Annotated in this window: 85 protein-coding genes and 1 pseudogene (1 of these 86 running past the window's edge); 47 read left to right on the forward strand and 39 right to left on the reverse strand. The window is 69.9% G+C overall.

Annotation, left to right across the window (positions count from 1 at the left end; translation table 11 throughout):
• Positions 1-473 carry the 5' portion of a TetR/AcrR family transcriptional regulator gene (locus ACNAYW_RS11210; protein WP_415849770.1) on the reverse strand. It extends 154 nt beyond the left edge of the window, so only the first 473 of its 627 coding nucleotides appear in the window; its start codon is at positions 471-473; the stop codon falls past the left edge of the window.
• Between the two features lie 36 nt (positions 474-509).
• Between ACNAYW_RS11210 and ACNAYW_RS11215 the strand changes: the two genes are divergently transcribed.
• From ACNAYW_RS11215 to ACNAYW_RS11230, 4 genes are all read left to right on the forward strand, one after another.
• Complete coding sequence (locus ACNAYW_RS11215) at positions 510-902, forward strand: DUF5313 domain-containing protein (RefSeq protein WP_415849771.1); 393 nt, start codon at positions 510-512, stop codon at positions 900-902.
• Positions 903-946: 44 nt separating this feature from the next.
• Positions 947-2,026 (forward strand): alpha/beta hydrolase, encoded by a 1,080-nt coding sequence (locus ACNAYW_RS11220; protein WP_415849772.1) that lies wholly within the window; start codon positions 947-949, stop codon positions 2,024-2,026.
• Between the two features lie 237 nt (positions 2,027-2,263).
• On the forward strand, positions 2,264-4,501 hold the full coding sequence (locus tag ACNAYW_RS11225) for a heavy metal translocating P-type ATPase (protein WP_415849773.1): 2,238 nt from the start codon (positions 2,264-2,266) through the stop codon (positions 4,499-4,501).
• A 161-nt stretch (positions 4,502-4,662) separates the two neighbouring features.
• Positions 4,663-5,922, forward strand: a complete 1,260-nt coding sequence (locus ACNAYW_RS11230) for a glycoside hydrolase family 5 protein (RefSeq protein ID WP_415849774.1) — start codon at positions 4,663-4,665, stop codon at positions 5,920-5,922.
• A 310-nt stretch (positions 5,923-6,232) separates the two neighbouring features.
• Here the strand turns inward: ACNAYW_RS11230 and ACNAYW_RS11235 are convergent, their stop codons facing one another.
• Genes ACNAYW_RS11235 through ACNAYW_RS11245 form a run of 3 tightly spaced genes read right to left on the reverse strand, consistent with a single transcriptional unit; the run spans position 6,233 to position 9,310 of the window.
• Positions 6,233-8,065 carry a cytochrome c oxidase assembly protein gene (locus ACNAYW_RS11235; protein WP_415849775.1) on the reverse strand — a complete coding sequence of 611 codons (1,833 nt, stop codon included), beginning with the start codon at positions 8,063-8,065 and terminating at the stop codon, positions 6,233-6,235.
• 10 nt (positions 8,066-8,075) lie between these two features.
• Complete coding sequence (locus ACNAYW_RS11240) at positions 8,076-8,798, reverse strand: hypothetical protein (protein ID WP_415849776.1); 723 nt, start codon at positions 8,796-8,798, stop codon at positions 8,076-8,078.
• Positions 8,799-8,854: 56 nt separating this feature from the next.
• Complete coding sequence (locus ACNAYW_RS11245) at positions 8,855-9,310, reverse strand: hypothetical protein (protein WP_415849777.1); 456 nt, start codon at positions 9,308-9,310, stop codon at positions 8,855-8,857.
• Positions 9,311-9,489: 179 nt separating this feature from the next.
• On the opposite strand from ACNAYW_RS11245, the gene ACNAYW_RS11250 reads away from it, so the two are divergent.
• Positions 9,490-10,944, forward strand: a complete 1,455-nt coding sequence (locus ACNAYW_RS11250; RefSeq protein ID WP_415849778.1) for a hypothetical protein — start codon at positions 9,490-9,492, stop codon at positions 10,942-10,944.
• Positions 10,945-10,965: 21 nt separating this feature from the next.
• On the opposite strand, the gene ACNAYW_RS11255 is transcribed toward ACNAYW_RS11250, so the two are convergent.
• Complete coding sequence (locus ACNAYW_RS11255; RefSeq protein ID WP_415849779.1) at positions 10,966-12,267, reverse strand: lipase family protein; 1,302 nt, start codon at positions 12,265-12,267, stop codon at positions 10,966-10,968.
• A gap of 222 nt (positions 12,268-12,489) precedes the next feature.
• Between ACNAYW_RS11255 and ACNAYW_RS11260 the strand changes: the two genes are divergently transcribed.
• The gene (locus tag ACNAYW_RS11260; protein ID WP_415849780.1) at positions 12,490-12,633 is read left to right on the forward strand and encodes a hypothetical protein; all 144 of its coding nucleotides are present in this window, start codon (positions 12,490-12,492) and stop codon (positions 12,631-12,633) included.
• A 39-nt stretch (positions 12,634-12,672) separates the two neighbouring features.
• Here ACNAYW_RS11260 and ACNAYW_RS11265 read toward each other — a convergent pair whose 3' ends face one another.
• Positions 12,673-13,296 carry a TetR/AcrR family transcriptional regulator gene (locus tag ACNAYW_RS11265; RefSeq protein ID WP_415849781.1) on the reverse strand — a complete coding sequence of 208 codons (624 nt, stop codon included), beginning with the start codon at positions 13,294-13,296 and terminating at the stop codon, positions 12,673-12,675.
• A 60-nt stretch (positions 13,297-13,356) separates the two neighbouring features.
• On the opposite strand from ACNAYW_RS11265, the gene ACNAYW_RS11270 reads away from it, so the two are divergent.
• The 3 genes from ACNAYW_RS11270 to ACNAYW_RS11280 are packed head-to-tail and all read left to right on the forward strand — an operon-like array spanning position 13,357 to position 16,624.
• Positions 13,357-14,247 (forward strand): SDR family oxidoreductase, encoded by an 891-nt coding sequence (locus tag ACNAYW_RS11270; RefSeq protein ID WP_415849782.1) that lies wholly within the window; start codon positions 13,357-13,359, stop codon positions 14,245-14,247.
• Positions 14,244-15,161 (forward strand): patatin-like phospholipase family protein, encoded by a 918-nt coding sequence (locus ACNAYW_RS11275; protein WP_415849783.1) that lies wholly within the window; start codon positions 14,244-14,246, stop codon positions 15,159-15,161. Before ACNAYW_RS11270 ends, ACNAYW_RS11275 begins: the two co-directional genes overlap by 4 nt.
• The gene (locus ACNAYW_RS11280) at positions 15,158-16,624 is read left to right on the forward strand and encodes a flavin-containing monooxygenase (protein ID WP_415849784.1); all 1,467 of its coding nucleotides are present in this window, start codon (positions 15,158-15,160) and stop codon (positions 16,622-16,624) included. Before ACNAYW_RS11275 ends, ACNAYW_RS11280 begins: the two co-directional genes overlap by 4 nt.
• Before the next feature lie 19 nt (positions 16,625-16,643).
• Here ACNAYW_RS11280 and ACNAYW_RS11285 read toward each other — a convergent pair whose 3' ends face one another.
• Genes ACNAYW_RS11285 through ACNAYW_RS11295 form a run of 3 tightly spaced genes read right to left on the reverse strand, consistent with a single transcriptional unit; the run spans position 16,644 to position 19,427 of the window.
• Complete coding sequence (locus ACNAYW_RS11285; protein WP_415849785.1) at positions 16,644-17,387, reverse strand: sulfite exporter TauE/SafE family protein; 744 nt, start codon at positions 17,385-17,387, stop codon at positions 16,644-16,646.
• A 46-nt stretch (positions 17,388-17,433) separates the two neighbouring features.
• Positions 17,434-18,453 (reverse strand): agmatine deiminase family protein, encoded by a 1,020-nt coding sequence (locus ACNAYW_RS11290; protein ID WP_415849786.1) that lies wholly within the window; start codon positions 18,451-18,453, stop codon positions 17,434-17,436.
• Complete coding sequence (locus ACNAYW_RS11295; protein WP_415849787.1) at positions 18,450-19,427, reverse strand: nitrilase-related carbon-nitrogen hydrolase; 978 nt, start codon at positions 19,425-19,427, stop codon at positions 18,450-18,452. Before ACNAYW_RS11295 ends, ACNAYW_RS11290 begins: the two co-directional genes overlap by 4 nt.
• Positions 19,428-19,546: 119 nt before the next feature.
• On the opposite strand from ACNAYW_RS11295, the gene ACNAYW_RS11300 reads away from it, so the two are divergent.
• Entirely contained in the window at positions 19,547-20,191 is a 645-nt protein-coding gene (locus ACNAYW_RS11300) for a TetR/AcrR family transcriptional regulator (protein WP_415849788.1), read from the forward strand.
• On the opposite strand, the gene ACNAYW_RS11305 is transcribed toward ACNAYW_RS11300, so the two are convergent.
• Positions 20,162-21,682, reverse strand: coding sequence for a PucR family transcriptional regulator (locus ACNAYW_RS11305; protein WP_415849789.1), 1,521 nt, complete (start codon positions 21,680-21,682; stop codon positions 20,162-20,164). The genes ACNAYW_RS11300 and ACNAYW_RS11305 overlap by 30 nt on opposite strands.
• Positions 21,683-21,914: 232 nt before the next feature.
• Between ACNAYW_RS11305 and ACNAYW_RS11310 the strand changes: the two genes are divergently transcribed.
• The 9 genes from ACNAYW_RS11310 to ACNAYW_RS11350 all read left to right on the forward strand — a co-directional run bounded on the left by ACNAYW_RS11310 (position 21,915) and on the right by ACNAYW_RS11350 (position 33,917).
• Positions 21,915-23,897, forward strand: a complete 1,983-nt coding sequence (locus tag ACNAYW_RS11310) for a primary-amine oxidase (RefSeq protein ID WP_415849860.1) — start codon at positions 21,915-21,917, stop codon at positions 23,895-23,897.
• A complete protein-coding gene (locus ACNAYW_RS11315; protein WP_415849790.1) occupies positions 23,894-24,760 on the forward strand; it encodes a universal stress protein in 867 nt (288 codons plus the stop codon). Before ACNAYW_RS11310 ends, ACNAYW_RS11315 begins: the two co-directional genes overlap by 4 nt.
• Positions 24,757-26,322: an APC family permease gene (locus ACNAYW_RS11320; protein ID WP_415849791.1), complete on the forward strand. Its 1,566-nt coding sequence runs from the start codon at positions 24,757-24,759 to the stop codon at positions 26,320-26,322. The genes ACNAYW_RS11315 and ACNAYW_RS11320 overlap by 4 nt, the downstream gene beginning before the upstream one ends.
• The gene (gene gabT / locus ACNAYW_RS11325; protein WP_415849792.1) at positions 26,319-27,686 is read left to right on the forward strand and encodes a 4-aminobutyrate--2-oxoglutarate transaminase; all 1,368 of its coding nucleotides are present in this window, start codon (positions 26,319-26,321) and stop codon (positions 27,684-27,686) included. The genes ACNAYW_RS11320 and gabT overlap by 4 nt, the downstream gene beginning before the upstream one ends.
• Before the next feature lie 180 nt (positions 27,687-27,866).
• Positions 27,867-29,324, forward strand: a complete 1,458-nt coding sequence (locus ACNAYW_RS11330; protein ID WP_415849793.1) for an NAD-dependent succinate-semialdehyde dehydrogenase — start codon at positions 27,867-27,869, stop codon at positions 29,322-29,324.
• Positions 29,325-29,374: 50 nt separating this feature from the next.
• On the forward strand, positions 29,375-29,944 hold the full coding sequence (locus ACNAYW_RS11335) for a YdcF family protein (protein ID WP_415849794.1): 570 nt from the start codon (positions 29,375-29,377) through the stop codon (positions 29,942-29,944).
• Between the two features lie 105 nt (positions 29,945-30,049).
• The gene (locus tag ACNAYW_RS11340) at positions 30,050-32,155 is read left to right on the forward strand and encodes a DUF6421 family protein (RefSeq protein WP_415849795.1); all 2,106 of its coding nucleotides are present in this window, start codon (positions 30,050-30,052) and stop codon (positions 32,153-32,155) included.
• Entirely contained in the window at positions 32,152-32,856 is a 705-nt protein-coding gene (locus ACNAYW_RS11345) for an SDR family NAD(P)-dependent oxidoreductase (protein ID WP_415849796.1), read from the forward strand. The genes ACNAYW_RS11340 and ACNAYW_RS11345 overlap by 4 nt, the downstream gene beginning before the upstream one ends.
• The gene (locus ACNAYW_RS11350; RefSeq protein ID WP_415849797.1) at positions 32,853-33,917 is read left to right on the forward strand and encodes a threonine aldolase family protein; all 1,065 of its coding nucleotides are present in this window, start codon (positions 32,853-32,855) and stop codon (positions 33,915-33,917) included. The genes ACNAYW_RS11345 and ACNAYW_RS11350 overlap by 4 nt, the downstream gene beginning before the upstream one ends.
• Here ACNAYW_RS11350 and ACNAYW_RS11355 read toward each other — a convergent pair.
• The 3 genes from ACNAYW_RS11355 to ACNAYW_RS11365 are packed head-to-tail and all read right to left on the reverse strand — an operon-like array spanning position 33,895 to position 36,225.
• Entirely contained in the window at positions 33,895-34,257 is a 363-nt protein-coding gene (locus ACNAYW_RS11355) for a hypothetical protein (RefSeq protein ID WP_415849798.1), read from the reverse strand. The two genes, ACNAYW_RS11350 and ACNAYW_RS11355, sit on opposite strands and share 23 nt — an antisense overlap.
• A complete protein-coding gene (locus ACNAYW_RS11360) occupies positions 34,254-34,661 on the reverse strand; it encodes a hypothetical protein (RefSeq protein WP_415849799.1) in 408 nt (135 codons plus the stop codon). The genes ACNAYW_RS11355 and ACNAYW_RS11360 overlap by 4 nt, the downstream gene beginning before the upstream one ends.
• Before the next feature lie 19 nt (positions 34,662-34,680).
• Entirely contained in the window at positions 34,681-36,225 is a 1,545-nt protein-coding gene (locus tag ACNAYW_RS11365; protein WP_415849800.1) for a sugar transferase, read from the reverse strand.
• A gap of 441 nt (positions 36,226-36,666) precedes the next feature.
• Between ACNAYW_RS11365 and ACNAYW_RS11370 the strand changes: the two genes are divergently transcribed.
• Genes ACNAYW_RS11370 through ACNAYW_RS11385 form a run of 4 tightly spaced genes read left to right on the forward strand, consistent with a single transcriptional unit; the run spans position 36,667 to position 40,363 of the window.
• A complete protein-coding gene (locus tag ACNAYW_RS11370) occupies positions 36,667-37,914 on the forward strand; it encodes a methyltransferase domain-containing protein (protein ID WP_415849801.1) in 1,248 nt (415 codons plus the stop codon).
• A gap of 3 nt (positions 37,915-37,917) precedes the next feature.
• Positions 37,918-38,700 carry a glycosyltransferase family protein gene (locus tag ACNAYW_RS11375; RefSeq protein ID WP_415849802.1) on the forward strand — a complete coding sequence of 261 codons (783 nt, stop codon included), beginning with the start codon at positions 37,918-37,920 and terminating at the stop codon, positions 38,698-38,700.
• Positions 38,697-39,350: a PIG-L deacetylase family protein gene (locus tag ACNAYW_RS11380; RefSeq protein WP_415849803.1), complete on the forward strand. Its 654-nt coding sequence runs from the start codon at positions 38,697-38,699 to the stop codon at positions 39,348-39,350. Before ACNAYW_RS11375 ends, ACNAYW_RS11380 begins: the two co-directional genes overlap by 4 nt.
• Entirely contained in the window at positions 39,347-40,363 is a 1,017-nt protein-coding gene (locus ACNAYW_RS11385; RefSeq protein ID WP_415849804.1) for an NAD-dependent epimerase/dehydratase family protein, read from the forward strand. The genes ACNAYW_RS11380 and ACNAYW_RS11385 overlap by 4 nt, the downstream gene beginning before the upstream one ends.
• Before the next feature lie 5 nt (positions 40,364-40,368).
• Here ACNAYW_RS11385 and ACNAYW_RS11390 read toward each other — a convergent pair whose 3' ends face one another.
• On the reverse strand, positions 40,369-40,923 hold the full coding sequence (locus ACNAYW_RS11390) for a dTDP-4-dehydrorhamnose 3,5-epimerase family protein (protein ID WP_415849805.1): 555 nt from the start codon (positions 40,921-40,923) through the stop codon (positions 40,369-40,371).
• A 14-nt stretch (positions 40,924-40,937) separates the two neighbouring features.
• On the opposite strand from ACNAYW_RS11390, the gene ACNAYW_RS11395 reads away from it, so the two are divergent.
• From ACNAYW_RS11395 to ACNAYW_RS11405, 3 genes are read left to right on the forward strand one after another with little or no spacing between them, the layout of a single operon-like run.
• The gene (locus ACNAYW_RS11395; protein WP_415849806.1) at positions 40,938-42,041 is read left to right on the forward strand and encodes a class I SAM-dependent methyltransferase; all 1,104 of its coding nucleotides are present in this window, start codon (positions 40,938-40,940) and stop codon (positions 42,039-42,041) included.
• The gene (locus ACNAYW_RS11400) at positions 42,038-43,390 is read left to right on the forward strand and encodes a glutamate-1-semialdehyde 2,1-aminomutase (protein ID WP_415849807.1); all 1,353 of its coding nucleotides are present in this window, start codon (positions 42,038-42,040) and stop codon (positions 43,388-43,390) included. Before ACNAYW_RS11395 ends, ACNAYW_RS11400 begins: the two co-directional genes overlap by 4 nt.
• Entirely contained in the window at positions 43,387-44,487 is a 1,101-nt protein-coding gene (locus ACNAYW_RS11405; protein ID WP_415849808.1) for a glycosyltransferase family 4 protein, read from the forward strand. The genes ACNAYW_RS11400 and ACNAYW_RS11405 overlap by 4 nt, the downstream gene beginning before the upstream one ends.
• Here the strand turns inward: ACNAYW_RS11405 and ACNAYW_RS11410 are convergent.
• Genes ACNAYW_RS11410 through ACNAYW_RS11420 form a run of 3 tightly spaced genes read right to left on the reverse strand, consistent with a single transcriptional unit; the run spans position 44,453 to position 48,869 of the window.
• The gene (locus tag ACNAYW_RS11410) at positions 44,453-45,481 is read right to left on the reverse strand and encodes a glycosyltransferase family 4 protein (RefSeq protein ID WP_415849861.1); all 1,029 of its coding nucleotides are present in this window, start codon (positions 45,479-45,481) and stop codon (positions 44,453-44,455) included. The genes ACNAYW_RS11405 and ACNAYW_RS11410 overlap by 35 nt on opposite strands.
• 8 nt (positions 45,482-45,489) lie before the next feature.
• On the reverse strand, positions 45,490-47,472 hold the full coding sequence (locus ACNAYW_RS11415; RefSeq protein ID WP_415849809.1) for a glycosyltransferase: 1,983 nt from the start codon (positions 47,470-47,472) through the stop codon (positions 45,490-45,492).
• On the reverse strand, positions 47,469-48,869 hold the full coding sequence (locus ACNAYW_RS11420) for an oligosaccharide flippase family protein (protein ID WP_415849810.1): 1,401 nt from the start codon (positions 48,867-48,869) through the stop codon (positions 47,469-47,471). The genes ACNAYW_RS11415 and ACNAYW_RS11420 overlap by 4 nt, the downstream gene beginning before the upstream one ends.
• 218 nt (positions 48,870-49,087) lie before the next feature.
• Between ACNAYW_RS11420 and ACNAYW_RS11425 the strand changes: the two genes are divergently transcribed.
• Complete coding sequence (locus tag ACNAYW_RS11425; protein ID WP_415849811.1) at positions 49,088-50,008, forward strand: glycosyltransferase family 4 protein; 921 nt, start codon at positions 49,088-49,090, stop codon at positions 50,006-50,008.
• Here the strand turns inward: ACNAYW_RS11425 and ACNAYW_RS11430 are convergent.
• On the reverse strand, positions 49,968-50,765 hold the full coding sequence (locus tag ACNAYW_RS11430) for a WecB/TagA/CpsF family glycosyltransferase (RefSeq protein WP_415849812.1): 798 nt from the start codon (positions 50,763-50,765) through the stop codon (positions 49,968-49,970). The genes ACNAYW_RS11425 and ACNAYW_RS11430 overlap by 41 nt on opposite strands.
• Before the next feature lie 273 nt (positions 50,766-51,038).
• Between ACNAYW_RS11430 and ACNAYW_RS11435 the strand changes: the two genes are divergently transcribed.
• The 5 genes from ACNAYW_RS11435 to ACNAYW_RS11455 all read left to right on the forward strand — a co-directional run bounded on the left by ACNAYW_RS11435 (position 51,039) and on the right by ACNAYW_RS11455 (position 57,516).
• Complete coding sequence (locus ACNAYW_RS11435) at positions 51,039-52,595, forward strand: O-antigen ligase family protein (RefSeq protein WP_415849813.1); 1,557 nt, start codon at positions 51,039-51,041, stop codon at positions 52,593-52,595.
• A 1,292-nt stretch (positions 52,596-53,887) separates the two neighbouring features.
• Entirely contained in the window at positions 53,888-54,526 is a 639-nt protein-coding gene (locus ACNAYW_RS11440) for a hypothetical protein (RefSeq protein WP_415849814.1), read from the forward strand.
• Complete coding sequence (locus ACNAYW_RS11445) at positions 54,523-55,443, forward strand: glycoside hydrolase family 5 protein (RefSeq protein WP_415849815.1); 921 nt, start codon at positions 54,523-54,525, stop codon at positions 55,441-55,443. Before ACNAYW_RS11440 ends, ACNAYW_RS11445 begins: the two co-directional genes overlap by 4 nt.
• Positions 55,444-55,472: 29 nt before the next feature.
• Positions 55,473-56,303: a heparin lyase I family protein gene (locus tag ACNAYW_RS11450; protein WP_415849816.1), complete on the forward strand. Its 831-nt coding sequence runs from the start codon at positions 55,473-55,475 to the stop codon at positions 56,301-56,303.
• Between the two features lie 211 nt (positions 56,304-56,514).
• A complete protein-coding gene (locus ACNAYW_RS11455; protein WP_415849817.1) occupies positions 56,515-57,516 on the forward strand; it encodes a YveK family protein in 1,002 nt (333 codons plus the stop codon).
• 54 nt (positions 57,517-57,570) lie between these two features.
• Here ACNAYW_RS11455 and ACNAYW_RS11460 read toward each other — a convergent pair whose 3' ends face one another.
• The 3 genes from ACNAYW_RS11460 to ACNAYW_RS11470 all read right to left on the reverse strand — a co-directional run bounded on the left by ACNAYW_RS11460 (position 57,571) and on the right by ACNAYW_RS11470 (position 59,906).
• Complete coding sequence (locus tag ACNAYW_RS11460) at positions 57,571-58,551, reverse strand: NAD(P)H-dependent flavin oxidoreductase (RefSeq protein ID WP_415849818.1); 981 nt, start codon at positions 58,549-58,551, stop codon at positions 57,571-57,573.
• 54 nt (positions 58,552-58,605) lie between these two features.
• Positions 58,606-59,514: a metal-dependent hydrolase gene (locus tag ACNAYW_RS11465; RefSeq protein WP_415849819.1), complete on the reverse strand. Its 909-nt coding sequence runs from the start codon at positions 59,512-59,514 to the stop codon at positions 58,606-58,608.
• Between the two features lie 98 nt (positions 59,515-59,612).
• The gene (locus ACNAYW_RS11470; protein WP_415849820.1) at positions 59,613-59,906 is read right to left on the reverse strand and encodes a hypothetical protein; all 294 of its coding nucleotides are present in this window, start codon (positions 59,904-59,906) and stop codon (positions 59,613-59,615) included.
• Positions 59,907-60,310: 404 nt separating this feature from the next.
• On the opposite strand from ACNAYW_RS11470, the gene ACNAYW_RS11475 reads away from it, so the two are divergent.
• Positions 60,311-62,575, forward strand: a complete 2,265-nt coding sequence (locus tag ACNAYW_RS11475) for an MFS transporter (RefSeq protein ID WP_415849821.1) — start codon at positions 60,311-60,313, stop codon at positions 62,573-62,575.
• Positions 62,576-62,595: 20 nt separating this feature from the next.
• Here ACNAYW_RS11475 and ACNAYW_RS11480 read toward each other — a convergent pair whose 3' ends face one another.
• Both ACNAYW_RS11480 and ACNAYW_RS11485 read right to left on the reverse strand, forming a co-directional pair.
• Positions 62,596-63,144: an FAS1-like dehydratase domain-containing protein gene (locus ACNAYW_RS11480; protein WP_415849822.1), complete on the reverse strand. Its 549-nt coding sequence runs from the start codon at positions 63,142-63,144 to the stop codon at positions 62,596-62,598.
• Complete coding sequence (locus tag ACNAYW_RS11485) at positions 63,141-63,704, reverse strand: TetR/AcrR family transcriptional regulator (RefSeq protein WP_415849823.1); 564 nt, start codon at positions 63,702-63,704, stop codon at positions 63,141-63,143. The genes ACNAYW_RS11480 and ACNAYW_RS11485 overlap by 4 nt, the downstream gene beginning before the upstream one ends.
• Before the next feature lie 169 nt (positions 63,705-63,873).
• Between ACNAYW_RS11485 and ACNAYW_RS11490 the strand changes: the two genes are divergently transcribed.
• The 3 genes from ACNAYW_RS11490 (at position 63,874) to ACNAYW_RS11500 (ending at position 65,450) form a co-directional block, all read left to right on the forward strand.
• The gene (locus ACNAYW_RS11490) at positions 63,874-64,584 is read left to right on the forward strand and encodes a GAF and ANTAR domain-containing protein (protein ID WP_415849824.1); all 711 of its coding nucleotides are present in this window, start codon (positions 63,874-63,876) and stop codon (positions 64,582-64,584) included.
• 265 nt (positions 64,585-64,849) lie between these two features.
• A complete protein-coding gene (locus ACNAYW_RS11495) occupies positions 64,850-65,155 on the forward strand; it encodes a GlsB/YeaQ/YmgE family stress response membrane protein (RefSeq protein ID WP_415849825.1) in 306 nt (101 codons plus the stop codon).
• 13 nt (positions 65,156-65,168) lie between these two features.
• Complete coding sequence (locus ACNAYW_RS11500; RefSeq protein ID WP_415849826.1) at positions 65,169-65,450, forward strand: hypothetical protein; 282 nt, start codon at positions 65,169-65,171, stop codon at positions 65,448-65,450.
• A gap of 277 nt (positions 65,451-65,727) precedes the next feature.
• Here ACNAYW_RS11500 and ACNAYW_RS11505 read toward each other — a convergent pair whose 3' ends face one another.
• Together ACNAYW_RS11505 and ACNAYW_RS11510 are read right to left on the reverse strand one after the other, a co-directional pair.
• Positions 65,728-66,051, reverse strand: a complete 324-nt coding sequence (locus ACNAYW_RS11505) for a hypothetical protein (protein WP_415849827.1) — start codon at positions 66,049-66,051, stop codon at positions 65,728-65,730.
• 47 nt (positions 66,052-66,098) lie between these two features.
• A complete protein-coding gene (locus tag ACNAYW_RS11510) occupies positions 66,099-66,284 on the reverse strand; it encodes a hypothetical protein (RefSeq protein ID WP_415849828.1) in 186 nt (61 codons plus the stop codon).
• A 58-nt stretch (positions 66,285-66,342) separates the two neighbouring features.
• On the opposite strand from ACNAYW_RS11510, the gene ACNAYW_RS11515 reads away from it, so the two are divergent.
• Positions 66,343-67,317 (forward strand): HNH endonuclease, encoded by a 975-nt coding sequence (locus tag ACNAYW_RS11515; RefSeq protein ID WP_415849829.1) that lies wholly within the window; start codon positions 66,343-66,345, stop codon positions 67,315-67,317.
• A gap of 199 nt (positions 67,318-67,516) precedes the next feature.
• Here the strand turns inward: ACNAYW_RS11515 and ACNAYW_RS11520 are convergent, their stop codons facing one another.
• A complete protein-coding gene (locus ACNAYW_RS11520; protein ID WP_415849830.1) occupies positions 67,517-68,797 on the reverse strand; it encodes a DNA cytosine methyltransferase in 1,281 nt (426 codons plus the stop codon).
• Positions 68,798-69,005: 208 nt separating this feature from the next.
• Here ACNAYW_RS11520 and ACNAYW_RS11525 point away from each other — a divergent pair, with 208 nt between their 5' ends.
• The 3 genes from ACNAYW_RS11525 to ACNAYW_RS11535 all read left to right on the forward strand — a co-directional run bounded on the left by ACNAYW_RS11525 (position 69,006) and on the right by ACNAYW_RS11535 (position 70,862).
• Complete coding sequence (locus ACNAYW_RS11525) at positions 69,006-69,197, forward strand: helix-turn-helix domain-containing protein (protein ID WP_415849862.1); 192 nt, start codon at positions 69,006-69,008, stop codon at positions 69,195-69,197.
• Positions 69,198-69,379: 182 nt separating this feature from the next.
• Positions 69,380-70,210, forward strand: a complete 831-nt coding sequence (locus tag ACNAYW_RS11530; RefSeq protein WP_415849831.1) for a Cfr10I/Bse634I family restriction endonuclease — start codon at positions 69,380-69,382, stop codon at positions 70,208-70,210.
• Positions 70,211-70,304: 94 nt separating this feature from the next.
• Complete coding sequence (locus tag ACNAYW_RS11535) at positions 70,305-70,862, forward strand: hypothetical protein (protein WP_415849832.1); 558 nt, start codon at positions 70,305-70,307, stop codon at positions 70,860-70,862.
• A 10-nt stretch (positions 70,863-70,872) separates the two neighbouring features.
• Here the strand turns inward: ACNAYW_RS11535 and ACNAYW_RS11540 are convergent, their stop codons facing one another.
• Both ACNAYW_RS11540 and ACNAYW_RS11545 read right to left on the reverse strand, forming a co-directional pair.
• Positions 70,873-71,511 (reverse strand): hypothetical protein, encoded by a 639-nt coding sequence (locus ACNAYW_RS11540; protein ID WP_415849863.1) that lies wholly within the window; start codon positions 71,509-71,511, stop codon positions 70,873-70,875.
• A gap of 63 nt (positions 71,512-71,574) precedes the next feature.
• Positions 71,575-71,670 (reverse strand): annotated as a pseudogene (locus tag ACNAYW_RS11545) (DUF2510 domain-containing protein); the annotation flags it as partial.
• 134 nt (positions 71,671-71,804) lie between these two features.
• Here ACNAYW_RS11545 and ACNAYW_RS11550 point away from each other — a divergent pair.
• Entirely contained in the window at positions 71,805-72,455 is a 651-nt protein-coding gene (locus tag ACNAYW_RS11550; protein ID WP_415849833.1) for a hypothetical protein, read from the forward strand.
• Between the two features lie 341 nt (positions 72,456-72,796).
• On the forward strand, positions 72,797-72,970 hold the full coding sequence (locus ACNAYW_RS11555; RefSeq protein WP_415849834.1) for a hypothetical protein: 174 nt from the start codon (positions 72,797-72,799) through the stop codon (positions 72,968-72,970).
• Between the two features lie 17 nt (positions 72,971-72,987).
• On the opposite strand, the gene ACNAYW_RS11560 is transcribed toward ACNAYW_RS11555, so the two are convergent.
• A complete protein-coding gene (locus ACNAYW_RS11560) occupies positions 72,988-73,665 on the reverse strand; it encodes an SMI1/KNR4 family protein (RefSeq protein WP_415849835.1) in 678 nt (225 codons plus the stop codon).
• A gap of 162 nt (positions 73,666-73,827) precedes the next feature.
• Here ACNAYW_RS11560 and ACNAYW_RS11565 point away from each other — a divergent pair, with 162 nt between their 5' ends.
• Together ACNAYW_RS11565 and ACNAYW_RS11570 are read left to right on the forward strand one after the other, a co-directional pair.
• Positions 73,828-74,328, forward strand: a complete 501-nt coding sequence (locus tag ACNAYW_RS11565) for a hypothetical protein (protein WP_415849836.1) — start codon at positions 73,828-73,830, stop codon at positions 74,326-74,328.
• Positions 74,318-74,926 (forward strand): recombinase family protein, encoded by a 609-nt coding sequence (locus ACNAYW_RS11570; protein WP_415849837.1) that lies wholly within the window; start codon positions 74,318-74,320, stop codon positions 74,924-74,926. Before ACNAYW_RS11565 ends, ACNAYW_RS11570 begins: the two co-directional genes overlap by 11 nt.
• Before the next feature lie 52 nt (positions 74,927-74,978).
• Here the strand turns inward: ACNAYW_RS11570 and ACNAYW_RS11575 are convergent, their stop codons facing one another.
• From ACNAYW_RS11575 to ACNAYW_RS11610, 8 genes are all read right to left on the reverse strand, one after another.
• Positions 74,979-75,329 carry a hypothetical protein gene (locus ACNAYW_RS11575; protein WP_415849838.1) on the reverse strand — a complete coding sequence of 117 codons (351 nt, stop codon included), beginning with the start codon at positions 75,327-75,329 and terminating at the stop codon, positions 74,979-74,981.
• Between the two features lie 259 nt (positions 75,330-75,588).
• Positions 75,589-76,344 (reverse strand): hypothetical protein, encoded by a 756-nt coding sequence (locus ACNAYW_RS11580; RefSeq protein ID WP_415849839.1) that lies wholly within the window; start codon positions 76,342-76,344, stop codon positions 75,589-75,591.
• A gap of 173 nt (positions 76,345-76,517) precedes the next feature.
• A complete protein-coding gene (locus tag ACNAYW_RS11585; RefSeq protein WP_415849840.1) occupies positions 76,518-77,114 on the reverse strand; it encodes a hypothetical protein in 597 nt (198 codons plus the stop codon).
• Positions 77,111-78,028 (reverse strand): hypothetical protein, encoded by a 918-nt coding sequence (locus ACNAYW_RS11590; RefSeq protein WP_415849841.1) that lies wholly within the window; start codon positions 78,026-78,028, stop codon positions 77,111-77,113. The genes ACNAYW_RS11585 and ACNAYW_RS11590 overlap by 4 nt, the downstream gene beginning before the upstream one ends.
• Before the next feature lie 770 nt (positions 78,029-78,798).
• Positions 78,799-79,749, reverse strand: coding sequence for a protein phosphatase 2C domain-containing protein (locus ACNAYW_RS11595; RefSeq protein ID WP_415849842.1), 951 nt, complete (start codon positions 79,747-79,749; stop codon positions 78,799-78,801).
• A 44-nt stretch (positions 79,750-79,793) separates the two neighbouring features.
• Positions 79,794-80,462 carry a vWA domain-containing protein gene (locus ACNAYW_RS11600; protein ID WP_415849843.1) on the reverse strand — a complete coding sequence of 223 codons (669 nt, stop codon included), beginning with the start codon at positions 80,460-80,462 and terminating at the stop codon, positions 79,794-79,796.
• 14 nt (positions 80,463-80,476) lie between these two features.
• A complete protein-coding gene (locus ACNAYW_RS11605) occupies positions 80,477-81,277 on the reverse strand; it encodes a hypothetical protein (protein WP_415849844.1) in 801 nt (266 codons plus the stop codon).
• A gap of 114 nt (positions 81,278-81,391) precedes the next feature.
• The gene (locus ACNAYW_RS11610) at positions 81,392-81,631 is read right to left on the reverse strand and encodes a type II toxin-antitoxin system prevent-host-death family antitoxin (RefSeq protein WP_415849845.1); all 240 of its coding nucleotides are present in this window, start codon (positions 81,629-81,631) and stop codon (positions 81,392-81,394) included.
• A 265-nt stretch (positions 81,632-81,896) separates the two neighbouring features.
• Between ACNAYW_RS11610 and ACNAYW_RS11615 the strand changes: the two genes are divergently transcribed.
• Positions 81,897-82,154, forward strand: coding sequence for a hypothetical protein (locus ACNAYW_RS11615; protein WP_415849846.1), 258 nt, complete (start codon positions 81,897-81,899; stop codon positions 82,152-82,154).
• 65 nt (positions 82,155-82,219) lie between these two features.
• On the opposite strand, the gene ACNAYW_RS11620 is transcribed toward ACNAYW_RS11615, so the two are convergent.
• The gene (locus ACNAYW_RS11620) at positions 82,220-84,079 is read right to left on the reverse strand and encodes a coiled-coil domain-containing protein (RefSeq protein ID WP_415849847.1); all 1,860 of its coding nucleotides are present in this window, start codon (positions 84,077-84,079) and stop codon (positions 82,220-82,222) included.
• A 171-nt stretch (positions 84,080-84,250) separates the two neighbouring features.
• Between ACNAYW_RS11620 and ACNAYW_RS11625 the strand changes: the two genes are divergently transcribed.
• Both ACNAYW_RS11625 and ACNAYW_RS11630 read left to right on the forward strand, forming a co-directional pair.
• Positions 84,251-85,321 carry a restriction endonuclease gene (locus ACNAYW_RS11625; RefSeq protein ID WP_415849848.1) on the forward strand — a complete coding sequence of 357 codons (1,071 nt, stop codon included), beginning with the start codon at positions 84,251-84,253 and terminating at the stop codon, positions 85,319-85,321.
• 286 nt (positions 85,322-85,607) lie between these two features.
• Positions 85,608-86,207, forward strand: coding sequence for a recombinase family protein (locus ACNAYW_RS11630; protein ID WP_415849849.1), 600 nt, complete (start codon positions 85,608-85,610; stop codon positions 86,205-86,207).
• Here ACNAYW_RS11630 and ACNAYW_RS11635 read toward each other — a convergent pair.
• Entirely contained in the window at positions 86,204-86,854 is a 651-nt protein-coding gene (locus ACNAYW_RS11635) for a recombinase family protein (protein ID WP_415849850.1), read from the reverse strand. The genes ACNAYW_RS11630 and ACNAYW_RS11635 overlap by 4 nt on opposite strands.
• Positions 86,855-87,326 lie beyond the last annotated feature (472 nt).

Consider the following 87,326-nt stretch of genomic DNA (forward strand, 5'->3'; position numbering starts at 1 on the left):
GCGAAGATCTCGGCGATCGGCTTGGGGTCGAACTCCGGGAGCTCACCGCTGGACTGGAAGCCGGCGATGATGTTCGCGGCGAACTCGCGGCCGATCTCGATGACCATGCCGCCGCCCTGCGCGATCATCGGGAGGCCCACGACCACGTTGCCGTCGCCGATCCCGCGGATCAGGGGCCGGCGGTGCGCTTCGCGCAGGAAGGCGACGAAGCCCTCGGTGAGCGCCTCCTCGACGGTGCTCAGGCCCTGGACCTGCTGTTCCACCGTCTTGAGCAGCTGCTCGGCCTCGTACCGGATGGCCTGCTGGACGAGGTTGTCCTTCCGGTTGAAGCGGCGGTAGACCGTCGCCACGCCGATGCCCGCGAGGTTCGCGACGTTCTCCATCGTGGTCCGCGAAATGCCGACGCTGCCGATGCTCGACACCGCTGCAGACAGGATGCTCTGCGCGGTCTGATCGTTTCTGCCGGGACTCACAACGTCCGATTCTAGGCGCAGTGGGACAATGGGGGCATGAACGACGGTCCGAGCAAGCCCAACCCCGTGCAGTACGTCCTGTACTCCTACGGCCGGAGCGTCCTGCCGCCATCGATGCACGAGTGGGTCGCCAACGACCTCGCCGGCCCCCGCGCCGCGCTGCGCACCGTCGTGCGCTTCGCCATCCCGTGCCTGCTGATCCTGATCCCGTTCTGGTTCATCGACACCTCCGTGCTGAACCGCGCGACGATGACCCTGCCGATCTTCATCCCGTTCGTGTACTTCTCGATCGCGCTGAACAAGATCTACCGGCGCGGGCGGCTGCGCCATCACGGTCTGGACCCCGAGCTCGTCGACGTGATCGCCCGGGAGAAGGAGGCGGACCTGCACGCCGCCTACATCGCCAAGCACGGCCCGCGCGACCACTGAGGCCACGGCCGCTGATATGTGAGCCACGTCCTACTATCAGTGACATGGCGCTCACCGAACTCGTCCAGAAGCTGGCCCTGAAGATTCCGACGCCGCTCGTCGCGGGCGGCGCGAAGCTGCTCTTCGGGCTGCCCGTGCACCTCAAGCAGCGGCTCGGCACTCCGCAGACCGTCGAGGGCAACGAGCTGGACCTCGATTCGCAGATCACCCTGCTCATGCTCAAGGCGCAGGGCGTCAACGGGCTCGCCGGCGTCCGCGACGTGGCCCACTCGCGCGCGTCGATGCGGATGCTCAGCGCGGCCGTCGGCGCGGGCACGGCCCCGTCGGTCGGCGTGCGCGGGGTCATGGTCGACGGTGCCGCCGGCCCCCTTCCGGCGCGTCTCTATACGCCCGTCGGGCTCGAGGCCGGCTCGCCGCTGGTGGTCTTCTTCCACGGCGGCGGCTTCGTGCTGGGCGACCTCGACAGCCACGACGCGCCGTGCCGGTACATCGCGGACCGGGCGCGGGTGCGGGTGCTGTCGGTCGACTACCGGCTCGCGCCGGAGACGATCTTCCCCGCGGCCGCCGACGACGCCGTCGCGGCGACCGCCTGGGCCATCGAGCACGCCGACCAGCTGGGCGCCGACCCCGCACGGGTGGCCGTCTCGGGCGACAGCGCGGGCGGCAACCTCGCCGGCGTCGCGGCCCGCGAGCTGGCCCTCGCCGGCGGCGCGCAGCCCGCGTTCTCACTGCTCTTCTACCCCGTGACCGGCGCCGACCCGGCGAACCGCAGCCGCGACACGTTCGCCAGCGGCTACTTCCTCACCAAGGCCGATATCGAGTACTTCCGGCAGCTGTACACGCCGGAGCCGGGCCAGGACACGGACCCGAAGTTCGATCTTCGGCACGCCGACGGGCTCGACGGCATCGGTCGGACGCACGTCGTGGTCGCCGGGTTCGACCCGCTGCGCGACGAGGGCGCGGCCTACGCGCAGCGGCTGCGCGACGCGGGCGTCGACGCCACCACGCAGCTCGCTCCGGGAGCGCTGCACGGCTTCCTCAACATGGTGGGCGTGAGCGCCGACGCGCGGGTCGACGTCGACGCCGCGCTCGACGTGTTGACGGAGGTTCTCGTCCGCAGTTAGCGACAACAATCGTTGGCACTTGCAGCTGCACGCGAACACGCATGTCACGAAAGGTGGCACCTGTACGCGTATACCCCGTATCGTGGGTCCTGCGGCCGCCATATGACGTCTCCCCCCACGTCGGTGGCTGCATGATTGAGCCTTGATACCGGCTCCCCCTCCTCCCCCCATTCCGGGAGCCGGTATCAAGGCCTTTCACGTTTTCGGCCCGGGTCGGCCGGGGTGGATACTGGAGGGGTGACGGATCTCGACCAGGCCCCCGTTCCGGCCGCCGCGCCGCCGGAGCAGGCACAACGCACCTTCCTCGACGTCGGCGGCATGACCTGCGCCGCGTGCGTCGGCCGGGTCGAGCGCAAGCTCAACAAGCTCGACGGGGTGCGCGCCGTGGTCAATCTGGCCACGCGGACCGCCACCGTCGAGCACGCGCCGACGGTGACCGTCGACCAGCTGACCGGCACCGTCGAGGCCGCCGGGTACACCGCGGCGCCGAAGTCCCCGAACCCCCGCCGCGCGATCCTCGCCGAGGAGCGCGAGCGGCGCGACGTGCTGCGCCGGCTGATCGTCTCGCTGGTGCTGTTCGTGCCGGCCGCGGACCTGTCGGTCGTGCTCGCGATCATCCCGTCGACCCGCTTCCCCGGCTGGCAGTGGGTGCTGCTCGCGCTGAGCCTGCCCATCGTGACCTGGGGCGCGTGGCCGCTGCACAAGCGGGCCTTCCAGGGCGCGCGGCACGGCGCGGCGACGATGGACACGCTGGTCTCGGTCGGCATCATCTCGGCGACCGCCTGGTCGGTGGTCACGGTGCTCACGCCCGGCCGCGAGCGGCCCGATCCGCACGGCTTCTGGAACGCGATCATCGCGTCCGACCCGATCTACCTCGAGGTCGCGATGGGCGTCACCGTCTTCGTGCTCGCGGGGCGGTACTTCGAGGCGTCCGCGCGGGCGAAGGCGGCCTCCGCGCTGCGGGAGCTCGCCACGCGCGGCGCCCGCGAGGTGTCCGTTCTGGTCCGCGACGGTTCCGAGCTGCGCATCCCCGTCGGCGAACTGCGCGAGGAGCAGCTCTTCGTGGTGCGCCCGGGCGAGACGATCGCGACGGACGGCATCGTCGAATCCGGGTCGGCGTTCGTCGACAACTCCGCGATGACCGGCGAGTCCCGCCCCGTGCCCGCGGGCCCGGGCGACCGCGTCGTCGGCGGCACCGTCTGCCAGGACGGTCGGTTGACGGTGCGCGCGACCGCCGTCGGCGAGGACACCACGTTCGCCGCGATGCTCCGCCTCGTCGAGGACGCGCAGGCCACGAAGGCGCGGATGCAGCGCCTCGCCGACCGGGTCTCCGCCGTCTTCGTGCCCTGCGTCTTCGCCATCGCTGCGCTGACCTTCGTGGGCTGGCTGATCGGCAGCGGAATCGACAGCGCGGTGAAGTCCGCGATCGCCGTCCTGGTGATCGCCTGCCCCTGCGCGCTGGGGCTCGCGACGCCCGTCGCGTTCATGGTCGCGTCCGGCCGCGGCGCACAGCTCGGCGTCTACGTGCGCGGGCACCAGGCGCTGGAGGCCACCGAGACCATCGACACCGTCGTCTTCGACAAGACCGGCACCGTGACCACCGGCGTGCTCTCGGTGGCCGGCGTGAGCGTCGCGCCCGGGTGCACCGAGCAGGGCGTGCTGCGGCTCGCCGGCGCGGTCGAGGCGGCGTCCGAGCACGCCGTCGCGCGCGCCGTCGTCGCGCGGGCGGGCTCCGATCTGCCCGCCGTCGAGGACTTCCGGGCCGTCCCGGGCCTCGGCGCCACCGGGGTCGTCGACGGTGCCGTCGTGCGGGTCGGCTCGCCGCGCTTCGTCGCGCCGGGCGTGCTCTCCGGGGCGGTCGACGCCGCGGCGGAGGCCGGGCGGACCGTCGCCGTCGTGGAGGTCGACGGTGCCGTCGCCGCCGTCCTCGAGGTCTCCGACACCATCAAGGACGACGCCGCGGCCGCCGTTTCCCGGCTGCACGACGCGGGCATCCGGACGGTGCTGCTCACTGGCGACAACGCGGCCGCGGCCGCGAAGGTCGCCGCGCTCGTCGGCATCGACGACGTGCGCGCCGACGTGCTTCCGGACGGCAAGGTCGAGGCGATCCGCACGCTGCAGGCCGAGGGCCGGCGGGTCGCGATGGTGGGCGACGGCGTGAACGACGGGCCCGCGCTCGCCGCGGCCGATCTGGGGCTCGCGATGGGCACCGGCACCGACGTAGCGCAGGGCGCCGCCGACGTGGTGCTGATGCGCGAGGAGCTCGCGGCGGTCCCCGACGCGCTCGGCCTCGCCCGCGCGACGCTGAAAACCATCAAGACGAACCTGATCTGGGCGTTCGGCTACAACGTCGCCGCGATCCCCGTCGCCGTGGCCGGGCTGCTGAACCCGCTCATCGGCGCGGCCGCCATGGCCTTCAGTTCCTTCTTCGTCGTGTGGAACAGCCTGCGCCTGCGCAAGTTCGGCGCGCGATAGCCCCCCCCGGAGGACGGAGAGCGCTCCCGCCCGTCGTAGACCGAGTGCGGCGATCCATGCGATCACTCCTGAGACTGAAGTGACGACTGTTGCAAATGTGAATTGGGTGCTACCGTGCGACTCGCGGCACTTCGCCGCGCGGACGTCGTGAAGGAGCAGCGATGGGTCACGCAGCAACGACGGCGGCGGATGCAGCCGCCTCCACTCGCTCACGCCCGCGCCGGGCGGCACACGTCGGCATCGCGCTCGCGATAACACTTCTGCTCGCGCTCACTGTGGGCACCCGGGCCCCGGCTCCTGTCCGCGCGGCCGTTTCGGTCGGAGACGGTCAGCGGGGGATCAACATTCACACGATGATGTCCCAAGCAGTGACGATCTACGACCACCCCACCGTCGCCGGCACCGGCGAGCCACAGTCCTCGTATGATTTTCTCGCCGCGGCCGGCCATAAACTGATAAGACTCCCGATCAGTTGGGACTTTCTGCAGCCGAACCTCGATACGGGCAATCGCACCTTCCATACCGCGTACTGGAACGCAATCAAGGCCGAGGTGGCGAAGATCCGCATCGCAGGTATGAAGACCGTCCTCGACCTCCACAACGGCTGCGAGTGGACGAAGCCGAAGACGTCCAATCCTCCCCTGATCTGCGGCGCTGGACTCACAGTCACCGACGCGACCGACGTGTGGCGAAAGCTGTCCACCGAATTCGCGAACGATGCGAGCGTCCTGGCGTACGACCTGTTCAACGAGCCGATCGCGTTCAACCACCCGACACGACCTGAGGTCCAGTACCCGGGCAATCAGCCGTACTCCACGTACAAGACCTTCATCAACGCTGTGGTGGCGGCGATCCGCGCCAACAATGACGCCAAGAAGATCTGGGTGGAGTCTCTGTGCTGCCACTGGTCGATGGACCTCTGGGATACAGATCCGAATGGCGGCTGGGTCGTCGACCCGCTCAACAAGATCGTCTACTCCCTCCATATGTATCCGGTGCGCGACAGCTCCAACGGCGAGACTTACAACCCGGCCAAGGAGAGCGCGACGTACGAAGTCCCTGCGGGCAGTTTCTGGGCGGACCGCGGCTACAACACCGGATTCCTCGGCCGCCTCGATCGCTTCGGCAGTTGGTGCTACAACCACGGCCTGAAGTGCTCGATCGGCGAGGTCGGGTGGTACACCGACGATCAGAACCCCACGAGCAACGCGCAGTGGAACGCCCTCGGAGACACCTGGTACAACAAGGCGGACTACTACGGCCTCGACGTCACGTACTTCGGCGCGAGTTCAGCGTTCCACGGCCCGCTGTGGGCCTACGACGCACCTGGAGCGGACGTGTGGTTCCCTGCGGCGGGCATCAGTCGCAAGCGGACGCAGTCGTCGGTCATCGAGTTGTCCAACCACCTGTCCCGGCCGTGATTCGTTGATCCGTGATCGGCTCACCCGCCGCGGACCGGACTGCGTCCCACAGGCTCCGAACCGCCTCGTTCTGGGTCTGCTCTAACGACGTCGCGCAATCACAGAATGACGCGAACCGCGAACACCTCGCGTATTCATGAATTCATCAGGACCGCGGACGCTGATTCAACGAGGGGCACAGCAGCCACGACCCCTTGATACGAACGTGGTCAGAGGGGCAGTTGATGCTGCTACCGCTACGCGCACTTGACGGAGCCGCGCCGAAACGCCAACTCGTCCGAGTCAGGACGTCGAATTCCCGGCGAGGTTCTCAGAGCAACTCGGGCTCGGAGTCCTCGTCGCGGTTGCTCCACGCCCAGTGCAGCACGAGGCCGAGGGTGACCAGGGCGATCGCGGCCTCGTCGGTGGCCCAGGCGACGACGCCGCCGACGAACTGGTCGCGGTGCAGGTCCGTCATCCACGCGAAGTCGAGGTACAGGTACAGGCGCGAGCCGACGAGCCCGTCCATCGTCATCACGATGAGCGCGAAGACCATGGTGATCGGCATCATCGCGAGCAGCATGCCGATGCGGCCGATGAAGGGCAGCTCGCCGGGCACCGGGTCGATCTGGAAGACGCGCCAGTAGAACAGGAAGCCGGTGAACAGCAGCGCTGCGTAGATGGCCAGGTGGCCCCAGTGGTACCGGCCGATGCTGTCGAAGAGCGGCGTGAAGTACAGCCCGTAGAGCACGGCGGCGAACAGGCCGAGCTGCACGACGGGCCGCATGAGCACGGCGAAGGAACGCGAGTCGAGCACCGTCGCGAGCCACCGTGCGGGCGCGCCGGTCAGGGTGTCGCGCATCAGCGTGATCGGCGCACCCAGCAGCAGGAAGACCGGCACGATCGACGTCATCAGCATGTGCACCACCATGTGCACGCTGAACATGGCGTTGGAGTAGGTGCGCAGCCCGGAGCTGGTCAGGGTGAGCAGGAAGACGCAGCCGAGCACGAAGAAGACGGTGCGGTACCACGGCCAGTTCGTGGTGCGCCGGACCAGCAGCAGGTAACCGACGGCGAGGGCGATCGCGAACGGCGCGAGGTTCAGGTCGGGGCGCCAGTTCCCGAGGAAGGCCATCGCGCTCGGTGGGTCCGGCAGGTTGTAACCGAGGAAGTTCTCCCCGACGGTCGGCCGGCTGCGCAGGAAGGGCGGCGGCGTCAGCTCGGACGCGGCGATCGCGGTGCCGAAGGCCGCCGTCAGCAGGGCCGCCGCGGCCGGCAGCGCACGCAGCCAGTGCGCCGCGCCCGCCGCGAGGAGGAGCGCGCCGGTGGCGAGCAGCAGCAGCCCGTACCAGGTGACCCACAGGTCGGAGCCCGGCGCCATGACCAGGGCGATCACGACGCCGTTCGCCAGGGCCAGCGCGGCGTACAGCGGGCCGATCCAGCGGCGCTCGGGCCGCGCGGGGAGCCGTACCGCGGACCAGAGCCCGCCGAGCCACAGGGCCGCGACCGCGCCGAGGGTGGTCAGAGCCGCGGTCGTGTAGTCGTGGTTCCAGTTCTGCGCCTCGTTCGCGGTGACCACCGTGGCGAGCAGGCCGACGAGGGCCGGCAGGAGCATCCACAGGTGCGCCATCCACGACATCGCGGTGCGCAGCGCGACGTACACGACGACGGCGCAGACCAGCGAGACGATCCAGCCCTTGGCGGTGTCCGACGCCGAGATGAGGATGCCGAGACCGCCGACGCGGTAGGTGTCGACGAGGTTCTGGGCGGCGCTCTCCGCGGCCGCCAGGAAGATCATCGGGAGCGAGACGACGGCCCAGACGGCGGCGTACCGTCGGGCCTGCAGCTGCGTGAGGTACCCGCGCAGGCCCAGCTCGCCGGTGTCGAGGGCCTTGGTCCGGAAGACCGCGTACGCGACGGCGCCGAACGTCAGGGCGGCGGCGACGGTGCCGACGACCCGGCCGACGGCGGCCCCGTACGCGGTGAGCGCACCCGGGTAGGCGTTGCCGTTGACGAGGTACCGCAACTCGCCCTCGCTGGCGATCAGCCAGATCACCACCGCGACGGCGGCGACGGAGCCGACGGCGAGCGCTGCGATGCCGCCCGTGCGCGGTGCGCCCGGGGATCCTTCGGTCATCGCAGCGGCGTCGGTCTCCTGCGCCACCGTCGTCAAGCTACTTCGCGTCCTTGATCTTCTTCACGGCCTTGTCGAGGAAGCCGTTGAACTCGCCGCGGTCCGGGTCGCCGCCGAGCTTGGTGCCCTGCACCGCGACCGTGTAGCCGCGCAGCGACGCGACGCCGACGAGGACCTTCTGGTGGATCGGGAAGGAGTCGGCGCCCTTGGAGCGCGTGCCGTCGAGGGCGATCTCGAAGGTGGCCTTCTGCGTGTCCGAGGAGACCTCCTTGGTGATGGCGCGCACCTTGATGGTGCCGCCCCGAGGATCGTTGGTCTCGATGGTCACGTCGGAGCACATCTTGAGCAGGCCGACCTTGACCGTGTCGACGTCGACGTCCTTGGCGACCAGCGTCTCGCTCAGGCTCTTGCGGTCCTGGTCGTGGACGCCGGCGACGGTGTCGCCGTCGCCCTGGCCGCCCTTGGCGGCGGCGAGGATGTTCTTGCACTCCGGCGGGGTGACCTTCGCCGAGCTCGCGAGCGTCAGCGGGTCGGCGCCCAGCTCGTTGGCCAGCCGCTGCTGCGGCGACGGCACCACGATGTAGCCGCCCGGGAAATCGCTGGAGTTCAGCAGCAGCTCCGCCGACGGCGCGGTGGGCTTGGTGGTGGTATCGGGGTCGGCCATGGCGACACCACCGGTCAGGCCGACGACCAGCGAGGTCGCGGCGGTGAGAGTGGCGGCACGACGCAGGCCCGCTCGCTTCAGGTCAGTCTTCGCGTTCATCTTTCACCTATCTCCGGTCTCGCACCGATCGTTACGCCGGGCGCTGGTGACGCTGGTCACCGAACGGCCCGGTTGCGCAGCGCGATCATGCTCAGCGCGGCGACCGCCACGACGATCTCGGCTGCGGCGAAGACGATCATCAGCGTCATCCACGGCTGCATCGAGCTCATCGAGTGCCCCATCGCGCCCATGTCCATCCCGGGCATGGAGTGATCCATGCCCGCCATGCCCGAGTCCATCGCCGACATCAGCACCGGGTGCAGCGCGATCATGATCGCGCCCATCGCGGCGGTCCGCACCCACGCGCTCACCGTCGGGTTGCGGAACAGGCACACGGAGCAGTGCGCGCAGCCGATGAGCATCGCGGCGACGATCAGGGAGACCACCCAGCTGTTGTCTCCCAGCATCGGCAGGTGCACCAGCGAGGTCGCGAGCGCGACGGCCGCGCCGACCCAGCCCCAGATGCGGATCGTGCGCGACGTCTCGGTGTTGTCGGCGTGCTTGTGCATCACGCGGGCCATCCTACCTGGGATTTCGCGGCGAGCAGAATCCCCTATCGACCCGTGCGCGGGACGGCATCCGGTAACCCGCGTCGCTTGACCGCCTCGAGGGCTCGTGATCGACTGGTCGCTGGTAATCGGCGTTAGGAAACCAGCGCTTCTGCAATCCGACCGATCGGAACGGGTCCGTCATGAACGCGAAGCATCTGGGGGCGATGGCCGCCGCCCTCCTCACCGCGACCACCCTCACGGCGTGCGGGACGAGCGACGATCAGCAGGACAGCTCCATCGCCTTCTCCCAGGTCACCGGCGACGACTTCACCTCGAACCCGGGCGCTTTCCAGACCGACGGTGTGCCCGTCCCCGAGAAGGGCGTCTCGATGGTCGGCGACCCGATCGCCGCGCAGGCCGTGGCGAACGCCGGTCTCGAGCAGGGCACCGTGACCGCGAGTTCCGACGACGGGGCCACCGTCTACTACCCGAAGGCGCCGCCCGTTCCCGGCCTTCCCGTCGCGCCGCAGGAGGTCGCGCCCCCGCCGCCGCAGCTCACCCGGCCCGTGAACACCCGCCCGTGGAACTACACGCCGCACCAGATCAGCGTGTACCGGCAGATCTGCGAGACCGGCCGGTGGAACGACTGGGTCGCGGGCGCCGAGGTGCAGTCGCAGACGTGCTGGACCGTGTACGGCCGCCAGCTCGGCGTGCGCCCGTGGTACCCCGGCCAGCCGAAGCCGTGGGAGCGTCCGAGCTGGCCCAAGCCCTGGTACGAACCGGGCTTCCGGGCCGACGTCCCCGTCATGTGGGTGTACCCGCGCGACTGGAGCCGGCCGCGCCCGCAGCCGATCGTCTCCGTCTCGATCGGGCTGAACATCCCACAGAACCCGCACGCCCGCCCCAACCCGCGGTTCCGCGACGACCCGTACCTCCCGGTCTGGGCGGTCACGCCCGGCCGCCCCGTCGCGGCCCGGGACCAGGCGCGGGTCGTCGCGCCGTGGCTGGCGTACGACGTCACGCCGACGGTGCGCTACACCCCGCCGCCCGTCTACCCGGGCACGGTCCTCGCCGCCATGCCCACGTCGGGCCGGACCGAGGTCGTCACCGCGCTCCCGGGCGCGGACGGCGAGTGGAACCCGAACCGGGATAAGACGGTGCTCGCCCCCTCCGCCCGGGCCATCGCCGGGGCGGCCGTCTACAACGGGACCAGGGCCGACGTGGTGCGCGCGCTGGGCGAGGACGTCGACGTGAGCGTCGCGACGAGCCGCAGCCGCGCGGCGACGACCACGACCACCACGGCGAAGAAGACGACCACGACCAACGCCGGCGCGGACGCCACCTCGACGACGCGGACCACCGATTCCGACGGCACCGGTGCCGCGACGACGACCCGGACCACGGATCGCACGACAACCACGACGACGTCGGAGAAGCCGTCGTCCACCGGTCGCACCACATCGAGGACCACGAAGCCCACGACCACGACGACCGAGCCGAAGACCACGACACCGTCGGCGACGCGGACCACTACGACCGAGGCACCCGTCACGACGACCCGGGCGCAGGAGCCGAAGACCACGTCGACGAAGCCGGCCACCCGGACGACCACGAAGCCCGCCACGACGACGACCACCACGACTCCCGCGCGCTGACCGCACGCCGGGCGAGCCCGGTCAGATCCGGCGAGCGAGCCCCACGCGGGCGAGAGTCCCGACGAGACGCAGCGTCCGGCCGACCTGCCGCGGCGAGGCCATGATGGTGCGCTTGTGCCGGTGGCCGGCCGTGGCGACGGGCTTGCCGTCGAGCCGGTCGGCGAGCCAGCCGAGCAGCAGCGGCGCCGACAGGAAGTGCATGGAGAAGTGGTCGCTCCACTGGTCGGTGAGGTACTCGACGTGCGTGCCGCCGGACGCGTACCGCTCCACATGCGCCTCGGCGTCGGAGGCCGGGGAGATCTGGTCCTTGGTGGACTGCACCACGAGCATCGGCACCGTGGGCGCGGACTGCCCGGGCCGGATGTCGTCGAAGATCTCCAGCAGCTTGGGCAGCCGCGCGACCTCGTCGAAGGTCAGCTCGGGGCAGTAGTAGCCGAAGTCCTTGTGCGCCATCTTGCGGATGGCCCGCTCGGGCGACCACTCGAGGGCGTCCTCGTAGAACAGCTTGCGGCCCTTGTCGTCGACGTGCTCGGCCAGCACCTCCCGGAGCGTGGGGTACTCGCGGGCGAGCGCGGCGATCACGAGCGTCGGCAGGCCCGTGAACAGGGTGTTGTTGAGGTAGACGAAGACGTTGCCCGGATCGGAGACGGGCGCGCCCACGGCGCCGGCGATCAGGTTCAGTTCCGGGGCGTACGACGGTGCGATCTCCGCCGCCCAGGAGGTGGCGAGGCCGCCGCCGGAGTAGCCCCAGACGCCGATGCGGGTGTCGGCGGCGAGGCCGAGCGGCTCGTGCGAGAGCGCGGCGCGCAGGCCGTCGAGCACCATGTAGCCGGGCTCGCGGGGGATGCCCCACCGGCCGGTCTGCCCGCCGTGGTCGGGCACCGAGACGGTCCAGCCCTTGGCGACGGCCGCGGCGATGAAGAGGTACTCGATCTGCGGGAACGAGGCGTCCTCGCATCGGACGCCGTGCTGCAGCACGTACGAGGGAAAGGTCTTGGGGTGCAGCGAGTCGATCGCGCACTGGTACGAGACCAGCGGCGCACCCGGCTTCGCGCCCCGCAGCGGGCTGATCACCGTGGTGACGGTGACCTCGGGGACGCCGTGCATGTTCACGGTGCGGTAGAGCAGCTGGGTGGCGCGCACCTTCTGCTTCACCCGACCGAGGAAGCCGATGCTCACGTCGCGGTACCGCAGCACGGTGCCCTCGGGCGCGTCCTCGAAGCCCGACGGGGCGTCGAAGAACGGGTCGATGCCCACCATGTGCGGCTCCGCGGGTGCGGGCCACTGCTCGGCGAGCTCCGTGCGGTTCTGCACAGCCGTCATGTCGCGTCCTCCTGATCGGGCGTTCGGAGCGACTGTACACACATTTGGGACAGATCTGAAGAATCTGTCCCATTGCGGTTCGGTTGCGGGAACTCCGCGGTCGGGAACCCGGCAGCTCGGGCCGCTCGATCCGGCGCCGTGTGAACATCCGGTGAATCCGACCGCGATCGGCCCCGTTGCGGCTAATCTTCAGTTCGCTTAATGACGGATTGAGGTAACGACATGACCCCTGGCGACCGGGTGCAACTGCGCGACGAGGTGCTCGGCTTCGGCACGGTACTCAGCACCGACGACGAGGCCGTGTCGGTCAAGCTCGACGACGGACGCGCCGTCGCGGTGCACCGAGAGGCCCTCGTCCTCCTCTGAGCCCGATCGCGGCCCAGCTCTCGAACGCTGCTCCTGGAATCAGGAGCCGGCCGCGGCCAGCATCAACAGCGTGGCCCGCATGGACTCGATCACGGGCTCGGTGGCGATGGTGGGATCGATGGCACGCTGAATGCCCAGGCCGATCCCGGCCGAGAGCAACAGCTCCGCCGCGGATTCGAGGGTGCTGCGAAGTTCGGGCGCCACCTCATCGGCACCCGATTCGCCGCGCACCAGATCCACCAGCATCTCGACGACGGTGCTGCGCGCCGCGGCCCGCAGCTCGACGATCATGGCGAGCAGGTCGGGGTCGTTGCGCGCGACCGTGATGAATTCGAGCTCGAGCATCGTCCAGCCCACGTCGCCGGCCGTCCGCCGCACCCAGTCCGCGAGCAGGGAGATGCGCTCCTGCAGGTCCCCCTGGCCGGTGACCGCGACGGCGAGCTCGCCGATCTTCTCCTCGTGAATCGCCTGCAGCACCTCGCGGCACAGGTTCGGCTTGTCAACGAAGTTCGAGTAGACCGCGCCCTTGGAGTAGCCCGCCCGATCGGCGATGTCCTCGAGGCTCGCGGCGGCGTAGCCGACCTCGAGGAAGCGATCACGCGCGGCGATGAGCAGGTCGGCGCGGGTCTGCGCGCGTTGCTCCACCCTGGTCAGCCTGGCCACGCGAGAAGAATACGCGAAAGGGTATTCAAAAACTCTGAGTATTCGGATACTGTCGGTCACATGAACCTGTTCTCCTCCCGCGACCATCTCGCGCAGCTCGACGGTGCGCTCGTCGTCGTCACCGGCGGCGCCCGCGGCATCGGCGCCGCCACCGCCCGCCTGTTCGCGCAGTACGGCGCCCGCGTCGTCCTCGCCGACGTCGACCTCGAGGTCGCCGAGGCCACCGCCGCCACGATCCCCGGCTCGCGCGCCGTCCGTCTCGACGTCAGCGACCGCGCCTCCTGGGCCGCCCTGATCGCCGACCTCGACGGCCCGATCGACGTCCTCGTCAACAACGCCGGGGTCATGCCGCTCGGCCACTTCGAGGAGGAGTCCGAGACCACCACCGATCTCATCCTCGACGTCAACGTGCGCGGCATGCTCAACGGCATGCGCGCCGCCATTCCCGGCATGACCGACGCGGGCCGTGGCCACGTCGTCAACGTCGCATCGATGGCCGGGATGATCCCGATCCCGGGAATGGTCACCTACAACGCCAGCAAGTTCGCCGCGCTCGGCGCCTCCCTCGCCGCGCGCCGCGAGTACGAGGTGGGCGGCGTCGCCGTGTGCGCGATCCTCCCGTCCGCGGTCCGCACCGAGCTCTCCTCCGGCGCGCAGCTCGGCGGCGCACTCCCCACCGTCGACCCGGAGGACGTGGCCGCCGCGATCCTCGACACCCTCCGCACCCGCGCGGCCCGTACGTCCGTGCCGAAGTGGGTCGCCCCCGGCTGGAGCCTCGTCGAGGCGTTCGTCCCCGAGCCGATCGAGCGCCTGGCCCGCAAGCTCGCCGGCGACCGGCGCGGCCTCGATCTCGACGCCGCGGCCCGCAAGGCCTACACCGACCGCATCGCCCGGCAGGCCACGGATCACGCCGAGCACGCCGCCCTCGCCGACGAGGAGGCCGCCCGGTGACCCGCGCGCTCGTCATCGGCTGCGGCGGAACCATCGGCGGGGCCTGGACCATCGCCGCCCTGGCCACGCTCGAGGAGCAGTTGGACTGGGACGTGCGCGATGCGGACGTCCTGCAGGGCACGTCCGCCGGCTCGGAGATCATCACCGCACTGCAGGCGTTCTCGGTCGCCGATCTGGTCGCCATGCAGGAGGGTCGCGCGGAATCGCCCGTGCTGCAGCATCATCTGGAGGCCACCCCGGCACCGCTGCCGCGGATCCCGTTCTCGCTGCCGACGGACCCGTCGACCCTGTGGACCCGGCGCGGCGGCCACGCCCCGCTCACCGGCGTGGCCCCGCGGGGCCGCGGAGACGCGACGTGGCTGCAGGAGCTGGCCGACGCCACCGTCGGCCCCGGCGCCCTGGTGCCGCCCAAGGCCCGCCTCGTGGCCTACGAGCCCGCCACCGGGGAACGGGTCGCGTTCGGTGCGCCCGGTGCACCGAAAGCCACTGCGGGCGAGGCGCTCCGCGCCTCGTGGGCGATCCCAGCGTGGATGCCGCCCGTCGAGATCGAGGGCCGCACGTACGTCGACGGCGGTGCCGCGTCGACCGCGTCGGTCGACCTGGTCGGCCCGCAGGACGCCGACGAAGTCGTCGCCGTGGTCTCCATGGCCTCGGCGCCCGGCGTTCGCGGCCCCGGCCTCGGCGGCCTCGTCGAGTACGCCGCGCTGCGTCGCCCCATGTCGCAGGTCTTCTGGAACGAGGTGGCCGTCGCGCGGGCGCGGGGCCAGAAGGTCACCGTCATCGCGCCCGACGGTGCCGATCTCGCCGGGCTCGGCGCGAACTTCATGGCCCGGGGCAAGCGGGCCGAGGCGTTCGCCGCCGCGCGGCGCACCGCGCCGCTCGCCGTCCGCCGCGGACTGGAGGAGGCGCGATGACCGAGCCCCGCATCGTGGTCATCGGCGCCGGCGTGGCCGGCATCTCGACCGCGCACGTCCTGCAGGAGCAGGGCTTCACCGACTGGGTGGTGCTCGAGAAGGGCGCCGACGTGGGCGGCGTGTGGTTCTGGAACCACTACCCCGGCCTCACCTGCGACGTGCCCTCGCAGATCTACCAGTTCGCCTTCGCCCCCAAGGCCGACTGGGAGAAGATCTGGGCCACCGGCCCGCAGATCCAGCAGTACCACCGCGACGTCGTGGAGCAACTGGGCCTGCAGGACCGGATCCGGTGCAACACCGAGGTTCTCGCCGCCGAATTCGACGACGCCTCCGCCACGTGGGTCCTCACCCTGAACACCGGCGAGACGATGACGGCCGATTTCGTCGTCTGCGCCACCGGGGTCCTGCACAACCCGTCGATCCCCGACATCGAGGGCCTCGCCGACTTCGACGGCGACGTCGTCCACACCGCCCGCTGGGACGACTCCCTCGTCACCGAGGGCCGGAAGATCGCCGTCATCGGCACCGGATCGACCGGCGTGCAGGTGGTCTCGGCGCTCCAGCCGGAGGCGGAGCACCTCACCCACTTCGTCCGCTCGCCGCAGTGGGTGCTGTGGGCGCCGATGCGGCTGCCCCAGCTCGGCGCCGTCACGGCGCTGTTCGAGCGCGTCCCGGGGCTCCTCGACCGGGTGCACCAGGGCCTGCTCTGGGGCTCGGGAATCCTCGCCGACATCACGACGAAGCCGTCCTGGCGGCGGCGCGCCGTGCAGGCCTACGCGCGGCTGTCGCTGCGCGCGCAGGTGCCGTCGTCGATGCGGAAGGATCTCACGCCGGACGACGAGCCGCTGTGCAAGCGGCAGGTGGTCTCCGGCACCTACTACGCGGCGCTCAAGGCGCGCAACGCCTCCCTGGTCACGACCGACATCGCGCGGATCGAGCCGACGGGCGTGCGGACCGTCGACGGGACGCTGCATGAGGCGGATCTCCTGGTGCTCGCCACCGGCTTCCGCGCGCACGACTACATGCGGCCCATGCGGGTCACGGGCCGCGACGGCGTCAAGCTCGACGACGCCTGGGCCGGCGGTCCGCGGGCCTACCGCATGACGGCGATCCCCGGCTTCCCCAACCTGTTCACCGTGCTCGGCCCCAACTCCCCCACCGGCTCGATCTCCCTGCAGTTCTCCGCCGATCTCACGGCGAAGTACATCGCACAGTGGCTCGACCGGTTCCGCCGGGGCGAGATCGCGACGGTCGAGGTCACCGAGGCGGCCACGGCGGGCTTCAACCGCGACGTGGCGGAGGCGATGGGGCCGACGGTGTGGAACACCGGCTGCAACTCCTGGTACTTCACCGAGGGCGGGTCGATCGACCTGTGGCCCTTCGACCGGAAGACCATGGTGCGCATGCTCTCCGCGCCCGACGACGCGGACTTCCACGTCCGACGGTCCGCCGACCGCACCTGACGCGCGGCATGGCTCGCCCCTAGAACCACACCCGGGCGAGCCAGGTCGCGAGGCCGAGGCCGCAGACCGCCACCACCACCCGCAGCTTCCCGGCGTCGATCCGGGCCACCACGGGCGGGCCGCACCAGCCGCCCGCGAAACCGCCGATCGCCATCGCGATCGCCGCCGGCCAGTGCACCGGCCCGAACACGGCGAAGCCGATGGCGGCCACGAGGTTCGCGAGGCCCAGGGCATAGCTCTTGAGCATCGCGGCGCGCCACAGCGGTTCGCTGGTGGCCAGGAGCGTCAGGGCCAGGATCATCACGCCCGCACCGGCCCCGAAGTAGCCTCCGTACACGGCGACCAGGAAGACGCCCGCGGGGTAGAACCGTGCGAGCCGCCGCACCGCCGGACGCTCGTGCAGGTACGGCTGCAGCAGGATCGCGATCGCCGCGATCGCGATGAGCACGGGGACGACCCGCTCGAAGGTGTCGCCGGGCGCGAGCAGGAGCAGCGCGGAGCCGGCCGCGCCGCCCGCGACGGCGACGACGGCCAGCAATCTCATTTGCGCCGGGTTCTTCCGCAGCTCCGATGCCGACGAGGCGATCGAGCCGCCGCCCACCGCGACCATCGCGACGGTGTTGGTCACGTTCGCGGCGACCGGCGAGAGCCCGAAGGCGAGCAGCGCGGGGTAGGAGACGATCGAGGCGAGCCCCGTGATGTATCCGATGAGCCCGGCGCCGAACCCGGCGAGCACCATCACGGCGGCCGTCGCCGCCGTCATCGGTTCCCCATCGTCCGCACTCTACTGGCGCGGACGGCGGAGACCGTCAGACCGCGGGTTGCTGCTGCGTGATGCAGTGGATGCCGCCGCCGCGGGCGAACAGCGGCCGCGCATCGACGGTGACGATCTCGCGGCCGGGGTACGCGGTGGCGAGGACCTCCACCGCCACGACGTCGTTCGGGTCGTCGAAGGAGCACGCGACCACGGCGTCGTTCACGACGACGTGGTTGATGTAGCTGTAGTCGACGAAGCCCTCGCCGTCGCGGAGCACCGTCGGGGCGGGAACGGACAGGACCTCCCAGGACCGGCCCGCGGCGTCGGTCGACGCCGTGAACGTCTCCCGGAGCGTCGCGCATCGCGCGTGGTCCGGGTGGGACCCGTCGCGCTGGTCGTGCAGCAGCACGGTGCCCGGCGACGGGATGGTCGCGACGATGTCGACGTGGCCGCGGGTGCCGAAGGTGTCGGAGTCGCGGGCCAGCCCGAACGGCAGCCAGACGGCGTGCGTCGCCCCGATGGTGCGCGCCAGCTCCGCCTCCACGTGCGCCTTCGACAGGCCGGGGTTGCGCCCCGGATCCAGTTGCACCGTCTCGGTCAGCAGGACGGTGCCGGCACCGTCGACGGTGATGCCGCCGCCCTCGTTCACCAGCTCGGACCCGATGTACTCGGCCCCGGCGAGGTCGGCGACGAGCCGCCCGATCCGGCTGTCCCGGTCCCACCTCGCCCAGGACTGCCCGCCCCAGCCGTTGAACACCCAGTCGACGGCGCCGAGCCGCCCCGCCCCGTCGACGACGAAGGTCGGCCCGATGTCGCGCATCCAGGCGTCGTTGAGCGGCGCCTCGACCACCTCGACCCGGTCCGACAGGTAGCGCGCCGCGGCCGCGCGCTCGGCCGGATCCACCACGACGGTGACCGGCTGGAAGTCAACGATCGCGTTCGCGACCGCCGCCCACGTCGCGCGGGCGGCGTGCTGCTCCTCGACGGTGTCGCCGAGGGAGTAGCCGGCGGAGGGGTAGGCCATCCACGTCCGGGTCTGGGGCGCCGTCTCCGACGGCATGCGCCACGTCATCGCGCACCGCCGAGCGGTCCGTGCGCGGCGACGGGCTCGACGAGCGGGCCGTAGGTGTCGGGGCGGCGAGTGGCGAGGAAGGGGAACAGGGTCAGCCAGTCGCGGCGCTGGTCCAGGTCGAGGTCGGCCACCAGCACCGCGGACGCGTCCCGGGGCGCCTCGACGAGGATGCGGCCGTACGGGTCGGAGATGAAGGAGCTGCCGTAGAAGGTGATCGCGCCCTCGTTCCCCCAGCGGTTGGGCACCACCATGAAGGTGCCGCTCGCGATCCCGTTGCCCACGATCACCTGCCGCCACAGCGGGGCGGTGTCGAAATCGGGGTGGTCGGGCTCGGAGCCGATGGCCGTGGGGTAGGCGATGACGTCGGCGCCGCCGAGCGAGTAGGCGCGCGCGACCTCGGGGAACCACTCGTCCCAGCAGGTGGGGAGGCCGAAGCGGGCCCCACCGAGTTCCGCGGGCTCGTGCACGGGGTAGGGATCGGCCCCGTCGGACTGCGCGGGCCCCCGCAGGAAATAGGTGTCCTCGTAGTACCCGGCGGTGACCGGGATATGCAGCTTGCGGGTCCTGGCGAGCAGCTCGCCCGACGGCGAGACCATGATCGCGGTGTTGTAGCCCAGCGGCTCCGCGTCGGGATGCCGCTCGTACAGCGAGGCGTGCACCACCACGCCGTGCTCCTTGGCCGCGGCCGCCGCGAGGGCGAACGTGGGACCGGTGCGCAGGTCCTCCGCGAGCGCGCTGGGCTGCGCACCGCCGCGCTCGAACGCCGGGTAACGCAGCAGGGTGATCTCGGAGAGGAAGACGACCCGCGCCCCGGCCCGGGCGGCCCGCCCGATCGCGTCGGTGAGCTCGGCCGCGAGCAGCGCCGCGTCGTCGTGCCAGCGGTGCTGCACGAGCGCGACCCGCAGCGCGCCCCGGGTCGGGGCGTCCACGCGGGCGGGCGACACCGGAACCCCCGGCGCGACGATGAGCTCCATCTCGGCTCCTCCACATTTATCGATAGGCTTTCGATTAAAGATAGACGCTCGTGACCCGCGCCACAAGGGGCAAATAGAAGCACATTCGATTTCAGCCGGAATCGGGTAGGTTCGTCCTGGTGAGCAGACGTGTCGGACGGCCGAGCACCCCCCAACTCGACCGCGCCTCGATCGGTGCGGCGGCGCTCGAGCTGGTCGACCGGGAGGGCGCCCTCAGCATGCCGGCGCTCGCCCGCCGGCTCGGCGTGCAGGTCTCGTCGCTCTACCACCACGTCGACGGGCGCGCGGGCGTCATCGGCCTGGTCCGCGACCTGGTGACCGCCGACATCGACGCCACGTGCTTCGCCACCGAGCCCTGGGACCGGGCCCTCGCCACCTGGGCCCGCACCTACCGCACGGCGTTCGCCGCACACCCCGCCGCGGTCCGGCTGCTCGCCACCGAACCCATCGGCGGTCCGCAGAACCTCGCGATGTACGCCGCCGCGACCACCGCGCTGCTCCGCGCGGGGTTCCCGGTCGAGAAGGTGATGGGCATCGTCGTCGGCGTCGAGAACTTCCTCCTCGGCGCGGCGCTCGACGTCTCCGCGCCCGACGTGCCCATCGCCCTGGACGACGACGATGTCGCCGCCACCGACGACCTGCGCCGCGCGCTGGCGGCGGCACCGTCGGGCCCGGAACGCCCCCTGCAGGCCTTCGACCTGGGGCTCGCCGCGCTGATCGAGGGCCTGCGGGCGCTACTCGTCGCCGAGCAGCAGGGCCAGTAGCAGCTCGGCGCGCACTCGCGCCGAGCGGAGGTCGACGCCGAGCAGCTCCTCCGCCCGGGCCACGCGCGCCCGCGCCGTGTGCCGGTGCACCCCCAGCGCCGCGGCCGTCCCCTCCCACTGGCCGTGGTTCTCGAGGTACGCCCGGAGCGCCTCGGCGAGGCCGTCGTGCGCGCGCAGCGGCTCCAGCAGCGCCCGGTCGAGCCGCGCGAGGGCCTCCCGGGTACCCGGCTCGGTGAACAGCGTGCGCCCGACCAGCGCCGCGGCGTCGACGGTGCCGCCACCGGGCCGGGCCGCGCGGGCGGCGAGCTCCGCGGCGGCGACCGCCTCGGCCACGGCGTGCGGCGCGTGCGGCGCCCCGAGCCCGAGCTGCAGCCGGCCGCGCTCGCCCGGCGCGATGCCCGCGACCAGGGCGTCGGCGAAGGCGGGGCCGTCGTCCCCGCCCAGCAGCGCGATCACGCCGCTCGCGGTGCCCGCCTCCGAGACGAACACCGGGCGACCGGCGTCGTGCAGCGCCGCGCGCACCGCGGACACCACGGCGTCCGGGTCGCCGCCGCGGATCATCAGCGCGCGCACCCCGGCCGGGTCCGCCGCCTCGCCGACGAGCTGCGCGGCCTCGTCGAGGTCGCCGCCCGCCGAGAGCACCAGGCGCAGCGCCGCGGCGTTCATCCGCCACTGCGCGAGCCGCAGCCGCAGGGGCCGCTCGAAGTCCAACGCGAGCAGGGAGTTGGCGTGGCCGATGAGCACGTGATCGGTCGCCGACGGCTCGTGCGGCAGCACCACGCCGAGGTGGCCGTGCCCGCGATCGCCCACCCGGATGGGCTGGGTGACGATGGTGCGCCGCGCGGACGGGTCCGTCGACGGTGCCCGCACGGGCCCGGCCGCCGAGGCCGCGCCGTGCGCCCGCGCCTGCTCGCCGACCTCGCGCGCGACGGCCGGGTCGAGGTCCGCCGGATGCGTCTGCACGACGCGACCACCGCGATCCAAGAGCAGTGCGGCCCCGCCGGAGCCCACCGCGAGCTCGCGCAGCGTGGCCGACGGTCCGCCCGCGACCGCGGCCCGGGTCATGCGCTGCTGGGCGCGGCCCGCCGCCGCCTGCGCGGCGTTCGCGCGCCGCGCGATCTCGTCGATGACAGTGCGCGCGACGGCCACGAAGGGCGTGGGGAGGGGCACGTCGACCAGCGCGAGGCCGAACTCGTCGGCGGCGTCGACCAGGGCCGACGGCGCGCTCGCCCGGGAGACGCCGACGCCGAAGCCGAGCGCGGAGACGCCGCGGTCGGTGAGTCGCCGCACGTAGTCGCGGCAGCCCTCGTCGCCCGACGGGATCCCGATGCCGGTGGTCAGCAGCATCTCCCCGCCGGTGAGCCAGGGCGTGGGATCGGCGAGCTCGGTGGTGATGACGAAGGTGATCGGGACGTCCGTCGCGCTCGCGCCCGCGCGGAGCCCGAGGCCGAGATCCCGCCGACCGAGGAGCCAGCGCACGGTGACCGCCATTCCCGCTCCAATCCGTCGAGTTCTACCGTCTGATTTCGCCATTCTGGCAGATGCGGTGCGCGGTGACCCAGCGCACAGTGAGAGGCGAGCACTCGGGTTTACGGCAAAGACCCGTCGGCGTACGGCTCGAAGGACTACACCCGAATCAAGCACGTCACGAGCAGCAACGACCGCCATCCGGTCCGACCGCCGATCACCGCCCGCCGACGCCGCCGAGAAAGGCATGTCCACGATGCAGACCCCCTCCCCCGCCGCCCATCCGCTCGACCCCCTTTCGGCCGACGAGATGCGCGCGGTCACCGCCCTGCTCGCCCGCGAGCACGGCGTGAACGCCGACTGGCGCTACGCCTCGATCGAGATGGCCGAGCCGAGCAAGGCCGCGATCACCGCCTTCGACACCGACGGGACGCCGTGCGAGCGCGTCGCGGTCGCGGTGCTCTTCGACCGCACCGCGAACCGCACCTACAAGGCCCGCGTCTCGCTGACAGCGGATGCCGTCACCGCGTTCGAGCACATCCCGGACGTGCAGGCCAACGTCACCGTCGACGAATGGGACGAGGCCGATCAGGCCCTGCGCGCGCACCCCGACGTGATCGCCGCGCTCGCGGCGCGGGGCATCACCGACATGTCGCTGGTGTTCATGGACACCTGGACGTACGGCGCCGTGCTCATCCCGGAGGAGTTCGCCGGACGGCGGATCGGCTGGTCCGACACCTGGGTCCGCGCGTCCGACGGCGCCAACCCCTACGCCGGACCGGTCAACGGCTTCCACTGCGTGATCGACCTGAACACCATGGAGCTGCTGAAGATCGAGGACACCTTCCGGGTGGACCGCCCGCAGATCATGGGCGAGTACGTGCCGCGCATGCTGCCCAAGGAGATCCGCGAGGCGGGCACCCGTCCCGAGCGCAAGCCCTTGGAGATCACCCAGCCCGAGGGCCCCGGCTTCACCCTCGAGGGCAACAAGCTGACCTGGCAGAACTGGTCGCTGCGGGTCGGCTTCAACTACCGCGAGGGCATGACCCTGCACGCCATCACCTACAACGACAACGGGAACGTGCGCAAGATCGCGCACCGCCTCTCCTTCGCCGAGATGATGGTGCCCTACCGCGACCACTGCGAGGATCACTACCGCCGCACCGCCTTCGACATCGGCGAGTGGGGCCTCGGCTTCATGACCACCTCGCTGGCGCTGGGCTGCGACTGCCTCGGCGAGATCCGGTACCTGGACGCCACCCTCCACGACAGCAAGGGCGAGCCGTACGACATCGCCAACGCGATCTGCATCCACGAGGAGGACAACGCCGTCCTGTGGAAGCACGTCGACCACCACGCCGGCGCCGAGGTGCGCCGCATGCGCCGCCTGACGGTCTCCTTCCACGTCACCGTCGCGAACTACGAGTACCTGACCTACTGGCGGTTCTACGAGGACGGCAACATCGAGTGCGAGGTGCGCGCCACCGGCATCATGGTGGTCAGCCACTTCCCCGAGGGCGGCGCCCACCCGCACGGCACCCTCGTCGACGACCGCACCTACGCGCCGTTCCACCAGCACTTCATCGTCGCGCGCATGGACCTCGACGTGGACGGCGAGAACAACACCGTCTACCGGTCCGAGACGCAGATGGTGCCCACCGGGCCCGACAACCCGTACGGCCTCTCGCTGCAGCAGGTGAACACGCCCCTCCGGACCGAGGAGGAGGGCAAGCAGGACCCGCACTACCCCACGCAACGCTCGTGGAAGGTGGTCAACGACAACGTGAAGACCGGCCTCGGGGTCTCCCCGTCGTACAAACTCGTCGCCTCGGCGAACGTCCCCGCGATGTTCGACCCTGCCTCGCCCATCCTCGACCGCTGCCGCGCCATCGAGCACACCCTGTGGGTCACCCCCAACGATCCCGAGGAGCGGTGGCCCGCGGGCGAATTCGTGAACCAGGGCGGCGGCGGCATGGGCCTGCCCGCGTGGACCGCGCGGAACCGCTCGATCGAGAACACCGACGTGGTGCTCTGGTACACCTTCGGCATCCACCACATCACCCGGCCGGAGGACTGGCCGATCATGCCGGCCGACACGGTGAGCTTCTGGCTCAAGCCCTTCGGCTTCTTCGACCGGAACCCGTCGCTCGACGTGGCTCCGACCTCGGCGAAGTCCTCGTCCTGCTGTTCGACCGAATCCGACGGTGCCGCACCGTCCTGCTGTGAGGGGGAGAAGTGAAGATCTACGTCGCCTACCTGGCCACCGACGGCGGCCGCGACGCCGTCGCCCTCGGCGTGCAGCTGGCCCGCAGCCTCGGCGCCGAGCTCGCGCTCGGCATGGTGGTGCCCCCGGATCAGACCGGGTCCTTCGTCTCCGGCGACCTGACCTCCCAGGTGCTCACCGAGCAGGCGGACGCCTGGCTGACGCAGGCCCGGACGCTGGTGCCGGACGACGTGACGACGAGCACCCATGTGGGCGTGCACGACTCGATCGCCGGGGGCATCATCGCCGAGGCGGAGCGGATCGGTGCCGCGATCGTCGTGACGGGCGCCACCGGCGGCGGGCTGCTCGGAAAGCACTCGCTGGGCCCTGTGGTCAACGACCTCATCCACTCCGCGCCCATGGCCGTGGCGTTGGCCCCGCGCGGGCAGCGCCACTCCAAGGCCGAGCGGGTGCGGTCGGTGACCTGCGCGGTCGGCACCCGGCCGGGCGCCGCGGAGCTGCTCGACGCCGCGATCGCCGGCGCCGAGCGCGCCGGTGTGCCCCTCCGGCTCGTCTCCCTCATCGCGGTCGACCTCATGCCCGGCCCGCAGCAGAGCGACGACGGCAAGCTCGACGAGGCCCGCCGCCACTCGCTCGCGGTGCTCGACGAGGCCCGCGCCAAGCTGCCGGGATCGGTCGAGGTGACCTCGGCCGTCGTCCTCGGCGACACCGTCGAGGACGCCGTCAACAGCCTCGACTGGCACTCCGGCGACGTGATCCTCGTCGGCTCGAGCCGCCTCGCCGCGCCCCGCCGCCTGTTCCTCGGCTCGACCGCGGCGAAGATGCTCCGCGTCCTCGACGTCCCGATGGTCGTCGTGCCCCGGGCCGGGATCTCATGACCGCCGCAGCGGGCCGCGGTCCCGAGACCGCGCCCGCCGACGGGAGCGGGAGCGACGACACCGTCGACAAGGGCCTCGCGAAGGGCAGGATCGGCACCCTCGCGGGCGCGGTCCTCGGCATCTCGACGGTGGCCCCCGGCTACACGCTGACCGCGAGCATCGGCCTGATCGTCGCCTCGGTCGGGCTCAAGATGCCCGCGATCTTCATCGCCGGCTTCATCCCGATGTTCCTCACCGCCTACGCCTACCGCGAGCTCAACGCGCGCGTGCCCGACTGCGGCGCCTCGTTCACCTGGTCCACCAAGGCCTTCGGGCCGTACGTCGGTTGGATGTGCGGCTGGGGCATGGTCCTCGCGACGATCATCGTGCTCTCGAACCTCGCGGCGATCGCCGTCGACTACTTCTACCTATTCCTCGCGCAGGTGATGAGCAACGACTCGATCGCGGACCTGGCCTCGAACAAGCTCGTCAACATCGCGACCACGCTGGTGTTCATCGTGATCGCCACCTACATCTCGGGGCGCGGCGTCACCACCAGCGCCGTGGTGCAGTACGCGCTGGTCGGTTTCCAGATGGTCGTGCTCGTGGCCTTCGCGGTCACGGCCATCGTGCGGTCCGGCGGCGTGCCCACCGGGCTGTCCTTCTCGCTCGACTGGTTCAACCCGTTCACCGGCATCACCATCGCGGCGTTCGTCGTAGGGCTCACGGGCTCGATCTTCGCGTTCTGGGGCTGGGACACGTGCCTCACGCTCGGCGAGGAGTCGAAGGACCCGACCAAGGTCCCGGGCCGCGCCGGGCTGCTCGCGGTGGTGTCGATCCTGATCACCTACCTGCTCGTGGCGATCGCGGTCATGATGTACGCGGGCGTCGGCACCGAGGGCGTCGGCCTGGGCAATCCGGACAACTCCGAGAACGTCTTCCGGCCGCTCGCGAACCCCGTGCTGGGCGGCTTCGGCGGCCTCATGCTGTTCCTCGCGATCTTCGCCTCGTCGATCGCCAGCCTGCAGACCACCTTCCTGCCCGCGGCGCGGACGATGCTCGCGATGGGCAGCTACGGCGCCTTCCCGAAGAAGCTGGCCGCGGTGCACCCGCGCTACCTGGTCCCCACCTACGCGACCGTCGTCTCCGGCGTCATCACCGCCGTCTTCTACGCCGTGGTCAAGTTGCTCTCGGACCGCGCCCTGCTCGACACCATCGCCGCCCTGGGCATCATGATCTGCTGGTACTACGGCATCACGGCCTTCGCCTGCGTGTGGTTCTTCCGGCGCGAGCTGTTCACCGGCGCGCACAACATCGTCTACAAGTTCCTGTTCCCCCTCATCGGCGGCACGATCCTCGCGGTCGTGTTCGTGATCTCGGTACAGGAGAGTCTCGATCCCGAGAACGGCAGCGGCTCCTCGCTGTTCGGCATCGGACTCGTTTTCTACATCGGCTTCGGCCTGCTCCTGCTGGGCGCCGTGCTCATGTTCGTCCGGCGGGCCACCCATCCCGCCTTCTTCCGCGGCGAGACCCTCCGCCGCTCCATCGCCCCCGTCGACGTCGACAAGGAGACACTGACATGACCGCAACGACCCCCTCGATCACCTACCGACTGCCGCAGGTCCGCAACCTCGTGACCGCGCTGCCCGGCCCGGAGTCCGCGCGCCTGGCCGACCGGCGACGGTCCGCCGTCGCCGGCGGGGTCGGCTCCTCGGTGCCCGTGTACGCCGCCGACGCCGACGGCGGCGTGATCGTGGACGTGGACGGCAACTCGCTCATCGACCTGGGCTCCGGCATCGCCGTGACCAGCGTCGGCGCGTCCGACCCGCGCGTCGCGGAAGCCGTTGCGGCGCAGGCCGGCCACTTCACCCACACCTGCTTCATGGTGACCCCCTACGAGGGCTACGTCGCCGTGGCCGAGCGGCTCAACGCCCTCACGCCCGGCGACCACGACAAGCGCACCGTGCTGTTCAACTCCGGCGCCGAGGCCGTGGAGAACGCGATCAAGGTCGCGCGCCTGGCCACCGGCCGCGACGCCGTCGTCGCCTTCGACCACGCCTACCACGGCCGCACCAACCTCACGATGGCGCTGACGGCCAAGACCATGCCGTACAAGAAGGACTTCGGGCCCTTCGCGCCCGAGGTCTACCGGATGCCGATGTCCTACCCGTACCGCGACGCGGCGGCGGGCCTCGACGCCGACGGTGCCGCCGCGGCCGCCCGCGCGATCTCGCAGATCGAGAAGCAGATCGGCGGCGACGCCGTGGCCGCCGTCATCATCGAGCCGATCCAGGGCGAGGGCGGCTTCATCGTGCCCGCGCCCGGTTTCCTGCCGGCCCTCGCGGCCTGGGCGAAGGAGAACGGCGTCGTCTTCATCGCCGATGAGGTGCAGACCGGCTTCGCCCGCACCGGCGCGTGGTTCGCGTGCGAGGACGAGGGCGTGGTGCCCGACATCATCACCATGGCCAAGGGCATCGCCGGCGGCATGCCGCTCTCGGCGATCACGGGCCGCGCCGACCTGCTCGACGCCGTGCACGCCGGCGGCCTCGGCGGCACCTACGGCGGCAACCCCGTCGCCTGCGCCGCGGCCCTCGCCGCCCTCGACACCATGACGGACCTCGACCTGCCGGCCCGCGCCCGCGCGATCGGCGAGCGCGCCGTGACCCGGCTGCGCGCCCTCGCCGGCGAGGTCGGCGTGATCGGCGACGTCCGCGGCCGCGGCGCGATGATCGCGATCGAGCTGGTGCGGCCGGGCACCTCGGAACCGGACGCCGACCTGACCAAGGCCGTCGCCGCGAAGGCCCTCGCAGCGGGCGTGGTGATCCTCACCTGCGGCACGTACGGCAACGTCGTCCGCCTCCTGCCGCCGCTGGTGATCGGCGACGAGCTGCTCGACGACGCCCTCACCGTGCTGGAGACGGCGATCCGCGAGGCCGCCGCCCAGTAGGTCCGCGGGGTCCACCTCGCGGCCGGACCCCGCACCGCCCGCAGCACTCTCGGATTCTGTCCGTTCCGGACAACCTGTCCGCGCCGGACAGAATCCGAGAGTCGTTCGCGCGGAACCACCCGTCCCCGTCGCCACCACCGACGCACCCCATCTGCCCGCACCGCCATCGAGAGGCCTTTCGTGAACGCCACCGAACTGTTGAACACCGTCCCCACCGGCCTGTGGCAGGGCGGCCGCTCCGCGCCGAGCGAGTCCGGCCGCACCTTCGAGGTGATCAACCCGGCCACCGGTGAGGTGCTCGCCACGGTCGCGAATGCGACGCCCGCCGACGCGACCGCCGCCCTGGACGCGGCGAGCGCCGCCGCCGAGGAGTGGGCCGCCACCGCGCCCCGCGTGCGCGCCGACGTCCTGCGCGCCGCCTTCGACGCCGTGACCGCGCGCGCCGACGACTTCGCCCTCCTCATGACCCTGGAGATGGGCAAGATTCTGCCCGAGAGCCGCGGCGAGGTGACCTACGGCGCCGAGTTCCTGCGCTGGTTCTCCGAGGAGGCCGTGCGGATCGGCGGCCGCACCGCGACCGCCCCCGCCGGCACCGGCGAGATCGCCGTCGTCAAGGAGCCCGTCGGGCCGTGCCTGGCGATCACGCCGTGGAACTTCCCCCTCGCGATGGGCACGCGCAAGATCGGCCCCGCCCTGGCCGCCGGCTGCACCGTGATCGTCAAGCCCGCCGAGGACACGCCGCTCACCATGCTGCTGCTCGCGCAGGTCTTCGCGGAGGTGGGCCTCCCCGCCGGCGTCCTGTCGGTTCTGCCGACGCTCGACGCGCCCGCCGTGGTCGAGCGGCTCATGAACGACGAGCGGCTGCGCAAGGTCTCCTTCACCGGATCCACCGGCGTGGGCAGGATCCTCCTCGCGCAGGCCGCGAACAACGTGCTGCGCACCTCGATGGAGCTCGGCGGCAGCGCGCCGTTCCTGGTCTTCGACGACGCCGACCTCGACAAGGCCGTCGACGGGGCCATGCTCGCCAAGATGCGCAACGGCGGCGAGGCCTGCACGGCGGCCAACCGCATCCTGGTGCAGAACGGCATCCGCGAGGCCTTCACCGCACGGCTCACCGAGCGCGTTGCCGCGATGCGCGTCGGGCCGGGCTGGGAGGAGACCTCCGCGATCGGCCCGATCATCAACGCCGAGCAGCGGGGCTCGATCGCGGCGCTCGTCGACGAGGCCGTCGCCGCCGGCGCCACCGTGCGCACGGGCGGCAGGCCGGTCGACGGTGCCGGGTTCTTCTACGAGCCCACCGTCATCGACGGCCTGCCCGACGGTGCCCGCATCCGCCGCGACGAGATCTTCGGACCGGTCGCGGCGATCGTCGGCTTCGACACCGAGGAGGAGGGCGTCGCCCTGGCCAACGACACCGAGTACGGGCTGGCCGCGTACTTCTTCACCGAGAACGTCGGCCGGGCGCAGCGGGTCGCGCGGCGGCTGCAGGCGGGGATGGTCGGCGTGAACCGCGGCGTCATCTCCGACCCCGCCGCCCCGTTCGGCGGGATCAAGCAGTCCGGCCTCGGGTCGGAGGGCGGCAGCGAGGGCATCGCGGAGTACCTCAACACCAAGTACATCGCGCTCCCGCCCGCGTGACGCCGCCCGCGCCCCACGGGAGGGATCCGGCGCGCCGGTAGGGTGGCGACGTGCGGCGACTGCAAAGACTCCTGTGGGGCGTGACGCTCGTCGTCGTCCTCGTGCTCGCCGTGGTCGGCGGCGCCGGCTACCTGCTGTTCGGCGTGGATCACCAGGACCCGCTGCGCAAGGTCGACGCGATCATCGTGCTCGGAGGCGAACACGACGGCCGCGAGCAGTACGGCATCCGGCTCGCCCAGGAGGGCTGGGCGAAGAACGTCGTCCTCTCGAACCCCTACGGGATCTGGGAACCGGACGATCGCGCGATGCAGGAGATGTGCGGCACCCGGCTCGGCGACATCTCCATCACCTGTGAGAAGCCGGTCCCCAGCACCACCCGCGGCGAGGCGATGTTCACCGAGCGCCTCTCGAAGCAGCGCGGCTGGACCTCGGTCATCGTGATCAGCTGGGGCTATCACCTCACCCGGTCCCGGTACATCTTCGACAACTGCTACGCGGGCGACACCGTGATGCGGGCCGTGCCCCGCAACTACGATTACGGCCCCGCCGACTGGGAGCTGATCTACCTCTACCAGTTCGTCGGCACCGCGAAGGCCGTGGTCCAGGGCACCTGCGGCTGACGCCGAGACCGCCGTTCCGCTTTCCCCGCACGCGTTCGGGCGTTAAGATCGCATCAAGACCGACGTAAGAGGTGAAAGGCCGGTACGGTTATGTCAGACGATGCGGTGTTCCCTCGCGTGCAGGTGGAGCAGGCCCGGAGCTGCGCGTGGGCGACCACGCTCGAGCGGGCCCGCGAGATGGTTCCCCCGAACCCGGCCGACGCGAGCCTGGCCGAGGCGGTCGACGCCCTGCGGCGCCGCGGGATGACGGTGACGGACGCGCTCGCCCCGCACATCGGGCAGGCGGAGCTGGCCGCGGCGGACGTCTACGTGATCCCGCACCTCGCGCGCCCCGGCGTCGAGCGCGTCACCGGTGACCTGCCCCCCGTCTACGCCCCCGACGAGCTGGACGCGATCGAGCGGTACGTCCGCGACGGCGGCGGGCTCGTCGTGCTCGCCGAGTGCGACACCGCGACCTCGGGCAACAACCTCGACGAGCTGCTCGGCCGGTTCGGGGTGCACGTCGAGTCCGTGGTGGTGCAGGAGGCCGCGGGCGAGCGCCGGCACGGGGGCAACGCCACGTGGATCCGGTCCGACATCGCACCGGAACTCGGCGGCCAGGGCCTCGCCGCGGCCGTCGACGGCGCCTGCTTCTACCGCACCGGCGTCCTCGACCTCACCGCCGCGCCGAGCGCCACCGTGCTGGCGCGCACCAGCGACACCGCGGCCCCGGCCGGCCGGCCGCTGGCGGCGGCGCTACAGGTCGACCGCGGCCGCGTCGTGGTCCTCGCCGACTCCGACCTCGTGGGCGACGATTCGATCGACGACCTCGACCAGCGCACCCTCTGGACCAACGCCGTCACCTGGGCCGCCGGGACGCACGGCGACGCGCCCACCGAGGCCGGCGCCGGCGCGGCGAGCAGCTCCGACTGGGTCGCGCTCAAGTCCGCGGTCGAGGAGCTGCGCGGCCTGCAGGACGACTCCGGCGCCGTGCCGAACCCGGCCGACGGCGCCCGCGCGAGCGCCCTGGTCGGCGAGATCGTCGCGCGGATCGCCGCGCTGGCCCCGCTCTTCCCGCACGACGCCGAGTACCTCGCCGCCCTGCCCCGCGACTTCCGCCGGTGGGTCGACGGCGGCTTCGGTCGCCCCGAGTTCGACGAGTCGCTCGCCGCGTTCCGGCCGGACCGCACCCGGATCGACGGCACCGAGCACCTCGTCGTCTTCCCGATGTACACGCAGAACGGCAACGCGGGCAAGGTCTTCGAGGCGGTGCTGCTTCGCGTGGTCTGGCCCGAGTGGCTGGCCGAGACCGAGCGCACCTTCGACAACCGGCAGTTCCTGGCCGTGGCCTTCGAGGACTTCACCCCCGGCTACGACACCCACTCCGCGGTCCTCTTCCCCGAGACCGTGACGGTGGCGCAGACGCCGGACTTCCACTGGGGCGCCATCTTCTGCGACCGCGAGGCGGCCCGCTTCCGGCGCGTGACGGCCGCGGCCGCCGAGATCCTCTCGCTGCAGCTCCCGCCCGACGGTGACCGGCTGGTCGCCTCCCAGGCGCTGGCCGAATCGACCTTCGCGCTGTGGGACCTGATCCACGACCGCACGCACAGCCGGGGCGACCTGCCCTTCGACCCGTTCATGATCAAGCAGCGGATGCCGTACTGGCAGTACTCCCTCGAGGAGCTGCGCTGCGACCTCACCACCTTCCGCGAGGCGCACCGGCTGCAGCGGGACGGGCACCCGTACGGGCTGCCGGTGCAGCTCGCGATCCTCTGCGACCGCCTCTTCCGCTTCCCCATCACCGGCGACCGCGTGCGCAACTACGACGGCCTCGGCGGCCAGCTGCTGTTCGCCTACCTGCACCGGCACGGCGCGCTGCGCTGGCGCGACAACCGGCTCTCCTTCGACTGGAAGGAGCTGCCGCTCCAGGTGATCCGGCTCACCGAGGAGATCGAGGAGCTCTACCGCACCGGCATCGACCGGTCCAAGGTGGGCCAGTGGCTCGCGAGCTACGAGTTCGTCTCCTCCTACGTCGCGCCCGGCCCCGGGTCGACGTGGGCACAGGGCCCGTCTGCGCTCCCGCTCGACGGTCCGCCCAAGGGCCTGGTGGACCTGGTCCTGCCCGACGAGTTCCCCCTCAACATGTTCTACGAGGCGCTGCGGCGCAAGATGGGTCCCGTGATCGAGAGCGCGAAGGGCATCACGGCGGCGACGGCGGAGGTACCGGCATGAGCGGAGTGACAGGGCGGACCGTCGTGGTGACGGGTGCCAACGGAGCACTGGGGCAGGAGGTGGTGCGGCGGCTCGTCGCCGCCGGTGCGAAGGCCGCCGTCATCACGCGCGGCGCTCCCGCGGCGGAGATCGCCGGCCTCGAGGGCGTCAGCGCCTACCGCGCGGACCTGTCCGACCGGGCCGCGACCGCGGAGGCCGTCGCGCGCATCGTCGCCGAGCACGACGGTGCCGACGGCCTGCTGCACCTGGTGGGCGGCTGGCGCGGCGGCACGCCGATCGCCGACGCCGACCCCGCGGACTGGGACTTCCTCGAGGCCGGCCTCATTCGCAGCCTGCAGAACGTCTCCCAGCCGCTGTACCCGGCGCTCGCCGCGAGCGCGGACGCGCGGGTGGCCGTCATCTCGTCGGTCTCGGTCGCGAAGCCCACGGCGAAGAACGCGATGTACGCCTCCGCCAAGGCCGCTGCCGAGGCGTGGACCCTGGCGCTCGCCGACGGCTTCACCGGTACCGGCGCCGCCGCGACGGTCCTGCGGGTGATGGCGCTCCTCACGCCGCAGATGAAGGCCGACGCCCCGGAACGGAAGTTCCCGCGCTACACGCCCATCGGCGACGTAGCCGATCGGCTCGTGGCGCTGTGGGACGCCCCCGCGGCCGCCGTCAACGGCACCGTCGACACCCTGGTACCGGAGGTGACCGCATGACCCGCCTGCACGATCCCGCCCAGCGCGGCTTCGCGAGCGACAACTACGCGGGCGTGCTGCCCGAGGTCCTGGAGGCGATCACCGCCGCCAACCTGGGGCACCAGGGCGCGTACGGCGCCGACGTCTACACCGCGGCCCTCGCGGAGCGCATCGTCGAGCTCTTCGGCGACGGCGCGCGGGCCTTCCCCGTGTTCAACGGCACCGGCGCCAACATCGTCGCGCTGTCCGCGGTCTCCGATCGCTGGTCCGCGGTGGTGTGTGCCGACACCGGGCACATCCACGTCGACGAGGGCGGCGCGCCGGAGAAGCTCGCCGGGCTCAAGCTCTTCGTCGTGCCCACCACCGAGGGCAAGCTGACGCCCGAGGCGATCACCGCCGCCGTGCCGGACCGCGCGGGCGACGTGCACTGGGCGCAGCCCCGGGTGCTGTCGGTGGCGCAGTCCACCGAGCTGGGCACCGTCTACACCCCGGAGGAGCTGCGGGCCCTCGCCGAGTACGCGCACGAGCGCGGCTGGCTGCTGCACATCGACGGCTCGCGCCTGGGCAATGCCGCCGCGAGTCTCGGAGTGGGCCTGCGGGAGATCACGACCGACATCGGCGCGGACGTCGTGAGCGTGGGCGGCACCAAGAGCGGGTTGCTCGGCGTCGAGCTGGTGCTGGTCCTCGACGCCGCGGCGGCACCCGGCATCGAGTACGTGCGCAAGCTGTCGATGCAGCTGGCCTCCAAGCAGCGGTTCCTGGCCGCGCAGTTCCTCGCGTTGTTCGCCGATGACCGGTACCTGCGGATCGCCGGCCACGCGAACGCGATGGCCCGGCTGCTCGCCGACCTCGTCGGCGGGATCGACGGGGTGGCGATCACGCAGCCCGTGCAGTCGAACGCCGTCTTCGCCGAACTCCCGCACGCCGCTGCGGAGGCCTTGATGGAGCGGGTGCCGTTCTACTTCTGGGACGAGATCCGCGGCGAGGTCCGCTGGATGTGCGCCTGGGACACCACCGAGGAGGACGTGCGCGCGTTCGCGGCGCTGATCTCGGCGGAGCTCAGCCGAACCGCGGGAATTTGATGTAGGCGAGGCCGAGCAGGTCGATCGACAGGTAGCCGAGGATCGCGGCGGCCACGCCGCCGCCGACCACGAGGGCGGCGCGCCATCCGTCGCGGCGCGGCGCGGCCGTGAGCCACCAGCCGATCCCCATGAACGTGACGATCGGCCCGAAGAACGCCACGGGCAGGGCCGCGTAGCCGGTGTCGCCCACGATCCGCACCATCCGCGCGACGCCGCCGAGCAGGACGGAGACCGCCATCGTCACGCACAGCATCCGCGTCCAACGGGGTCCGCGCGCGAGGAGCCGGTAGCCCAGGACCGAGCCGACGGCCCCGGCGAGGGCGACGAGCAGCGTCGTCATCGCCGCGCCCTCCGCACGATCGCCCGTCCCGCCGCCATGCCCAGGGCGGCGACGGTGGGCGCCGCGAACAGGAACCGCACGCCGGCCGACGGGGGCATCCCCAGGAGCGAGACCAGGCCGTAGACCCCCACCGATCCGAAGCCCCCGAGCACGCCGAAGACGAGGAACCCGAACCAGCGGTCGCCGAGCACGTCGCGCAGGGCGAAGAGGGCGCCCGTCAGCAGGGAGAGCACGGCCAGGCCGCCGATGCGGACGTCGAACTCCAGCGCCCGCCACGCCGGCGCGGCGGAGAGCCGATTCGCGGCGGCGGCGGCGAATGCGCCGCCGAGCGCGACCGCGGCGAGGGTGCGTCGGTCGGTGGGCAGCCGCGCATCGTCGGCCCGCCCGGGGGATGTCTCCTGCACGCGGTCGACGATACGTCCGTCAGTAGGCGCCGTCGGACGCGAGGACCGTGCGCACCGTGCGCGCGATGATGCCGACGTCCGCGCCGAGCGACCAGTTCTCCACGTACCCCACGTCGAGCCGGATGGACTCGTCCCAGCTGAGGTTCGAGCGCCCGCTCACCTGCCAGGCCCCCGTGACGCCCGGCTTGACCAGCATCCGCCGGCGCATGACGGGCGGGTACTGCTCGACCTCGTGCGCGAGCGCCGGCCGCGGGCCGACCACGGACATCGATCCGCCGAGGACGTTGAAGAACTGGGGCAGCTCGTCGAGGCTGTACCGGCGGAGGAAGCGGCCGACGCGGGTGACACGGGGGTCGTTCTTGACCTTGAACAACGGCCCCGCGCCCATGTTCTCGTCGGCCAGGACGTCGCGGCGGGCGTCCGCGTCGACGTACATGCTGCGGAACTTGATCATGTCGAAGGACTCGCCGCCGGCACCCACCCGCTGCGCGCGGTAGAACACCGGGCCGCGGCTGTCCGCCTTGACGGCGACGGCGATCGCCAGCATCACGGGCGCCGTGGCGAGGACGCCCGCGCCGGCGACGGCCAGATCGAGCACGCGCTTGCCGAGCCCGTGGGACCGGGCCGGGCGCGGCGGGGCGACGGCGGTCATCGGCGTCCGGCCGACCGAACCGCTCACCATGCGGGAACGCGCGACGTCGGGCAGGCCGGCGGTGACCACGAGCTCGACGCCCTCCGCCGCGAGCTGCCACATGAGCTCGCGGACGTCGTCCGGCCCCAGGGTGTCGGTGGCGGTGAGCACGACGATGCCGGCGCCGGTGTCGCGCGCGGCCTCGAGCACGGTGCGGTCCGTGCCGACCACGGGCACCCGCGTGCCCGCGATCTCCAGCGCATCGACCACCAGCGCATCGTTGGTGGGAAGGCACACGCCCACGACCTCCGCGCCGGCGGTCTCCGCGGCGAGCAGGCTCCGGGTCGAGGCCGTGGCCGACGCGAAACCGCCGACCACCAGGGTGGGCACGCGCACCGCGGTGGCGGCGCCGGTGCGGGAGCGCAGGCGGACGAGGAGCGCGCCGCCCAGGGCGACCGGTGCCGAGGCGATGAAGAGCGCCCGCGGCAGCATGTGCGGGAACAGGAGCTCGATGAGGATCAGCGGGCCGTACACGAGCTGGGCCGTGACGAGCACCCGGCGCAGCTCCGGCGTGCCGAGGCGCAGCAGCGGAACGTCCATCGGCCGAGCACGCCAGAGGCGCATGAACCAGAACAGGTTCACGCCGATCACGAGCGCGGACAACTCGGGGAGGCTCTCGCCCTCCGCGTATCCGACGAGGACGCCGACGACGGAGGCCACGACGGCCACCGCCGCGTCGGCGACGGCGATCCGGCGCGCGAGGCGCGCCCGATGGGCCTCCGCGACGGCGCGGGCCGACGGCACCTGCGGCAGAACGACGGGCGGGACCGGTGCGACGGGCGCGGGAGTCCGTACGGGCTCGGAAGCTTCGACGGTGACGGGCACGGGGCCCGTCGAGGCAGCAGGGGTCGCTGCCCAGGTGTCGATCGACATGTCCCGCTCCTCAAATCCGTCCGCCGTGACCGACCGCGGAATTTCGCCGTCTCGACCGAATCAGAATCGCTAATCTACATATTGCAGTTGCGAATACCTAATTCCGTGAGCTTCGTCTCATACACCCCGCACCCGGAGGGGGCCGCCGCGCTTCGTCGGCGTTGCGACACCCACAGCCCTCTCCGGGACCGATGCGAGGAACACCGCCCGGAGCATCGTTCACACTGCTCACGGGCCTGGTCCTCACCGTCCGGTCTCGACACTTCCGCGAACACCCCCTCACTTCCAAGGAGGGCCGCGCGGTAGATGCGAGTGGCTGCCGGTTGCTACCGTAGACGCTCGACATTGCAATCGCAAGATGCATTGACCGTTTGCAACCAGAAAAGTTGTGAGGGTTATGCTCATGCATCGAAGCGCCCACCGAGAGGTACGGAAACCATCATGAATTGCCGTCTGTGCGGCTCGTCACAGCTGCGGAGCGTGGTCGACCTCGGTGCCACACCACCTTGTGAGATGTTCCTCACGGCAGCGGAACTGGACGGCCCCGAGCCCACCTATCCGCTGCACCTGCGGATCTGCGCGGACTGCCTGCTGCTGCAGATCCCCGCCCTGATCCTCCCGGAGGAGACCTTCTCCGAGTACGCCTACTTCTCCTCGTTCTCGGAGAGCTGGGTCGACCACGCGCGCCGCTTCGTGGACGAGTCGATCAGCCGTCTCGAGCTCGACGGCGACAGCCTCATCGTCGAGGTCGCGAGCAACGACGGGTACCTGTTGCAGCACGCCGTCGCCGCCGGCGTCCCGTGCCTCGGCATCGAGCCCTCGGTCAACGTCGGGCAGGCCGCCCGCGACCGCGGCGTCCCGACGGTGACCGCCTTCCTCGGCCCGGAGACCGCAGCGCAGGTCCGCGCCGAGCACGGCCCCGCCGACCTGGTGGTCGCGAACAACGTCTACGCGCACATCCCGGATCTCCTCGGCTTCACGCAGGGACTGCGGGGCCTGCTCGCGGACGACGGGTGGCTGAGCATCGAGGTGCACCACGCGCTCGCGCTCGTCGCCGAGGGCCAGTTCGACACGATCTACCACGAGCACTTCCAGTACTACACGGTGCTCAGCGCGCAGCGGGCGCTCGCGACCGCGGGCCTCACGGTTGTCGACGTCGAGCTCGTCCCCACGCACGGCGGTTCCATCCGCGTCTGGGCCCGGCCCGACGGGGTCGCGCAGGCACCGTCGGACCGCGTGCGCGAGGTGCTGCGGATCGAGGAGGAGGCGGGGCTGCACGCACTCTCGGGCTACACCGGGATGCAGGCGCTCGCCGACCGGGCGCGGCAGGACCTGCTCCGCTTCCTGCTCGAGTGCCGCGCCGAGGGTAAGCGCGTGGTCGGCTACGGCGCGCCGGGCAAGGGCAACACGCTGCTCAACTACTGCGGCATCCGGCCCGACCTGCTCGAGTACACCGTGGACCGCAATCCGTACAAGCACGGCCGGTTCACCCCCGGCACGCGCATCCCGATCCACGAGCCGGAGCGCCTCGACGCCGACCGCCCCGACGTGATCGTCGTGCTGCCCTGGAACCTCGAGACCGAGATCACCGAGCAGCTGCGCCACCTGATCGACCGGGGAACCGAGGTGGTCTACCCCATGCCCCAGCTGCACACCGCACGGCCGCAGGCCGTCGTCACGGAGGTCTGAGCGATGAAGGTTGTCCTGTTCTGCGGCGGCTACGGCATGCGGATGCGCAACACCGCGGACGACATGGTGCCCAAGCCCATGCAGCTCGTGGGCCCGCGGCCGCTGATCTGGCACGTGATGCGGTACTACGCGCACTTCGGGCACACCGAGTTCGTGCTGTGCCTGGGCTACGGCGCGCAGCACATCAAGAACTACTTCCTCAACTACCGCGAGACCGAGTCGAACGACTTCGTGATCCGCGGCGGCGAGGTGGAGCTGCTCGGCGCGGACATGCGCGACTGGACGATCACCTTCGTCGACACCGGCCTGGAATCGGCCATCGGCGAACGCCTCCGGCGCGCGCGCCCCTACCTGGACGGCGACGAGTACTTCCTCGCGAACTACGCCGACGTGCTCAGCGACGCCCCGATGAACACCATCATCGACCAGGTCAAGGCGACCGGCTCCGCGGCCTCGATGCTGCTGGTGCCGCCGCAGTCCTCGTTCCACTGCGTGGACGTGGACGGCGAGGACAAGGTCACCGGCATCACCCCCGTCTCCGAGTTCCCCATCTGGGAGAACGGCGGCTACTTCGTGCTGACCCAGGAGGTCTTCGACCACCTGCCGCCCGGCGGAGACCTGGTGGCGGACTCGTGCACGGCGCTGGCCAAGGAGGGGAAGCTGTTGGGCTACAAGCACCGCGGCTTCTGGAAGCCGGCCGACACGTTCAAGGAGCGGGCCGACCTCGACGCCGGTTACGCCCGCGGCGACCGCCCCTGGATGGTGTGGAAGGATCCGGTCGGATGATCGGCCTCTCCGCCGGCCGGATCTCGGAGATCGCGGTCCTGGGCGCGCACTGCGACGACATCGCGATCGGGATGGGCGGAACCCTGCTCCAGCTGGCGGAGGCCAATCCCGGCCTGCGCGTGCGGGCCTTCGTGGGCAGCGGCGCCGGCACCCCGCGGGAGGCGGAGGAGCGGGCGGCGCTCGCCGCCTTCGCGCCCGAGGCGGAGCTGCACATCACCGTGCTCGACCTGCCCGACGGGCGGGCTCCCGCGCACTGGCAGCGCGAGAAATCCCTGCTGGCGCAGTTCAAACGGTCGTCGGCGCCCGACATCGTCTTCGCGCCGCACCGCGGCGACGCGCACCAGGACCACCGCCAGCTCGCGGAACTGGTGCCGCAGGAGTTCCGGGACCACCTGATCCTCGGCTACGAGATCCTCAAGTGGGAGACCGACACCCCGCGGCCCACCGTCTTCAACCCGCTCTCGGCCTACGCCGCGATGGCGAAGGCGCGGCTGCTCACGGAGCACTACCCCTCGCAGGTCGACCACGACTGGTTCGACGACGAGTCCTTCCTCGGCCTGGCCCGGCTGCGGGGCATCCAGTGCCGCGCCACCTACGCCGAGGGTTTCATGCTGGAAAAGGCGATCGTAGATCTCGGAGGTAATCGATGAAGGTCCTGCTCACGGGTAGCCAGGGGTACCTGGGAACGGTGATGACGCCGGTCCTGCGGGCGGCGGGCCACGAGGTCACCGGCCTCGATTCCGGTCTCTTCGCCGACCGCGTCCTCGGCCCGGCGGTGGCCGACCCGCCCGTGCTCACCACGGACCTGCGCGACGTGACCGTGGCGGAGCTGCAGGGCTTCGACGCGGTGATCCACCTCGCGGCCCTGTCCAACGACCCCCTGGGCTCGCTGGCCCCCGAGATCACCTACGACATCAACCACGCCGCGTCGAGCCGGCTCGCGCGGTTGGCGAAGGAGGCGGGCGTCTCCCGGTTCCTCTACGCCTCCACGTGTTCCGTGTACGGCGCGGCCGGCGACGGCCTCGTCGACGAGGAGGCCCCGCTCAACCCCATCACGCCCTACGCGATCAGCAAGGTCCGCGTGGAGGACGACGCCGCGGCCCTCGCCGACGCCGATTTCACGCCCGTCTTCCTCCGCAACGCCACGGCCTTCGGCTTCTCGCCGCGGCTCCGCGCGGACATCGTGCTGAACAACCTGATGGGCTACGCGGTGCTGACGGGCGAGGTGCTGGTGCTCTCCGACGGGACGCCGTGGCGCCCGCTGGTGCACGCGCAGGACATCGCGCGGGCCTTCGCCACGTGCCTCACCGCGCCGAAGGAGACGGTCTCGGCGCGTGCGTACAACATCGGCACCGAGCGCAACAACGTGACCGTCGCCGAGATCGCGCAGGCCGTGGTCGACGTGGTGCCCGACGCCGCCGTCCGGATCACCGGCGAGGCCGGCAACGACCCGCGCTCCTACCGGGTCGACTTCTCCCGCGCGCGTGACGAACTGGGCTTCGAGGCGCAGTGGACGGTGGCCGACGGCGCCGCGGAGCTGCACCGGGCCTACACCGAGTACGGGCTCACCGAGCGCTCCTTCCACGACGACTTCACCCGGCTCGCCGTGCTCAAGGAGCTGCAGGCCGGGGGCGCCATCGACGCCTCGATGCGCCGGCGATGACCGGCTCAGCCCAGGCGGGCGCGCAGATCGGTCCAGGAGCCGGCCGCACGGTCCCGCGGCGAGACGATCGACGCGGCCAGCGGCCACTGCAGCGCCAGCTCCGGGTCGGCGTGGTGCACCGCGAGGTCCTCGGACGGGTCGTGCGGCCGGTCGATCCGGTAGCAGACGTCCGCCACGTCGGTGAGCGCCTGGAAGCCGTGCAGGAAGCCCGGCGGCACGTACAGCGTGCGGAAGGCCTCGTCGTCCAGGCGGAAGGCCTGGCTCCGGCCGAAGGTGGGCGAGTACGGCCGCGCGTCCACCAGCACGTCGTGCACGGCGCCGTGCGCGCACCGCACGAGCTTCGCCTCGCCGCGGCCCGAGCGGCCGTGCATCCCGCGCAGCACGCCCCGCACCGAGCGGGACTGCGAATCCTGCACGAACCGCGCTGCGGCGCCGGGCTCCCCGAGGTACTCGTCGAAGATCTCCGCGTCGAAGGTCCGGGTGAACAGGCCCCGGTCGTCCGCGTGCGGGGTGGGAACCAGCAGCAGGACGTCTGCCAGGTCGGTCTGCTCGATGCGCATGGGGACATGCTGCCATGAGACACGCACGTGCGTGCCGCGCCTGCGGCTCCGTCAAACTCACCCGGGTGCTCGACCTGGGCCGCGTCCCCGCGGCGGATCACTTCCCGCCCGCCGGGACCCCGGTGGACCCGGGCGAATCCGCCCATCCCCTCGCGATGGACCTGTGCGCGGCGTGCGGCCTCGCCCAGCTCGCCGACGACGACACCGTCACCGACGAGCCCCGCGGCGTGGAGCCGCGGGCCCTGCGCGAGCAGGCCGCGGACGCGGTGGCCCGGGTCGCCGACGCCGGGCTGCTCCGCGGCACGACGGTGCGCGAGTTCGGCAGCCCGCACGGCGGCACCTGGCTGCCGCTGCTCGCCGACCGCGGCTTCCACGACGCCGACGGTCCCGCCGACGTGGTCCTCGACAGCTTCGGCATCATGCACGAGCCCGACCAGCGGGCCGCCTTCGCCGAGCGCGCCGCGGCCGTCGCCCCCGGCGGCGTGCTGCTGCTGCAGTACCAGCCGCTCGGCGGCATCGTCGACCACCTGCAGTGGACCGCCCTGCGGCACGGTCACTTCGGCTACTACACCCTGACCGCCCTGATGCGGCTGCTCGCCGCCGCGGGGCTGGAGCCGGTGCGCGCCTTCGAGTTCGACCTCTACGGGGGCACCGTGCTGCTCGCGGTGCGGCACGCCGGGGCGGCCGACGTCGTCCCCGGCGCGGGCGCCGCCGACCCCACGGTCCGGCGGATCCTCGCCGACGAGGCCGCTGCCGGTCTGGGCACTCCCGGGGGTCTGCGCGCCCTCAGTGCGGCGCCCGCCGAGCAGGCGCGCGCGCTGCGGGCGTGGGCGCAGGAGCACGCGGCGGCCGGCCGCACCGTGGGGGCCTACGGCGCCGCCTCGCGGGCCGTCGCGCTGTTCGCGCTGGCCGGACTGGACGCGGCCCTCGTGTCCTGCGTGGCCGACGCCTCCCCGTCGAAACAGGGCCGCCGCATGCCCGGCACCGACATCCCGATCGTGCCGCCCGAGCACCTCGCCGCGCTGGACGGGCCCGTGCTCCTGACCCTGCCCGACCTGCACGACGAGGTGCTGGAGGCCTGGCCCGCCCTCCGCGGAAGACTGGTGACCGACCTATGACCTACCCCGACTTCACCCGCTCGCGCGAACTGCAGGATCGCCTGCACCGCGCGGTGCCGGGCGGCGCGCACACCTACGCCCGGGGCGCCGACCAGTACCCCGAGTTCATGCCGCCCGTGCTGACCCGCGGCCGCGGCGCGCGCGTCTGGGACGCCGACGGCAACGAGTACATCGAGTACGGGATGGGCCTGCGCGCCGTGACCCTGGGCCACGCCTACCCGCCCGTGGTGGACGCCGTGCGCGCCTGCCTCGACGACGGCCTCAGCTTCAGCCGGCCCACGACGACGGAGCTCGACGCCGCTGAGGACTTCCTCGCGATGGTGCCCACCGCCGACATGGTCAAGTTCGGCAAGAACGGCTCCGACGCCACGACCGCGGCGCTGCGGCTCGCGCGCGCGGCCACCGGCCGCGATCTGGTGGCGATCTGCGACCAGCCCTTCTTCTCCGTGGACGACTGGTTCATCGGATCCACCGAGATGGCGGGCGGGATCCCCACCGCGATCACCGATCTCACGGTCCGGTTCGGCTACAACGACGCCGACTCCCTGCGCGCCCGGTTCGCCGAGCACCCCGGCCGCATCGCCGCGGTGTTCCTCGAGGCCGCCACCGCGCTCGCCGAGCCCGATCCCGGCTTCCTGGAATCCGTTCGGGCCCTGTGCGACGAGCACGGCGCCGTGCTGGTCTTCGACGAGATGATCACCGGGTTCCGCTGGTCGCCGCACGGCGCGCAGTCCGTCTACGGCGTGACGCCCGACCTCTCATGCTGGGGCAAGGCCATGGGGAACGGCTTCCCGATCTCGGCGCTCGCCGGCAAGCGCGCGCTCATGGAGCTCGGCGGCCTGAACACCGACGCCGACCGGGTCTTCCTGCTGTCCACGACCCACGGCCCGGAGTCGGTCTCGCTCACCGCCTTCCGCGCCGTCGCCCGGGCCTACCGCGAGGGTGATCCCGTGGGCGCGATGGAGCGCGCCGGGCGGCGCCTGGCCGACGGGGTGAACGCGGCCGCCGCGGCGGCGGGCGTCGGCGACGCGGTGCGGGCCATCGGCCGGCCGTCGTGTCTCGTCTTCACCACCCGCGACGCCGACGGCGCACCGTCGCAGGCGTACCGGACGCTCTTTCTGCAGGAGCTGCTGCGGCGCGGCGTGCTCGGGCAGTCCTTCGTGATCTCCGCCGCGCACACCGACGCCGACGTCGACCGCACCGTCGACGCGGTCGCGACGGCACTCGTGCCGTACCGGAAGGCCCTCGAGGCCGGCACCGTCGACGGGCTGCTGGAGGGGCGCCCCGTAGCGCCCGCTCTGCGCCGGACCGCGGCGCCCCGGCGGCTGACCCGAGGGGCAGCCTCGTGACGGCGCCGATCCGGGTCCTCGTCGTGGGCCCCGCGCCGCCCGGCCCGAACAGCCGCGGTGGCATGGCCACCGTGATCGGTCACATGGCGGCGCAACCGGATCCGTCGATCGAGGTGCGCCTCGTGACCACCTACGTGGACGGCACCGTCGGGCAGCGCCTGCGCGCCGGCCTCGGCGGCATGGCGCGGGGCACCCTCGCCGTCGCCCGCCGCGACGTGGACGTGCTGCACGTGCACCTCTCGCACGGCGGCAGCGTGGTGCGCAAGGCGCCCCTGTTGTGGGCGGCACGACTGCGCGGCGTCCCCGCCGTGGTGCACGGCCACAGCTTCGACTTCGGTGGCTGGATGGCGCGGCTGCCCGCACCCGCGCGGGCCCTCGTGCGGGCGGCCCTGCCGGCGGACCGCTGGCTGGTGCTGGGAACGGGGCTCGCCGCCGAGTACACCGAGGCCCTGCGCTTGGACCCGGCGCGGGTGGAGGTGCGTTACAACCCCGTGCCGCCGCTCCCGGCCCGGCCCGCCGATGAAGAGGCACCGGGCACCGGCGCGACCGACGGCGTCGTGCGCGCGGTCGCGCTCGGCCGGCTCGGCGTGCGCAAGGGAAGCTACGACCTGATCGCCGCGGTGGCCGCGCTGCCCGCGGCCGTCCGCGCACGGCTGCACCTGACCCTCGCCGGCGACGGCGAGGTCGCGGAGGTGCGCGCCGCGGCGGCAGCGGCCGGTGTCGAGGACGCGGTGACGATCCGGGGCTGGGTCGACCCGGCGGGGCGCGACGCCCTGCTCGCCGAGTCCCGGATCTTCGTGCTACCCAGCTACGACGAGGGCCTGCCGATGGCGCTCCTCGAGGCGATGGCGGCCGGCCTCGTGCCGCTCACCACGCCGGTGGGCGGGATCCCCGAGGCGATCACCGACGGCCTCGACGGCCTGCTGGTCCCTCCGGGCGACGTGCCCGCGCTGGCCGCGGCGCTGCGCCGGCTCGTCGAGGATCCGGCGCTGCGGCGGCGCCTCGCGGCGGGCGCCCGCGACCGCGCCGCCGATTTCGACATCGCGGCGTGGCACGCGCGGCTCAGCGCACTGTGGACCTCGCTCGCGCGGCGATGACCCGCTCCAGTTCCGCACCGAGGGCGGCGGCGGAGACCGTCGCCTCGTAGTCCCGGAGGTAGTGCTCCCGGGCGGCGCGCCCGCGCCGGGCGGCGGCCTCGGGGTCCGCCAGGGAATCGAAGGCGCGGGCGAGCCCGGCCACGTCGTCGACGCCGATCGCGTCCTCCCCCGGCGGCTGGAACTCCGGGAGAGCGCCGGAGTCGGAGACGATCGGCACCACCCCGAGCTGCATCGCGAGCACCTGCACGCCGCTCTGCGTGGCGCGCCGGTAGTGCGCCACCGAGCCCTTCGCCGCCGCGAGCTGCGCGGTCACGTCCGCGTACGAGTACGGTCCGCGCCGCCAGCGGACCGCGGTGCCGAGCTCCCGGTCCGGGCCGTCGCCGATCAGGACCAGTTCGTCGCCGCGCCAGCCCGGACCCGTCACGTGCCGCTCCCACGCCGCGAGCGTGACATCGAGGTTCTTGTAGGCCGAGAGCCGTCCCACGGCCAGGAAGTCCCGACGGTCCCTCGCGGGCACCACGGGCGGGATCAGGGATTCGTCGAGATCGCTGGTCAGGGGCGCCACTGCGGAGGCGCCCACGGCGCGCGCCACGTAGTCGCTGAAGGCGACGGTCGAGGCGGCGCCGGCGTTCCAGCGGCCGAACAGGGTGCGCTCCCAGCCGGGGAGTTCCTCGTCGGCGCCGTGGGGGCGGTCGTCGTGCACCAGATTCACCCGCGGCGCCCGGCCCGCGAGCGCGATCCACCGCGGATCGCGCACGATCTCGGTCACCACCACGTCGGGGCGGAAGGACCGCGCCCGGCGCAGCGCACCCGCGAACTCCGGCCACGTGCCGGGTGTCTTCGGGCGGGGGTCCAGCACCCACTCGTAGGGCCGCGCCGCATCGGACTCGGGGTGCCGATCCGAGGTGACGAGGACGACGTCCCAGCCCGCCGCGATCAGCCGCTCGCAGTACACGCGCGCGAGCGGTCGCATCCACGGCGAGAGCCACAGCACCCGCCCCGTCACGCGTGCACCGTCCCCACCTCGGCGAACGCGGACTCGTACGCGTCGGCCATCGCCTCCACGGTGTAGTGCTCGCGCATCCGCTCGAATCCCCGGTCGCCGAGCGCGGCCCACTCCTCCGGGCGGGCCAGGAGGCCGCGGAGAGCACTGCGCCAGCCCTCGACGGTGACGTCGTGCACCAGGGCGCCCGCAGCACCGTCGTCGAGCATGTCCGGGACCGCGCAGACCGCGGACGCGACCACCGGCAGGCGCCGCGCCATCGCCTCCAGGATCACCATGGGGAAGGCCTCGGATCCGCTGGGGACGCACACGAGATCGGCGTCGGCGAAGGCCTGCTCGGGGCCCGGGGACCAGCCGCGCCACCGTACCCGCCCGGCCAGCTCGGCCGGGGTGAGCGCCTCGAGGCGGGCCCGGTCCGGGCCGTCGCCGAAGATGTCCAGCTCCCAGGCGAATTCGGTGAGACCGGCGAGCGCCTGGACCAGCAGGTGCGGATTCTTGTGTTCCACGATCCGCGAGAGCATCACCAGGCGCGGCACGGCTCCGGCCGGCCGCCGCGCGGGTACCCCGTCGAGGTCGGCGCGCCGCGCGACCCCGTTGGGCGCCACGGCGAAGCGCCGCGCCACGTCCTGGTGGGCCGAGACGATGTCGCGGTGCGCCGGCGAAAGGGCGACGAAGCCGTCCGCCCGGCGCATCGCGGCCGCGAGCGGCGCCGAGTAGGTGGGCCCGCCCGTCTCCGGCGGGATGTGCGCCCCCACCAGCCAGGTCCGGTCCCGGCCACCCGCCCGCCACAGCGAGGCGAATCCGGTCTCGGTGTTGGTGTCGCCGCTGACGAGGATCGTCGGGCCCGGAGGCAGGTCCAGCAGCGGCCCCCACCACGGCTGGCGCACCACACGCACGCCCGGCGGGGCCTCCTGGATCAGCGGGCCGAAGCGCTGCAGGCAGATGACGGTCACGTCGTAGCCGCGGCGCTGGAGCTCCCCGGCCAGCACCAGGTGGTGCCGCTCGGCGCCGCCGAACACCAGGCGATTCACCGTGAACACCACGTTCGGGCGGGTCCCACGCCCCACCGCCCGACGACTCGCGCGTTTGCTGCGCTGCACCCGGTCGAGGAGCGAATCCCCCAGCAGGAAGGCACCGGCCGCGCGGGCACCGGCGGCGTGCTCGATGTTCAGGGCCATGTTCGCCCGCAACAGGTCGGCCGAGCGACGCCACGCCACGGCATCGTCGCGCACCGTGCCCTGACCCGAATGTTCCACGCCCGCATCGTCGGTCAGCTCGAGAGACCAGCCGGCGTCGAGTGCGCGCCGCTGCCAGTCCGTCTCCTCGCCGTAGAGGTAGAACTCCTCGTCGAACGGGCCGAGTGCCTCCCAGGCGTCGCGGCTGATCGCCAGACACGCACCCGTGAGGTAGCCGTCGATCCGGGACGGCGGCGCCGGGTAGAGATCCGAGAACGGCGTGCGGCGCAGAGCCTCGGCGTAGCCCGCCCGGGAGACCAGACCGCGCACGAGACCCCGTCGCCGGTGCGCGACGTCCCAGGGGCGGCCGCGGCCGGACGCGTCGTGCCCGTCGTGGATCACGGGTGCCGCGGCCGCGACGCCGGGGCGCGCCAGTGCCGCCCGAGTCGCATCGAGGCCGCCGCGGAGCACCGCGTCGGGATTGAGAAGAAGCAGGTCGTGCTCCGGCGCCAGCGCGGCGAGCCTGTTCACCGCGGCGGCGAAGCCCAGGTTGCGGCCGTCGCCGTGCCAGGAGACCGCGGGGTGCGCCGCCCGCACCGCGTCCATGCCCGGATAGTCGGGCCCCGAGTTGTCCCAGACCAGCACCGGTGCGCCCGGGATGTGCTCGGCGACGGCGGCCAGGCACGCGGCGACGTCACCCGGCACGCGGTAGGCCACGATGAGCACGGCGAGGTCGCGGGGCGTCGAGGCCGGCGGCGGTGCGACCTGCCGGAGCCCGCCCGACAACTGGGCGCGTTCGGTGATCATGCGGTGCTTCCTTCCTCGGAACTGAGCAGGCCGCGGGCGTCGCGCAATCGCACCGGGCCGAACAGCAGATTCATCGCCACGTACACCACGGCGGCCAGGGTCCCGGTGAGCAGCACCGGAAGTGACTGCCCGATCACGCACACCGCTGCGGCGGCGGCCACCGGCGGAGCGAGACGGAGCAGGAACGACCACGGCGTGCGGTAAGGGGTGCGACTGCTCAGCCTCCACGTCGCTACGGCCAGTCCCAACGTCTCGCTCGCAACCAGCGAAGCCGCAGCGCCCTTCGCGCCGAACTGCGGGATCAGCACCAGATTCAGGCCGATGTTGAGCAGCAGCCCCACGATGTTCAGACGCAGCAGGAATACCTGGTCGTGAGCGGCGAACAACCCCTGACTCAGCATGCCCGTCACCAGCCTGATGGCAACGGCGGTGAAGAGAAGCCCCAATGTGCTGCCACCCGCGGCGACGAAATCGTCCGAGCCGAGCAGTCTGACGAGTTCGGGCGCGAGTATCGATCCGGTCACGGCGAGGGGCATCGCCACGAACAGCATGACCTGGATGGTGCGCTCGGTGAAGAGCGCGAACCGGTGTCGGTCCGTGGCGAAAAGGTTCGTCATCGTCGACAGCGTGGACGCGAGGAGGACGGTCGAGATGACCGTGACGTTGAAGGCCACGGTGTACGCGAGGTTGTACGCACCCGTCTCCTCCTTCGTGCTCAACAGCGACAGGAGGACGCCGTCGGAGCGCCAATACAGTGCGGCGATGATCAGGACGCCGGTCTGCGGCAGGCTCTCGCGCACCAGCTCCCAGCTCTCGCGCGCCGAGAAGATCGGGCGGATGTCGATGATCCGGCGAGCAACGTCCCCTTGGACCAGGAGGACCACGAGCGGCGGGACGAGCTGCACCACGGCGTACCAGTAGAGGTCGGCGCCGACGTGCACCAGCACGAACGTCAATGCGAACGACAGCATGCGTCCGAGCAGATCCGACAGCGCGACCGCGCCGAACCGTACATCCGTGACGAACACCGGCTGGACACAACTGCTCAAGGTGGTGAGCACGAGGCTGCCGCTGACGATCGCGATCATCCCGACCACCAGGGGGTCCTCGCGGTAGAGGAGCCAGCCGGACAGCGACGCCACCGCGCCGAGCGGGAGGCAGTAGGTCAGCGAGAAACCCGCGTTGACCCGCACCAGACGCGACAGGTCGCCGGTGCCGCCGGTGACTCGGCGCACGATCACCGCGCCGATACCCAGTTCGGTGAGACTGCTCCAGAGGCCGATGAACATGATGGCCGCGGACAGCTGTCCGTAGGGACCGGGGCCGAGGGACCGCGTGGTCAGGGCGACGGTGCCGATCGAGGCGACGAGCCCGAGGATACGGGCGACGAATTGCATGCTGAAGGCGCGTGCGATCCGGCCGCCGGAGGCACGCCCCCGCAACGTGGGTTCTGCCTCGGCGTTAATCTCATCGCCGTGAGGAGGTTCGGATGCGAGTAGTGGTTCCGCTGGCGGGGGGGCTGTCACCGGCCGATTGGGCCGTTCGGCATCAGGCCGGGGAGGTTCCGGATCGGTCACCGTACGGCCTCCATCGTCTGGCTGATCACGGCATCGACGTGCGCTTCGAGACCGCGGACATCACGTCCCGACGGTGGCCGATCAGGCGTCTGGCGCAGTCCGTGCGCCACCGGACGGGTGGGTACGAGCTCGTCGAAGCGTGGCGCGCGCAGGCGGCCGCCGATGCCGTGCTCGCGTACGACGAACGCACCGCCGTCCCTGCACTGCTCCGCGGCGACGCGCGGGTCGCAGCCGGCGTGGGCTGGCTCACGACCCGTTCCGCAGCGGGACGGGTGCACGGCGCCCTGGCCCGGCGTGCTCTGCCCCGGGCGGGGGCCGTGTGGGCGCAATGCTCGGCGGTCCTCCCACTCATGACCGACGAATGGGGTGTTCGCTCCGATCGGCTGCACTTCATTCCCCTCGGGATCGATACCGACTTCTACGTGGAGCAGCCGATCCCCACGGCTCCCCACACCGTGATGAGCGCCGGCGAGGACCGGTTCCGCGATCACGCGACCCTGGTCCGCGGGGTGGCCGCGGTCCGCAGCCGCATTCCCGACGTGCGGTTGGAGCTGGCATCGAGCCTGCCCGTGGACACGGCGGACGGTCTGGTCACCGTGCACACCGAACGACTGAACGGTCGAATCCGCGAGGTCTACGCGCGGGCGGGGATCGTCGCGATCGCGCTCCACCCGACGGTCACGGGATCGGGACTGACCGTGGTGCTGGAGGCCATGGCCAGTGGGCGGCCCGTCGTGGTGACCGACAATCCGGGGATCGCGGATTACGTTCAGCACGGCGAGACCGGCCTGCTGGTACCGCCGGGCGATGCCGACGCCTTCGCCGCGGCGATCGAGTCGCTCGTGCGCGACGACGACATGCGGATCGAGATGGGACGACGGGCCGCGGCCGCGGCCCGCTCGCGGTTCACGAGCGAGGTCATGGCGCGCCACCTGGCCGAGATGTTGCGGGCCATGTGATTTCGATGAGGCGTGCCCTCCGGAGGCGCAGCAGCGCCGGCGGCCCCTGAATCAGGTACCGGCGAGCCAGTCTGCGCGGCTCCTGGAGGAGCCGGTACAGCCACTCGACCCCCGCGCGCTGCCACCGTTCGGGCGCCCGCACCACCGTTCCGGCCATGAAATCGGCGGCGGCGCCGAACGGAAGCAGTACTGCGGCACCCGTGCGCGGCCCGGCCTCGTCGATCCACGCCTCCTGACGGGGTTTGCCCAGGCCCACGATCAGCACCGTCGGCGCGGCGGCACGCACCTCGGCCACGATGCGTTCCGCGGCGTCAGGATCATCGAGCTCCGCGCGCTCCGGCGCCCAGAAGCCCGCGACCACCAGCGTCGGGAACTTCTCTCGCAGCACGGATCGCAGGCGATCGTGCATCTCCGGCATGCCGCCGAAGAACCCCACCCGCCATCCGTGCTCCACGGCCAGGGCGATCACCTGCGGCAACAGGTCGGCGCCGGTGACGCGGGGCCACTCGCACCGCGCCAGCACCGCTCCGCGACGGGCGATGGGGGCGCCGTCGGCGACGGACAGCCACTCGACGTCGCCACCGAGGCGCCGACCACCCGGCCCGAAGTGGTGCAGATGGTCGACGTTGACCGAGCAGACGCCGAGCGGGCGCGTACCGCCGTCGACGATGCGCCCCTCGATCCGCTCGAGAACGTCTGCGCCGCTCACGCGCACGATCGGGGAATCGTCCACGAGCAGCGCGGGCCGCGTCATCATTCCTCCCCCACTGTGCGGGGGAGGACGACGGACGCCGACGCGGTCCTTCGGCCGACCGAAGCGCACGGCTTCGAGCACCGGGGCGCGCACACAGGATTGGGGCTCACAAGTTCATAGTATGGTGAATCCCTAGATCGCTGTAATTGCAACCTCACATCGTCTCGATCGGGTCGGCAGATACGGGCGGACTCGATGGAACGGGGTACTCATGAGCGCTGTGCACTCTTCCGGTCGACACGCGTGAGCGCGACACCGACCGAACCGGAACGGACGGTGAGGAACCGTGGCGACCTGGGCGCCACGGTGGTCCTGGCGATCGTCGCCGGCGCCCTGGCCTTCCAGGCGGTACAGGATCCCGGCATCTTCAAGTACGCCCTGGCCGGGTGTGCGATCCTCATCGTCACCCTGGTGCATCCGCGCTGGTACATCTACCTGACGATCGTTTTCGCGTTCTTCACCTTTCCCGCCGCCGTGGCCTTCGGCCGCGATCTCGGGCTGTTCACCATCCTCCCGTACGAAGTCGCGGCGATCATCGCCCTCGTCGTGCTGCTCCGAGACCGCGTCCAGGTCCGGCCCATCGATGTGATTCCCGCTCTCTGCTTCCTCGGTATGGTCGCCGCAGCCGCGTTCCACGGCCACGATGTGGGGAACGACTCCTTCCGCATCGCCCGCGAGGTGCAGTTCCTCTTCGACACCGTCCTCGGCTACTTCTACGGTCTCGTGGTCGTCCGCGCCGGCCTCGTCTCGAAGCTCGCCAAGGTGACCGTCCCCGTGCTGTGGGGCTCCGCGGCGATGATCGCCGTCGCGTCCGTGACCGGCCTCGTCCTCGAGGGCCGGGCGGACGACTTGGCGAAGGAGAACGCCGCCGAATCGGGCATCCGCTACATCACGAACGTCCAGATGGCGGCCACCGCCGTCCTCTGCGTCGGCGCGGCGTGCTTCATCCTGAAGCTGCCCGGCCGCCGATTCTTCCTGTGGGCGGTCCCGCCGACGTTGTTCATCATCCTGATGTCGTTCAGTCGCAACACGATCATCGGGCTCGCGGTCACGGTGGCGGTGTGCGTTCTGTTCGGCGGGACGCTGCGTGCCGTTCCGCGGGCCGCGACCCTCGCGGCGGGTGGGACCCTCGGGATCGTCGGTGCCACCTCCGCGCTGTTGTTCTTCGGGCAGGGGACACCCGTCGGGAAGTGGCTCTCCACCACTGTCGAGAGCTTCGAGGGTCGGGTGCTCGGAGGCGTCTCTGCCCAGTACCTGGCCACGGACAACTCCCTGAACGACCGGCTCGTGGAGAACTCGAACCTCATGAGCAACTTCACCAAGGAGCCGTGGTTCGGGCACGGCGCGGGGTTCGCCTACAAATCGCACTTCGGCACGCCCCGCAACTTCGTGCCCGCGCCCGACAGCTCCTACGCCCACAACTTCTACCTGTGGTGGCTCGTCAAGGCGGGCGTCGTCGGGATGGTGTTCTTCGTCGCCTTCGCCCTCATCCCCCTGTACCGGGCGCTCCGTTCCCGTCGCGCACCGGCGATCGCGGCTGCCGCGGTCTCCACCTCTCTGATGGCGATCTCCGTCGTCGCGCCGCTCCCCCTCGATCCCGCGAACTCCCTGTTGTTCGGCATGGCCCTCGGAGCAGCTGCGGGCTTCTCCGCCATCCCCAGAGCGGCCGCCCCACCGGGAATCCCTCCGGAGGCTAAGCGCCTACCTCCGGAGCCCCGGACATTCGCCGTGATCGACGCCGGTCGAGGAGCCACAGCAGCACCAGAACCACGCCGATCGCCGCTTCGATCACGAGGATCGCGTCGAGTGGCTGACGGAACCGCGTCCGGGTGAAGAAGAGGGCCATGAACGGCCCGTTCGCGACGAACAGTCCGACGATCAGCCACTCGACGGGTCGCACCGGCAGTCGCCGGTGCAGTCCGAACCGGATGCACGTCGCCGCGATCAGCACCGCGAAAGCGAGCACCACGAGCGCGATCCGCGCGGTGCTGTCCGTGCCCTCGACAGCGGTCGTGGGCGCGTTGTAGGGCGAGAAGTAGTTGACCGTCTTCGCCACGTAGAGGCGCAGTGCCGCGCCGGGGTCGCTGGTGATCCAGTCGATCGCCGACTGCCGGAGGTACGCGTCCCGCTCCGGTTCGCTCATGCCCGCAGCGGCCTCGAGGTACCGGTCGATGTCCACGCCCACGCCGGAGTCGCCCGTCGCGGACGGGTTGTTCCCGATCAGCAGGTTCTGCCCGCCGCTGGTGCTGATCAGCACCGGCGTGCCGAACCGGACCGTGTTGAACGCAGTCCACGCGAGGACGGGCAGCGCTGCCGCCGCGCCGCCGACCGCGGCGAAGCGCACTCTGTTCCCCTTCTGACGCCACAGGATCCAGGCGCCGATGACCAGGGCGGTGAGCGCCATCGTCGGCACCGAGAGCACCTCGACCGCCATCAGCAGGCCGACCGCCACGCAGGCGAGGAACGACAGAGGCGCACCGTCCTGTGCGCGCGTCGCGAGGAGGACGAGCAGGGCGAGCCCGGCGGTCGCGAGCGCCTGCGGATACAGCGTCGTCGCCGTGTACGCGTCGATCGGATACAGCAGCACCGCGGGCGCCGCGAGCGCGCCCAGCGGGTGCCCGGAGATCCGGACGGCGGCCACGCCCGCCGCCGCCGCCGCGATCACCAGAAGGACAGCGGGCACGACCGGCAACAGCCACGTCGGCACTCCGAGTGCGAGGAAGAGCGCGATCAGGAGCGGCCACGCCGGCGGCCGATACGCCGACTCGGCCCCGTACAAGCGGTACCCGTGCCCGTCGACGACGCCCTGCGCGATGCCGACGTACTCCTTCTCGTCGCCGTACCGCAGCGGGGTGCCGACGCGCACCGCGTACGCGACGAGGACCAGTGACAGGACCAGGAATCCGACCCCTGCCACGCGCTGAGACGGGCTCAGGCGTGACAACGTACTACGTCTGCTGGTCATCGGGCTCCCTCCGGCTACTATTGCAGCTGCATCATCGCAGTGTGGTCCGGCGATCCCTCCCCCGAGGGGCTATTGGCACTCGAGACCGGCCCGCGGACGGCCGTCGGGCAGTCGGCGCCGAACGACTCCGCCGGTGGCGCCACGACGAGGAAGCGAGCAGATGGAGTCGAAGAAGCAGACCGGTACCGCCCCTTCTCCCACGCCCCGCGGCGACGGAGAGCGCCGCGGCGCGAACCGCAGGCAGGTGCTGGTGGGATCCGCCGCGACCCTCGCCGGAGCGACCGCCGCCGGTCTGGTGGGTTACCGGTACGGCGAGAAAGGGGACGCGGACTCGGTCGCCGTGGGCGATCGGCAGTTCGTCTCGGCGTCGGCGTTCCAGGGCACCACGCGCGTCGTCGACGGGTGGCCGGTCCTGACCTTCGGCCCGGATGCGGAGACCAACACCACTGCGACGGTCGGCATCCCCGAGAACGCCACCCTGGTCACCGTCGACCTCGTATGGATCGCTCCCCAGCCGGGGCCGGGTTCGGTGCGGTGGACGGCGGGCATGATCCGCGCCGAGCGCACGGTTCCCCTGGCCGAGCAGTCGAACCGGACCTGGCTCGCCGCCGTCGCCCCCGTGAACGAGCCCGCGGGGACCGTCATGACAACGCGGGTCGGCGAGTACCCCGTGAGCCCGGACGTGCCCGCCGTGCGCCTGATGGTGACGCGGGAGGCCGCGGCCGCCGAGGACGACTTCCGCGGACCGGCCCACCTCCTGGGCGTAACCGTGACAGTGGTGAAAACGTCTTTTACGTGACCCCGGCACGCGTGGCGATTCCGCCGTCGCTGCGCCTGCGCGGGGTCAACATCAATCCGAGCTTCTTCTCCGGCGTCAGCGCCGACGAGGTGTGGACCGAGTTCTGGCGGCGCTGGGACTACGAGACCTGGATCAGACCGATGATCGACGACGCCGCTGCGATCGGCGCGAACGCGATCCGCGTCTTCGGAAACACCGCGGTCGTGTCCTCGGGTGCCATCACCCTCGACGAGTACCTCGACCGATGGAAGCAGATCCTCGACCACGCAACCGGCTCCGGCATGTACGTGCTGCCCTGCGGTGGCGATCTCTCCCACTGGGGGCCGGACACGACCCGCACCACCGCCGAACGCATCTACCGCGCGTGGGCCCGGCAGCTCAAGCGCTACCCCCGGGTGATCGGCGTCGACATCACCAACGAGGCGAACGACCAGAGCCGCGCGCGCACCGCCCTCGGGTACGACCAGCCGGAGCCGTGGCTCGACGCGGTGCGCCGGCTCGGCGAGATCACGCGACGCGCGTCGGGCAAGCCCGTCACCCACTCGCGGAGCGTCCGATCGAAGTTCGAGTGGCGAAGCGGCTCCGTCGCGACCGACGCGATGAGCGACTTCCTGAGCATCCACTGCTACTACGCGCCCGATCCCCAGGACCCCGACGTCCTGCTACGGACACGGTGGGGCGCGGACAAGGACGTCGTCATCGGGGAGTTCGGCACGGATGCCGGTGCCCCGCAGGCCGTGTGGGAAGGTCGATTTGCTGCCGTGGCGCGGCTCACCGCCGGCTCACCCGCGCACGTGGGCTCCTTCGTGTGGCCCACCTACGACGCGACTCCGGACGCGTCCGCCCTCTTCCACTCCCCCGGCGCCCCCAGGCCGGCGGTCGCGACAGCGTTCCGCACGCTCCCTCTCGACCGATGAGCCGCGATCCCCAACGAGGTAGCACTGTCATGGTTCCCCCTTTCCGCCCCCGCCACGTGCGCCGTCGGCTCGCGTACCTGTCGCTGTGCGTCGCGACGACAACGGTCCTCGCGAGCTGCGGCGGCGATGCCCCCGCTCCGCTGTGGAGCGGTGATTTCGAGACCGGCTCGCTGTCGGAGTTCGCCGCGCCCACGCCGGGATCGGAGCGTCAGCCTGCACCGACACTCGAGTCCGAGACCGTCGCGGCCGGGCGCAACGCCGTCGCGTTCACTCTCGAGGGCGACCAGATGGCCACGTCGCTCCTCCCCGGGACGAACAAGACCGCCTCCCTGGCGGAGGGGGACGACCTCTGGTTCTCCTGGTACCTACAGCTCGACCGCGATTTCCCGGAAGCCGCCGAGGACTTCCAGATCCTGTCCGAGTGGAAGAACTCGGGTCTCGGCACGGCGCCCCTCGCCCTGGTCATCGACCCGTCGGGCACGTTCAAGGCGCAGGGCGGCTTCGGCCACCCGGACGGGAACCGCGCCTCCGCCGCCGACCTCGGTACCGCCCGCCGCGGCGCGTGGATCGCGTGGACCTGGCACGTCGTCTTCTCCACCGATCCGCAGCGCGCCCGCGTGTCGATCTGGATGGACGACAAGGAGGTCGCGAAGGACTGGCGTCCGCTCGGCGGCACGCTGTACCCGGCGACGAACGCACGGGGCGAGAACCCGAACAAGGCCGACGGCCCGTTCAGCACCTGGCGGATCGGCTACTTCCGGCCGGCCGGCGTGCAGGCGAAGGGCACGGTGTACTTCGACGCGCTGCGCGTGGGCACCAGCAGGGAGTCCGTTCGACTACCCGCGCTCAACTCCCGATGACACGCGCACGAACCTCCGGCGGCGGAGGCGCACACCTCACAGAGTGCGCAGGTGCAAATTTCGTTCACCCTCTGTATCATTACCGTGTTCCAGTGCAAAGACACAGGCTGGCACCGCCCGGCACTGGTTCCGGGAACCCGTACCGAAAGGCCGCCAGGTGAAACTGACTGATCTGCCCCGCATCGCTCGCGATCACTGGATTCTGGTGACAGTGACCGTGATCGTCGCGCTCGCGGTCGGCGTAGGCGCCTCACTGACGACGCCGCGCGAGTACCGCGCGGCCACCCAGCTGTACATCTCGGCCGGCCAGGACACGTCGGGCCAGGAGGCCTACAACGGCGTCGTCATGTCGCAGCAGCAGGTCGCCTCGTACGCGATCCTGATCGCGAGCGAGGAGACGGCGTCCCGTGCCCTGCGGTCGATCGGCTCGAACGAGAATCCCGCCGAATTGGCCTCCCGGATCACCACGTCGTACATCCCGGAGACCGTGATCCTCAACGTCTCCGTCACCGATCCCGACGCCAAGCACGCCGCCGACCTCATCAACGCGGTGTCGCGCGCCTTCGTCAAGTACCTCGACGAGCTGAACCAGTCGTCGGCCAAGGACATCAAGGCGTCTCGCGCGACGCTGGTCCGGCAGGCCGATCCGCCCGCCGCGCCCGAGAGCAGGTACGTCGCGCGCAACGGTGCGCTCGCGCTCCTGCTGGGCCTTCTCCTGGGGCTCGGCTTCGCCTACGCCCGCGAGTCGTTCCGACGGGGCCCGGCCACGGCCGCTCAGGCACCCTCCGCCGGTTCCCCGGCCGTCGGCCCGGCCCAAGACACCGCCGCCGCGAAGGCCACGGGGCGGACCTCGCCCCACCTGGTCGCCGTCGCCGCGGACGCCGCCACCCTGCCCATGGACTCCCCTCTCGCGCGGATCACGCGCGGCGCGCCCGACGGGCCCGTCGCGATGCCTCCGCTGCGGAACGAGGACCGCGCCTCTGCTCGGGCGATGACCCGGTGGCGGGACCGTATCGAAGAAGTTCCCGAAGAGGACGAGCTCCCCTTGCCCGTCCTCGACGAGAACGCACAGGGCGAGTCCACCGACGCTCCGGCCGATGCAACCACCACCCACGCGGACACCGCGACGGAGACGGCGGCCGTCGAATCGGGCCACGACGACGAGGACCACGACGACGACGAGGATCAGGGGAAGGCGCGCACGGCGCTCTGATCCATCGGGCCCGTGCCGGACGCCCGACGGTGCGGCACCGTCGGGCCCGGAAGGTCAGTCGCGGATCAGGCCCGGCAGGCGGCGGGTCATGATCTCCTCGGCGTCGGCGACGACCCGGTCTACGACGGCGGCGACGGTGTCGACCTCCTCGACGAGGCCCTGCGCCTGGCCGGCCCACCACATCCCGTCGTCCATGCGCCCCGCGCCGAGGACGTTGGCGCGGCCGCGGGCCCCGGAGGCGAGCTCGGCCACGTCGTCGAAGACGGCGCCGGGGCGCTCCCCGATCTCGACGATCTGCTCCGAGATCGCGTTGCGCACGACGCGGGCGGTGTTGTGGAAGTGGCGGAACACGAGCACCGTGTCGCGCTCGGAGTTGGCGACGATCTGGTTCTTCACGTTCTCGTGGATCGGCGCCTCGACCGTCGCCATGAAGCGGGTGCCCATGTTCACCGCGTCGGCGCCGAGGGCCAGCGCCGCGGCCAGGCCGCTGCCGGTCGCGATGCCGCCCGAGGCGATGACGGGGATCGTCAGCTGCCGCACGGCGGCGGGGATGAGGACGAGACCGGGCACGTCGTCCTCGCCCGGGTGGCCGGCGCACTCGAAGCCGTCGATGCTGATCACGTCGACGCCCTTGCGCTCCGCAGAGAGAGCGTGGCGCACGCTGGTGGCCTTGTGGATCACCTTGACGCCGGCGGCCCGGAAGTCGGGCAGGTGCGGCGCGGGGCTCGACCCGGCGGTCTCGACGATCTTCACGCCGGACTCCACGATCACGGCGCGGTACTCGTCGTAGGGCACGGGGTCGATCGTGGGCAGGATGGTCAGGTTCACGCCGAAGGGCCTGTCGGTGAGGTCCTGGGTGCGCTTGATCTCGGCGGCCAGCGCCTCGGGGCTCGGCTGGGTCAGCGCGGTGAGGAACCCCAGCGCGCCCGCGTTGGCGACGGCCGAGATGAGCGGGGCGGTGCCCAGCCCCGTCATGCCGCCGCAGACCACCGGGTGGTCGATGCCGAACATCTCCGTGATGCGCGTGCTGATCATGCTCGGTCGTGGTCCTCTCGATGGGGCGGGGGTGCGCGGCGTGGGCGCGACGGTTCAGGCCTCGGCGGCGCGGGCGGCGGGCGACGTGGCGAGGTAGGCCACGGCCTGCGCCGTCGACCCGATGGAGGCGGGGTCGAAGCTCGGCTTGAAGTAGAGCAGCGTGTATTTGATGACGCTGCGGATCTTGGGCAGCAGGCCCTTGTGCGAGGCCCTGAGGTACTCCCACCACAGCCGGGGGTAGGAGTAGCTGAAGTGCGGGTCGGTGCGCAGCATGTAGCCCGACGAGCGGTGCAGGGTGAGCCCGAGGAAGAAGACGATGGTGAGCATCGCCCGCACCCGGTGCAGGTAGCCGGGGTCGAAGTAGTTCGCCACGTCGTGCGCGACGGACCGGTGCTCGACCTCCTCGGCGCCGTGCCAGCGGCAGATGTCGGCCATCACGGGGTTCACGTCGTACCGATCCCACGCGTTGTTGAGCGCGAAGACGCCGAGGATCGCGGTGTAATGCTCGATGCCGGCGATGAGCCAGAGGCGCTGCACCATGTCGTTGTACTGCGCGCGGTCCGAGTGGTAGCGGCGCGGCGCGAGGATCTTGCGGAAGGTGTACTCCATCTGCCGCGCGAGCGGCGCGGTGTCGATGCCGCAGCGCTCGAGGTACTCGGAGAGCGCGCGGTCGTGCGATTCGGCGTGCATGGCCTCCTGGCCGATGAAACCGCGCATCGTCCGGGCGAGGTCCTCGTCCTTCACGTACGGCAGCGCCTCGGTGTAGACCTCGCAGAACCAGCGCTCGCCCTCGGGGAGGATCACGTGCAGGATGCTGCTGACGATGTCGCTGGCCACGGGCTCGCCGGGGATCCACTCGAGCGGGACGTTCTCCCAATCGAACTCGACGTTGCGCGCGTGGATCTCCACGCCGACGGGCTCGGCGGCGGACGCCTTCCGGGCCTTGTCACTGAGGGACACCATGCTCGACTCCAGCCCTGTCGGATCGATTCGTACAGCGATGTAGGAACTGGTTCCGAAGTCTGGTGCGCGCGTGGTGATATGTCAAGCGCCGATTTCTATCACTCGGCCGCGGGGCCCGTCGTCAGGTCGGCGGAATCCGCGAAGACCAGCTCGCCGGCGTCTGTGAGCACCGCCCACCGTCGGGCGGGCTCGGCGATGCGCTCGCCGTCGTACTCCGTGGCGACGGGGGTGAAGTCCCCGAAGTCGTCGACGATGCGGCCCGTCGACTCGCGGTCCGAGCCGGCGAACGCGACGACGGCCGCGCCGACGTCGAGAGCGGGCTGATCGGTGGTCGCGGGCGCCTCGGCCGGGGCTCCGGGCTCGGGGGTGGTTGCGGTCTTCGACCTGCGCATGGCGTTCGTGCCTTCCGTGAGGGCTGTTCGGCCCGGGTGGGGTACCCGGGCCCGACGGTCCGCGGTGCTCACCGCCGGCTGCTCGACGGATGGTGATCGTGCAGATGACCGGCCGATGACGGCAATCATGTTCGCGATCTTCGAGGAGAAGATAAGCACACCAGAGAGGCGAGCGGAACCTCGTGCACCAGCGGAGTCGGAATTCCGCCCATTCCGGTCGGATCCGGGCCGCATGCCACGACCGATGTTCGCCGTACTGTGCGATCGCGCAGGTCAGCGCGCACGGGTCTTGCGCGCGCGGCCGGGCCGTGGTTGCCTGGCCAAAGCGCGGCGTGCCCGCGCCGCGGTTCCTGTTCCGTCCGGGGATCGCCCTCCACTCCCGTCAGGGCGGCCACCGAGGCCGCATGTTCCGACGCACCCCCTTCCGCCCGTATCCGATCCTCGGGCTCTGGCTCGTGTTCTTCGTCAACGGCGCCGTCCTCTCGAGCTGGGCGCCGCGCATCCCCGAGGTCGCACACCGCCTGGCGCTCTCCGACCCCGCGCTGGGCACGGCGCTGTTCGGCGTGGCCGCGGGATCGCTGCCCGCGCTGTTCCTCACCGGCCGGTTGCTGCGCCGGGTCGGCGACCGCGCCGTCTGCCTGCTGTCGGCGACCCTGTTCGCCGCGGGACTGCCGGAGGTCGCGGGGGCGACGGGGCCCGCGGCGCTGGCCCTGGTGCTCGCGGCACTGGGCGCCGCGTCCGGCGCGCTCGACGTCGCGATGAACACCGCCGGTATCGAGTACCAGCGGCGCCGCGCAGGAGCGCCCGTCATCGCCCGGCTGCACGGCGGCTACAGCCTCGGCGTGCTCTGCGGGGCCGCCGGCGGGGCCGCGGCCACCGCCGTCGGGATCCCCGTCGCGATGCACTTCGTCGTCGTCGCGACCGTCCTCCTCGCGCTGCTCGCGATCGCGGGGCCACACGTCCCGCGCAGCTCCTCGGCGCGCGCCGCCGGGCCCGAGGAGCTCCACGACGGGCCGTCCGGCACCGTCGTCGCCTTGGCCCCGGCGGCGCGGGCCGTCACCCCCGCGGTGGCGGCCGTGGCCGTCGCGGGGCTCCTGCTCGAGGGCGTTCTCACCGACTGGTCGGCGCTCCTCGTCGCGCGCGACCGCGGCGCGGGGGCCGCCGTCGGCGCGACGGTCGTGGTCGCGTTCAGCCTGGCCATGTTCGTCTCCCGCTCCGCGGGCGACTGGGTGATCCCTCGGCTGGGCCGCCTGCGCTATCTCCTGCTCGCGGCACTCGTCGGCGGCGCGGGCACCTCGGTCGGTCTCGTCGCTCCCGGCTGGCTCGCGACGTACGCGGGCGTCGTGGCCGTCGGACTCGTCGTCGGGCCGGTCTTCCCGCTGGCGATCGACCTCGGGGCGGAACGAGCGCCCGGGTCGGTGGCGAGCGCGACCGCCGCGGTGAGCGCGGTCGGCTACCTCGCTCACCTCGGCGGGCCGCCGCTCGTCGGCATGCTCGCGCAGTCCCTCGGCCTGCCGAGGGCGGTCGCTCTGCTCGGCGCGGTGGCCGGTGTCGCGCTCGCCGGCGGCGCCTTCCTCCACACCCGTCCCCGCCGTCCGCCGGTGGGCGCGGCCGACATGCGCCATGATCGAGGAGGAGCTGTCCGAGTTGTGCACCCGCAACCGCAACGCGACGAAGCGACGGAGGAGACGATGAAGGCTCGATGGATCCTGCTGCCCCTACTGGGAGCAGCGGGGACGGCCGTGGGCCGGGCCCGCACCCTCCGTGGGGTGGCATCGGGGCTCCGCCACCCCGCCGCGCCGCTGATCCCCTCGATGGGGCCGGTGGGGTTGAAGGTCGCGCGGGCGATGCCCACCCCCTCCGGTGTGCCGACGGGTGGCGGGGTCGACGTTCGGCGCCACGACATCGACGGGGGTCAGGACGTCTACGTCTACACGCCGACGACGCCGAACGGCGGTGCGCTGCTGTGGATCCATGGCGGCGGGACGGTCATCGGCGCGCCCGAGGTGGATCACCGGCGGTGCGTCCGGATGGCGCGCGACACCGGCACCGTCGTGGTGAGCACGCGGTACCGGCTGGCGCCGGAGCACCCGTTCCCCGCGGGCCACGACGATTGCTACGCGGCCCTGCGGTGGCTGCACGACGGTGCCGCCGCGCGCGGGATCGACGCCTCGCGGATCGGCGTCGGCGGTGCCAGTGCGGGCGGCGGGCTCGCCGCCGGGGTGGTGCAGCGCGCCGTCGACGAGGGCCTGCCCGTGGCGTTCCAACTCCTCGTCTACCCGATGCTCGACGACCGCACCCCGGTCCGGCCCGCCGATCACCGCGGCGCCCTCGTGTGGACGCGGCGGTCCAACGCCTTCGCCTGGGACGCTTACCTCGGCGCCGGCCACGCGGAGCGGGACGTGCCCGCGTACGCCGCGCCCGCGCGGCGGTCCGGCCTCACCGGGCTGCCGCCCGCGTGGATCGGCGTCGGCGACCTGGACCTGTTCCACGACGAGGACGTCGACTACGCACGGCGACTCGAGGCGGCCGGGGTGCCGGTGGACCTCCTCGTCGAGCCCGGGATGTACCACGCCGCTGACCTCCTCGCGCCGCGTGCGACCCCGATCCGCGCCTTCAACCGGTCCGCGATCGGCGCGCTCCGACGGGGCCTGGCGCCGCGGGACTGAGCACGATCCCCGGCACCGGATCAGGCGAGCGTGCCTCCCGCCGTGTAGGTGTCGCTGTCGGACGGGCCGGTCCCGGCGAGCATGATCCGGTCCGCCACCGCGTCCAGATCCACGTCCGGCGCCGCGGCGGCGGAATGCGCGATCGTGATCACCGCCTCGACGTGCGGGACGCCGTCGGCGTAGGCGGTGACCTCGATGACGATGATGTCGGTGTTCGCCTTGACGACGTGCGAGGCGAGGCGCGCTCCGACGGCGAGCCGCTGCCCGATCCGCAGCGGGCGGACCACCCTGAACTGTTGGGCGGCGTGCACGATCCGCGACAGGTTGCACTGGGGGATCGTGCGGCTGACCAGCGCCGAAGCGGCATCGAACATCGGCGCCGCGAGCAGCGTGACGGGCACCGGGGTATCGGCGGGCAGAACCCCGCGCGCGCCGAAGGGGACGTGAGGATCGCGGACCGCCCGGGCGAAACCGCGCACCACCTCGGCGGCCACCTCGTAGGCGTCGTCGTGCCAGATCTCCCAGCCCTCGGGGCGAGGGGCTCGCGACGGATTCGCGGGGGTGGTCATGCGCCGCTCCGCGCCGACTCGCCCGCCGGCCGCCGGGCTCGCACCCGGTTGAGCCTGCCCGCCAGGTAACTCTCGATCGTCTCCGCCCACGCAGTGGGCGCCTGCGGACTTCCCGGGGACGACCCGATCACGGCCTCACCGATCGCGATCCGCCAGATCCCGCGGATCGTCTCGGCGGCGGCGTCCTCGTCGAAACCGAGATCGCGCACGCTGTCGGCCAGCTCCCGGAGGTGGTTCCGCGTGAACTCCTCGACCTCGAGGTAGCCGTCCAGTATTCCGGCGAGCGCCCACGGCCGGGCCTCGAGGAACCGGACCACCGTCTCCGACGATTGCACGACGCGCTCGTACGGATCGTCCGACGGGGTGTCGCGCCGGAACTCGGCCACGCCGTCGTGCCGGCTGAACAGGAAGCCGAGCAGTTCGTTCTTCGATTCGAAGTAGTAGTAGATGCCCATGGGGCTGGTGCCCAGCCGGTCGGCGAGGCGCCGCATCGAGAGCTTCGCGTACCCCTCGTGCGCGAGGATGTCGATCGCCGTCGTGACGATCTTGTCCCGGCTCATCCGGGGTGGTCTGCCTGGGCGGGTCGTCGTATCCATCCGGTGCGGCGCCTCCTGCTCGAAAACTGGGTCACCAGTCATTCGGAGCCGAAGCCTGCGCGGATGGGTTGCACCTGCGTGCTAGCTTGTGCCGGCGGCTGCTCGGACGCCGCCGGTAGCGGAGGAAGCGCGCGTGACTGTTGAGGGTGACGAGGGGCTGGACTCCCTCCTGTCGACGATGTCGGAGATGTCGCGCAACATCGCGCAGACGACCTCTCTCGATCACACGCTCAGGGGCGTCACGTCCGCGTGCGTCGAGTTGATCCCCGATGTCGCGGGCGCCTCGATCCTGATCGTCGAGGGGCCGGAGGAGTACGGCTCGCTCGCGCCCACCTCGGACCTGACGGAGCGACTCGACGCGCTGCAGCACCGATTCCGGCAGGGCCCCTGCTGGGACGCCGCGACCGCCAATCCCGCGACCCGCGCGCCCGATCTACGGGCCGATGACAGGTGGCCCGACTTCGCCCCCGCAGCAGTGGAAGCGGGAATTCTCAGCATGCTCTCGTTCCGGCTGTTCACCTTCGATTCCCGGGTGGGCGCGTTGAATCTGTTCTCGGAGAAGGTCGATGCCTTCTCCGACGAATCGGAAACGGTCGGCGGAATGCTGGCGACGCAGGCCGCGACGGCTCTCATCGCCAATGATCGCGCGCTGCAGTTCCGTTCCGCACTGGCGAGCCGCGACCTCATCGGGCAGGCCAAGGGAATGCTCATGGAACGGTTCGGCGTCGACGCGGTGCGCGCCTTCGAACTGCTCGCACGCGTGTCCAGCGACCGCAACGTGCCCTTGGCGACGATCGCGGAACGCGTGGTCGAGAAGGGCTCCGCGACCGTCGCTCCCGGCTGAATCCCCGGCGATCCGCCGTCCGCCGGAATCCCGTCCTCGCGGAAGCACGCGTGTTATCGTTCCGCCGTACCGGAACGACGATCGTTCCGCGTGCATTCCGCATTGAGACCACGGTGCGACCGCTCACCCGATCGGTGTTCCCCACCCATCGGCGTGATCGCGCGCCGTCGACTCGTCTCCCGTGCACCGTCGGGGAATCCCGGTCCACGTGCGCGTTCCTTCTGAGCGGCCCCGCCCGAGGCATGCCCAGGAAAGAAGGAGACAGATGCAACTCTCGTCAGCAGTAGTCGAAGCGAACCTCGGATTCGGCGGGATCGGCTGGATCGCCTGGATCGTCATCGGCGGCATCGCGGGATGGCTCGCGAGCAAGATCATGGGAACCGATGCGCAGCAGGGCCTGCTCCTCAATATCGTCGTGGGGATCATCGGCGGCGTCATCGGCGGCATCGTTCTGCGGTTCCTCGGCGTCTCCACCGCCGGCGCCGGATGGATCCTCACGCTGCTCACGGCCCTTGCGGGAGCCTGCGCGCTGCTGTTCGTCGTGGGCCTGGTCACCGGCCGGCGTCGGTGAGCGGAGGTCCGGAATGAGGATGCTGAAAGCGACTCGATCCGTCGTCGTCGTGAGCGCGCTCGTCGCGGCGTTGATGCTCGGCGGCTGCGCGAAGGCGGGCGCCGACACCACGTGCAAGGACTTCCTGGCGATGTCCGAGGCGGATCAGAGTGAGCAGGTGCAGAAGATGTACAAGGACAAGCACGGCGAGGATCCGGCCGCGGGTGCCGCGACCGCGCTGCGCGCCGAAGCGGTCGCCTACTGCTCGACAGCGGGTAAGGAGGACACCAAGATCAAGGAGGTGCCGATCTCCTGACGCCCGCTCGACGGGGCCGTTAACTCCGGAACAGACCACGGACGGCACCGACAGAACGAAAAAACCCGAGGTCACGAACTCTGTCGAGTTCGTGACCTCGGGTTCTGCAGTTCTCAGAACTGCTCGTTGTGGGCGAAGGGGGACTTGAACCCCTTCCATTCGCCTGGTTACCGCTCTTTCACCCGTCCTGACCTGCATATATGAGTGTCGCTGGCGTGTTCTGATTACGGCTGCTTTCTGGAAAGTGTGCCCATTCCGTGCCCACCCGCGACGGCGATCACTGGCCCTGCTTCTCGATCTCGTCCTCCGCCCAGAGCACGTAGCCCTTCACCCCCGTAGAAGTGGGGCTGCTGTCGTTCGCCATCCCCATCCTCGCCCTGTCGAGGTCACGCCGCATGTACTCAACGATCTCGACAGTCGGTGTGGTCAGGTCGACAAGCGAGTACCCACCCCTAGCCGCGACGTTCACCAACCGAACTAGGACTTGGCTCGATAGATTCCCCATCGCCGCTGCCAGCGTTCGGCGCACCGCATCAGCCTGCTGGACGGTGGCAACAGTGCCGAGAGTGAGCCCGTCGATCTCCACTTTGATATGCGTCATGCTCCGCAACCTTGCCGGGTCACACCAACGCGCTGGTTGGCTCCCCCTTAAGTGCGAGGTCCGTCCCCTCCGCCCCACTCCCGCTGCGCCATCTCCCAGCCCTCCTCGGCCGTGATCGCGCCGCCGTCGCGGAGGGCGGTCCAGTAGGCGCGCTCATCGGAGAAGATCGACTCGACCCACGCGGGCAGGGCGGGCGCAGCATCGTCATCGTCGCGCAGTGTGGTGTCCCCCATATCCAGATCGTCGCACGAACACGGTCCCTTGTCGGTGCCCTCTGATACACATCCATCCATGAAGCTCAAGCTCACGCGCGACGCCGTGCTCACTGCAATCGCCGAGTGTGACGCGCAGGGGCGGGATCAGTTCCTCGCCGATAACGGGTTCAAAGCGGCGCGGGAGTATTTCCTCGTCCACGGCGGTCAGGCGTACGACTCGAAGGCGGTCGCAGGAGTCGCTCATCGCCTGGTGACGGGGCGGCGCGTCAGCTCCTCTGATTTCCAGGGCGGTGCCGCTGTCGCGGATGAACTGCGCTCGCTCGGGTTCACCGTCACGGGCGATGCCGACTGGACGTGGGATGAACTACTGCTCGCCTGCGACCTCCTCGCGAGCAGTGACTGGGTATCCCCGAGAGCGCACACAGACGAAGTGCAGGCACTCTCCGCATTCCTGCGCAAGCAGCAGCCTGATCTCGCGCTGTCGCCCGAATTCCGCAGCCCATCGAGCGTGCACCGCAAGCTCGAAGACCTCCGCTCAGCCCATCCCGACTACCACGCGTCCGCGACGAAGGGCGGGCGCGCGACCCGTGCGATGGCAGCCGCGTTCGCAGCCGACTACGAGACCATGCACCGCCTCGCCAACGAGGTGCTCGGGCTGGGCACCGAAAGCGACGAGGACGCCTCTGTCCCTGACGCGGCGAGCGCAGCGGAGATCGTGACCGCCGCTGAGGGCAGGGTGCTGCGTCGCTTGACCACGGTGCGCGAGCGGGATCGCGGACTCCGCAACACCAAGCTCACGCAGTTCCGCGCTGCCCACCAGGGGCGCGTGTTCTGCGAAGTGTGCAGCTTCGACTTCGGCAAGGTCTACGGCGAGCACGGTGAGGGCTACGCCGAGGTGCATCACCGCGTTCCCCTGCACGTGACCGACGAGGTGGTCAACGACCTCGACGACCTGATCGTTCTCTGCGCGAATTGCCACAGAATGATCCACCGCCGCGCTCCGTGGCTCACGCCCGAGCAGCTCGCGGCGATGCTCCTCCCAGACGCTTAGCGACCCTTGCCGTACCAGTTTCCAGATAGCGCCCACGGCGCACCTCATCAGGGTGAGACAGCGCACGCGGACAGGATGAATCCACACACTCTGGGCTTGGACATCTCAGTCCCACTTCGAGACCAGCGACCGACCAAGATGCATACGTCTAGCGCGTACTGCTATCTCCCTACGGCGTGGTGCACGCGAATCGAGGAACTCATGCCACTCGCCCCTTGCGGGAGGCACTAGCGTCATCCGCAAGATCAAGCTCACCCTGCGTAGACACCAAATTCGGGAGTCGTTTTCCGCTCTCCTGGGCTTCGTCGATCCGATCAAGCACCGACATCGCTGCGCTGGCGACAGCCCTACCCAGCAGCGGGGGGACAGCGTTACCGATCTGCTTGAGCATCTGCCACTCGCTGGTCTCAAACACAAAGCCATCGTGGAATGACTGCAATCGCGCAGCCTCTCGGACAGTGATCCACCTCTCATACTTCGGATGGACCCACTCCGAAAGGTCACGGTGCATCTGCGCGAGAATCGTGTAAGCGGGGCGGTCGACTGGGAGGCGCCGCCATTTTTCCGGGCGTAGCCCATTCCACACATTCTTGGGGAGACTATCTCCCTTGGCGCCAGGCTTCAACAAAGCGATGAGCGCCTTACGCCGAGCCTGAATCTCCTTAGTGTGATGGTTGTGCAGCTTCGCGTAGGCCGTACGGCTGCGCTCCTTCTTGCTGGACGCTGAGTACCAAGAACCGTTTCGATCTAGCCGCATCTCGTCTAAGAACTCCGACTTTCGGCGACTACGTGGATACGGCAGTGGTTCGTAGTGAATCGCGGTTGCCTCTGGCAAGTCGCTGATTGCATCCCACGCCGTCGGGGCTGCCCGCTTCTCCTCCACAAGGAACTTCGCTAATAGTTCTTCAGCCGACTCATCAGGGTCAATGTCATCTCTCACACCGAAAAAGATCGCGCGACGACGCACCTGCGGAACTCCGTAATCGTCAGAAGAGACGACCTGTACTCCTGAATTTCTGTAGCCAGCATCGGCGAGCGCTTCCAGGACCTCGCGCTTGAATCTCCCCTTCCCAATCAGCAGCATATTGGGTACGTTTTCCATAAGAAAGACCTTGGGACGAAGCATCTTCAGGAGTCGAATGTACTGAAGATACAGTTCATTTCTTGGATCGTCGAGGATTCGTGTGCCGATCTGACTGTAACCTTGGCACGGGGGACCACCAAAAAGCAGATCAATCTGAGTCGCCTTCAAGCGCTCAAACCGCTCACCGTCCGTAGCGCTCCACTCAGCGCTGTCCTCATCCAGAAAGTGATGCACGTCACCTTCATACAACGGAACCTCTGGGAAGTTTGCTCGGTACGTCTCGCTCGCGAATCGGTCAAGCTCGACCGCCGCCAGCACCTCGAACCCTGCTTGGCGAACGCCGTCGCAGAAACCTCCGCAGCCTGAAAACAACGAGACGGCGGTTCGTTTGGTCATCTGCTACCCCTGTCTAGCGCTACGGAACGCCTGAACAGTAGCGCACCCGTACGACAGCCTCGTCGACCCACCGGCGAATGTGACTAATAGTCGTCGTATCGCGTCGCTTGACCTCGAATGATGTGACTTATAGTCCGTGGTCTCATGGACCGCATCGAACTACGGTCGGCTCGTGCAGCCCGATGACCTAACAATCGCCTTCGGGCTCGTGGTACGTCGATCTCGCGTCCAGGCAGGGCTCTCGCAGGAGGGCCTCGCGGCGGTCGCAGGGCTAGACCGCACGTACGTCAGCAGCCTTGAGCGCGGCAGACGCAACCCAACCCTGGCGACACAGAGGCGCATAGCTGATGCGCTCGGCATCCGCCTGTCGTCCTTAGTGCGCGACGCGGAGGAATTATAATGCCATTTCGGTTCGACCCGCAGGTTACGGATGCTCTAGACGAGTCCGATCAATGCATTGCCGACAGGCGAGACAACCCTGTCCCTGGTCGACGGACGAAGTTTAATCTAAATCAGACAAATATGCTAGCGTATACATTTTCCGGGGGAGTACCAGGCTGGGTTGGCTCAGGGCTAAACAGTATGCCATTTGACGCAGTTGTAAAACAGGTCATCGAGAACGCAAACGACGAGGGGCGGCGTCGGTTTGGTGACCACTACTCAGTATCCACCAACGCGATTTCAAAAGTCACAGGCGACGTCTACGAGACCTTGACAAGCGCAATCCTTTGGAACGCCGCAGCTCGCTGGAATGCGTACATGGCGGGCGCTCCATGGCCGCGTGCGCCCAGATACACACGTCCAACAATCGACCAGAAGATCACCCGCCAGGTTGCAGTAGTCAATCTCCCCCGCCGCTACGACTGGGTTCGCTTGCTCACGCCGAAGGCAACGAAGGTCATCGACGCCCTCCGCTCCGACCTGGGTAGCTCGGGGCTCTCCATGCCAACGTCGACGCCCGACGTTGCAGTTGTGGTTTTGCCAGAGGGACTGCGCTCTGATCCGATGTGGAGCACGCCTATCACCGACCTGGGGCGGGAAGCCCAGTCCAAGCTAACCAATGCACACAAAAAGTTGGCAGGTGTTGTCGAACCTGGTGAATTGATTTTGGCGATGGCGCTGAAGACTAGTCTGCGCTCAGATCGCGTGTATCAACCGCTGTATGAAGCGAACGTAATGCAACTTCTTCTCGAAGGCTATCTACACGCTCCGCGCGTAGAATTCGAGGTCCACTGCCTCACTGACGAAGGGACAGGCGCTGCAACTACGTACACGGCTGCCTCACTCCACTCTGTACGCGATCAAAAATTAAGACACCGTGCGGTGCGCGAGATGTATAAGCCGCAGAACGCAAACCAGATTGCGGAACGCTTTTTCGGCTTTCTAAACCAACGGATGGCGCTCGTCAATTAGGCGGCGCACTCACATCGTTGGGCGGGCTCAGGACGTGACACTTCCCGCGTAAGTGCGCCTACGTGTGTCAGCGCGTACCCCTACCCTGGGAGCCATGAGCAGCACGCAGTTCACCGTCTCGGGCTCGAACCAGGTCTGGCAAGCCATCGAGTTCACCGATCCGTGGGAGGGCTGGGCGGTCCCCATCGTGACCGCTGACACCCTCGCCGCCGTGTGCTCCGCGCTCGGGCTCCGCTTGGAGTGGGACGAGGACACCGCCGTGATCGGCGACGACTTCGAGCGGGTCGGTGCGTACCCCGAGAACCGCTACACGCTCGAACTCGGGCTGCCATTCGAGCGCGTGTTCCCCGATGGCGCTCCGCCGCATCGCTTCTCGATGGATGGCTGGTACGACACCACGGACCTGTACTTCTGCTTCGGATTCGACGAACCGTGGAACGGCTGGGCAGCTCCAATCGTGGATCGCGCGACCCTGGAACGGGTCATCGCGACGACCGAGGGCGGGCACACCCTGTCGTGGGACGGAGACACCGCAGTCGTCCACCACGTCGAGCTGGACGAGGACACACCGCTCGCGCCCGACACCGACGGGCGATTCCACCTCCGCGATCTCGGGTGGACCTTCGACGAAGTGACCGAGCGGAACTCGTAGTTCGCGCTCGCTACGGCTTGCACTCCCCTGTCGAACGTGCGTCGATTTCAAGGTCAGCGACCCACGAGGTTCCGAGGTTCTTGGCGTCCGCAGCGGGGATGAACACAGACAGCTCATTCCCCACCAGACCTGGCGGGATCGTGATGTTCTCCTGCTTCGCTTCCTTCATGCGGAAGATGTAGTTCGCGATCAGCCGCCCGTCGAGGTAGCTGACACCCCGCATGACGCTCCCGCTCGTGAGCGTGAACGACACCTTCCCCGTCTTCGGTATCGCCGAATTGGTCGTCCAGCGGACGCTCTTCGCGCCGTCGGGGTGACCCGCCGCGCGGGTGACCTCGACACCAGTCAGACCGAACTCACCAGCGGGGGTCACAGAACAGGACTCCGGAAACCCCGCAGGCGCTGCGCTGCTAACTGCGGACGACGGCTTCGTCGACGAGGTAGTGCTCGCAGACGGCTTCGGCGATGAGGCAGCAGGTTTCGCACTCGTGCCCGTCGTGGAAGTCGCCGTGGTCGTCGAAGGCGCTGGCGCGGCGGTCGCCGCTACATCCTTCGGCTTGTCCTCGATGGTGCTGCCGATCAAGCCCAGGACGATGAACACGGCAAACGCTGCCGCTGCGCCGATGAGCACCTTCTTCTTGGTGCTCATCTTCTTGCCGCTGTTGTTGGGACTCGGCTCGGGGCTAGCGCCCCCACCGCTCGACGCATCCATGAACTTCTCGGTCCACTCCGTCCCGTCCCACCAGCGAAGCCGACCTGATCCTGCGGGGTCGGGGTGCCAGCCTTGCGGCGGGTTCGGAGTGCTCACAGCGGTGTCCTAACTTGTCGTATTTCTTAGACAGGAGAGAACCTACCGCGAGTGTCAGACGCGCAGACACCAGGTCGAGCGACCTCGGTGCGACGGTCTCCAAACTTGTCAGCCTGCATCTCTACGATCAGCACATGAGTAGCAAGCGGGTTTGGCGATGGGCACTGTTCGGAACGGTCGGTGCGATCCTCGTGCTCACCATTGCGACTCCCATCGCCGCACGTGCGGGCATTAAGTCCGATTGGTACGCGGGCTACGGCCAGTGGCTCGGAGCGATTGGCGCGCTCGTCGCTGCCGCTGTCGCCCTCGGCATCGCTACTACCGACCGCCGCATCGCAGCCGAGCAACGCGACGCGGAGAACACGGAGCGCGATGCGACCTTGAAACGCGAAGCGGCGCTTGTGCGCGTCGGATGGGAGCAAGTCACGACGATGCGAACGTTCGGAGGAGACCGTACCGAGCCAATGATCACCGTGACGAACCGCAGGGACGTTCCCATCTTCGACATCGAGGTCGTCAGCTTCGCCCAGGACGGTCAGGAACCTGACACCCGATTCGAGGTCACGGGGTACATGCCACTCCCTATGCCCGACGATGCGAACTTCGCTCATCAGCAACCGATCCCCTCACATCTGGTGGTGGAGCCCGCCGAGTCCATCGCCTTTTCTATCGGTACGGCGTCCGACTCGCCCGCGCTCGTCGCCGTGACCTACACAGACCAGAAGGGATACCGCTGGCGTGTTGACTCACGCGGCGAAGCGAGCCAGATCGTCCACGGGACGTGACGCATCGGTGCAGTTGGAAGCACGAACCGATCGGCATATCGCGGCACGCTGGACAGCATGAACCCACGCGAATTGATCCGCCTCGCACAGGAACACGGCTGGACCGTCCAACATCGAGCACGTCGCATCCACCCGCGACTGATGCCACCGCCCGACGTGGATGCGCCCCCGATCACGATGCCAGCCACACCCTCAGACTGGCGGTCGCTGAGGAACGCAGCCGCCGCCCTACGACGCGCGGGTGTCCCTGTTCCGCACAAGGGCGGGCGCTGACCGTACGCGCCGTCGCTGGTGCACGACGATCTCTCTCACCGAGCATGGAAGGCGGAGGTGATCACCAAATGGACTGGGCAGACGACGAACGCGAAGTGATCGAGCAGGCGGAGCAGCTTGGTGTGACCGTCCACATCGGCGACCTGTGGCGGACACCCGATGGCACCCTCACGATCAGGGGCGCAGACAGCGCCTCGGCGTGGCTCGATGACCTATCGCGGGGACTCGATACGCGCAGGTGAGGTCCCCAGCGACAGCTCTACAAGTAGAAGTAGCTCGGAAAGTGCAGCACAGTCGTGTCAGAGGGGAAACCAGGCGCGAGTTCCCTGAGCACTTCCTCGAAAGCGTCATTCTCGTCGGTCAGCCCGACGATCTGCCCCGACCCGTAGTCGTTCACTTCGACACCGAACAGCTTCCGCTCGCAGGTGATCGCGAACGCCTCCAACCAGACCTCGATGCTCGGCGCATGAATCGGGCGCATCTCGTTGTCGTGCTTGAACTCAAGTACCTGCCCCGACTGGCTCGGGTAAGGGCTCTCGTCTCCCCCGCCATCGTCGAGCAGGGCTTCGCCAGCCATATCGACGATTAGCTCTGGTCCACCGTGCGCCATCAGAGGAAGGTAGAACTCGCCCCACCAGCCCGCTTCGATCCAACCAGGCTCCTCGCGGAGGTCGCGATACATCTGCATCGTCTCCAACGCGTTACGCGCTGAGGTCAGCTCGTAGATCCCGATGATGTACCCCGAGCACGGGTACTGCCCGTGAGCGTTCGGACCGCGCCACGCAAGGAAAGAGCGGTACGCCTCGGGGAGGGTCATCCCGAACTCGCGCTGCAACTCGTCGATGTCTTCCTCGGGCGAGCCAGGCGCTAGCACCTCGTACAGATCGGGATAGTTCGCAGCGAGTGCGGCATCGAGTCGGGCGACCAGGGGGTGCATGACCATAATCGTAGGAGCAGGTCGCCCGTATTCGCCCGTCGCGCATCCGCCAACCCCCTGTGCAACGTGGACCTGCCCCACACCCGTCGATGCAGCCGCGTCCGAGCGGCGATGATCGCGTGGCGTCACACAGGCGTCCCTCCACGAGGACGAGCGGCGGCGATGTCCATCTACGATTCCGACATGGGCAAGCACTCGTCAGGCGAATCACCAGACCTGTCGGTGAAGCTGCTCATCGCGACGCCCATCTGCCTGATCATGGGCGTGTTCGCCATCTGGCTCGGCATCGTCACGATTCAAGAGCCCGCGACGTGTGACCTCAAGACGATGACGGCATCGGACGTGTGCGAACTCGGGCGGAAGATGCTGGATGAGAAGGTGATCGACAACGGGCGCTCGAACCCGCCCGACGGGAAGTACCGCACGCTCGATCAGCAGAAGTCACACAACCGCATCGCAGGACCCGTCTACGTCCTGGTAGGCGTGGCGTTCACCGCTGGTTCGATTTGGATCGGCGTGCTGCAAGCTCGCGGGCTACGGGCACGGCGGCGGATTCGCCAACAAACGGAACAGCGGGACGTAGCCGCGCGGACCACGGGACGTGACACAGCGTCGCCCGCACCTGTCCCCGCCCCGTCTCACACTGGGACACATGGGAACTGACACCGCCGCCACCCCGCACCTCCTCGGCTACATGCGCGTGAGCACGACCAGTCAGCACCTCGATCAGCAGGAGGACGCGCTGATCGAGTACGGCGTGCCGAAGGAGCGCATGTTCGGGGATCGCCTCAGCGGGAAAGCGGGGACGGAACGCCCAGGGCTGCAAGCGATGCTGGACTACGCCCGCGCGGGCGACGTGATCGTGGTCGTAGGTATCGACAGGTTGGGGCGGTCGGTAGCAGAGGTGTCCTCGACCATCGCGGAGCTGAGCGCCAGGGGCATCACACTGCGGAGCTTGCGAGAGGGGATCGACACGTCCACGGCGGCGGGACGGATGATCGCGAGCGTGCTCGCGTCCATCGCCGAGCTGGAACTCGAACTCGGGCGAGAGCGCCGCGCGGCGTCCCGTGATGCCCGCCGAGCGCGGGGGCTGCCCGCGACCCGACCGCCGAAGCTGTCCGCGACCGAACAGCAGCAGCTCGTGCGGCTCCGTGCGACGGGCGAGCCTGCGTCCGCGCTGGTGACCTTGTTCGGGGTGAGCAGGAGCACGGTGTTCCGCGTCCTGGCGGAGCACCGCGCGGAGGATGCGAGCACTCGGTAGCGGAACAGCAGAAGCACCCGCCCATTAGGGCGGGTGCCTCCCCGATTTGCGATCAGGCGATCTGGTCAGGTGTCACGTACGCGACTGGATTCTGAGACTTCCCCCGAGCGACAACCTTTCCGAGGTACTCGTGATCCTCGTACCTGTCACCCAGAATCTCGAATCGACTGGCAGCCTTGAACTCCTTGCGAACGCCGAGCACATCAGCGACCGCGATCACCACGCACTCAGGATCGAGGATGAGCAACGTCTCACACTCGACAGCACGGCTAGCCTTCAGAACCCACCACGCGCTGCCTGCTGCCCAGATTTCATCGTCGGTCATGTTCGGCACCCAGCCGACACGCGTCTCGCCCGCCTTGCGGTAGCCAAGTCGGATGGTGAGGATTTCGTTGTTGCTCATGTCCTGCCCCTTTGATCTCGTGTTCCGCCAACACGAAGAACATATCAACTTGTTACCTAGTATGCAAGTCTCCTTGTTGCCTAGTATGCAAGTCTACTTGTTGCCTTGTATCTAAGTCGTGGGTCGTGGCTGCGGCAGCCATCTCACATCTACAGATCACGGACCCGCGCGGATGTCCGATTCGGATCGGCGGTCGGCGCAGCTCGCGGCGTGTCACATCTGGTGTCACGACAGAGAGTGTCACATCTCCCAGTCGGCACTACTTGAGGCTTGAAATCTTGAGCCCAGGAGCGTCAGGCACCTGCCCCAAGGACTTGCGTATGTCGAATATCGAGTCCACACCAAACTCGTCGGTCACCACTGCGGTAAGCGCCCCGTTCTGCAAGAGCGGCGCACCGATGTCGCCTGGTGCACCGATGCCGTAGCCCGCAGGGGGTCTCACGGTGTACGCCCCCTCCCCGTCAGGGGTTTCCTTGGAGACGGGGGATTGCACTTCGACCTTCACGTACTTCCCCTTCGAGGAGGGGCCGAGGTACTCGCCCTCGGTGTACGCGCGCACAGGACCGATGCGTGTCACCGTGGCGTGTGCGGACTTCGCCAACTCGGGCGACAGCTTGATCACGGGAATGGAGTACATATTGAGAACCTTGGCATTCGTTGTTCGAAGGAAGGCAACGATCTTTCCCACGGGGATGCCGTCGGTGGTGGTCACCGTGTCCGAGCCCCTGATGGGCTGCACTCCCGAACTCGTTGGTGTCGCATCAGAGGCGTCGCTCACCCAATCCATTAGCTCATCAGGGGCGCAGTGACTTCCCGACGCGGCATACACGTTGCCGTTGTCGTCGCGCATGAAGAACGACAGCGCACAGATCCTGTCTGTGCCCCGCACAGGGACGCTCTTTCCGATCTCGCGACCGCCACCGTTGACGAACCGCAGAGCGGTGCCCTCGGTGAGGACGACAGAGCCCTGCTTCGTGCCGCTGAGGGATGGGGTATCGCAGACGATCTTCCCCATCGAAACGGGGTCGGCGGGAGCGCACTTCACCGATTCCATCCCACTGGAAGACGTACTACCGCCAGCGCCCACGGGCACGGCGGTTCCAGCGATGGTGGTCGAGCAGCCTGCGAGAGCTGCGGACCCGATGAGGACCGCGATGGGGAGAAGGTTCCGTCGCCGATTCCCCATTTCTACTTCACCTTTCCCTGCCCGATGAGCCACTCCACACAGTCGTCCACGGTCAGCTCAGGAGACTCGCTCTGGTCGCACATTCCGTACTTCTCGAATACGGACAGCTTGCAAAGAGCCACCTGCGTCTCACCGAAGTAGCCACTGCGCTCGGAATCGCACTTACTCTTCTCCCGCGCGGCTTCGGCAATCTGCGAAGGAGCCGCAGCTCGGGCTCGATCCCTCAGCGCAGACGCCGCAGCCGACGATGACGCCGCCGCTGCGGACGAACTGGCGGCAGCAGCGGACGACCTCGCCGCAACATCGGTCGCCTCTGCCTGGACATTGAAGTAGAGCAAGCCGCCGATACCCCCGACGAGCGCGAGAACCGCCACGAGCGCCGCCGCGATGAACAGCCGCTTACGCTGCGGGCGGCCACCGTGCGGTGTCTCCTCGACCTTGCTGCTGAACGGCTCCTCGACCCGCCTGCGTTCGGCGCGCTCGACCTGATTCTGTGCGGCGGCTGGCGATGGACGCTGCGCACCCGCTCCGTAGGACGGGCAGTATTCCCCGCGTGGCGGCTGGCCGCTCGACTGGGGCTCTTCGGGCGGATGGGTCATCGCGATACTCCTGGTGTTGATCCGTAATGTGCGCGCATAAGCGAGATCGCCTGCGAGAGTGGTCGCTCCCACGCTGCGGGCGGTGGTCGGCGGTAGGGCGAGGCGGTGATCGCGTCGGCGATCACCTGGCGAACGAGCGGCGGGACGTGGGTGGGTAGTCGTGTCGGGTCGCGCACGTCCTGGTCGCCCACGAGGAGGCGTAGCGCGAGAAGCCCGAGCTTGTAGCTGTCGGATGCGACGGTGCCCAGTTCCTCCCCGCGTGGCACCTCCCACGTCGGGGTTTCGAGCTGCGGCAGAGCGGTCTTCCCGTGGACCACCATCGCGTCGGTGTCGATGAAGTAGGTACGGACCCCGCTGGGCTGCAAGGAAAACAGCAAGTTCTTGGGCGAGAGGTCACCCACGGTCACGCCGATGTCGTGGAAGAATCCGAGGTTGTATGCAACGGACCGAAGCAGGGCGTACCGCTGCTCGGCGGTGACGACGTGCCCGCGCTGGTGCAGCACCGACGGGGCGTTGAGCAGATGCTGAACCTCCGCCAAGCGCAGCGACGTGCCCCTGGCGGTGTCCATCGGCCAGAAGAACTCGGACGGAATGCGGGGCATCACGAACCCCACGATCTTCCCCTGGTCCTCGACGACGGCGCAGTTCCACGCAGCCATGCCGATCAGCTCCTTAGCGTGCACGGAGTGGAGTCGAGACAGGAACGCGGGCATATCCGCGAGGGCACCTTCGTCGAGCTGTGCGATGACCGCTGGCTTGTACTCCTTGTAGACCATCGCCTGCGCGACCGACGTGCGCACGGCTGGCGCTTCGTACACGATGCCCTGCCCGCCCGCGCTGATCCGAGTGAGCGCACCGAGCGCCGCCCGCTGGATGCGGTTCGCGACCTGCTCTGGGACAGCGTTCGATGTCATCGCGGTCCCTCCTCGTAGGTCATGCCGCCTGGGCTATACGGGTCGATGGGTACGCCAGATGGCGCGGGGTTGATCGGAGCGGGCGGTATCGGACGAGGCGATGCAGGTGTCTGCCGCATGGGTCGGTTCGGCTGCACACGCTGAGACGGAACCGCACGGGCAGGCGATGGTTTCGGACGCTTGGTCGGCTTGCGCGCGAGTAGCGCAGTCGCCGTGAGGATTCCCGCCAGCAGTGCGATGAGGATGACCGATGCCGCTCCACCGTGGGTGAGCCAGCGTGTCCAACCAGTCCGAGACTCACAGCGAGTCGCGACCGCTGTGCCCTCGGCAACAGCGCGGCACCGCTCCCCGCTGATCGCGTCGCCGACCGCTGCCCCACCGACCAGCACCGCGAGCACGAGCGCAGTCGTCAGGAGCGAGAGCAGCAGCTTCGCCGCCGTGCTCATGCCGCGCAGGCGCTTCACTTGATGTACCGATCACGGATCAGCGCACGCGCGCAACGATCGGTGTCTACGGGAGGCGTCTGGCACTCGGTCGGATACTCAAGCCATTCGCAGGGCATGCGGATTGTGCCTGCGCTCGCACCACATTTCGCTTCCGCCTCCGCTGCGACCTCCGCCGCCTTGGCGCGCGCCCGAGGCATGAGCAAGTCAACCTGATTCGCTGACGCTTGTGCGCTCGCGCTCGCCAGCTCCGACGGCGTGGGCTGCGCAGTGCTGCACCCGCTCATCGCGAGCACGGTCATCGCCACGGCGGCAACCAGTGCGGACCTACGCATCGTTCTGTCCGTTCACCCAGACCGCGACCAGCGAACGGTCGTCGTCGAAGGTCTCGCGGGAGAAGTCGACGACGTGCGCAAACTCGATGAGCGAAGGACGCTGCTCACCAAGTAGCACCTGGCGGAACAGTTCGCCGACACCACCATTGCCTGAGCCGAGCGGGTCGCCGATCCCGTCGGTGCCCAGAAGCAGCACATCGCCGTGACCGAGCGGTCCCGCGTTGGTAACGATCACGTCGGGGAGCCGAGGAAGCCCCGATACCGCCGAGGAGGCGAGACCATCCGCTCCTACAGCCTTCCCACCGATGAGCGGGACGAACTCCCCATCGGCGGTCAGGAGCCACGCTCCCGAGTCGCCCACTCCCGCGACCGAGGCGATGAGCCCATCGTCGTCAGGGTCGATGACCGCGACAACGAGCGTCGTTGCCAGATGTTGCTCCGCCTGGTCGGCATCAGGCTCATCGAGGTCGAGAATCAGGCGAGCCTGATCGACCACCGCCCACGCGGCGGACTTGAACATCTCGTCCCAGTCCACGGCGTCACCGATCTCGGCGGCATTCGCGCTCACCCATTGAACCGCTGCACGAACAGCCGTCGTCGCTCCCACGTGCGCGTGGACCGCCGATGACACTCCGTCGGCGACGGCGACCACTACCCGTCCCGAAGGCAGGACATGGGCGGCTACGTCGTCCTGGCGCGGTGCGCCGTTGTAACGGTGGAGGTGTCCTCGCAGCGACGCCGCGCGCACCGTCGCATGCTCCGTGCTCCACCCGTCGATCACCGTGTCAGGACGGAACGGAGCCGAGCGGAACCGCTGAGCGGTCGGCTTGGGCTCGACGAACGGCGACGGATCACCGACGATCACGGGTGCAATCGAGACGGTCCCCCGCACGGCGGTCCTCGCGACGCTCTCCACGTCCACCGCGTCCAGCGGCTCGGTCACCTGCTCACCGACAACAACATCGTCACTCCCCCTGAATCGCATGGCTACACCAGATCGACTGCGAGAGAGAATCCTTCGGGTTGTTCCATCTGCAACTCGCCCTGCCCCGAAGCCAGCGCCGTGCCCGAGCTGATGACGGACTGCGTGAGCGCGGTGATGAACTCGGAGATCGCGACCCCCGTGTCCACACCCCTGGACGCGATGAACGCGTACTGCTGCTTGGTCGCGACCTCCGCGACAATGGCAGGGTCCGCCTCACCGATGCCGAACGCGAGCACGTTCGGGGCAGCGGGCTGGGCGAGCATGTAGTCGCGAGCAGCGCGCCAGTCCTCGTGCGGGTTCGGCAGACCGTCGGTGAGGAAGAAGACGGCAGGGCGGTTGACGAGGTAGCCCTCAGCCTTGAGCGCGGGTACGTCGACCGAGATGCGATAGCCCACCTGGTCGAACGCGGACTGATAGCTCGTCAGCCCACGCGGCTGCAACACGGGCATCTGCGGGAGCGACCGCAGATCGGCAGGTTCCAAGTAGGTCCGCGCGTCGTCGGCGAAGCCGATCACCGAGAACCGCACCTTGGCGGCGGCGAACGACTCGGCTTGCAGCGCATCGAGCAGCGAGATCAATCCATCGTTCAGCTCGTGGATGTGCGGCCCCATCGAGCCTGACTCGTCGGCGACGAAGTAGACGGGGAGGACGGTCCCTCGGGGTTCGGTCATGATCGTGCTCCTTCTCAGTAACTCGGTCGGTACGGCTTCTTGGACGGTGCGCCCGACGATGGCTGCTGCGGCGTCGGTGCACTCGGCGATGTTGCAGGCTGCGCGGGCGGCGTCGCCTGCTGCGGCACGGGTGCCTGCGTGGCGGGCGACTGCCAGGACGGGCGGTACGGCTTCGACGCGGGCGGCTGTGGGTTCGACTGGACGTGAGGCAGCGTGTGCGCACTCGGCTGCTGCGGTGCGGGAGCGGACGGCTGTTGGGGTGTCGGGGGTGCAGCGAATGGAGCCTGCGGCTGAGCAACAAGCGGCGAAGCCTGCCCTCGGTGCGTGATCCAGTGCTTCGCGGGAATCACGGCGACCGCGAAGCACGCGATGGAAGCTGCTGTGACGAGCCAGAATCCGATCCCGAGCGAGACCTTGTAGTCCGTGCTCGAATCGCGGAAGTTCCACCACGGCCCATTGAAGAACGCGAATCCGTAGTACGTACAGGTGAGTAGCGCTACGACGCCCGCGCCGCCACCGAGGATGGGCCCGAGCGGGACACTCGAAACCGCACGAACCATCGTCGGGCGGAAGTGGAAGGCTGCTCCGACCAGCGCGACAAGTCCGAGGAAGGCGACAAACACGCCAGGAGAGGGAACGTCGAACAACCGCTGGATCACGCCTGTGTCACCGCCCGCGCCGACCCCTGGGATGCTGGTCACCTCGCCGCTCTTGTCGCGAGCGGTGAAGGTCATCCATGTCAGGAACGAACCCACCACCATCACCGCGCCGCCGACGGCGGTGACGATCCCCGCCGTGCTCGCCGACTTGCTCATCGCTTCACACTCCAATTCCGTGGTTATTAGGTGTCGCTCCGAGACAATTCCGAGTGTCGCTTGCACCCCGCTTGGCGCGCGCTTCACTCCGCAGCTCAGAAATGAGCATCACGGTCATTTCTCGGCGTCCAGAATCGCCAACGCGGCGAGGAGGTTGGCTCGGACAGCAGACCGCTCACTGCGATGCACCGACTCGGTGTTCTCGACGACTTCGGGGTGCACGAGCGCGACGATGGGCTTGCCGTTCCGAGTGAGCAGTATGGGCGCTGACCTGGCTTGTTCCACCAGGTAGGTCAGTTTGGCGCGGGCGAGGTGCATCGGCACTTCGCGTGGCGAACGCGGCGCTTCGCCCACTGCCCACCCCTTCCCGTACGGTGTCGCCTCGGACGATAGCGGCAAACTTGACACCCTTTAACAGAAGGGTCGATCCACTCCAACCGACAGGCGTCGAGGACCATTGTTGACCTCCGTTTCATTAAAGGTCTTAATACTTTTCGAGACCTGATCGTTGCCATTCTCGCTGGCATCCATCTTCGCCCCAATGCTTCAATCGAGGCGGCGGAGGATGTCACGTCCCCGACCCTGGGGAGGGTCCGCCGCTACGGGAGGAGACACAGACATGAGCAAGATCAAGAGGGTGTCGGCGAGCGTGATCGCGGGCGCGGCGGTCCTGGCGGGCCTCGGCACGGTCGCTGCGGGGGCGGCGAACGCGGAGACCTGCCAGTACCACAGCAGGGTCATGTTCGGGAACGCGATCATCGACGGCTACGGCGGCGGACCGCAGCAGGCGACTCAGAACGCCTGGGCGAAGGCTAAGGCGCAGGGGCGGACTGGTGCGCCATACAAGCTGATGTGGACGCAGTTCGAGTGCCGCTGATCTGACGGCAACGCACAGAGCCCAGCTCCCTTGTTCGGGAGCTGGGCTCTGTTGCGTCTCTCCTGCTACGTCTTCGTGTTGGTCAGGTGCTTCCCGATATAGCCGATGTACACCATGCCAGTCTCGTCCACGTGGTCGAGGTAGTGCATGCGCGGCGCGAACGCGTTCGCCCACGTCGGCTTGAAGTGCGCATACATGCGGATCTTCTCCTTGGGGTGCACCTCCTTCGGCACAGCGAATTCGCGTTCGTGCCCCCAGTTCCGCTTGGTCGTATCACTTTCGTCAGGTGCGTGGCGAACGGGCGCGCACTTGTGACCAGGCAAATGATCCGCCGAAAGGTACGCGTGCACACCGACGCTGACCTTCCCTGAGAGCTTGCCCTCGGCGTAGTCGTAGAGCACTCGGACGTACTCCCAGAACGCGTGGGCGTACCGCAGCCCTAGACCACCCCTGTCGATATCCAGGGCCTTGCTCTCATCGCCCGTGAACACCACCCGCTTGTGAACAGGGTGGTTCGACCCTGGCGCGATCAGCGCAATCAAACTCTCGATGTCACCAGGCGCGTCCCAGATATCCTCCTCGGGCGCAACGAACGTCAGATCACCCTTCCCATCCTCGAACATCCTCTGCCGCAGGGTCGCCAGTTCCTTGGCAGTCTTGTTCTCACCATCCTCAGCGATGGTCGCCAGTAACTGCATGTCATCAGCCAGCTTCTTCGCAGCCTCAAGATCGTCGCGAAGCTCTTCGCGGGAGTTCGCCGCCTTGTCTGCCTGCTCTTTGAGGATCGCGATCTCAGCGTCCCGAGCGTCCAGCTCGGCTCCCAATCGTCGTAGAGCGTCTGCATCCGCGTCCACGTCGGGTCCGAGCCAGCGCTCAACCAGAACCGCCAGCGGGATACGAAGGGGTTCAGTTTCGAGGGCATGGCGGAAGTGGACGATCTCAGTGGCTGAATCCGCCGCGAACGCGAGGTCGACCTCGGCGCGGTGACGTTCCACCTGTCGAGCAGTGTGCGCCGTCGTCTCCGCGCGTTCGAGCAGCGCGATGCCGCGCCGCACATCTGTGGGCAGCTCGCGCTCTATGAACCGCAAACGGGTTGACTCCGCGAACCGCCGCGCGAGCCCACGAGACACCTTCTTGCTCTTCGAATTCACCGCGCGGGCGAGGGTGTCGGGGAAGAGCCACCGATGCCGAAGGCGGTCGCCTTCCACGTCGAGCGCAACGCGCGGGGAGAAGGTGCGGATCACGCCCTTCGACACGACGTGCGATTGCGGCAACCGCGCGGCGAGCGCCTCGGTCGCCTCGGTATCGAGGACGTAGGTGGACGCCACACCGACACTCTCGACGGTCAGGCTGGTCACGATTTCGCGCCAGTCGGATTCGAGCTCGTTCTCCCACGGTGTCGGCGCGACGATGACGGACGCGGTGCGTGTGTCGTCTGTGATCGCCGCAAACACTTCGTCCACGTCGTCACCGCGCACGAACTGCGGCTCGCCAGTCAGCGGAGTGGCACCATCGCGCGCGGGATAGGTAGAGAGGATGTCCCGCACCAGCGTCGGAGGTGCCGTGTTGTAGACCGCACCGTCCACGTCGGGGGCATCCGTCGCCACATCGACGACCAGCGTCTGGCGGTTTGATCGCGCTTCGGGAACGTCGAATGCGTACACCGAGACGGTCCAGGTACCGCCAGCGTTCGACTCTCGGAATCGGTACAAGCGGCGGCGGCTTCCATCGAGCGCCTCTTCGCCGTGCACGACGGACAAGTCCGCGCGTTCGCCGAGACGGTACTCCCCTGGTCCGTCCCACTCGCTGACCTCGATGCCGTTCTTCCGCTTGCCGCGTAACCACGAACTGATCTCCGACTCGGCAACTCCAACAGCGCTAGTGCTGTCGTCGAGCCGCAGGATCGCCCGATACCCCGTTTCCATCCCGATGCCTCCTCTTCGAGCGGTGCCACCCCGCTCACGCCCGATACCGTAGCCGCAGGGTCGGACAAGTCGGGCAGGTTCGCCGTGCGCTGGTGACCCGTTCAAATCGCAACGTCACGCAGGCGGTATGCCTGTGATCGGACGGTTCGGTCGGTGTGCTTGAGTCCTCTCGTGGAGTACATAACGACGCCTGCGCAGGCTGAGCAGAACGCCGCGCGCAGGATGCGTGAAGAGCTGGGCTTCCCCGACGCGAGGGTGACTCAGGCGACGAACGACGGCGGCATCGACGTGCAGGCATCGCGAGCAGTCGCGCAGGTGAAATGGGAATCGAACCAGTCAGGTCGCCCCGTCCTACAGAACCTCTTCGGTGCGCGTGGTAACGCCCTCCACAAGAAGCTGCTGTTCTTCAACTCGGGCGGCTACTCCCGCGCAGCTATCGAGTACGCCGATGCCGTCGACATGGCGCTGTTCAAGTTCGACCCACTGGGCGAGTTGGAACCCATGAACCGCGTCGCTGAGCGCCTGATCAAGGACGTGCGCGAGGAGAAGGAGCGTAAGGCTCGTGAGGCACGGGAGCGGGAACGTGAGGCGCGGGAACGGGAACGTTCTGAACAACTACGAGCTGCCCGCGAACGCAGAGCACGCGAGGCGCTGGCACTGGTCGAGCGCGAGCGCCAAGCAAGGGCGCGGCGCGCGCTCGAACTCGCCGAACGCGAACGGCGGTCCCGCGAGGCGAGGGAAGCCGAGAACGTCGAAGTGGACGCCGCCACCAACGACTGCGCTGTCCCCCAGATCGAACCCTCTGCGCTTCTGTCAGTCGAACAGCCGACTACGACCGTTGATTCACTGGCGTTCACAGTTGATATCGGCGACCACGTACCCAAGCCTGCTTCGCCCTCACGCGGTGTCAAGCACTACGCGAAGTGGACGCTCGCCTGGGCGATCTTCGCGGCGCTGCCCCTCTACGCCGCCTTCGCAACCTCGGGGTGGGCGCACGCGGCGTGGATCATCGCGACACTCGTCGGGGTCCTCGGCGTTCTCGCGCAGTGGACAGGCGACGAAGCACGACACACCGAGTCGTCGTTCGGAATCTTCGGCACCGCGCTCGCGGTCGCCGTCGGGTACTGGGCGTTCAACGTGGACGGGGTGTTCGCTGGAGTTCTCTGGGTGGCAACCGCCTTGATCGCGCTCCTCTCGCTGCTCGTCGTCTTCGACGGCAGGTCCAAAGCAAACTCGATGTGACCTGATGGGAAGCTGCCGCGATGACGAACAAGGATCGCAGGTAGCCCGACCACCTCCACAAACGGCTGCGCCGCCCCTCCCTGATCGGGGAGGGGCGGCGCGCTCATCTCGTGGGTGCCGTACACGGGCGGGCTCGCGGGCACCCGCGCGGGCAGGCTCAGGGGAGGAGGAGAGGTCGCCGCCCGCGCTCATCCCAGTATGCGTGGGCGAGGCGGGACGGGGCAGGGCTGGCGCGAGGGCGTGTCGTCACTGGCTTGCACGCCTGCCCCTTCCCCACGCTGGGGATATGAGCACCTACGGGTACGCGCGAGTGTCCACCGACAATCAGACGGTGGAAGCTCAGGTCCACGCCCTCGTCCAGGCGGGCGTGGACGCCGACTACATCTACAGCGAAACCGCGAGCGGGAGCGGTACCCCCAAGCGCCTCGCGCTGAGGGAGGTGCTCGACGTGCTCGTGGACGGCGACGAGCTGGTGATCGTCGCGCTCGACCGCCTCGCCCGCGACGTGCGCACCTCCGCTGCCCTGATCACCGACCTCACGCAGCGCGGCGTCACCGTCCGCAGCCTCCGCGACGGCGTGGATTCCTCCACGCCCGCAGGGCGGATGGTGATGTCCGTGGTCTCCGCCGTGGCGGAGTACGAGTGGGAAGTGCAGCGGGAGCGCCGCGCAGCGGCTCGGGAATCTCGTCGAGCACGAGGACTCCCCACTGGGCGTCCGCCCGCGCTGACCCGTGAGCAGCAGACTCAGCTCCTCCGTGATCACCAGGCGGGCGACCCCATCGAGGTGCTCGAAGCGCGCTACGCCGTGAGCAGTCGGACGATCTACCGCGTCCTCGCCGATGCTCGCGAGTGCGAGCTGGACGCGGACCGCGACCTCGCGGGTTAGACGGTCCCCTCCCCAGCCTCCCTCAGCGCCCTGTATAGGGTGCTCCGCCCCACGCCCATCGACGCGGCGACATCCCCGACCCTCTCCCCTCCCGCGACGAGGAGCCGCGCTTGGCGGAGCTGCGCGGGCGTGATGACGGGGCGTCGTCCAGGCACAGCGCCACGGGCACGGGCGGCGGCGATCCCCGCGCGGGTGCGCTCGCTGAGCAGCTCACGCTCGAAGCTCGCGAGGGCGGCGAACAGCCTGAACGTGAGCCTGCCCGATGCGCTGGACGTGTCGATTTCCTCAGTGAGCGAACGGAATCCGACGCCGCGCTCATCGAGCGCCTCCACCGTCGCGAGCAGGTGCGACATCGACCGCCCCAGCCGAGACAGGGAGTACACCACCAGGACATCCCCCGCGTGCAGGTCCGCGAGCGCGGCATCCAATCGCGGGCGCGAGGTGGTCGCCCCGCTCACCCCGTGGTCGGTGTAGATCGCGTCCACGCCAGCCTCCCCGAGCGCGTCGAGCTGCAACGCCTCGTCCTGGCGGTCGGTCGAGACCCGCGCGTAGCCGATCCGACGGGGGCGGATCGACGGCGCGGACGTGGGCAGGGTCGCGGGTGCAGGCGAGGCGGCGACGAGGAGCTGTGCGATGGGAGCGGTCATGCCCCGAGAATCCCGCAACCGTCCGACACCTGCGGGACGGGCGGTGTCACGTCCACGGGGCAGGGGGTAGCCGCGATGTGGCTACCCCTTCTCGGTGACGGCACCGAGCACGGTCGCGGGCACGGGCGCGGGCGGCACAGCGGTAAGGTCGTCCCGCAACCCCCGCAGACCCCCTTGCGGGACAGGGATCGGCGGGGATGAATCGAGACGGATTACGGGACTCCGCCACCTGCGCGGACGCGGGCGACGAAAACGGTGCCGCAAGCGGTCGGATGCGGGACAGCGTGTAGAGGGCTCGGGGAGGGTCCGTGGAGCCGTCCATAGGCATCGCCTATCGCGGTGATCGGCAGAGGCTATCGAGGTGCCTGTGCCCGAGCCCGTGCGCGCTGACGGCGCGGAGTGCACCGTCGCGCCGCCGCGACGAGCGCAGCGAGGAGTGGTGGTGTGGCGGGGTACGGAGCGTCGGGGGTGC

This window comes from Tsukamurella ocularis (assembly GCF_965138335.1).
GTDB classification, from domain to species: Bacteria; Actinomycetota; Actinomycetes; order Mycobacteriales; family Mycobacteriaceae; genus Tsukamurella; species Tsukamurella ocularis_A.

Bases quoted from the DNA above. Each gene is read 5' to 3' on its own strand.
- ACNAYW_RS11215 (WP_415849771.1), top strand. From the start codon at position 510: ATGAACGACGGTCCGAGCAAGCCCAACCCCGTGCAGTACGTCCTGTAC.
- ACNAYW_RS11220 (WP_415849772.1), top strand. From the start codon at position 947: ATGGCGCTCACCGAACTCGTCCAGAAGCTGGCCCTGAAGATTCCGACG.
- ACNAYW_RS11230 (WP_415849774.1), top strand. From the start codon at position 4,663: ATGGGTCACGCAGCAACGACGGCGGCGGATGCAGCCGCCTCCACTCGC.
- ACNAYW_RS11240 (WP_415849776.1), bottom strand. From the start codon at position 8,798: ATGAACGCGAAGACTGACCTGAAGCGAGCGGGCCTGCGTCGTGCCGCC.
- ACNAYW_RS11250 (WP_415849778.1), top strand. From the start codon at position 9,490: ATGAACGCGAAGCATCTGGGGGCGATGGCCGCCGCCCTCCTCACCGCG.
- ACNAYW_RS11255 (WP_415849779.1), bottom strand. From the start codon at position 12,267: ATGACGGCTGTGCAGAACCGCACGGAGCTCGCCGAGCAGTGGCCCGCA.
- ACNAYW_RS11260 (WP_415849780.1), top strand. From the start codon at position 12,490: ATGACCCCTGGCGACCGGGTGCAACTGCGCGACGAGGTGCTCGGCTTC.
- ACNAYW_RS11270 (WP_415849782.1), top strand. From the start codon at position 13,357: ATGAACCTGTTCTCCTCCCGCGACCATCTCGCGCAGCTCGACGGTGCG.
- ACNAYW_RS11280 (WP_415849784.1), top strand. From the start codon at position 15,158: ATGACCGAGCCCCGCATCGTGGTCATCGGCGCCGGCGTGGCCGGCATC.
- ACNAYW_RS11285 (WP_415849785.1), bottom strand. From the start codon at position 17,387: ATGACGGCGGCGACGGCCGCCGTGATGGTGCTCGCCGGGTTCGGCGCC.
- ACNAYW_RS11290 (WP_415849786.1), bottom strand. From the start codon at position 18,453: ATGACGTGGCGCATGCCGTCGGAGACGGCGCCCCAGACCCGGACGTGG.
- ACNAYW_RS11295 (WP_415849787.1), bottom strand. From the start codon at position 19,427: ATGGAGCTCATCGTCGCGCCGGGGGTTCCGGTGTCGCCCGCCCGCGTG.
- ACNAYW_RS11305 (WP_415849789.1), bottom strand. From the start codon at position 21,682: ATGGCGGTCACCGTGCGCTGGCTCCTCGGTCGGCGGGATCTCGGCCTC.
- ACNAYW_RS11310 (WP_415849860.1), top strand. From the start codon at position 21,915: ATGCAGACCCCCTCCCCCGCCGCCCATCCGCTCGACCCCCTTTCGGCC.
- ACNAYW_RS11320 (WP_415849791.1), top strand. From the start codon at position 24,757: ATGACCGCCGCAGCGGGCCGCGGTCCCGAGACCGCGCCCGCCGACGGG.
- gabT (WP_415849792.1), top strand. From the start codon at position 26,319: ATGACCGCAACGACCCCCTCGATCACCTACCGACTGCCGCAGGTCCGC.
- ACNAYW_RS11345 (WP_415849796.1), top strand. From the start codon at position 32,152: ATGAGCGGAGTGACAGGGCGGACCGTCGTGGTGACGGGTGCCAACGGA.
- ACNAYW_RS11350 (WP_415849797.1), top strand. From the start codon at position 32,853: ATGACCCGCCTGCACGATCCCGCCCAGCGCGGCTTCGCGAGCGACAAC.
- ACNAYW_RS11355 (WP_415849798.1), bottom strand. From the start codon at position 34,257: ATGACGACGCTGCTCGTCGCCCTCGCCGGGGCCGTCGGCTCGGTCCTG.
- ACNAYW_RS11365 (WP_415849800.1), bottom strand. From the start codon at position 36,225: ATGTCGATCGACACCTGGGCAGCGACCCCTGCTGCCTCGACGGGCCCC.
- ACNAYW_RS11370 (WP_415849801.1), top strand. From the start codon at position 36,667: ATGAATTGCCGTCTGTGCGGCTCGTCACAGCTGCGGAGCGTGGTCGAC.
- ACNAYW_RS11375 (WP_415849802.1), top strand. From the start codon at position 37,918: ATGAAGGTTGTCCTGTTCTGCGGCGGCTACGGCATGCGGATGCGCAAC.
- ACNAYW_RS11380 (WP_415849803.1), top strand. From the start codon at position 38,697: ATGATCGGCCTCTCCGCCGGCCGGATCTCGGAGATCGCGGTCCTGGGC.
- ACNAYW_RS11385 (WP_415849804.1), top strand. From the start codon at position 39,347: ATGAAGGTCCTGCTCACGGGTAGCCAGGGGTACCTGGGAACGGTGATG.
- ACNAYW_RS11390 (WP_415849805.1), bottom strand. From the start codon at position 40,923: ATGCGCATCGAGCAGACCGACCTGGCAGACGTCCTGCTGCTGGTTCCC.
- ACNAYW_RS11395 (WP_415849806.1), top strand. From the start codon at position 40,938: ATGAGACACGCACGTGCGTGCCGCGCCTGCGGCTCCGTCAAACTCACC.
- ACNAYW_RS11400 (WP_415849807.1), top strand. From the start codon at position 42,038: ATGACCTACCCCGACTTCACCCGCTCGCGCGAACTGCAGGATCGCCTG.
- ACNAYW_RS11415 (WP_415849809.1), bottom strand. From the start codon at position 47,472: ATGATCACCGAACGCGCCCAGTTGTCGGGCGGGCTCCGGCAGGTCGCA.
- ACNAYW_RS11420 (WP_415849810.1), bottom strand. From the start codon at position 48,869: ATGCAATTCGTCGCCCGTATCCTCGGGCTCGTCGCCTCGATCGGCACC.
- ACNAYW_RS11430 (WP_415849812.1), bottom strand. From the start codon at position 50,765: ATGATGACGCGGCCCGCGCTGCTCGTGGACGATTCCCCGATCGTGCGC.
- ACNAYW_RS11440 (WP_415849814.1), top strand. From the start codon at position 53,888: ATGGAGTCGAAGAAGCAGACCGGTACCGCCCCTTCTCCCACGCCCCGC.
- ACNAYW_RS11450 (WP_415849816.1), top strand. From the start codon at position 55,473: ATGGTTCCCCCTTTCCGCCCCCGCCACGTGCGCCGTCGGCTCGCGTAC.
- ACNAYW_RS11460 (WP_415849818.1), bottom strand. From the start codon at position 58,551: ATGATCAGCACGCGCATCACGGAGATGTTCGGCATCGACCACCCGGTG.
- ACNAYW_RS11465 (WP_415849819.1), bottom strand. From the start codon at position 59,514: ATGGTGTCCCTCAGTGACAAGGCCCGGAAGGCGTCCGCCGCCGAGCCC.
- ACNAYW_RS11470 (WP_415849820.1), bottom strand. From the start codon at position 59,906: ATGCGCAGGTCGAAGACCGCAACCACCCCCGAGCCCGGAGCCCCGGCC.
- ACNAYW_RS11475 (WP_415849821.1), top strand. From the start codon at position 60,311: ATGTTCCGACGCACCCCCTTCCGCCCGTATCCGATCCTCGGGCTCTGG.
- ACNAYW_RS11480 (WP_415849822.1), bottom strand. From the start codon at position 63,144: ATGACCACCCCCGCGAATCCGTCGCGAGCCCCTCGCCCCGAGGGCTGG.
- ACNAYW_RS11485 (WP_415849823.1), bottom strand. From the start codon at position 63,704: ATGAGCCGGGACAAGATCGTCACGACGGCGATCGACATCCTCGCGCAC.
- ACNAYW_RS11495 (WP_415849825.1), top strand. From the start codon at position 64,850: ATGCAACTCTCGTCAGCAGTAGTCGAAGCGAACCTCGGATTCGGCGGG.
- ACNAYW_RS11500 (WP_415849826.1), top strand. From the start codon at position 65,169: ATGAGGATGCTGAAAGCGACTCGATCCGTCGTCGTCGTGAGCGCGCTC.
- ACNAYW_RS11505 (WP_415849827.1), bottom strand. From the start codon at position 66,051: ATGACGCATATCAAAGTGGAGATCGACGGGCTCACTCTCGGCACTGTT.
- ACNAYW_RS11510 (WP_415849828.1), bottom strand. From the start codon at position 66,284: ATGGGGGACACCACACTGCGCGACGATGACGATGCTGCGCCCGCCCTG.
- ACNAYW_RS11515 (WP_415849829.1), top strand. From the start codon at position 66,343: ATGAAGCTCAAGCTCACGCGCGACGCCGTGCTCACTGCAATCGCCGAG.
- ACNAYW_RS11520 (WP_415849830.1), bottom strand. From the start codon at position 68,797: ATGACCAAACGAACCGCCGTCTCGTTGTTTTCAGGCTGCGGAGGTTTC.
- ACNAYW_RS11530 (WP_415849831.1), top strand. From the start codon at position 69,380: ATGCCATTTGACGCAGTTGTAAAACAGGTCATCGAGAACGCAAACGAC.
- ACNAYW_RS11535 (WP_415849832.1), top strand. From the start codon at position 70,305: ATGAGCAGCACGCAGTTCACCGTCTCGGGCTCGAACCAGGTCTGGCAA.
- ACNAYW_RS11540 (WP_415849863.1), bottom strand. From the start codon at position 71,511: ATGAGCACCAAGAAGAAGGTGCTCATCGGCGCAGCGGCAGCGTTTGCC.
- ACNAYW_RS11550 (WP_415849833.1), top strand. From the start codon at position 71,805: ATGAGTAGCAAGCGGGTTTGGCGATGGGCACTGTTCGGAACGGTCGGT.
- ACNAYW_RS11555 (WP_415849834.1), top strand. From the start codon at position 72,797: ATGGACTGGGCAGACGACGAACGCGAAGTGATCGAGCAGGCGGAGCAG.
- ACNAYW_RS11560 (WP_415849835.1), bottom strand. From the start codon at position 73,665: ATGCACCCCCTGGTCGCCCGACTCGATGCCGCACTCGCTGCGAACTAT.
- ACNAYW_RS11565 (WP_415849836.1), top strand. From the start codon at position 73,828: ATGTCCATCTACGATTCCGACATGGGCAAGCACTCGTCAGGCGAATCA.
- ACNAYW_RS11570 (WP_415849837.1), top strand. From the start codon at position 74,318: ATGGGAACTGACACCGCCGCCACCCCGCACCTCCTCGGCTACATGCGC.
- ACNAYW_RS11575 (WP_415849838.1), bottom strand. From the start codon at position 75,329: ATGAGCAACAACGAAATCCTCACCATCCGACTTGGCTACCGCAAGGCG.
- ACNAYW_RS11580 (WP_415849839.1), bottom strand. From the start codon at position 76,344: ATGGGGAAGATCGTCTGCGATACCCCATCCCTCAGCGGCACGAAGCAG.
- ACNAYW_RS11585 (WP_415849840.1), bottom strand. From the start codon at position 77,114: ATGACCCATCCGCCCGAAGAGCCCCAGTCGAGCGGCCAGCCGCCACGC.
- ACNAYW_RS11590 (WP_415849841.1), bottom strand. From the start codon at position 78,028: ATGACATCGAACGCTGTCCCAGAGCAGGTCGCGAACCGCATCCAGCGG.
- ACNAYW_RS11600 (WP_415849843.1), bottom strand. From the start codon at position 80,462: ATGACCGAACCCCGAGGGACCGTCCTCCCCGTCTACTTCGTCGCCGAC.
- ACNAYW_RS11605 (WP_415849844.1), bottom strand. From the start codon at position 81,277: ATGAGCAAGTCGGCGAGCACGGCGGGGATCGTCACCGCCGTCGGCGGC.
- ACNAYW_RS11615 (WP_415849846.1), top strand. From the start codon at position 81,897: ATGAGCAAGATCAAGAGGGTGTCGGCGAGCGTGATCGCGGGCGCGGCG.
- ACNAYW_RS11620 (WP_415849847.1), bottom strand. From the start codon at position 84,079: ATGGAAACGGGGTATCGGGCGATCCTGCGGCTCGACGACAGCACTAGC.
- ACNAYW_RS11630 (WP_415849849.1), top strand. From the start codon at position 85,608: ATGAGCACCTACGGGTACGCGCGAGTGTCCACCGACAATCAGACGGTG.
- ACNAYW_RS11635 (WP_415849850.1), bottom strand. From the start codon at position 86,854: ATGACCGCTCCCATCGCACAGCTCCTCGTCGCCGCCTCGCCTGCACCC.